A 107,528-nucleotide genomic window follows, 5' to 3' on the forward strand; every position below is an offset into this window, starting at 1 on the left:
CTCGCCGCTGTGCAGCGCCCAACGGGCAGCCTGCGGCGCGGCAGCGACCACCACCGGCTTGGGGCCTGGTTTCAGGTCGCGGGCGGTGGCCCTGGGTTCCTTGCGTGTGGTCTTCACGCCCGCGCCGATGACGGCCGTCGGATCGGAGCCGGCCGGGCGGGCAACGATGGCCTTGCGCGGCGACGCCCCGTCGCTCGATGCGTCGTCGCTCGCCGGTTCCTCGAACACCGATGCTTGCTCGGAAAGCGAAGCGACCTTGTATTCGTCGGTCGCGCTGACCCGTTCCAGAACGGCCTTGACCTCGTCGGGCTGCGAACTGTCGGGCCGCGCCGACGGCAATACCGAGAATGCATCGGTGGCGGTGTTGCTCCGCTCGGCCGCACTCGCGAGCGCCAGCAACACTTGCTTGTCCTGCGGCGCAAGACCAGCCGACGAAAGATCGGCCGGCAGCGAATGATCGGGCCGCCAGCTCGGCACGGGAATGTTGTTTGCCGCGACCTGCACCGGGCCGGCCGTAGCCGACGCGTCTGCCATGCCGAACGGAACACTTGCCGACGCCACACTTGCCGGCGCTTGCGCGGTTGCCACCGCCTGTTCGGTGGATGCAGTCGCATCCGCCACGCCGAACGGAACGTTTTCAGGCGGCTGGGCACCGATGTCGGCCTTCGGGCGCGGAGCAAAATCGGGCAGCGGAATGCTGCGCGCCGGCAATGCCGCGATGATCGTCTCCGGCGTGTCGTTCTCCGGTTCCGGCGCAGGCGCCGGAGCATCGGCGACTTCCGGAATCTCGGCACGCTTGGCATCCCGAGGCGCCACGATGGCGATGCCAGGCAGATTGCTGCTCTTGGCCGACGGCGCCGGCTTCACGTTACGGGGCTTTGGCGCTGGCTCGGCCATCGCCACATCGGCGCTGTCGTCCGCCTCGTCGTCGCCGCCGCCGAAGAAGGCTGCCAGGAAGCCGCGGGATTTTTTGCCACCGCCGCTTGCGCTGGCCAGTTCGATGGCCGGCGCGCCGGCGCCCTTGCGGGCTTTGTAGGAGGCGAGCGCCTGTTGATAACCAGGCAGCGGCTTGCCGTCGCTCGGCACATGCAGCGTCTTGCCATTGGGGAACACGCGCGCCAATTCCTGGCGGCTGATGCCGGGCCAGTGGCGCACATTGCCGACGTCCATGTGCACGAAGGGCGAGCCGGAGCTGGGATAATACCCGACGCCGCCGCCCTGCATCCTGAGGCCGATGTCGCGCAGCTTCTTCAGCGGCACGCCGGGAATGTAGAAATCCATCGCCCTGCCGAGCATGTGCTGGCTCTTCTCGGCGACGCCCCTGCTGCGGCTGCGCAGCATCGAATTCGTCGACGGCGAACGATAACCGCAGACGACCTGGATATAGTCGGTGGCGCCGCTCTCACGATAGGCTTCCCAGACCAGGTCCAGCAGGCGCGGATCCATCTTGGTCGGCTCGTTGCGACGCCAGTCGCGCAGGATGATGTTGATCTTTCGCAAGCCCGCTTGATCGTAGCGGCCGTTGCGCTTGTAGACGATCTCCGCCTTTTCATGCGTGTGGAGATGATAGAGCTTCAGCGAACGTGTCTCGGCGCCGGCGCCGGTTGCCGCCGCTGCAAGGAACCCGACGGCAACAATCACCGCTGCCAGCCATCTCGGCCAGACGCTCATGTGATAATGCCGCCCGTTTTTGTGTCGTTCGATTCTGTTCAAATCAAAAGGCCTTGCAGGCTGCCGTTTTGTCCCCGGATTTGACCAAACGGATGCGTTAGATGTGCATCCGAATATCGATCCTAATGGTTAATCATCGCTTATTGAAGCCGAAATGCGGTAACACCGTGGCGATATCCCGCCAAAAATATTGCGCAGGAGATCTTGGTAAACCGCTGGTTTAGATCATGTTTTGGCGCCAGCTCGAAACACGATCTGTTACCGTCCGCCTTAATACGTGAACATTGCGGCGAACACGTCATTACGAGACTCAGTTGCCTGGAATGATGTCCGGATGAGAACCGGCTTGGCCCTGTGACTCAGGAAGCGAGCCTCTCGACACGGCCGGTCTCCGGGTCGATGCCGTATTCCTTGAGCTTGCGGTAGAGCGTCGACCGGCCGATGCCGAGGCGGCGGGCGACCTCGCTCATCTGGCCGTTGTAGTGGTCGATGGCGAGCTTGATCATTTCGAGCTCGACATCGGCCAGCGCACGCACATTGCCGCGCTCGTCGAGCGCCCGCAGCGTGCCGAAGCGGGGTCTGGCCGGCGCGTCGGGCTCGGCCGCGGCGGCGCCGACGGCGGCCGGGACGTTATCACGCGGCAGGCTGCCCGAAGCCAATCCGGAAGCTGGCCACCCTGAAGCTGGCCCTCCTGAAGCTGGCCCTCCTGAAGCTGGCGAGGCGATATCCGCATCGAGATTGACCGTGCCCTCGACCTGCGCCCGGATCTGCGGGAACTCTTCTTCGGTCAGCATGTCGCCCTCGGCGAGCACCGAAGCCCGGAAGACGGCATTTTCGAGCTGCCTTATATTGCCCGGCCAGTCATAGGCCTGCAGCATGGCGAGCGCCCCAGCGGAGATGCCTCGCAGACGGTGGCGCGGATCGGCGGGCGCCACCTTCTCCATGAAGTGCTCGACCAGATGGGGAATGTCGTCGCGACGGTCGCGCAATGGCGGCACGAAGATCGGATAGACGTTCAGACGATAAAACAGATCCTCGCGGAACTTGCCGTCCTTGACCTGCTGCAGCAGGTTGCGATGGGTTGCCGAGATCAGCCTGATGTCGACCCTGACGGTCGAGCGCCCGCCAACCGGATCGACTTCGCCGTCCTGTACGGCGCGCAACAGCTTGACCTGCACGTCGAGCGGCAGGTCGCCGATTTCGTCGAGGAACAGCGTGCCCGAATGCGCTTCGACGAACTTGCCGGTGTGTTTTTCGGTGGCGCCGGTGAACGAGCCCTTTTCGTGACCGAACAGGATCGATTCGACCAGATTGTCGGGGATGGCGCCGCAATTGACGATGACGAAGGGTTTCGAGCGGCGGTCGCCGCTGCCCTGGATGGCGCGCGCCACCAGTTCCTTGCCGACGCCGGATTCACCCTCGATCAGGATCGGAATGTTGGACGCCGCCGCCTTGCGGCCGAGCCGGATCACCCGATCCATCGCCGGACTGTGAGTGATCATGTCCTTGAACGTCAGATGGCCGCCGCGCTGCCGTGACGAGCGCTTCACTTCGCCTTCGAGCGCTTCGACCTTGAGGGCATTGCCGATCGACGCCTGCAGCCTGTCGGGAGAGGCCGGCTTGACGACGAAGTCGAAGGCGCCGTGACGCATTGCCGAAACGACGGTTTCGATGCCGCCCTGGGCGGTCTGCACGATGACGGGAATGTGGATGCCGCGCTCGCGCATTGCCTTCAGCACGCCGATGCCATCGAGGCCCGGCATCATCAGGTCGAGGATGACCACCGAGACGTCGCGCGCATTGGGCCCGTCGACAACATCGAGACCGGCCTCGCCGCCATCGGCGACGATCGCGGTGTGGCCGAATTTCGTCACCGCTGCCTCGAGCAGCCTGCGCTGCACCGGATCGTCATCGACTATGAGTATGGAAGCTGCCATGACTGATCCGACCGTGCCCGCCCGAGAATGCGCCCTATGGATCATCTTGGCACAGGGTTCTAAATAAGCTTTCAAAAAACCCGGTGAATGAATTCCTTAGGATTTGACCGGCTTCTCGTTTCCTCGAATTTTCGTGTTTGGAAGGATCGGCAATGCGCATGGTTTTTGCTCGAAAGCTGGCGGCGGCGTCCGGTCAGGGCGTGGCGGAGCTTGGCGACCTGCCGGAATGGAATCTGGCCGATCTCTATTCGGGCATGGAAGCGCCCGAGTTGAAGCGCGACATCGCCAAGGCCGCCGCCGATGCCATCGCCTTCGAGAGCCGTTGGAAAGGCACGCTCGCCGCCGAGGCCGGGCGTGGCAGCGCCGGCAGGCTGGGCGAGGCGCTCCAGGCCTATGAAGCGTTGGAGGAGCTGATCGGCCGGATCGTCTCCTATGCCGGGCTTGTCTATGCCGGCAACACGTCGGATCCGCAGCGCGCCAAGCTCTATGGCGACATCCAGGAAAAGATGACCGATGCCAGCGCGCACCTGCTGTTTTTCGCGCTCGAGCTGAACCTCATCGACGATGGCGCGATCGAAAACGCACTCGCCGCCGATCCGGCCTTCGCCCACTACCGGCCCTGGGTGCTCGATCTGCGCAAGGACAAGCCCTATCAGCTCGAAGACCGCATCGAGCAACTCTTCCACGAAAAGTCGATCACCGGGCGCGGGGCCTGGAACCGCCTGTTCGACGAGACGATGACCGATTTGCGCTTCGGCCTCGACGGCGAGGAGTTGACGCTTGAGCCGGCGCTCAATCGCCTGCAGGACGCCGACGGCGAGGTGCGCCGCCGGGCGTCCGAAGCGCTGGCCGCAACTTTCCGCAAGAATTTGCGCGTCTTCACGCTGATTACCAACACGCTGGCCAAGGACAAGGAGATCTCCGACCGCTGGCGCGGCTTCGAGGACATTGCCGATTCCCGCCATCTCGCCAACCGCGTCGAACGCAGCGTGGTGGACGCACTCGCCGCGGCGGTTCGCGACGCCTATCCGCGCCTGTCGCATCGCTATTATGCGATGAAGGCGCGCTGGCTCGGCATGGACGTGATGAACCATTGGGACCGAAACGCGCCCCTGCCGGAGACCCCGCAGGCGGTCATCGGCTGGGACGAGGCCAAGAACACCGTGCTTTCCGCCTATCAGCGCTTTTCACCCGACATGGCGGAGATCGCCAGAACTTTCTTCGACCGCAACTGGATCGATGCACCGGTGAGACCCGGCAAGTCGCCTGGTGCCTTCGCCCATCCGACGGTGCCTTCGGCGCATCCTTATGTGTTGCTCAACTACATGGGCAAGCCGCGCGACGTGATGACGCTGGCGCACGAGCTCGGCCACGGCGTGCACCAGGTGCTGGCCGGCGGCCAGGGCGCCTTGATGGCGTCGACGCCGCTGACGCTGGCCGAAACCGCATCGGTGTTCGGCGAGATGCTGACCTTCCGCTCGCTGCTCGAGCAGACCACCGACAAGCGCGAACGCAAGGCCATGCTCGCCCAGAAGGTCGAGGACATGATCAACACGGTCGTGCGCCAGGTCGCCTTCTACGAGTTCGAGCGCAAGGTGCATGCCGAGCGCAAGAGCGGCGAATTGACCTCCGACAAGCTCGGCCAATTTTGGCTGGAAGTGCAGGCGGAAAGCCTCGGGCCGGCGATCAAGCTACGCGAGGGGTACGAGGTTTTCTGGACCTATATCCCGCACTTCATCCACTCGCCTTTCTACGTCTATGCCTATGCATTCGGCGATTGCCTGGTGAACTCGCTCTACGCGGTCTACCAGAACGCCGAGCGCGGCTTTCAGGAGAAATATTTTGCCATGCTGCGCGCCGGCGGCACCAAGCATCATTCCGAGCTTCTGGCGCCGTTCGGCCTTGACGCGACGGACCCTGCCTTCTGGCAGATCGGGCTTAGTGTGATCAGCGGACTGATCGACGAGCTGGAAGCACTGGACAAGTGATGCGCAACACTGGGTGATGCGCAACACCGGGTGACCGGGTTTTCCAGAACAGTTTAGCTGCAATGCATATTGACGATGGTTCTATTCTTGTCTTGGATATTTGTTCTTAAATAACTTTCCATGGAAGTTTTCCGTTAGATTCCCGTAAGCTGTATGATAGCGTCCGCCCTCAAGCTCAGCCGGGCACGAATGGATCCGGTCGGAAAGTCCCGACCGGTCATGGCGCGTCGGCGGATGCGACAACGGTTGTTGGCCAGGGGCAAACCGGTCGCCGACAGCTCGATCGAAGCCGGCTGTTCTGCAAATTGCGGAACCACCATCGAATGGTCCTTCGCCGAGGTCATGGCTCCACAGGCCAGGGCGGACGGATCGGACTGGAGAGAGAGAAAGACAATGGGCACTTTTTTCTACATGCTCCTGGCGTTCCTGGTAGGTGTGTTGGTTGGCTGGTTCATTTGGGGACGCCTGCGTGGCGAACTCGACAGTTTGCGCGGCGATCTCGACCGCACGCGCAGCGAACGTGACAGATTGCGGGCCGATAGCGACCGCCTGACCGGTGAGTTGGATGAATGCGGCCGCGCCCGCGCCGACCTCGAGCGGCGGCTGGGCGAGGCGCCGGCCGCCAAGGCGCCAACCGCGAAGGCGGCAACAGCCAAGGCGCCAGCCGCCAAGGCCGGCGCAACCAAGGCGGCGATGCAGGCACCGTCAACCCTGATGTCGACATCCGCGCCGGCCAAACCGGCGCCGAAGAAATCTGCAACGGCCAAGGCTGCGACCGCGCCACGCGCAAGTGCGGCGAAAACGGCGACGCCGAAGCCGGCTGCATCGAAAGCGAGCGCCGCACCCAAGACTGCGCCAGCGGCAAAAAAGACTGCGCCAGCGGCAAGCAAGGCTGCGCCGGCGGCAAAGAAAGCCGCGACCGGCAACGCAACGACCGCAGCGGCGGGCAAAGCCAACGATCTGCGTCGCCTGATCGGCATCGGCCCGACCAACGAGCGGCTGCTCAAAGGGCTTGGGGTCACGACCTATGCCCAGATCGCCGCCTGGACGCCCGACGATGTCAGGCGGATCGAGGCGACGTTGAATTTCGACGGCCGCATCGAACGTGAACGCTGGATCGAGCAGGCGAAACTGCTTGCCGCCGGCGACGAAAAGGAATTTGCGCGCCGCTTCCCGACCGCGGGGGAAGCCAGCAACACCTGATCCATCGCAAGGCGGCATTTGGAACAAGGCGGCGCTCTCGGGCGCCGCTTTTGTTTTTGCCCCGCCGCGCCTTTGCGTCTTGAGACGCCGTTCCCTCGATTGCGCACGGTCGAGCCCCCATATAGATCGATCGCTGGTGACCGCAGCATCCGAGCCTTATGTCCCTGCCCCTGCCCTTTGCAATTTTCCGGAACGACGAGACCGCGCGTCAGCTCGTTTTCGACCGGCCGGCCGAGATCATCTCGGCGCATGGCGAGGCGGACTTCCTGCCGGCGCTTGAAGCCGCGCAGGCTGCACATGATGGCGGCAAATGGCTGGCCGGCTATTTCTCCTACGAGGCCGGCTACCTGCTCGAGCCCAAGCTCGTTCCGCTGCTGCCAGCCGGCCGCCGCGCCCCGCTTTTCTGCCTCGGCGTGTTCGACCCGCCGGTCGAAGAGACGGTCGCGCCAGGCGATCTGCCGGCTAGCAACGGCCCAATCTTCGACCCCAAGGCAGCCTGGTCCTCGGACGACTACGCCAAACGCTTTGCCAGGCTGCATGACCACATCCGCAAGGGCGACTGCTACCAGGGCAATCTGACCTTTCCGGTCCACGCGCAATGGTCGGGCGATCCGCTGGACGCCTTCAACGCGCTGACCGAACGCCAGCCGGTGAAGTATGGGGCGCTGGTCGCGCTTGGCGATCCGATCGTCTTGTCGCGTTCGCCGGAACTGTTCTTCGAGGTCGACGCGGAAGGCATGATCGAGACGCATCCGATGAAAGGCACTGCGCCGCGCGGCGCCACCAAGGCGGAGGACGATCGCCTGAAAGCGTTCTTGCGCAACGACGAGAAGAACCAGGCCGAGAACCGGATGATCGTCGATCTCCTGCGCAACGACATCTCACTGATCAGCGAGGTTGGCACGCTCGATGTGCCGGAGCTTTTCCGCATCGAGAGCTACCCGACGGTCCACCAGATGGTGAGCCGCGTGCGGGCGAAACTTTTGCCCGGCCTCGCCATCCGCCAGATGTTCGCCGCGCTGTTCCCCTGCGGTTCGATCACCGGCGCGCCGAAGATCCGTGCCATGGAGATCCTGCGCGAGCTGGAAGGTGGCCCGCGCGATGTCTATTGCGGCGCCATAGGCTGGATCGCCCCCGGCGGCCGGATGCGCTTTTCGGTGGCGATCCGCACCATCTCGCTCTTTGCCAATGGCGAGGCAGTCTACAATGTCGGCGGTGGCGTCGTCTTCGATTCGACAGCCGAAGAGGAGTACCAGGAGTGTCTGCTGAAAGCCCGTTTCGCGACGGGAACACTGCCGATTTCGAACTGATCGAAACAATGCGCTGGGAACCCGGCTCGGGTTTCCTCCGTTTCGACCGCCATCTCGCGCGGCTTTACGGCTCGGCAGACGAACTCGGCTTCGGCTGCGACCCGCAACGGGTCGGTGAAGCGCTGATGAATGCGGTCGGCCGCCAGCACATTGCGTTGCGCACTCGCCTCGTCCTGTCGCGCAAGGGCGATGTAGCGGTTTCGGTGCAGCCCTACGCGCCGCTCGCCGCAGACAAGGTCTGGACCGTGCAGCTGGCGCGCGTGCGGCTTGATTCGAGCGATATGCTGCTGCGCCACAAGACCAGCCGCCGACAAATCTATACGCGCGCCCGCGCCGAATATCTCGCCGGCCGGGCCGACGAGGTGCTGCTCGCCAATGAGCGCGGCGAAATCTGCGAGGGCACGATCACCAATGTCTTTGCCGAATTCGGCGACGGCGTGCTGGCCACGCCGCGGCTCGATTGCGGCCTGCTGCCTGGCGTCCTGCGCGGCGAACTGCTGGATCAAGGCCGCGCCCGCGAAGCAATCTACACATGGAGCGAACTGAAATCGGCCAAGGCGCTGTTCGTCGGCAACTCGCTGCGCGGATTGATCCCGGCGCGGCTGGGCTGAAGCATCGGGAGACAACAATGTTCGTGGTTTCGCTGAAGTATACGGTGCCGCTGACCGAGATCGACAGCCTGCAGCAAGCGCATGTCGAGTGGCTGAAGGCCTGTTATGCGGAAGGCATTTTTGTCGCCTCCGGGCCGAAGCGGCCGAGGACCGGCGGCATCATCATCGCGCGCGGTCCACGCGACGTGCTCGATGCCAGACTGGCGGACGATCCCTTCGCCAAGGCAGGCGCCGCCGATTACGAAATCACCGAATTCACGGCGAGAATGGCCGCCGCCGCACTGGAAGCCTACAAAGAAGCATGAGTTTCCGCCCACCGACCCACACACCCTATGACGGCTCGTCGAAACTGTTCACCATCGGGCTGAAGCCGCTCAATCTAGATAGATGGATCGAGATCGACGAATATCTGCTGCCCTATCTTGCCGAGAAACGCCGGCTTTATGCCGAAATTCCAGACAAGGTTTTTGTCGAGGAGCAAGCCACACGCGACGCCCAACGCGAAGTGCTCGATCTGCTCGGTGCGTATCTGGCGGCGAACTTTCCTGGGACCCACAGGCGTACCGACAACGGGATCGTGGTGATCGGCGGCACCGACAGTCTTGTAGGCTCAGGCACCGCAGCTTCTTTCAGCGATGCGCCGCTTGTCGCGGCCTCGTTGCTCGTCCAGGAGGATTTGATCCTGATGCGCCGCGACGAGAGCGGCTGGCGTCTGGCGGCCGGCTCGCTCTGCTTCCCCTCGTCATGGTCGCTGACCGAAAAATTCGGCAAGCCGCTGCAGCAGATCCACGCGCCGGTACCGGGTTTCGGTCCAGGCACACGCCCGGCCGATCTCATCAACCGCATGTTCGACGGCCTCCAGGGCCAAGCCGTCGAGCGCTACAACTGGTCGATCCAGGCGGGCGACGCGCTCTACCATCCGCTCTCCAATGTCGAACGCATCGACCGCGCCAGCAGTCGCCCGTCGAGATTCCCGGACGGTGACATCGACGCCCATGCCTTTATCCGCGTCGAGCGGCAGACGCTGAGAAAGCTCCCCGTTTCGGGCGACGTACTCTTCACCATCCGCATCCATCTCGACCCGCTCGCCGTGCTGGAGCGCCACCGCGACCGTGCGGCGCTCGCAGCGTCCTTGGCCGAACAACTTCTGGCGCTGGACGAGGCCCAGCTCGACTACAAGGGGATGACCGCCGATCGTGACCGGCTGGTCGCGTGGCTTAGGGCGCTGGCGCTGTCCTAGAGCAGTTCATCGTTTCACGGAAACGCCGAACCGCTCCACCTCTTTGTTCTTGCGCAATTCCGGACGGAAAACCGTCTCACACTTTTCCCGGAATTGCCCTAAATCGCAGCCAGGCCCAGCAGCAGGATCGCCGACATCGCGGTAGAGACGGTGACGTTGACATCCCACCGCCAGCCCGCCGGTCCAAACGGCGGCCGGAACGGCGGGTAGCCGTTCTCGTCATACAGCACGCCACCATAGATCGGCCGCGAGAGCATGGCCGCGAAGAATGCCCCATACATGGCCGCGGCCAATCCGCCGGCGAGATAGAGCCGCTCGGCTTCGAGTTGCCCCTTGATCCAGATGAGTCCGAGGGCAATCAGCGCCACCCCGGTATAGCTCAGCACCTGCCAGACGACGTGAAACCGGGCATGGGGAGTCCACAGTGGATTGGTGGCGTGGGTGGCGTTCAAGTCGGCTTTGATCGTCGCTACACCGTAACCCACGGTCGCGACGCTCAGCAGAATTCGAGCAAGCAGATGACTGTCATAAGCGAGTTCCATCGCATTTTCCTCCCCTCACGCCGGAACGGCTTGAATGGCGCCCTGAGCACAGAAGAGCTGCCCATCGGCCAGCCGCGCATAATTATGGACGATCCGGTTCTCGTGATCCTGCAACTGCACAATGAAGTTGCCGCTCTGCTCCGTCCAACTCGCGAGCACGAGATTCGGACGCACGCTGGTCAGGCCGACCTTGACCACCTCGTCGATTTCAGTGGTCCCGATCGACGCCTGGATATGCAATTCCTGCGGCGAAAGAAACGTCAGCCGCGGTACGAAGGGGCCGAAAACGCAGTCGAAAGTCTTGCCTACGAGCGAGGCTGGAAAAGCATCGGTTTCTGCCATCATCCTCTCCTTGGGCATTGGCCGCTGCGACCATGCCATGTGACGATTCTCGGTGTCTCAGTCGCAGAAACACCCTCAGTATATGCTCTTGGAGCGCTCCAAGGAGCACGATCCCCCTATTTTGGTTTTGAGTCAATAAAATTCTTGGAGCGCTCCAAAAAATGGTCTACCTCAGGGAAAACGAGTGAATCGCCAATGCCCACCCTAGCCGATGTCGGCAAGGCTGCCGGAGTTTCCCGGGGGACTGTCTCCAACGTCTTCAACCGGCCGGAGCTGGTCAGGCCCGAATTGCGCGAGCGCGTCGAAGCGGCCGCGCGAGCGCTCGGGTTTGGCGGCCCCGATCCGAAAGGACGATTGCTGCGGGACGGCAAGTTCAATGCCATCGGGTTCATGCCGCCTGGCGCCTACGCCATCTCCGAAGTGATGAGAAGCCCATACGGCCGCGAGCTGGTGCTCGGCGTTTCGCTCGCCTGCGACGAGGCTGGAACGACGCTCAGCCTTGTAAACGGCACCGACAACACGCGCTTCGCCAGCATCCGCGATGCCCTGGTTGACGGCTTTATCCTTGGTCACAGCGCCGACATTGGTCTCATAATTTCGGTCCAGAGACGCCGTCTGCCCTTCGTCATTCTCGAAAGCGACGCAGGTCCCGACATCAATTCGATAAAGATCGACGGCAGGAGTGGCGCGGTTGCTGCCGTCCGGCACTTGACCGGGCTGGGGCACCGGCATTTTGCCATCCTTTCGGTGCGCCGGTCTCCCGGCCCGCCGATTGTCCACATGCCCGGAAAGGCAACGCGCCCGCTTCTGGCCGGCTTCCCGCTCGACGATGAAAGGCTCGACGGTTTCAAACAGGGTTTGGCGGAGGCGAATTTGTCGATCGACGATGTCCCGATCATCGAGACGATCCCGGGCGAGCCATCTGCCGGAGCAGTGGTGTTCGACAGGGCGCCTGAAGCAACCGCGATCCTGACCATGTCGGACTGGCAGGCGATCACGATCCTGGACGAGGCGGTTCGCCGCGGCATAGACGTGCCGGGCCACGTGTCGGTCGTCGGCTTCGATGGCACCGCTGAATCCGCACGCACCACGCCTCCGATGACCACTGTCGCACAAGACGTGATCGGAAAAGGCCGGCTTGCCGCCCGAATGGTCCTTGACAATGAAGCCCCCCGCCAAGTCGTTCTGCCGGTAGAACTGGTGGTTCGAGCCTCCACAGCCGCGCCGAGGACAAAAACCCGCTGAAACGGGCGGATGCGCCATCCGCACCAGGGGTGGCGCTCGCCGCGTCTTTTCGCTGAGCAGCCTCAGGTGCGGGACGAGGCACAACTTGACTATAAGGGCCTGACAGCCGACCGTGACTGCTGGCGCAAGACAGCTGTAACTTGCGGCTTGGGGGAAAAATGATCCAGCATCTTAGCAGGCCGGTCACGTTTATGGCCGCGATCCTGGTACTGTCGACAGCAGCCGAGGCGGAGCCGGTGACTTATGCCGGCAAGCTTGGAAAGAGCGATATCGTCGTCGAATTCACCGGCGACCCCGCCGCGCCCGGCGGCCCGCTGGCCGGCCGCTATTTCTACCGCTCGAAGGGCGTCGACATCCCGCTGCAGGCCCGGTCTCAAAAGGGCAGCAAGTTCGAACTGGCCGAGGAGGAGGCATGCGGCGCCGACAATTGCGATGACGGAAAGGCTGCGCCGATTGCCGCCGTCTGGCGCCTGGCCTCATCCAGTAACGGCAAAACCCTTGAAGGCAGCTGGAACGGAAAGAGCGCGCTGCCGCTCAGATTGGAACGGGTCGCAAGTCGGCAGGTGACCGAGAACGAGCCCAGCAGCCCGCTCGATCTCTACGATTTCAGCTTCATGAAGTTCTTCGGCAATGACACGCCGCTCACCATGGAAACGTCCCCTTATGACTATCTGCGGGTGGACACTCAGCTCGATAACGGCAAGACGACTGGTTGGCCGGACGCAACTTACCGCTATGTCGTCGACCCCCGCACCAAATTTGCCACGCCGCGCATTGTCGAACTGTCCGGCGACGTTCCAATCGAGGCCGCGAACGCTCTGCTGCAAGACAGGCACTGGCGCGCCAACATCGGCGCACTGGGCTGCGTGGCGGCGCAATATGCCGGTTTCAACGAAGGCGGGCCGATTGACGGTGTGAACGGCGGCACACTCGGCGGCTATGAGGACAGCACATTCGAAGTGACCTCGCTGACTCCGCGGCTGATGAGCTGGCGGGAGTCCGGCAGCATCTTCTGCGGCGGAGCGCATCCGACCAACTATTCGGACGCCTACATCATGGATGTGCGGCGCGGCGTCCTGCTCGGCCTTCAGGACATTTTCTTGGATACGATAGATGGCAAGCCCGGTCCTTCCCTCGCCTCCTTCGTCAAGCAGCGGCGCAAGAAACCGAGCGATCAGACCGATATTGATCACGAAGCCGAATGCGGCATCGACGATCTGATCGACGAAAATTTGGCTGCCAGCCTCTGGCGCGAGGGCGACAAGCAGGTTCTGGTGTTCGGGCTCCAGACCCTGCCGCATGCCATCCAGGCCTGCGCCGACGATCTGCTGGAACTGCCGGTCTCCGAGGCACGTGCCCTCTTCAAGCCGGAGTTTGCAAGTCTGGTCGAGCCGTAGCCGGGATGGCGCGGCGTAACGCCGGCCGTCCGATTTTCGCTTTATTGTGACAATGATCTATGGTTTGTCGCGCCGCGGCCAAGCCGCTGTTCCGAAGCGTTTTTTGAGGGAGTAATCGATAAATGGTGAATGAAAACTGGCCCGTTTACGGTGAGATCACCGGCCCTGTGGTGATGATCGGCTTCGGCTCGATCGGACGGGGAACGCTGCCGCTGATCGAGCGCCATTTCAAATTCGACAAGTCGCGCATGACGGTCATCGACCCGCGCGACACCGACCGCAAATTGCTCGACGAGCGCGGCATCACCTTCATGCAGGACGCGGTGACCAAGAAGAACTACAAGAAGCTGCTGACACCGCTTTTGACCAATGGCGGCGGCCAGGGCTTTTGCGTCAACCTGTCGGTCGACACTTCCTCGCTCGAACTCATGAAGCTCTGCCGCAAGCTTGGCGTCCTCTATATCGACACGGTGGTCGAGCCCTGGCTCGGCTTTTATTTCGACGAAAAGGCCGACAATGCCTCACGCACCAACTATGCGCTGCGCGAGACGGTGCGTACTGAAATCGCGAAGAACCCAGGCGGCACCACGGCGATCTCGTGCTGCGGCGCCAATCCGGGCATGGTCTCGTGGTTCGTCAAGCAGGCGCTGGTCAACCTCGCCACAGATCTTGGCCTCGATTTCTCGGAGCCCGCGCAGCACGATCGCGAAGGCTGGGCCAGGCTGATGAAGAAAGCCGGCGTCAAGGGCATCCATATCGCCGAGCGCGACACCCAGCGCACCAAGAAACCCAAGCCGATGAACGTGTTCTGGAACACCTGGTCGGTCGAAGGCTTCATTTCGGAAGGCCTGCAGCCGGCCGAGCTCGGTTGGGGCACGCATGAGACGTGGATGCCGAAGAACGCCAAAAAACACAAGAACGGCTCGAAGGCCGCGATCTTTCTGGAGCAGCCCGGCGCCAACACGCGCGTGCGCACATGGTGCCCGACGCCCGGTCAGCAATACGGCTTCCTGGTGACGCATAATGAGGCGATTTCAATTGCCGATTTCTTCACCTTGCGCGGCAAGAAGGGCAAGGTGCAGTACCGGCCGACCTGCCATTACGCCTATCATCCCTGCAACGACGCCGTGCTGTCACTGCACGAGATGTTCGGTGCCGCCGGCGAGGCTCAGCCCGTGCATCACGTGCTCGACGAAAACGAACTGGTCGATGGCATCGACGAACTCGGCGTGCTGCTCTACGGTCACGCCAAGAACGCCTACTGGTACGGCTCGCAGTTGTCGCTGGCCGAGGCGCGCAAGCTGGCGCCCTACCAGAACGCCACCGGCATGCAGGTCACGTCGGCGGTGCTGGCCGGCATGGTTTGGGCGCTGGAAAATCCCGAGGCCGGCATCGTCGAAGCCGACGAGATGGATTACAAGCGCTGCCTCGACGTGCAGAACCCATATCTCGGGCCGGTCAGGAGCTATTATACCGACTGGACACCGCTCGACAATCGACCTGGTCTGTTTTCCGAGGACCTCGACACCAAAGACCCGTGGCAATTCCGCAACATCCTCGTTCGATAGCAGCGTTGCGTCGACACTCCGCCAGCTTGCAATCGCCCGGAAATCGGGCGATTGAAGAGGAGCGGCCTAGAGCGACGTGCGTCCATTTGGACGCACAAAGTACGCTCTAGCACTTTGAATGTGAGCATCGTGCTTTCCGAAAATCGGATCGATTTTCGGGCCGATGCGAGAGGAGAGGATTTTGAAGATGACGATCGCGCAAAGACTGCTTTCGGCTGGCATTGCCGCGGCCGCTACGGTCGCGTTGGCGGCCTGCACCACAACCGGCCCAGGCGAGCCGCCGGTGATCACGGCCAAAGGGGTTGAAGGCTCCTGGATCGACGCGCAGGGCACGGGCTTGTCCACCTTCAAGGGCGGCAGCTTCGCGACCGTCGCAACCGACACCGGCCAGAAGCTTGCCGATGGCAGCTACACCATGACCGGCGGCACCTCGGTCGAGATCCATGGCACTTCGTTGATCCGCCAGACGCCGATCAGCTTCAACTGCCTGATGGTCTCCACAAGCCAGCTCAATTGCACCAGCGCGAGCGGGCAGAATTTTGTGCTGACCAGGCGCACCTGAAATCCGATTCCGAATTGACTTTGCAAAAGGGCGGCGGCTTCAAGCCGCCGCTTTTTACGCCGGCAAAGCCTTTTTACGCCGGCAAAGCTGATGCCGATTTCCGCTTGCATCGACTGAAACGCGATGTGAACATGGCCCGAGAGGGCTGTTACATCCCAGTCAAACAAGAGCTTTAAACGCGTCTGCGCATGATCCTTTCCGAAAATCGGAGTCGATTTTCGGAAAGGATCATGCGCAAAATAAAATTGGTACTTTGCGCGTCCCAAATGACGCGCGGCGCTGTACTCAAGTTATCCGGGAGACGAGAATGAAGAAGATCGCTGCCATCGCCGCGCTGTCGGCATCGGCGCTTGGCCTGTCGGCAGGCGTATCCTTTGCCGACTACACGCTGAACATCCTGCACATCAACGACTGGCACAGCCGCATCGAGAGCAACAACAAGTATGAATCGACCTGCTCGGCCGAGGAGGAGACCAAGGGCGAATGCGTCGGCGGCGCCGGCCGCCTGGTCACCGCGATCGCGCAGGAGCGCAAGAAGCTGCAAGGCCAGAACGTGCTGCTGCTCAGCGCCGGCGACAATTTCCAGGGCTCGCTCTTCTACACGACCTACAAGGGCAAGACCGAAGGCGAATTCCTCAACCAGATGAAATTCGATGCCGAGGTGGTCGGCAACCATGAGTTCGACGATGGCGAGTCGGCGCTGGCGCCGTTCCTCGACATGATCCAGTTTCCGGTGCTCGGCGCCAATGTGAAGGCCAATGCGCAATCCAAGCTCGGCGACCGCGTCAAGCCGTCGATCGTGGTCGAGGTCGGCGGCCAGAAGATCGGCATCGTCGGCGCGGTCACCAACGACACGCCGGAGCTTGCCACGCCTGGCCCGAACATCGCCATCGAGGACGACGTCAAGTCGATCACCGCCGAGGTCGAGAAACTGAAGCGAGAGGGCGTCAACAAGATCATCGCGGTCACCCATATCGGCTACAAGCGAGAACGCGACGTGATCGCCAAGATCCCGGGCGTCGACGTGGTGGTCGGCGGCCACAGCCACTCGCTGCTGTCCAACACCGACCCCAAGGCGGAAGGCCCTTATCCGACGATGGTCGACAATCCGGACGGCTACAAAGTGCCGGTCGTGCAGGCGGCGTCCTATTCGAAATATCTCGGCGAGTTCAAGGTCGTCTTCGACGACAATGGCGTCGTCAAAGAGGCAAGCGGCGATCCCATTCATCTCGACAAATCGATCACGCCCGACCCCGCCGTGCTTGCCCGCATCAAGGAACTCGGCGCCCCGATCGAGGCTTTGAAGAACAAGGAAGTCGCCGAGACCACCAAGGCGATCGACGGCAGCCGCGAAAACTGCCGCGCCCGCGAATGCGAGATGGGCAATCTGGTCTCCGACGCCGTCCTCGACCGGGTCAAGGGCCAAGGTGTCGAGATCGTCATCTCGAATGGCGGCGGCTTGCGCGCCTCGATCGACCAAGGCACCGTCACCATGGGCGAGGTTCTCACTGTGCTGCCGTTTCAGAACACGCTGGCGACCTTCCAGATCACCGGCAAGGATCTGGTTGCCGGCCTGGAAAGCGGCCTCAGTCAGGTCGAGGACGGCGCCGGGCGCTTCCCGCAGGTTGCCGGCCTGAAATATGCGTTCGACAAATCGGCGCCGCCTAATGGACGCGTCAAATCGGTCGAGGTCATGGAAGGCGGCGCCTGGACGCCGATCAAACCGGACAAGGACTATCTGGTCGCCACCAACAACTATGTCCGCCAGGGCGGTGACGGCTACAAGGTATTCGCCGAGAAGGCCAAGAACGCCTATGATTACGGCCCGGGGCTGGAACAGGTCGTCGCCGATTACCTCGGCGCGCACCGGCCCTATACGCCGAAGCTCGACGGCCGCATCACCGAGATCGCCGCGACCGGAGCCCCGGCCGCGGAACCAGCCAACCCGGCCGAACCGCCAAAACCTGCTGAGGCAGCGCCGATAAAGCCTGCTGAGCCGGCAATGCCCGAAATGCCGGCCGGCTCCGGCGACATTTCCAAAACACCACCGGCCGTCCCGGCTGAAACCGCGCCGGCGGCCCCCGCACCCGCCGAGCCGGCCCAGCCGGCGGCACCTGCGGCTCCGGCCACACCGGCTCCGGCCACCCCTGCTCCGGCTGTACCGGCCAAACCGGCCGAGACGGCGCCTGCCCCGAGTCAGCCGGCCCCGAGTCAGCCGGCCCCGAGTGAACCGGCCCCAAGTGAGCCGGCAAAACCTGCCGAGCCCGCCAAGCCGGCTGAGCCGGCACCGGCCGAAAGCAGCCATGTAATCGTCGCCGGCGATACCTATTGGGATCTCGCGGTGAAGGCCTATGGCGACGGTACCAAATGGAAAATGATCTTCGATGCCAACAAAGCCTACGAGCCACGCCGGCTGCCGGTCGGCGCAACCTTGACTATCCCGGCGGCCTCGAAGTAATCCGGCCGCAGGAACGCAATGCACCCGCCCGGCAAACCGGGCGGGTGCTGCATTTCTGGGATAAGGTGCGGCCAGACGCTGCATTTGAAAACCGGCGCGGCATCGCTACCTTCGCCGCGGCACCGCTGGTTTCGCGGTGTTGGAGAACCCCATGACGCTTGCCAACCCTGCTGAAAGCAAAGCCGAAACGACCGCCGGCGCGCTCCCGGCAGGACACCCTCCGGTCGGGACAGGCAAGGTCGGTGTCATGCTGATCAATCTCGGCACCCCGGACGGCACCGACTTCAAGCCGATGTGGCGCTATCTCAGGGAATTTCTGTCCGATCCGCGCGTCATCGAACTCAACAAGGCGGTCTGGTATCCGATCCTCTACGGCCTGGTCCTCACCACCCGGCCGAAGAAGTCGGGCGCCAACTATGCCAGGATATGGAACCGGAAGCGCAACGAGTCGCCGCTGCGCACCTATACCCGTGCCCAGTCCGAGAAACTCGGGCTTGCGCTCGGCGATTTATCCCATGTGATCGTCGATTGGGCGATGCGCTACGGCAACCCTTCGACCGAGAGCGTGGCCAACAGACTGGTCGAGCAAGGCTGCGACCGCATCCTGTCTTTCCCGCTCTATCCGCAATATTCGGCGACGACGACTGCGACCGCCAACGACCAGTTGTTTCGCGCGCTGATGAAGATGCGCCGCGCCCCAGCCATTCGCAGCGTGCCCCCCTATTACAACGAGCCGGCCTATATCGAGGGGCTCGCCCGTTCGATCGAAGGGCATCTGGCGAGCCTCGACTTCGATCCGGAAATCGTCATCGCCTCCTATCACGGTATTCCGAAATCCTACTCCGACAAGGGCGATCCCTACCAGGCGCATTGCCTGGAGACGACGCGGCTGCTGCGCGAAAAGCTCGGCTGGGATGAGAACAAGCTGATCACCACCTTCCAGTCGCGCTTCGGCGCGCAGGAATGGCTGCAACCCTACACCGACAAGACAGTCGAAAGACTGGGGCGCGAAGGCGTGAAATCGGTCGCCATCGTCAATCCGGGCTTTTCCGTCGATTGCATCGAGACGCTGGACGAGATCGGCAGGGAAGCGGCCGAGACCTTCCACCATGCCGGCGGCGAAAAGTTCGCGCACATCCCTTGCCTCAACGACAGTGCAGAGGGCATGGCGGTGATCGAGGCAATGGTGCGGCGCGAGCTGTCCGGCTGGGCTTGAATGGATCCCGCCGTCCATGCACCCGCAATCCGTGATCACCTGATTGTAACATTGCTGAAACACACTTAAGTGTTTGGTGGAATCGGCCGCGTGGCAATGTCCAACATGGCCTTTGAGGGGAGAGCCAAAATGGGTTTCAGTGGTTTCGATATTGCGCTTCTTGTTCTTGTCGCCCTTGTCGTGCTGGTGCTTTTCAAGGGCATCCGGACAATTCCGCAAGGCTACAATTATACCGTCGAACGCTTTGGCCGTTACACCAAGACATTGAGCCCGGGCCTCAACCTCATCGTGCCCCTCGTCGACCGTATCGGCGCCAAGATGAACATGATGGAGCAGGTGCTCGACGTTCCGACCCAGGAGATCATCACCCGCGACAACGCCACCGTGGCCGTCGACGGCGTTGCCTTCTATCAGGTGCTCAACGCGGCGCAGGCCGCCTACCAGGTCGCCGGCCTGCAGAACGCTATCCTCAATTTGACGATGACCAACATCCGCACCGTGATGGGCTCGATGGACCTCGACGAGCTGTTGTCAAACCGTGATGCCATCAACGAGCGCCTGCTGCGCGTCGTTGATGAGGCCGCGCACCCCTGGGGTATCAAGATCACCCGTGTCGAGATCAAGGACATCAATCCACCGGCCAATCTCGTCGAATCGATGGGCCGCCAGATGATGGCCGAGCGCAACAAGCGCGCCCAGATCCTCGCCGCCGAAGGCCTCAAGCAATCGCAGATCCTAGAGGCCGAGGGCCGCAAGGAAGCCGCCTTCCGCGATGCCGAGGCGCGCGAGCGCTCGGCCGAGGCTGAAGCACGCGCCACGCAGGTGGTATCGGAGGCGATTTCCAAGGGTGACGTGCAGGCGCTCAACTACTTTGTCGCGCTGAAATACACAGAAGCGCTGACCAGGATCGGTGCAGCGACAAACAGCAAACTCGTGCTGATGCCGATAGAGGCTTCCTCACTGATCGGCACGCTCGGCGGCATTGGTGAAATCGCCAGGGAAGTTTTCAAGGGCGAAGGCACCGCCAGTCCAGCACGACAGGCCCGCCCGCCCGTGGTTCGTCCCAGCGAGACCTGAGGCCATGTTCGATCGCATCATTTCCGAACTCGGTCCGTGGAGCTGGATGGTCCTCGGCTTCGTCCTGCTGGTGATGGAGGTCGTCGCGCCGGGCATTTTCATGCTGTGGATCGGCATTGCCGCGCTGTTGATCGGCGTCGTCTCGCTGCTCATCTGGGACGCCGGTTTCTGGAGCTGGCAGGTCCAGGTCCTCGCCTTCCTCGCGCTGTCGCTGGTCTCGGCCTATGTCGGCAAGCGGCTGGTGGGCGGGCGGCATGAGGAAACCGACCAGCCGCTGCTCAACCGGCGCGGCGCGCAGATGGTCGGCCGGACGGCGACCCTTGCCGAGCCGATCAAGGATGGGCGCGGCCGCATCAAGCTCGGCGACACGTTGTGGCGCGTCTCCGGCCCTGACCTGCCGGCCGGCACGCAGGTGCGCGTGACCGGTGCCGCCGACACCGACCTGGAACTGACGGTCGAGGCAGTCTAGAAGCCCGCTAGGCAGCACCGATGCGCAGCAGGTCGTGCAGATGGACGAGCCCGATCGGCCGTCTGCCTTCGACCACCATCAGGCTGGTAATGGCAGAATCGTTGATCGTCTGCAGCGCCGTCGCAACCAGTGTGTCGGGCGCCGCCATTTTTGGCTCTCTGGTCATCACCTGATCGACGCTCATGGCCAGAAGATCGCTGCCGATATGGCGCCTGATGTCGCCATCGGTGATGATGCCGATCAGCTTGCCGTCCGCCGAAGTGACCGCCACGCAGCCAAACCCCTTGCGCGACAATTCGAGGATCGCCTCGCGCATGCCGGTGCCGGACGACACCAGAGGCAGCCTGTCGCCGACATGCATGATCTCGCGGATCTGCGTCAGGTTGGCTCCGAGCTGGCCGCCGGGATGGAACGTTCGGAAATGGTCCGGGGTGAAGCCGCGCGCCTCGAGCAACGCGATGGCCAGCGCATCGCCCATCACCATTTGCAGCAGCGTCGAGGTCGTCGGCGCAAGGCCGTGCGGACAGGCTTCCGGGGCTCGCGGCAGCAGAAGCACCACGTCGGCTGCACGCGCCAGAGCCGATTTTTCGCCGGCGGTGACCGCGACCAGCGGGATCGAGAAGCGCCTGGAATAGGCGATGATGCCCTTGAGCTCGAGGCTTTCCCCCGACCACGACAGGGCGATGATGGCGTCGTTCCGAGCGATCATGCCGAGGTCGCCGTGATTGGCTTCGGCAGGGTGGACGAAGAAGGCCGGCGTGCCGGTCGAAGCGAGCGTTGCGGCGATCTTCGAGCCGATATGGCCGCTTTTGCCGACCCCGGTGACGATGACGCGGCCATCGATCTGCGACACCATGTCGACCGCCCGTGCGAACGGCTCGGCCAGCCCGTTTTCGAGCGCGTCTGCCAGTGCCGCGACGCCGGCCTGCTCTGTCGCCACCGTTCTCAGCGCCGAGGCAATCGCGGCCTGCTCGTCGAGCGGCTTCCTGTCTGGGGATTTCACGTCCATGGACGATGCGATTAGCGCTTCGGCGCGCGCCTGTCCAACGGAATTGCCGCCCAGAACACCTTGGCGGGCGATCCCTCAACGCTCCGTTAACCATCCCCATTTACGGTTTCGTAAGTATGGCGCGCGTGCGCCGCGCAAGCAGTGGTGCCGATGTCCGGGTTTCAGCCTCAAAACAAAATAGGACGAAAGGGCAACGCGGTTTGCGCTTTGCTGCTGGCAACCAGTGTCCTTGCGTTGTCGCGTCCGGCACTGCTTTGCGCCCAGGAAATCGAGCTGCGCGGTGAGGTTTCGGAATCGACAATCCTGGACGACCAGCAGTACAGGATCAGGCAGTTGGGCATGGCTGCTGCAACCGCCAACGACGATACGCCGCTGCCTACCTATCGTCCGGCCAGCCCGGGGGCCTTGCCTGACGACGGCACGGGCGAGGCGGCGGCCACAACCGGCGGCACTTTCGATCCACCAGCGGCCAGCGACGACCCGTTTGCCGACCCTGCTCCGCCGCCACGACGGCGGCCGAGCGCAACGCAACGCGCCGTCGAAGAAGGCAAGGCCAAAGATGAGGCCGTGGACAACAAGAAGCGCAAGAGAGGCGCCACTGCGACTGCAGCGACGCCGACGACCGACGACACCGACACCGCCGCCATAGACGAGCAGGATACGGCCAACCGCCGTGCGGTGACCATCGATTCCGCCGAAAGGCTCAAGCTCGACCCCGGCGCCGAGCGCACCGAAGCCATCGAAGGCCAGGACAAGAAGAACGAGGACGACCCGTTCGCCGCCACCGGCATCCAGCTCGGCTCCTTCGTGATCCGGCCGACGCTCGAGCAAGGCCTGACGTATTCAACAAACGCCGATTCGAGCAGCCTCGGCAAGCCGGCATTGCTGTCGGAAACGACGCTGCGCTTCAACGCCGTCTCCGACTGGCGGGAGAATTCGGCGACGATTGAGGGCTATGGCATCTTCCGCGAGACGTTGTCCGGCTATGACGTTCACGAGGCGCAAGGCCGCGTCGACGGCACGCTCAACATCGATCTCGACAATGATCTGCGCGCCATCGCCAAACTTGGCTACGAGGCCGTGCCCGAATCGGCCTCGGCGCCGGACGCCATCGTCGGCGCCGTTGGGCAGCCGGTGCGCCAGACCGTGAGCGGCAGCCTCGCCGTCGAGAAGGATGCGGGAAAGATGCGCTTCGCGCTGACCGGCGCGGTCGAGCACGACATCTTTGGTGACGCCAAGCTTTCGTCGGGGGGATCGCTGTCGCAGAAGGGCCGCGACTCGACGCTCTATACGGCCATTTTGCGCACCGGCTACGAGATCTCGCCTGCCATCACTCCGTTCACCGAAATCGAGGTCGGCCGGCGCGCTTATGATTTGCGCGTCGATCCAAACGGCTTCCAGCGCTCCTCGACGCGGCTTGGCGCACGGGCCGGCGTCGAGCTCGATCTCCGCGAGAAGCTTACCGGCGAGTTCTCGGTCGGCTGGTTGCGCGAAGCTATCGACGACAACGCCCTGCCGGCGATTTCGGGCGCGACGGTTAATGCCGATCTCAAATGGTCGCCGGAACGCGGCACCACGATCGGCCTCACCGCACAGACGACCGCCGAGAACACGACGAACGCGGGCGAAAGCGGCGACATGCTCTATTCCAGCAGCCTCACCGGCGAGCGGCAAATCCGCGCCAACCTGACCGGAAATGCCGCTCTCGGCGTTGAATGGCGCGACTATACCGGCTCCGACGATCATGATTTGACGCTGAGCGCCGAGGCTGGGCTGACATGGTGGCTGAACCGCTATGCCGGGCTCACCACCCGCGTCAGGACTGAAAAACTGACCAGCAACCTGGTTGGACGCGACTACACGGCCAACAGTATCTTCGTCGGCTTGAAGTTGCAGCGCTAATGCATGTCGCGCAAAAGTGTGCAGCGGTTTTGCGATAACGACATGCATAAAACAAGAACCTAAAGCGCATCGCATAAGGCTGGTCGAATGCGGCGCACTTTAGCCAGTCAGCGCGAACCGGTGTTGAAGCTAGAAGGCTACGCCGCGGCGTTCTGACGGCGCGAGTTCGTCGAGAAGCGTGCGAATGACACCGGCCATGCTTGCATTCATGTCGCTGCGCCACAGTGCGAAGGCAACGTTGGCCTCGACGAAGCCTTCGGGCGAGCCGCAGTCGAACGTCCGCCCGCGGTAGTGGTAGCCGTAGAAGGGCTGTTGCTTCTGCAGCTTCAGCATTGCATCGGTGAGCTGGATCTCGTTGCCGGCGCCTTTTTCCTGGCCTTCGAGTATCTTGAATATCTCCGGCTGCAGGATATAGCGCCCGTTGATGAAGAGGTTCGACGGCGCGGTGCCGGTCTTCGGCTTTTCCACCATGCCGGTGATGCTGAAACCGTGATGGGCGTCCTCGCCGCGGCCGACAATGCCGTATTTGTGCGCCTCGGCGGGATCGCATTCCTGCACGGCGACGATGTTGTTGCCGGTCTCGGCGTAAAGCTCGACCATGTCCTTCATGCAGCTTTTTTCCGACTGCATGATCATGTCGGGCAACAGCAGCGCAAAGGGCTCGTCGCCGACAAGCTCGCGCGCGCACCAGACGGCGTGGCCAAGGCCGAGCGGCACCTGCTGGCGGGTGAAGCTGGTCTGCCCCGGCGCCGGCTGCAGCCGCTGCAGGCGGGCGAGCTGATCATCCTTGCCACGCTGCGCAAGCGTGTCGTAGAGCTCGAACTGGACATCGAAGTGATCCTCGATGACCGCCTTGTTGCGGCCGGTCACGAAGATGAAATGCTCGATCCCGGCTTCGCGCGCCTCATCGACCACATACTGGATGACCGGCCTGTCGACGACCGTCAGCATTTCCTTGGGAATGGCCTTGGTGGCGGGGAGAAAGCGCGTGCCGAGACCGGCAACCGGGAATACTGCCTTGCGAACTCTCTTCATGTGCCAATTATCCATTTGCATGCCGGTTCGGCAATCCCGATTCGAGACATTTTCATGCCGAAATCGAGCATTACTGAACGACGGGACAGAAATCTCAGCTGGTAAAGCGTCGACGCATCTTTTCATCCCGGACGGCACCTATGGTAAACCAAATGCTAACCGGGTTCGGCGATGAATAGTCTTCCTGAGATAAAGAAGGAGGAAAAGATGTCCGTTCGCAACGTCGCAAGGCGCTTCACCAGCGTCCTGACGGCCGCCAGCCTCTCGCTTGCCTTGCTCATGCCCAGCGGGCCGGCTTTTGCCGATGCCGGCTTCCGCCAATGGGTCGCCAGCTTCCGTGCTACCGCCGTGGCGAGCGGCGTTTCCGGCTCCGTCTACGACCAGGCATTCAAGGGCATCAGCGATGCTGATCCGATGGTGCTGGAAAAGGCCCGTACTCAACCCGAATTCACCGCACCCGCCTGGGATTATTTCGACAACCGCGTCCATGACCAGTCGGTCGCCGTCGGCCAGCAGATGGCAAGGAAATGGAAGCCGTGGCTGGACAGGATCGAGGCAAGATACGGCGTCGACCGCTACATCCTGCTGGCCATCTGGTCGATGGAGTCGAACTACGGCGAAACCCTCAAGCGCGATGACATCATGCGCAATGTCGTGCGCTCGCTGGCGACGCTTGGTTATGCCGACCCGAAGCGCGCGAAATTTGCCCGCACCCAGCTGATCGCGGCGCTGAAGATCCTGCAGACCGGCGACATCGACGAAAGCCATCTCAGCGGCTCTTGGGCCGGCGCGATGGGTCATACCCAGTTCATCCCCACCAGCTACCTGTCCTATGCGGTCGATATGGACGGCAACGGCAAGCGCGACATCTGGAATTCGATTCCCGACGCACTGGCGACAGCCGCCAATTTGCTGAGGAAGAACGGCTGGCAGGCAGGCAAGACCTGGGGTTATGAGGTCAGCCTTCCGGACGGCAAGAAGCTGCCCGGGGGCTCGAAGTCGCTGTCGCAATGGCAGGCGCTTGGCGTCACCCGTGCCAACGGCAAGCCATTCAAGAACGGTGGGGACAAGGCGACGTTGAAGCTGCCCGGTGGCCGGGGCGGGCCGGCTTTCCTGATGATCAAGAATTTCTCGGTCATCAAGCGCTACAACAATGCCGACAAATATGCGCTCGCCGTGGGCCTTCTTGCCGACGAAATCGCCGGCTATGGCGGGCTTGTGCAGGACTGGAAGCGACCGTTTACCAAGCTCTCCTTCGAGGAAAGGCAGGAGCTTCAGAAGCGACTTTCCGAGCACGGCTATTACGACGGCAAGTTCGATGGCAAGATCGGTGACGGATCGAAAACCGCCATCATGGCCTTCCAGGCAAAGGCCGGCTTGACCCAGGACGGGTATCCGAGCAAGGAAGTGCTCAAATGGCTCAGGCAAAACTAGAGCCGGTTACGGGATGGAGAGGGTGATTGGTTTCGGCTGCGCGCATCCGGTTGATCGTTCGTCGCGTGCCGATCCTCGTTCTGGCGATCGTCGTTCTGGCAGTCGGCGCGGCCAGCGCCTTTCATACCTCGGCCATGGCGCAGGAGCCGGAAAGTCGTGGCTGGTCGCTGCGCGACCTGTTGTTTCCGCGCAGAAGCGAGCGGTTTGAGCAGCCGCCGCCCGAATTCCCGAGAGAATTCCAGAGAACAAAGCCCAGACCCAAGCTGAGGAAGCCCCGGTCCGTTCGCCGGCCGGCGCCGGCCGAGCCGACAACCCCGGTGGCCGAGAAGGCGCCCGATGCGCGCGTCGTTCTGGTGGTCGGCGATTTCATGGCGTCTGGACTGGCTGAGGGGCTCGACGCCGCCTTTGCCGAAAACACCGGCGTCAGGATTGTCGTCCGCGCCAACGGCTCGTCCAGCTTCGTGCGCGACGATGTCTACAACTGGCCCGAACAGGTCAAGTCGCTGATCGCTGCCGAAAAACCGGCAGCCGTCGTCGTCATGCTCGGATCGAACGACCGTCAGCAGATGCGCGTCGGCGATGTGCGTGAGCAGCCGCGATCCGAAAACTGGACCAAGGAGTACGAGCGCCGGACCGAAGCGCTCGGCAAAGCCATCGCTTCAGCCAAGGTGCCGTATCTATGGGTTGGCATGCCGGCCTTCCGGGTCTCGAAAATGACCTCCGACATGCTGGCCTTCAACGACATCTACCGCTCGTCCGCCGAAAGCCACGGCGGCGAATTCGTCGATGTCTGGGACGGGTTCGTCGACGAGAACGGCGCCTTTATCACCAGCGGACCGGACATAAACGGCCAATCGGTGCGCCTGCGCTCCGACGACGGCATCAACATGTCGAAGGCCGGCAAGCGCAAGCTCGCCTTCTACACCGAAAAGCCGCTGATGAAGATCCTTGGGCTGGCCGCTCCGGGAAGCGTGGTCACAGCTTCTGCCCCGGCCGGCGCTCCCGTCGAGGCGCCGGCACCTGCTGCCGCACCGATAGCCGCCGATCGCACTGTGCCGATGCTGCTCAGCGATCCGGCGCTGGACGGCGGCTCGGAACTTCTCGGCGCCGCCCCGCCGGCAAAGGCGGACAAGAATTTGCCCGGCGAAAAGCTGATCGTCGAGGGCAAGGCGACCGACGCCTCGCCCGGCCGCGCCGACGATTTCTCGTGGCCGCCCAAGATACAACCTGCGACTGCGGCTGCTGCATCCGACACGACGACGGCGATCCGGCAGTAAAACCGGCGACTCTTTCTGTAGAGTTTCGGAACGGACTCAGCGCGGCAGCACGCTCGATCCCATCAGAGCCTCATCGATGGCGCGCGCCGCCTGGCGGCCCTCGCGGATTGCCCAGACGACCAGCGACTGGCCGCGCCGCACGTCGCCAGCCGCATAGAGCCTTTCGACGCTGGTTCTGTAATCGCGGTCATTGGCCTCGACGTTCTTCGAACGGCGGCTGTCGGTGACGATCGTCATCTGCCCGTCGAGTTCCGACACCGGCCCTCGAGCGGCCGGCCCGGCAAAGCCGATGGCGATGAACGCGAGATCGGCGCGGATGACGAATTCGGTGCCGGCGATCGGCTTGCGCTTTTCGTCGACCTCGCAGCATTTGACCCCGGTCAGCTGGCCGTCTTCGCCGATGAATTCAAGCGTCGCCACCTGGAATTCGCGCTCGGCGCCTTCGGCCTGCGAGGATGAGGTGCGCATCTTGGTCGCCCAGTAGGGCCAGACCGACAGCTTGTCTTCCTTTTCCGGCGGCTGCGGCCGGATGTCGAGCTGGGTGACGCGCACCGCGCCCTGGCGGAAGGCGGTACCGACGCAGTCGGAGGCAGTGTCGCCGCCGCCGACGACGACGACATGCTGGCCGCCGGCGACGATCGGGCGCGACGGCCATGCCACCGACTGGATCGGCTCGCCGCCGATGCGCTTGTTCTGCTGCACCAGATAGGGCATCGCGTCGTGCACGCCGTCGAGATCGTCGCCCGGGATGTTGGCCGGGCGCGGCGTTTCGGAACCGCCGCAATAGAGCACTGCGTCGTATTCGGCGAGCAGTTCGGCGACCGGCTTGTCGACGCCGACATTGACGCCGCAATGGAAGCTGACACCCTCGCCCTGCATCTGCTCGATGCGCCGGTCGATATAATGCTTCTCGATCTTGAAGTCGGGGATGCCGTAGCGCATCAGCCCGCCCGGCCGGCTCTCGCGCTCATAGACGTGAACGTCATGGCCGGCGCGGCCGAGTTGCTGGGCGGCCGCCATGCCGGCCGGCCCCGAGCCGATGATCGCGACGCGCTTGCCGGTCTTCCGTTCCGGCGGATAGGGCCGGATATGGCCGGTTTCATAGGCCTTGTCGGCAATCGCCTGCTCGATCGTCTTGATGGCGACCGGAATGTCCTCGAGGTTCAGCGTGCAGGCTTCCTCGCAAGGTGCCGGACAGATGCGGCCGGTGAATTCCGGAAAATTGTTGGTCGAATGCAGGTTGCGGATCGCGTTGTCCCAGTCGCCATTGTAGACGAGGTCGTTCCAGTCCGGGATCTGGTTGTGGATCGGGCAGCCGGTCGGTCCATGGCAATACGGAATGCCGCAATCCATGCAGCGCGCCGCCTGTTTCTCGACCTCCTTATCCGACATCGGCAGCGTGAACTCGCGGAAATGCCGGATGCGGTCGGAAGCCGGCTGGTACTTGTGCACCTGCCGATCGATCTCGAGAAACCCTGTTACCTTGCCCATAGTCCAGTCCCTGCTGTCCGGAAGGCACGCCTGGCGACGCACCCGTTAACCTCATAAGGCAGCCGTGGCAACCTTCAGTCCGAGGTCAGGATTGTTGATGAAGATGGTTGCCGGGACGCATGGCTTCCCGGCAATTTCCAAATCTATTCCGCCGCCACGTTCATGCGCATACGTTCCATCTCGATCAGCGCGCGGCGGTATTCGACCGGCATGATCTTCCGGAATTTCGGCCGGAAAATCGCCCAATCGTCGAGGATTTCGCGACCTCGTTCCGAGCCCGTGTAGTGGACGTGGTTGGAGATCAACTGGTAGAGCCGCTCCTCGTCATGGCTGGTCATATCGCCGGATACGTCGACACGGCCCTTGTGGTCGAGATCGCCGCCATGGTGGAGCAGCTTTTCCATCAGGTCGTCCTCTTCCGGAACCGGCTCCAGCTCGACCATCGCCATGTTGCAGCGTTCGGCGAAATCGCCCGCCTCGTCGAGCACATAGGCGACGCCGCCCGACATGCCGGCGGCGAAGTTGCGACCGGTCTGGCCGATGACGACGACGATACCGCCGGTCATGTATTCGCAGCCATGGTCGCCGACGCCTTCGACGACGGCGGCGACGCCCGAATTGCGCACGGCAAAACGCTCGCCGGCGACGCCGCAGAAATAGGCCTCGCCCTCGGTCGCGCCGTAGAGCACGGTATTGCCGACAATAATGGACTCGGCAGCAACGATTTTCGTGTTCTCCGGCGGACGGATGACGATGCGGCCGCCCGACAGGCCCTTGCCGACATAGTCGTTGGCCGCGCCTACCAGTTCGAACGAGACGCCGCGCGCCAGGAAGGCGGCGAAGGACTGGCCGGCCGTGCCGGTGAGCTTGACCGAGATCGTGTCCTCCCGCAGGCCCTTGTGCTTGAAGCGCTTTGCCACTTCACCCGACAGCATGGCGCCGGTCGAACGGTCGACGTTGCGGATCGGCAGTTCGATGCTGACTGGCTGCCTGGCTTCGAGCGCCGGCTTTGCCAGTTCGATCAGCTTGCGGTCGAGCACGTCGTCGATCGGATGCTTCTGCCGCTCGGTCCAGTGCACCGCCTCGTGCGGCGCATCCGGCTTGTAGAACATCTTGCTGAAGTCGAGCCCGCGCGCCTTCCAGTGCTGGATCAGCTCGCGCTTTTCCAGAAGGTCGGTGTCGCCGATGATCTGGTCGAGATGGGTGTAGCCCATCTCGGCAAGCAGCGCCCGCACCTCTTCCGCCACATAGAAGAAGAAGTTGATGACGTGCTCGGGCGTGCCCTTGAAGCGCTTGCGCAGTACCGGGTCCTGCGTCGCGACGCCGACCGGGCAGGTGTTGAGATGGCACTTGCGCATCATGATGCAGCCGGCCGCGATCAACGGCGCGGTCGAGAAACCGAACTCGTCGGCGCCGAGCAGCGCGCCGATGACAACGTCCCGCCCGGTGCGCAGGCCGCCATCGACCTGCAGCGCGACGCGCGACCTGAGGCCGTTGAGCACCAGCGTCTGGTGCGTCTCGGCAAGGCCCATTTCCCACGGACTGCCGGCGTGCTTGAGCGAGGTCAGCGGTGAAGCGCCAGTGCCGCCGTCATAGCCTGATATGGTGATGTGATCGGCACGCGCCTTGGCGACGCCGGCCGCAACCGTGCCGACACCGACTTCCGAGACCAGCTTGACCGATACGTCCGCCGCCGGATTGACGTTCTTTAGGTCGTAGATGAGCTGCGCCAGATCCTCGATCGAATAGATATCGTGATGCGGCGGCGGCGAGATCAGGCCGACGCCCGGCGTCGAATGCCTGACTTTGGCGATGGTCGCGTCGACCTTGTGGCCCGGCAACTGGCCGCCCTCGCCGGGCTTTGCCCCTTGCGCGACCTTGATCTGCATCATGTCGGAATTGACAAGATACTCCGCCGTGACGCCAAAGCGTCCCGAGGCGACCTGCTTGATCGCCGAGCGTTCGGGGTTCTTGCCGCCGCCCGGCAGTGGCAGATAGCGGTCGGCCTCTTCGCCGCCCTCGCCGGTGTTCGACTTGCCGCCGATGGCGTTCATGGCGCGCGCCAGCGTCGTGTGCGCTTCCCTGGAGATCGAGCCGAAGGACATCGCCCCGGTCGAGAACCGCTTGACGATGTCGGCCGCCGGCATGACCTCGTCGAGCGAAACCTTCTTGCGCCCAGTTTCTTCCGCGAGCCTGATCTTGAACAGGCCGCGAATGGTCTGGGCACGGGCCGTCTCGCTGTCGATCTGGGCGGAATAGTCCTTGAACGTTTCCCACGAGCCCTGGCGCACGGCGTGCTGCAAGGTGGCCACCGCATCCGGCGACCAGATGTGTGCTTCACCGCGCATGCGGAACACGTATTCGCCGCCCACCTCGAGGCTGTTGCGCAGCACCGGGTCGTTGCCGAAACCATCGGTATGGCGGCTGAGCGTCTCGGCCGCGATCTCGTCCAGTCCGACGCCCTCGATCAGTGTCGCGGTGCCGGTGAAGTATTGCTGCACGAAATCGGTCTTCAGCCCGATGGCGTCGAAGATCTGCGCGCCGCAATAGGACTGGTAGGTCGAGATGCCCATCTTGGACATCACCTTGAGGATGCCCTTGCCGATCGACTTGATGTAGCGGGAGACCACTTCGTAGGCGTCCACCTCTTTCGGCAGTTCGCCACGCTTGTGCATATCGAGCAGCGTGTCGAAGGCAAGATAAGGGTTGATCGCCTCGGCGCCATAGCCGGCAAGGCAGCAGAAATGATGCACTTCGCGCGGCTCGCCGGATTCCACGACCAGCCCGACCGAAGTGCGCAATCCCTTGCGGATCAGGTGGTGGTGCACCGCGGCTGTCGCCAGAAGCGCCGGGATGGCGATCCGGTCCGGCCCGACCTGGCGGTCGGACAGGATGATGATGTTGTAGCCGCCGGCGACCGCCGCCTCCGCCCGCTCACACAAGCGGTCGATGGCACCCTGCATGCCCGCTGCGCCCTCGTTCGAGCCATAGGTAATGTCGATCGTCTTGGTGTCGAACCGGTCCTCGGTGTGGCCGATGGAGCGGATCTTTTCGAGATCGCCATTGGTCAGGATCGGCTGGCGCACCTCGAGCCGCTTGCGGCGCGAATTGCCAACCAGGTCGAAGATGTTGGGCCGCGGCCCGATGAAGGACACCAGGCTCATCACCAACTCCTCGCGGATTGGGTCGATCGGCGGGTTGGTGACCTGAGCAAAGTTCTGCTTGAAATAGGTGTAGAGCAGCTTCGACTTGTCCGACATCGCCGAGATCGGCGTGTCGGTGCCCATCGATCCCACGGCTTCCTGGCCAGTGGTCGCCATCGGCGACATCAACAGCTTGGTGTCTTCCTGGCTGTAGCCGAACGCCTGCTGGCGATCGAGCAGGCTGACATCCCTGCGCAATTCGCGCGGCTCGACCGGCTTCAGGTCTTCGAGGATGAGCTGCGTGTTGGCGAGCCAGCTCTTGTACGGATGCCTGGTCGCAATCTCCGACTTGAGCTCCTCGTCAGAGACGATGCGGCCCTTCTCGAGGTCGATCAGAAGCATACGGCCGGGCTGCAGCCGCCACTTCTTGACAATCCTCTCCTCCGGCACCGGCAGCACGCCGGCTTCCGAGGCCATGATGACGCGGTCATCGTCGGTGACGATGTAGCGTGCCGGGCGCAGACCGTTGCGGTCGAGCGTGGCGCCGATCTGGCGGCCATCGGTAAAGACCACCGCCGCCGGTCCGTCCCACGGCTCCATCAGCGCGGCATGGTATTCATAGAAAGCCTTGCGGTCGGCATCCATGAGCTTGTTGCCGGCCCAGGCTTCCGGGATCAGCATCATCATGGCGTGGCTGAGGCTGTACCCGCCCTGGAACAGGAACTCGAGCGCATTGTCGAAGCAGGCGGTGTCTGACTGGCCGTCGTAGGAGATTGGCCAAAGCTTCGAGATGTTGTTGCCGAAAAGTTCGGAATCGACGGACGCCTGTCGCGCCGCCATCCAGTTGTTGTTGCCGCGCACGGTGTTGATCTCGCCATTGTGTGCGACCATGCGGTAGGGATGCGCCAGCTTCCACGACGGGAACGTGTTGGTCGAGAAGCGCTGGTGGACCAGGATCAGCGCGGTTTCGAAGCGCGGATCGGTGAGGTCCTTGTAATAGGCGCCGACCTGGTAGGCCAGGAACATGCCCTTGTAGACGATGGTGCGCGCCGACAGCGACACGCAGTAGGAACCGATGTCCTTGTTGTCGTTCTCGGCGTAGATGCGGCCCGATATCACCTTGCGCAACAGATAGAGCCTGGCCTCGTACTCCTCGTCGTCAAGAATGTCGGCTGTACGGCCGATGAATATCTGACGATGGAACGGCTCGGACGCCACGATATCAGGCGCCGTCGACAAGGACGAATTGTCGACGGGCACATCACGGAAACCGATGAGCGGAAGCCCCTCGGACTGCGCCGATTCGGCAATGATGTCCTCGATGTGAGCACGAAGTGCTGCATCCTGCGGCATGAACCAGTGTCCGACACCGTACTGACCGGCCGGCGGCAGTTCGATGCCCTGGGCTGCCATCTCTTCGCGGAAGAAACGGTCTGGAAGCTGCACCAGCACGCCGGCGCCATCGCCGGCCAGCGGATCGGCGCCGACGGCCCCGCGATGCGTCAGGTTTTCGAGCACGGCAAGGCCGTCCTCGACGATCTGATGCGACTTCACGCCCTTCATGTTGACGATGAAGCCGACGCCGCAGGCATCATGCTCGTTGCGCGGATCGTAGAGGCCGTGCGCGGCATAGCCGGTGCTGGTTCGCCCAATATTGGTCAGGGACGGATTTTTGACGACTGCCGCTTTCGTCTGCGCGGCCTTCGTCGCAGATGGCGTCATGTCCGTCATCGTCGTGTCCTCCGTTCCGTCCCTTTCGGGCGCTGGTTTCCGTCGGGAAGCGCGTGGCTCCCCTTTCAATCTTGCGGCACGTCTGGCGAAATTCTTGCCGACCGTGCGGCTTTCCGCATGGTTCGCATATGGTATTCGTACAGGCCAGAGCCAGGCTGTCTAGCTGTCGCTCGCGGCAATGGCCGTAGAGGCGCAATCATATGCCAATGCGGCCAGTTTTGTGCGACAAAATAAGACAGCACTACTGTCCTAAATTTTTATGACAGAAATCTTAAGCGCATACAAGACCGATTCACAAAATTATTGGAGCATTGGCGACAGAAAATTGCGCGGAACGCGGCGACAGCGTAACCTTCAGTCGCTGCATCTACGGTCTGGCTTTCGCTGGCTTTAGCGGATTTTCGGCATCTGCCACTTGCGGCCGGCATGCGAAAGCGGCCAAGCTCGCACCAATTTTCCCAGCATAGGCAGACGCATGATTTTCGCTTCCGACAATTGGGCAGGCGCCCATCCCCGTATCGCTGCCGGCCTGTCGGCCCATACCGACGGCTTCTCCACCGCCTATGGCGACGGCGTCCTCGACAAGGCCGTTTACCAGCGCTTCAGTGAAATCTTCGAATGCGAGGTCGCGGTGTTTTTCGTGGCCACCGGCACCGCTGCCAATTCGCTGTCGCTGACTACCTACAACAAGCCAGGCGGCATTTCCTTCTGCCATCGCGAATCGCATGTCATCGAGGACGAATGCGGTGCACCGGAATATTTCACCGGCGGTTCGCGGCTTTATACAATCGACGGCGCACTCGGCAAGATCGATGCCGGCGATCTGGAACGGGCAGTGGACCGTTTCGCACCCGAAAACGTCCATTCCGGGCGGCCGATGGCGGTTTCGATCACCCAATCGACCGAGGTCGGCACCGTGTACACGCTGAACGAAATCGCCAGGATTTCGGCGATTGCAAAGCAGCACGGATTGCCGCTGCACATGGACGGGGCCCGCTTTGCCAATGCGCTCGTCGCGCTGGGAACGACGCCGGCGGAAATGACCTGGAAGCACGGCGTCGACATCCTTTCCTTCGGCGGCACCAAGAATGGCTGCTGGTGCGCCGAGGCGATCGTGCTGTTCGACCTCGAGCGAGCCAAGGAATTGGCGTTTTTGCGCAAGCGCGCCGCCCAACTGTTCTCGAAATCGCGCTTCATCGCCGCGCAATTCGATGCTTATTTCAGGGGTGGGCTATGGCTCGACACGGCACGGCACGCCAATGCGATGGCGGCACGCCTAGCCGCGGCGATCGAAGATTCCCCTTCAGCCCGGCTGGCCTGGCTACCGCAGGCGAACGAGGTCTTCGCGGTCATGAAAAAGGCCGAGGCCGAAAGAGTGCAAGCAGCAGGCGCCGTGTTCCACGACTGGCATAGGCCGCTCGGCTACGACAACCATGTCGGCCAGGACGAAGCTCTCTATCGCTTCGTCACCAGCTTCGCGACCACGGCCGACGAGGTCGACCGTTTCGGCTACCTGCTCGCCGGATAGCAAGTCTTACCACCAGCAAAAAGGGGCGGCGCATTTGCTGCACCGCCCCTTTTTCCCGGGGAGTTGGCGTCCCGGGGAGTTTAGCTGCCCGATTTAGGCGGCGGTCTTGGCCTCGATCTGCTTGGCCTTGGCCGGAGCCGAGGTGATCGCGATCTTGCGCGGCTTCAGCTCTTCGGGGATGTTGCGCTTGAGGTCGACAAAAAGCAGGCCGTTCTTCAGCGCGGCGCCGACAACCTCGACGTGATCGGCAAGCTGGAAGCGGCGCTCGAAGGCTCGGCTGGCGATACCGCGATAGAGCAGTTCGGAGCCTTCGCCATTGGCTTCCTCCTTGCGCTCACCCTTGACGGTCAGCACATTGCGGTGAGCTTCGATCGAAATCTCATCTTCCGAGAAGCCGGCCACAGCCATCGAGATGCGATAGGCGTCCTCGCCGGTGCGCTCGATGTTGTAAGGCGGATAGGTCTGGCCTTCCGGCTGCGCAAGCGAATCGAGCATGGTGAACAGCCGGTCAAAACCGACGGTCGAACGGTAGAGCGGGGAAAAATCAACGTGACGCATGGTGTGTTCTCCTGTTGAGCAACAAGGTTTGCGTATGGCCGGTGCGAAACCCGTGACGGCGTTCCGGATGGGCCAGCGGCCCCGACATTGGCGGCCGCATAACAAATTTGGGAAGCGGGCGACGGCATTTCAAGATTTGCCCGCGTCCGAACCGCATCGGCCCCTGATCACGTCCCGATGCCGATGAACGGCAGATGAACCGTGGCTTCGGCGAGCGTTCAGCCAGACGGCATTAAAACTGTTCTCGAGATCAGAAACAGGTCGCCTGAGAAGGCGACACGACGAGGCCGAACCGGGTGTAACGTCCCTTCCTCCCGGGTCGACAGAGGCCGGAAGCACGCCCTAGGCTGCTTCCGGCCTTACTTGTTCGCTGCCTGGGTCAACGTCCCCGGCGTCCCGAATTCCTTTGCTTTTGGCGCATGGGCGTTTATGCCTGACTTGCGCCCACGCCGTCACCGACGCCAAGCAAACACCGTATGACCGATCTGTTCCCCCAGCCCTCCCTGTTCTACGAAACTCCAGGCAATCCGCTGCCGGAAAACGCGGCCGGCGGCTTCTTCACCACGCGCGACGGCAAGAAGATCCGCTATGGGCTGTTTGCCGCGGTTGCCCGCCCGATGAAGGGCACCGTCGTCGTCCTGACCGGCCGCAACGAGTGCATCGAGAAGTATTTCGAGACCATTCGCAACCTTGCCGACCGGGGTTTTGGCGTGGCGACCCTCGACTGGCGCGGCCAAGGCGCTTCCGACCGGATGATCGGCGATCGCCAGCGCGGCTACGTCCGAAGCTTTTTCGACTATACCGGCGATCTCGAGCAGTTCTTCGAAGAGATCGTGCTGCCCGATTGCCGGGGACCCTACTACATACTGGCCCATTCGGCCGGGGCGGTGATTGCGCTGCTCGCCGCACCCTCAATGGCGAACCGCGTACGTCGCATGGTGCTGATCGCACCATTCTTCACCGTGCCTGACCTCCCGGTTTCGGTAAAAACCGTTCGCGGCATCTGTTCGCTGTTCTGCCTTCTCGGCCTTGGCCGGCTCTATGCCGCATGGGGGCCGCGGCCGAAGGAATCGGTGCCCTTCGCCATAAACAAGCTGACCAGCGACCCGGAACGCTATCGGCGCAACACGCTGATCTACGAAACCTATCCGCAGCTGGCGCTCGGCGGACCGACGATCTGCTGGCTGAAGGCGGCCACGGAGGCGTCCTTGATCGTCAGCGACCCGGATTTCATGGCAAAGATCCAGGTGCCCTTGCTGATGATCGCCGCCGGCGCCGACCAGGTCGTCTCGACCAGGGCAGTCGAAGCCTATGCAAGACGTCTGCGCGTCGGCTCGCTAGTGATGATCGACGGCGCTCGCCACGAGATCCTGCAGGAGGCCGACCTCTATCGCGAGCAACTGCTTGCGGCATTCGATGCTTTCATCCCAGGAACCGGCGACGCTGTTTAACCGCTTCGCCAGCGCCCGGCAACAAAGCCTGCGCGGGTTGCTTGCCCGGCGCAGCTTGCCCCTTATTCCCGTTCAGGCATCGAGCGCTAGGTAGCGGCCAAAGAGATTGGAGGCAATTCGGCAGAGACCGGGAGAAAAACGACCATGAACGCATCGAACACGCTGTCACGTCAGGGGCATCGGCTACTGCAGATTGGCGTCGCGCTGCTGCTGTTTTCGTCATTCGAAGGGTTTGCAATACCGTACCTCGCCGCACCGCGGCTCGGACTGTCCGCGCACACGCTCAGCGCCCTGGAGGGCGTTCTGTTGCTGGCGCTAGGCCTCGCATGGTCTAGGCTCAATCTCGGCGCGGCGATGTCGCGGATTGCGTTCTGGCTGCTGATCTATTCGGCTTTGGCGATCCTGGCCGCCTACGTGATCGCCAGCGCCTGGGGGGCCGGCAACGAGACAATGCCGTTGGCGGCCGGAGCCTTCCACGGAAGTGCCTTTCAGGAAACAGTCATCAAAGGCGTGGCGTATTCGTCTGCGCCGACCGGCCTCATCTCTTTCGTGCTCATTTTGTGGGGCCTGCGTCTCTCGGACGCTTGGCCTGCCGATAGCTAATGCATGTCCCGCAAAAGTGCGCAGCGGTTTTGCGATAACGACATCCAAACGAGCGCGTCTCCCATGAGTCGATTCAAACCCGACGCGCTTTAGAACCGTACCACGGTTTCCGTCGGATTTGCGCAAAACAAACGCTTGGGTATACGGATCCTCAGCCGCGCAGCGCCGCCATTGCTGCTGCGTGCAGCTCCGGCGTCGCCGCCGCCAGGATGTCGCCGCCCTTTTCCGCCGGTCCGCCCTCGAAAGTGGTGACGACGCCGCCTGCCTTCTCGATGATCGGGATAAGCGCAACGATGTCGTAGGGCTTCAATCCCGGATCGGCGACGATATCGACGCTGCCTGCCGCCACCATGGCGAAGGCATAGCAGTCGGTGCCGTAGCGGGCGAGCTGGACCTGTTGCTCGAACAAGTCGTAGCGCAAGCGCGCGTCTCCCTTGAACAGCGCCGGCGTGGTGGTGAACAGCGTCGCCTCGGCGAGATTTGTCGTCTTGCGCGTCGTGAGTTTTCGCGGGCCGCCCGGGCCCTCATAATGCGAGCCGGAGGCATTGGCGTAGAACAGCTCGCCGGTGAAGGGCTGCGACATCATGCCGGCGACGGCATCGCCGTCGACCGTCAGCCCGACCAGCGTGCCCCATACCGGCAGGCCGGAAATAAAGGCGCGTGTGCCATCGATCGGATCGATCACCCAGACATGCCGGCTGGAGATGTTTTCGCTGCCATGTTCCTCGCCGAGAATTCCGTGATCGGGGTACTGCTCGCTGATCAGCACCCGGATGGCGCGCTCGGCCTCGCGGTCGGCCTCGGTGACCGGGTCGAAGCTGCCGCGCTCCTTGTTGGTGACCGCGCCCTGATTGCGGAAGCGCGGCAAGGTCTCGGCTGCGGCGGCACGCGCAATGCGCCGCATGAAATCGATGCTGATGTCCAACTGATTCTCCCGCTCCAGCATGTTTGAGATGCCGGTTTGCCTACGGATTTGTGCCGAAACAAGGGCATTCGGAGCCTTTCGCACGACGCCAACTGTTGCTCGAATGCAACGCCGCCGTCCCACTTCACAGTGAATTAAAAAAGCCGGAACGTGCCTTGACATTTGTGCAGCGCACAATACGTTTGTTCTCGGACAGGGGTTCCTGTCCATGCCCTCCTTGGGCGTTTCCTCCCTAGACTTCGACCGTGTCGTGCAAACGATGCGGTCTTTTTTTACGCTGCCGCATGAGCGGCGAGTGCCGCGATTCCGGCCGCTATTCGGCGGCCAGCGGCAGATCGACGAAATGATGATCCGGCATTGCCATCAGTTCGGCCGAAAACCGCGCCAGGTCGTCGGCCAGGGCGTCGAAACCAGCTGATCTCTGGAACGTCCGCTCATTCATGTAGAGCCCGCGATTGACCTCGATCTGCAGCGCATGCAGATGGCGCACCGGGCGGCCATAGTGCTCCGTGATGAAGCCTCCGGCATAGGGCTTGTTGTGGGCGACGCTGTAGCCCATGCCGGTGAGCAGGCCGATCGCCGTCTCGGTCAACGCCGCCGCGGCGGAGATGCCGAACCGGTCGCCGACGATGAAATCCGGCCGCAATCCGCTGTCGCCAACTCTTATGCTTGCCGGCATCGAGTGGCAGTCTATTAGTACGGCATAACCGAAGCGCGCATGGGTTCTGGTCAAAAGCCGTTTCAGCGTCTCGTGATAGGGTTTGTAGACCGCTTCGATGCGCGCCACGGCTTCGGCCAGCGGCAAGCGGCCGGAATAGATGTCGAGCCCCTCTCCCACCAGCTTGGGCACGGTACCGAGCCCGCCGGCCACCCGCGCCGAGCGGATGTTGCAGAAGGACGGCACCGGTTCGGCGAACATGCGAGGGTCGAGTTCCCACGGCTCCCGGTTGACGTCGAGATAGGCGCGCGGGAAGTTTGCCGCCAGCATCGGCGCCCCGAGCGCGACGGCACCGCCGAACAATTCCTCGACATAGCAGTCCTCGGAGCGGCGGATGGCGTTGCGGTCCAGCTTGGCCATCGCCATGAACCGGTCCGGATAGTAGCGGCCGCTATGCGGCGAGTTGAAGAGGAAGGGAACGCGCTGTTCGGCGCCCGATCGGATTTCGAAGGGTGGAACGACCGAAAAATCCTCGGCTGCCGTTTTCAATTTGAACGAACCCGGAAATACCAATGCATCATGACAGGAAAGTGCCACCTCGCCGCCCGCATGTCCAGCCGCCGAAGCGCTAGCCAAATCAGGATTGTGCGCCCAACGTTCACTTGATGTTTACCGTCACCTCCTCATATACAGCATGGTTAACGGGCTTGCCGCACGGCATTGTCGGTTGGGTGATTCGGACGGGACAAGATGGCACGCATTCTGCTGGCGGAAGACGACGACGACATGCGCCGGTTCCTCGTCAAGGCGCTGGAGCGCGCCGGCTATCAGGTCAGCGATTTCGACAATGGCGCCAGCGCCTATGAGCGGCTGCGCGAGGAACCTTTTTCGCTGCTTTTGACCGACATCGTCATGCCCGAGATGGATGGCATCGAGCTCGCCCGCCGCGCCACCGAGATCGACCCCGATCTCAAGGTGATGTTCATCACCGGCTTCGCCGCCGTCGCGCTGAACCCCGATTCGAAAGCGCCGAAAGACGCCAAGGTGCTGTCGAAGCCGTTCCACCTGCGCGACCTCGTCAACGAAGTCGAAAAGATGTTGCAGGCCGCCTGACGCGCTTTTTGTCGCGTCTTGACCGACGCGGCAAGCCAGCCATTCTTTCCCTTTCCCGCTATTGACGCGCTGAACCAAAAATGGTGTATGCGCGGCTTCGGATGGGCGTGTAGCTCAGCGGGAGAGCACTGCATTGACATTGCAGGGGTCACAGGTTCAATCCCTGTCACGCCCACCATCCAGACAATCCCTCAATCGGCCGTCGGTGTTTTCATCGGCTGACGTTCTCGGCCTGATCCGATCCTGACGCCGAGCTCGCCAATACCGACCTCAGGCCGCGCCGAGGCGAAGATCGCCAGTCTCGACGTGCTCCAGAAACCAGGCATAGGTCTGTTCCAATCCGCTGCGCAACGAGTAGCGCGGACGCCAGCCGGTGGCGAACAGGCGCGACACGTCCATCAGCTTGCGCGGCGTGCCGTCCGGCTTTGTCGGATCGAATGTGATCGTGGCATCGGCGCCGGCGACCGACACGATGGTGCGGGCAAGGTCGGCAATGGTGATGTCTTCCCCAGAGCCGACATTGATGTGGCTGTCGCCGGCATAATTCTTCAACAGCCAGACCAGGGCGTCGGCGGCGTCGTCGACATGCAGGAATTCGCGCATCGGCGTGCCCGATCCCCACACCTCCAGGCTCTTGCGGCCGGCGCGCCTGGCCTCGTGCGCCTTGCGCATCAGAGCGGGCACGACATGGCTGGAATTGAGGTCGAAATTGTCGCCCGGGCCGTAGAGATTGGTCGGCATCGCCGAGATGTAGTCGACACCGTATTGGCGCCGGTAGGCCTGGCACAGTTTCAGTCCGGCGATCTTGGCGATCGCATACCATTCGTTGGTGGGTTCGAGCGGGCCGCTCAGCAAGGCGTCCTCGGAGATCGGCTGCGCCGCGAATTTGGGATAGATGCAGGATGAACCGAGAAACAGCAGCTTCTGCACCTCGTTACGGAAGGCGCTGTCGATGACATTGTTCTGCATGACGAGGTTGTCCTGCAGAAAATCGACCGGAAGCCTGTCGTTGGCCAGGATACCGCCGACCTTGGCCGCTGCCATCACCACTGCATCCGGCTTGCGGTCGGCCATCCAGCGCCGCACCCCGGCCTGGTCGAGAAGATCGAGCTCGGCGCGCGAGGCGGTCAGGACCTCGCAATCCTCGTCGGCCAATCTGCGCAGGATGGCCGAGCCGACCATGCCGCGATGCCCGGCGACAAAAACGCGCTTGCCCTGAAGGTCGAAGGTCATCAACTCACCCCAATGCAGAACGGCAGCTTTGCCAGTGGCCGGCGGAGCGCCGGATCGGCTTCTCTGTTGCCGGACGCATACCGCATACAGATTTATCCAGACAAGCCAAATCGCAAAACCGCCCAAACCAGGCGTTTGGATCAGACGCTGTAACGTCTAGCGATCAGACACCCGCTACTGCGCAGAGGCTTGTCATTCTGGCGATGGCGAGTTCCGGCTCGGCCAGCAACCCCGCCTGATCGGCAAGGCGAAAGACATCGGCATAGTGACGGATGCCGCGCGCCGATTGCATGCCGCCGATCATCGAAAAGTGCTCCTGATGGCCGTTAAGCCATGCCATGAAAACGATGCCGGCCTTGTAATATTCGGTCGGCGCCTCGAAGATCTTGCGCGACAGCGGCACTGTCGGGACCATCAGCGCGTCATAGCCGGCGCGGTCGCCGTCGGCCAGCTTTGCCAGCGCCGCATTGGCGACGGGCGCGATGGCATCGAAAATGCCGAGCAGCGCGTGCGAATGCCTGTCGCCGTCGCCGGCGATCAGCTTGGGGTAGTTGAAGTCGTCGCCAGTGAACATCACCACGCCCTCGGGCAGCCGGTCCCTGAGCGCGATCTCCTTGCCGGCATCGAGCAGCGATATCTTTATGCCTTCGACCTTGCCGGCATGGCGTTCGATGATCGCGATCACCGTCTCGAGCGCAGTTTCGAAATCGCTGCTGCCCCAGTAGCCTTTCAGCGCCGGGTCGAACATATCGCCCAGCCAGTGCAGGATGACCTTGCCGGAGGACTGGGACAGGATGCGGTCGTAGACACTGACATAATCGTCGGGCCCTTTGGCGACCGCCGCCAGTGCACGGCTGGCCATCATGATCGCCTTGCCGCCAAGTCCTTCGATGAAGCCGAGCTGCTCTTCATAGGCCGCGATGACATCGGCGAGCGTGCTCGCGGCGCCCGGCGCCAGATGGTCGGTGCCGGCGCCCGACGCGAGATCGGCGCCGTCGACGCTGCGCGCCTCGGCGATCGAGCGGCGGATTAATTCCCTGGCATTTGCCCAGTCGAAACCCATGCCGCGCTGCGAGGTGTCCATCGCTTCGGCGACGCGGAAGCCGAGCCGCCAAAGGTGACGGCGAAACGCCATCGTCTTGTCCCAGTCGACTGCCGGCCGGGACCACGGATCGGTCATCGCCACAGGATCGGCGACCACATGGGCGGCGGCATAGGCGATGCGCGAGAACCGCGCGCCGGCCGCAGGCTGCACCGGCTGGCCGACAAGCCGGTAGCGGATGCGGCCGCCGCCTTCCCCTGGCAAGGTGATGTCCATGGCTCTCTCCCTTCCCAGCGCCTATTAAATGGAACGTTCCAGTAAATCAAGATGCTTTGCCGCTCCGCCGTGCGCCGGTCGAATTGCGGCAGCGCAACAGCAGAAAGCCATACACTCCTTCGCAATTGGGCGCCATGAGCCGCATTTTCACGGATTCGCAAAAACGCGATTGACTCAAATCCATAGGAGGGATTAGATCGTTCCAATAAATCGCATAAGAAACCATCGGGAGGATAGATCTGGATGGCCAGCCGGGCCAAGGCAACGATACTCGACATAGCCCGTGAGGCGGGCGTGTCCAAATCGACGGTTTCGCTGGTGCTGCAAGGCAGCGGGCTGATCCGGCCTGAAACTGCGCTCAAGGTGCGCAAGGCGATCGAGGATGTCGGCTATGTCTACAACCGCGGCGCCGCCAATCTGCGCAAGGCCCATTCCAACGTCATCGGCATGGTCATCAACGATCTTACCAATCCGTTTTTCGCCGAGATGGCGGTCGGCATGGAGCGCGTCTTCCAGTCGGCTGGCATCGTGCCTTTCATCGCCAACACGGCGGAGAGCCCGGTGCGCCAGGAAGAGGTGCTGAAATCGCTGATGGAGCAAGGGGTCGCCGGGCTCGTCGTGTCGCCGGCGCGCGGCACCGCGCCTGGCGCCTTCCGCCGGCTTGAGACCGCGGGCGTTCCGGTCGTCTTCGTCATGCGCCGGCTTCCTGAAAGCCGCATTCCGGTGATCGCGCCCGACAACCATCGCGGCGCCTATCTTGCCACCGCCCATCTGATCGGCAAGGGGCATCGCCGGCTGGCCTTCTTCGGCGGCTCGCCCGATCTTGTCGTCTATCACGAGCGGCTGGGCGGCTTTCGCGAGGCCTGTGAAGCGCTCGGCATCGCACCGGCCGACAGGCTGGTCTTCGAGGGCGAAACCAGCCGCAAGGGCGGCATTGCCTGCCTGGAAACCGCGCTCGCCATGGCCGCGCCGCCGACCGCGGCGCTTTGCTTCAACGATGCGGTCGCCTTCGGCGTCTTGCTGGCCCTGCGCAAGCGCGGCCTGGAACCCGGCGCGGATTTTGCCGTCGTCGGTTTCGACGACGTGGCCGAGGCCGAACACTACATGCCGGCGCTGACCAGCGTCGCGGTGAACACCGCCGGTCTCGGCGAGCGCGCCGCCCATGTCGTGCTGAAGATGATCCAATCGCGCACCACGCGCGCCGAGGATCATATCGGCGCCGTCAACCTCGTGGTCAGGGAAAGCTGCGGCCCCGATCGCAAGGGACATAGCTGCGCAGGAATGGGAGACGCGGCATGACCGTCAGTTGGGGGCTGATCGGCGCCAGCACGATCGCAAGACAGTTCATGATCGGCGCCATCCGCGCGCAGCCGGACGGCGAGATCGCCGCAGTGATGAGCTCCAGCCCGGGGCGCGCCGCCACCTATGCCAGCGAAAACCGCATTCCGGCGGCGGTCTCGGCGCTTGATGAATTGCTCAGCTCCGACATCGACGCCGTTTACATCTCGACCACCAACGAATTGCATCTCGAACAGGCATTCGCCGCTATCGAGGCGGGAAAGCATGTGCTTTGCGAAAAACCACTGGCGCTGACCAGCGCCGACGCCCGCAAGATGGTCGCCGCCGCCAGGGCTGCCGGCGTCGTGCTCGGCACCAATCACCATTTGCGCAATGCCGGCTCGCATCGGGCGATGCGCGCAGCGATCGCTGCCGGCCGCATCGGCAGGCCGATCGCCGCGCGCGTCTTCCACTCTGTCTATCTGCCGGAAAACCTGCAGGGCTGGCGCATCACCAGGCCGGACGCCGGCGGCGGCGTGGTGCTCGACATCACCGTCCATGATGCCGACACGCTGCGCTTCGTGCTCGGCGACGATCCAGTCGGGATCTCGGCCTTCACACAATCGGCCGGCATGGCCGCCGGCGGGCTGGAAGACGGCGCCATGTGCCTCTGGCGCTTCGCATCGGGCGTCATCGCCCAGTCGCATGAGGGCTTCACCACCAAGTTCGCCGGGACCGGCTTCGAGGTGCATGGCACCGAAGGCTCGCTGATCGGCAGGGACGTGATGACGCAGAAGCCAGTCGGCTCTGTGTTGCTGCGAACGGCACAGGGCGAGGAGGAATTGAGCTTCGATCGCGAAGACCTCTATGCCCGTTCGCTGCGCCAATTCCACGCGGCGATCCGCGGCGAGGGCCAGCCTTCCGCCACCGGCGAGGACGGCGTCTGGTCGCTGACCGCGGCCGAAGCGGCATTGCAGTCGGCCAGGTCCGGCAAGGCCGTTGCCATCGACCCGAAGCTCGGGAGTGCTGGGTGAGCAAGCTCGTCTCCGCGACTGAGGCTGCCGGCCTGATCAAGGATGGTATGGTCGTTTCCGTGTCATCGTCGAGCGGCCTCGGCTGTCCGGACGCGGTGCTGGCCGCCATCGGCGAGCGCTTCGACGCGGATGGGCATCCCAAGGATATCACGACGCTGCACCCGATCGCCGCCGGCGACATGTACGGCATCAAGGGCATTGATCATCTCGCCAAGCCCGGCTTGTTGAAGCGCACTTTGTGCGGCTCCTATCCATCCGGGCCGTCCTCGTCCGAACCGCCGCAGATCTGGAAGATGATCGGCGACAATTCGGTCGCCGCCTATAACGTGCCGTCCGGCATCCTGTTCGACATGCATCGCGAGGCCGCCGCCAAGCGCCCCGGGGTGCTGACCAAGGTCGGGCTCGACACCTTCGCCGACCCGCGCCACCAAGGCTGCGCCATGAATGCCGCCGCCAGCGAGCCGATCGTTTCCGTGCAGCAGTTCGATGGCGAGGAGTGGCTCTATTTCCGCTCGATCGTGCCGCAGGTCGCGATCATCCGCGCCACCACCGCCGACGAGCGCGGCAACCTCACCTATGAGCATGAAGGCGCCTATCTCGGCGGCCTCGAACAGGCGCTGGCCGCTCGCAACAATGGCGGCATCGTCATCGCGCAGGTCAAGCGCGTTGTCGAGAACGGCACGCTGAAGCCGCACGATGTGCGTGTGCCCGGCGTGCTGGTCGATCATATCGTGGTGGCGCCCGACCAGTTGCAGACGACGCTGACGCCCTACGATCCGGCCATCTCCGGCGAGATCTTCCGGCCACTGTCGAGCTTTCGCAACGCTGAAATGAACGTCCAGAAGGTCATTGCCCGCCGCGTCGCCATGGAGCTTGCCGACGGCATGGCCGTCAATATCGGCTTCGGCATCTCGGCCAATGTGCCGCGCATCCTGCTCGAGGAAGGCCAGCACGGCAAGGTCACCTGGGTCATCGAACAGGGCGCGGTTGGCGGCGTGCCGCTGCTCGACTTCAAGTTCGGCTGCTCGTCGAACGCCGACGCTTTCATGCCCTCGCCGCACCAGTTCATCTATTTTCAGGCTGGCGGCTTCGACGCCTCGCTGCTGTCCTTCCTGCAGATCGACCGCCACGGCTCTGTCAATGTCTCGAAGCTTTCGGCGCGGCCGCATGTCACCGCCGGCGCCGGCGGCTTCGTCGACATCACCGCGCGGGCGAAGAAGATCGTCTTTTCCGGTTTCTTCAATGCCGGTGCCAAACTCTCATTGGCCGATGGCGGCATCCGCATCGACCAGGAGGGCAAGGTCAAGAAAGTCGTCGGCGAGGTCGAGCACATCTCCTTCTCGGGCAAGCGTGCCGTCGCCCAAGGGCAGGACATCACCTACATCACCGAGCGCTGCGTGATGAAGCTGACGCCGGCAGGGCTGATGGTCACCGAGCTGGCGCCGGGCATCGACCTTGAACGCGATGTGCTGGCGCAGGCCGAGATCCCGCTTGCTGTCGCCAACGACCTCAAAGTGACGCCGGACGCGCTCTACCACGACCGACCGATCGGCCTGTTGCTTAATAGCGGCGCCTCGCTTGGGGGCGCACATGGCTGAGCGTCTAGTAACCTTTGAAACTGACGGCGCCATCGGCATTGTCACGCTGCGCCGGCCGGAGAAATTCAACGCGCTCGACATTCCGATGCTGCGGGCGCTGGAAGCAGCACTCGACGAGGCCGAGGCGGCGGATGGCGTCCGCGTCGTGCTGGTCTGCGGCGAAGGCAAGGGCTTTTGCGCCGGCGGCGATGTCGAAGCATGGGCAGAAATGAGCGCTGTCGACTTCCAGGTGCAATGGGTGCGCTACGGCCACCGCGTCTTCGACCGGCTGGCGCGGCTGCGGCAGCCGACGATCGCCGTGCTTGCCGGCCATGCGCTGGGCGGTGGGCTGGAACTGGCGGCTGCATGCGACTTCCGCGTGGCAGAAACACAGGTGAAGCTGGGTTTCCCCGAGACCTCGATCGGCGTCGTTCCCGGCTGGTCCGGCACACAGCGCGCCGTGCGCCGCTTCGGTGCACAGGCGGTGCGGCGGATGGCGCTTGGCGGCGAGGTGTTTCTGGCAACCGATGCGATGGCGTGGGGGATTGTCGACCGGGCGGTCGAGACCGGCAAGGCGTTCGCGGACGCCAAGGCCTGGGCCGGCAAGATCGCCGAGCGCGGGCCGCTGGCAACCGAAGCCGCCAAGCTGATGATTGCCATCGCCGAAGGCGAAGAGAGTGCCGCCGCGACCGAAGCGCTGGCCAGCGGCTTCGTTGCGCTGACGAGCGATCTCAGGGCCGGCGTCGAGGCTTTCAAAGCCAAGCAGAAACCGGCGTTTTCAAGATCATAGAATGCGAGCGGAACCTGGAAATCACATGAACGCGCCTCTTAACATCACCATGCCCGCCGAGGCAGCCGCAGCGCCGAAAAGCTACCGACTGCTGATCGGCGGCAAGTTCGTCGGCGCCCAGGACGGCCGCACGCTGGAGCGCAGCAGCCCCGGCCACGGCTTCACCGTTTCGCGCTATGCGCAAGCCGGCGCGGCGGACATCGAGGCGGCGGTACAGGCCGCGCACAAGGCCTTCGAGACCGGCCCGTGGCCGCGCATGAAAGCCGCCGAGCGCGCCGCGATCCTGCTCAAGACGGCTGGCCTGATCGAGGCGCGACTGGACGAGATTGCCCGGCTCGACGCGCTGGAATCCGGCAAGCCGATTGCCCAGGCGCGCGGCGAGATCGGCGGCGCCATCGACATCTGGCGCTATGCTGCGGCACTCGCCCGCACGCTTCACGGCGAAAGCTACGCCAATCTCGGCGATGCCATGCTCGGTGTCGTGCTGCGCGAACCGATCGGCGTCGTCTCGATCATCACGCCGTGGAATTTCCCGTTCCTTATCGTCAGCCAGAAACTGCCCTTCGCGCTCGCCGCCGGCTGCACGGCGGTGGTCAAGCCGAGCGAGATGACCTCGGCCTCGACCTTCGTGCTCGGCGAGATCCTGATGCAGGCCGGCTTGCCCGATGGCGTCGTCAACATCCTTGCCGGGCTGGGCGCCGATGTCGGCGCACCGATGGTCAGCCATCCGCTGGTCGAAATGGTGTCGTTCACCGGCTCCACCCGCGTCGGCAAGATGACCATGGCGTCTGCCGCCAACTCGCTGAAGAAAGTCTCGATGGAGCTCGGCGGCAAGAACGGCCAGATCGTCTTTCCCGACGCCGACCTCGAGGCCGCCGCCGACGCGGCGGTATTCGGCGGCTTCTTCAATGCCGGCGAATGTTGCAATGCCGGCAGCCGGCTGATCGTCCATGAGGCGATCGCCGACGAGTTCCTCGGCGCCGTCAAAGCCCTCACCGCCAAGGTGGTTGTCGGCGACCCGCTCGACGACCGCACCAAGGTTGGCGCGATGATCTCCGCCGACCATGTGGCCAAGGTCACCGGCTACGTGACGGCAGCGGAAAACGACGGCAGCCGGATTTATACTGGCGGCAAGCAACTTGCTTCCAGCGCCGGCCAGTATCTCGACCCGACCATCATTCGCGACGTCACCGAAGACATGGCCATTGCGCGCGAGGAAGTGTTCGGTCCGGTGCTCTCGGTGCTGACTTTTGAATCGATTGAAAGGGCGTTGCACATCGCCAACAACACGCCCTATGGTCTGTCGGCGGGCGTGTGGAGCGCCAGCATCGATACGTGCATGTCGGTGGCGCGGAATGTGCGTTCGGGAACCGTTTGGATGAACACGTTCATGGAGGGTTACCCCGAACTGCCTTTCGGCGGCTACAAGCAGTCCGGTTTGGGACGCGAACTCGGCAAGCGCGCCGTCGAGGATTATACCGAGGAAAAGACAATCCAGTTTCATCGCGGCCAGCGCACCGGATGGTGGGTCGGCTGAGTTGGGAAGAACCCGGTGGCCATCCGCCGGTCGTTGTAAGTTCAACAAGGGAGGAAGTACATGTTGCGCAAACTGCTTATCGGGACGGCACTCGCGTCGGGCGTTGCGTTCGCGGCCCATGCCGAGGACGTCAAGGAAGTCCAGATGCTGCATTGGTGGACGTCGGGCGGCGAAGCTGCCGCTCTGAACGTGCTCAAGCAGGATCTGGCCAAGGAAGGCTTTGCCTGGAAGGACGTGCCGGTGGCCGGCGGCGGCGGCGACGCCGCCATGACCGCGCTGAAGGCGATGGTGGCGGCCGGCAACTACCCGACCGCCTCGCAGATGCTTGGCTATACCGTGCTCGACTACGCCGCAGCCGGCGTCATGGGCGACCTGACCGAGACGGCGATAAAGGAAGGCTGGGACAAGTCCGTTCCCGCGGCCCTGCAGAAATTCTCGGTCTATGACGGCAAGTGGGTCGCGGCCCCGGTCAACGTCCACTCGGTCAACTGGCTGTGGATCAACAAGGCGGTGATGGACAAGATCGGCGGCACCGAGCCCAAGACCTTCGACGACTTCATCGCGCTGCTCGACAAAGCCAAGGCGGCGGGCGTCATCCCGCTCGCGCTGGGCGGCCAGAATTGGCAGGAAGCCACCATGTTCGACTCGGTCGTGCTGTCGACCGGCGGGCCCGAGTTCTACAAGAAGGCCTTCAACGACCTCGACGAGGAGTCGCTGAAGTCCGACACGATGAAGAAGTCGTTCGACAATCTCGCCAAGCTCGTCACCTATGTCGACCCGAACTTCTCGGGCCGGGACTGGAACCTCGCCACCGCCATGGTCATCAAGGGCGATGCGTTGGTGCAGGTGATGGGTGACTGGGCCAAGGGCGAATTCAACGCCGCCAAGAAGGTCCCCGGCACCGACTTCCTGTGCTACCGCTTCCCCGGCACCGATGGCAGCGTCGTCTACAACTCCGACATGTTCGGCATGTTCAACGTTCCGGAGGACCGCAAGGCCGCCCAGATCGCCTTGGCCACCGCCACTCTGTCGAAGAGCTTCCAGTCGGCCTTCAACGTCGTCAAGGGCTCTGTTCCGGCCCGCACCGACGTGCCGGACACCGATTTCGACGCTTGCGGCAAGAAGGGCATGGCCGATTTGAAGGCCGCCAATGAAGGCGGCACGCTGTTCGGTTCGCTGGCGCAAGGCTATGGCGCGCCTCCGGCGGTTGCCAACGCCTACAAGGATGTCGTCTCGAAGTTCGTGCACGGCCAGATCAAGACCTCGGACGAGGCCGTGACCCAACTGGTCAGCGCGATCGAAGACGCCAAGTAAGGCACCGCCGATGTGAATGATCTCCCCGGCGCAAGCCGGGGAGATTTCCCTGCGGCGAGGTTTTGCGGTTGCGCCGACCGGCACGCTTTCGTGCCGCAGAGCCCGCGACAGCCGAATTCCGGACCCGCCATACGGAATGGACAGATGAGTACAGTTGCTGAAACCAGTATCACGCTGACGCCGGAGCACGATGCCCGTCCGGGCGCCTCTGTGCGCTCGCGCCTTCAGGACGCGCTGCCGAAGCTCGTGCTAGCGCCAAGCTTTGCCGCCTCCGTCGTCTTCGTCTACGGCTTCATCCTGTGGACGATCTATCTGTCCTTCACCAACTCCAAGACCTTTCCCTCCTACGCCATCACCGGGCCACGCGCCTATCAGCGGCTATGGCGCTGGACCTTCGAAAGCGATCCGCCGTCCAGCTGGTACACGTCGATCACCAATATGGGGATTTTCGGCTTCCTCTATATTTCCATCTGCTTGGCACTCGGCCTGTTCCTGGCGATCCTGCTTGATCAGAAGATCCGCGGCGAAGGCATGTTGCGGCCGATCTATCTCTACCCCATGGCACTGTCCTTCATCGTCACCGGCGTTGCCTGGAAATGGTTTCTCGACCCCGGCCTCGGCCTCGAGCAGACGTTGCACCAGTGGGGCTGGACGAGCTTCCATTTCGACTGGATCAAGAACAAGGATTTCGTCATCTACACGGTGGTCATCGCCGGCGTCTGGCAGGCTTCGGGCTTTATCATGGCGATGTTCCTGGCCGGCCTGCGCGGGATCGACGGCGAGATCATGAAGGCGGCGCAGATCGACGGCGCCACCACCTTCCAGCTCTACCGCCGCATCGTCATTCCGCTGCTGCGGCCGATCTTCCTTTCGGCGTTGATCGTGCTCGCGCATCTCGCCATCAAGTCCTACGATCTGGTCGTCGCGCTGACCAGCGGCGGGCCGGGCGGCTCGGCTTGGCTGCCGTCGAACTTCATGTATGAGTACACCTTCAAGCGCAACGAAATGGCCGTCGGCTCGGCCAGCGCCGTGATCATGCTGATGACCATCACCGCGATCATCGTTCCCTATCTCTATTCCGAGCTCCGGGAGAAGCCGCGATGAGCGCCGTGGCCACTCCTGCTCGCCAGAACACTGGCGGTATCCGCGCCAGGACGGTCAACCGCATCGTCATCTACGGGCTGCTGGCGCTGTTCGCGCTGTTCTACCTGATGCCGCTATTCGTCATGCTGGTGACCTCGTTCAAGACCATGGACGAAATCCAGAACGGCAACATGCTGGCGCTGCCGCAAGCGCCGACTTTCGCACCCTGGATAAGGGCGTGGAGCGAGGTCTGCTCGGGTCTCACCTGCGTCGGCATGAAGGGTTATTTCTGGAACTCGATCAAGATGGTGGTTCCAGCGGTCGTCATCTCGACCCTGCTCGGCGCGCTCAACGGCTATGTGCTGACGAAGTGGCGCTTTCGCGGGGCGACGCTGGTGTTCGGGCTGATGCTGTTTGCCTGCTTCATCCCGTTCCAATCGGTTCTCTTGCCGATGGCAACGATCCTCGGCAGCTTCGGCCGGTTCGGCGTCAAACTGCAGAACGCGACCGGCCTCACCTTCGGCTTCGGCAATCCGACGGTGAACCTGGTGTTCGTCCACGTCGTCTACGGCATCGGCTTCACCACCCTGTTCTTCCGCAATTACTACGAAGCGTTTCCGAATGAATTGGTGAAGGCGGCGCAGATCGACGGCGCCAGCTTCTTCCAGATCTTCCGGCGCATCATGCTGCCCAACTCGCTGCCGATCATCGTGGTGACGGTGATCTACCAGTTCACCAATATCTGGAACGACTTCCTCTTTGCCTCCGCCTATGCCGGCTCCGGCGACGTGATGCCGATGACCGTGGCGCTGAACAACGTCGTCAACACCTCGACCGGCGTCGTCGAATACAACGTCAACATGGCGGCGGCGATGATCGCCGCGCTGCCGACGCTCCTCGTCTATGTGCTCGCCGGCCGCTATTTCGTGCGCGGCCTGATGGCCGGCGCCGTCAAAGGATAATCGCATGGCTTTTCTGGAAATTGACGGGTTGAAGAAGCGTTTCGGAGCGGTCGAGATCCTGAAAGGCATCGATCTCGACCTCGAAAAGGGCGGCTTTCTCGTGCTGGTCGGGCCCTCCGGTTGCGGCAAGTCCACGCTGCTCAACACCATTGCCGGCCTGGAGACCATCACCGAAGGCGAAATCCGCGTCGACGGACGCACGATCAACGATCTCCACCCCTCCAAGCGCGACATCGCGATGGTCTTCCAGAGCTACGCGCTCTATCCGAACATGACGGTCGCCGGCAATATCGCCTTCGGCATGGAGATGCGCGGCGTGCCGGCCGACGAGCGCCAGAAGGCCATCGACAAGGTGGCGAAGGTCCTGCAGATCGGCCATTTGCTGAAGCGCAAGCCAAGCCAGCTTTCCGGCGGCCAGCGCCAGCGCGTCGCCATGGGCCGGGCACTGGTGCGCGATCCAAAGCTGTTCCTGTTCGACGAGCCTTTGTCCAACCTCGACGCCAAGCTGCGCGTCGACATGCGCATCGAGATCAAGCGCCTGCACGCCACCACCGGCACCACCATCGTCTACGTCACGCACGACCAGATCGAGGCGATGACGCTGGCCACCAAGATCGCGGTGATGCGCGACGGCGAGGTGCAGCAGTTCGGTACGCCGGCCGAAATCTATAACAATCCGGTCAACCTGTTTGTTGCTGACTTCATGGGCTCGCCGGCGATGAACCTGATCCCGGCGACGATCGGCAGCAACGGCAGCGGCTTCTCCGTCGTCATGGAGCGCGAGGCGCGCCAGCCGATCTCGCTGCCGCTGGCCAATGCGCCGGCCGGCCTGTCGGCGTTCCAGGGAAAACCGATCATCTTCGGCGTCCGCCCGGAAGCACTGACCGATCCCGAAGGGGCCGAACGCAACGCCTCGAACATCGCCCGCGCCGACTGTCACATCGAGGTCATCGAGCCGGCCGGCTCGGATACGTTCGCGGTCACCAATCTCGGCGGCAAGGCGGTGGTGGCGCGGCTGCGCGCCGACGCCAACATCCAGCCCGGCACGGTCACGCCGCTCGCCTTCAACCTGACCAAGGCGGTGTTCTTCGATCCGGCGACCGAGAGACGCATCGTCTGACGGCCATGACAAATCCAGATATCGTCATCATCGGCTCCGGCATAGGCGGCGCCACGATCGCTTCCGGCCTTGCCGGCGGTGGCGCCTCGATCCTGATGCTGGAGCGCGGCGAACCGCTGCCGGCGACGCCGCATACACGCGACACCCGCGCCATCTTCGTCGATGGCCACTACCGGCCGAAGGAGATGTGGCTCGAGGCCGGGGGTGCCGCGTTCAACCCTGGCAATTATTACTATGTCGGCGGCAATTCGAAATTCTACGGCGCGGTGCTGATCCGCTACCGCAGGCAAGACTTTTCGGAGATGGAGCACTATGGCGGCATCTCGCCGGCCTGGCCGTTTTCCTATGAGGAATTCGAACCCTGGTATTCCAGGGCCGAGCAGCTTTTTCGCGTGCGTGGTGCGCTCGGCGAAGACCCGACCGAGCCGTTCCACTCGACGCCCTACCCTTTCGGCCCGGTACCCGACGAGCCGCCTATCGCGCGTGCGCGCGCCGAGTTGAAGAGCCTGGGCCTGCATCCGGCATCGCTGCCGCTCGGCGTCGACATCGAAGCCTGGCTGAAAGACGGCAGCACGCCGTGGGATGCGTTTCCCAACACCGGCGCCGGCAAGGTCGACGCGCAAACGGGGCCGCTGGCGTCGGCCCTTGCCGACCAGAACATCAAGCTCGAGACCGGCGCGCATGTCGAACATCTCGAAGCATCGCCGGACGCCAGGACGATCGCCGCCGTCCATTATCGACAGAACGGTACGCTGAAGAGCGTCGCGCCGAAGCTGGTCATCCTGTCGGCCGGCGCGGTCAATTCCGCCGCCATCCTGCTGCGTTCGCCTTCCCCCAACGGCAAAGGCGGCGGCAAAGGCCTGGCCAACCGCTCCGACCAGGTCGGCCGCAACTTCATGAACCACAATTCGAGCGCCATGCTGGCGATCGATCCGCGCCGCCGGAACAAATCCGTCTACCAGAAGACGCTGATGCTGAACGACTATTATCTGTCCGACGGCAAGGGCGGCAAGCCGCTCGGCAATGTCCAACTCCTCGGCAAGATCGACGGCAACATCCTCAAGGCCAATGTCAGGCGCGCGCCCAAATTCGCGCTCGATTTCATGGCCGGCCGCGCCGTCGACTGGTATCTGATGTGCGAGGACCTGCCCGATCCCGAGAGCCGCATCATGGTCGACGGCAAGGACATCGTCATGCAGTGGCGGCGCTCCAACATGGAGTCGCTCGACGGGCTGACCAAGGTGATGCGCGAGAATTTCCGCGCCTGCGGCTATCCGATCGTCCTGTCGCGGCCGTTCGACAAGCGCACGCCCTCGCACCAGTGCGGCACGGTGAAGATGGGCAATGACCCGGCGACCTCGCCGCTCGACCCATTCTGCCGCTCCTTCGACCACAGCAATTTGTTCGTCGTCGATGCCGGCTTCCTGCCGAATTCGGCCGCCGTCAATCCGGCGCTGTCGATCGCCGCACAGGCGCTGCGCGTCGCCGACCACATCCGCAAGACGGAGCTCGCAACATGAGCCGCCCGGCAGCGATCGTCACCGGCGGCGCGCGCGGCATCGGCCTTGCCTGCGCCGAGGCGCTGGCCAGCGCCGGCTTCGACATCCTCGTCGCCGACCTTGCCAACGAAGCCGCCGACGGGCTCGCCGCCGACATCACCCGGCGCGGCGCGAAGTTCGCCTATGTCAGCGGCGACATCGCCGACCTCGACGACCATGCAGCGCTGATCGATGCCGCGACAAGCGCCTTCGGCCGCATCGACTGCCTGGTCAACAATGCTGGCATCGGAACCGTCCTGCGCGGCGACCTGCTTGAACTCAAGCCGGAAAATTTCGACCGGGTGCTCAGCATCAATCTGCGCGGCACCGTATTCCTCAGCCAGGCCGTTGCCAAAGCGATGCTCGACCTGCCGAGCGATGGTGCGCGGTCGATCATCACCATCACTTCGGTCAGTGCCGCCATGGCCTCGCCGGAACGCTCCGATTACTGCATTTCCAAGGCCGGGCTTTCGATGTGGGTGAAGAACCTGGCGCTGCGGCTTGCCGCCGAAAACATCGCCGTGTTCGAAGTGCGGCCGGGCATCATCCGCACCGACATGACCGCGGGTGTCACCGCCAAATATGACGGATTGATCGACGGCGGCCTGGTGCCGGCAATGCGCTGGGGCGAGAGCAAGGATATCGGTGCCGCCGTGGCGGCGCTCGCCGGGGGCAAGCTCGGCTTTTCGACCGGCTCGGTCATCAATGTCGACGGCGCGCTGTCCGTGCCGAGGCTATGAACAGGTGACGCCATGATCGACTACATCCCATGACTGACTACATAATTGTCGGCGCCGGCCCGGCCGGCTGCGTACTCGCCAATCGGCTGAGCGAAGATCCGTCGCATCAGGTGCTGCTGCTCGAAGCCGGCGGCAAGGACTGGCATCCCTTGATCCACATGCCGGCCGGTTTTGCCAAGATGACCAAGGGCATCGCCGCCTGGGGCTGGTCGACGGTGCCGCAAAAGTACATGAACGATCGCGTCTTCCGGTACACGCAGGCCAAGGTGATCGGCGGCGGCTCTTCGATCAACGCCCAGATCTACACGCGCGGCAACGCCCGCGACTACGATGCCTGGGAGAAGGAAGAAGGCCTTGCCGGTTGGGGCTATCGCGACGTGCTGCCCTATTTCAAGCGCGCCGAGAACAACCAGCGCTATGCCAACGATTTTCACGGCGACCAGGGCCCGCTCGGCGTATCGAACCCGATCGCGCCGCTGCCGATCTGCGAGGCCTATTTCCGTGCCGGACAAGAGATGGGCATTCCCTTTAATCCCGACTTCAACGGCGCCAGCCAGGAGGGCGTCGGCTACTACCAATTGACGCAGAAGGACGCAAAACGCTCCTCCGCCTCGGTCGCCTATCTCAGGCCGATCCGCGAGCGCAAGAATCTCACCATCAGGACCGGCGTTCTGGTGACACGCATCGTCGTCGACAAAGGCCGCGCTGTCGGCGTCGAGATCGTCGACAAGCCGGGCGGCCAGCCAACGATCCTGCACGCCGAACGCGAGGTGATCGTCTCGTCCGGCGCCATCGGCTCGCCGAAGCTTCTGATGCAGTCGGGCATCGGCCCGGCCGACCATCTGAAGGCGGTCGGCGTGACGCCGGTGCACGATTTGCCCGGCGTCGGCTCCAATCTGCAGGATCATCTCGACCTGTTCGTCATCGCCGAATGCACCGGCAACCACACCTATGACAACTACGCCAAGCTGCACTGGACGGCGTGGGCCGGCCTGCAGTATCTTCTCCTGAAGAAGGGCCCCGTGGCCTCCAGCCTGTTCGAGACCGGCGGCTTCTGGTACGCCGATCCGACCGCCGCCTCTCCCGATATCCAGCTGCATCTCGGCCTCGGCTCCGGCATCGAGGCCGGCGTCGAGAAGCTGAACAATCCGGGCGTGACACTGAACTCGGCCTTCCTGCGCCCGCGCTCGCGCGGCACGGTGCGGCTGAACAGTGCCGACCCGGCCGACCGCCCGCTGATCGATCCGAACTATTGGTCCGATCCTTATGACCGCGACATGTCGATCAAGGGGCTGAGGCTGGCGCGCGAGATCATGCGGCAGAAGGCGCTGCAGCCCTACGTGCTGCGCGAGGTACTACCGGGACCCGACCTGCAGACCGGCGACGAACTGTTCGACTACGCCTGCCGCAGTTCCAAGACCGACCACCACCCGGTCGGCACCTGCCGCATGGGCCACGATGCGATGAGCGTGGTAACGCCCGATCTCAAGCTGCGCGGCATCGAGGGCCTGCGCGTCTGCGATGCCTCGGTGATGCCGCGCATCCCCTCCTCCAACACCAACGCGCCGACGATCATGGTAGGCGAAAAGGGCGCCGATCTGATCCTTGGCCGGGAGCCGCTGCCGCCGGCGGTGTTTTCCACCAACCGAGCGGCATGAGGGACAAAGAATGATCAGGCACTGTGTTTTCGTCAGATTCCGCAACGATGTCGCCACCGCCGAGCGCGCGGCAATCCATGGCGATCTCGAAGCGTTGCGGCCGGTGATCGACGGCATGGGCAAGGTCGAGTTCAGCGCCAACACCAGCCCAGAACCCTTCGCCCGCGGCTTCACGCACGGCTTCACCATCGACTTTCGCGATGCGGCGGCACGCGATGCCTATCTGGAGCATGAAGCGCACCAGCGAGCCGGCGCGAGACTGGTCGCGGCGCTCGAAGGTGGCACGGACGGGCTGATGGTATTCGACCTGGAGATCGCGTGACTATCCCAGTCTCAGCGCAACGACGCCGGCGACGATGCTAAGCACCGCAGCACCTCGCCATGCCGTCATCTTCTCGCCGAGCGCGAACACCGAGATCATCATGGCGAACAGGATCGATGTTTCGCGCAGCGACGCCACCGAGGCGATCGGCGCCTTGGTCATCGCCCACATCACGATCCAGTAGGCGCCGCCGCTGAGCACGCCGGTATAGATTCCCGCCTTCCAGTCGCGCGCCAGCACCGGCAGCGCCCGTGGGCCGCGAAAGACGACGCACAGCACCAGCGCCCACAGCGCGTCGCAGACGAACAGCCAGGCCGCATAACTCGACGCGGTGGCGGCGAGCCGCGCGCCGCTGCCGTCCGACAGCGTATAGCTGGCGATGAAGATCGATGTGCCCAGCGCGAAGCCGACGGCGCGCAGGTTCAACTTCTCCAGATGCGCGCCGCCGCGAAACGACAGCACCAGCGTGCCCGCCGACAACAAGACGATGCCGACGATAGCGAGCGGCGCCGGCATCTCGGCCACAACCACAATGCCCCCCAAAGCAGCCAATAGCGGCGCGGCGCCGCGCGCCAGCGGATAGGTCTGGGCGAAATCGCCGGCCTTGTAGGCACCGATCAGGAACGTCCTGTAGCCCATGTGGAAGACAACCGAGGCGAGGATGTATGGCCACACTTCCGGCTTCGGCACCTCGACGAAAGGCAACGTCACCAGCGCGGCGGCACCCATGCCGGCCGTCATCAGCGTAATCGACAGGAAACGGTCGAGATGGACCTTGACCAGCGCATTCCAGATCGCATGCATGGCCGCAGCGGCAAGCACCGCGAAAAAGACAAACAGGCTCATCGGCGGCTCATCCGCCGCCGATCCCGGTGGCTACCGGCGTTTCCATGTCGATATCGACCCAGAGCGGAAAATGGTCGGAGGCGATTTGGCCGATATCGGCACTGACCGAACGCACGCGCCCGGCAAACATGCCGCCGACGAAGCAATGGTCGAGCCGGCGCTTTGCCACTCTGCCGTCGATGGTCTTCACATGGGTGTGGAAATCCGCCGTCGGTTCCATGGCGACGGCGGCAGCATCGACAAAACCGTCGAGATAGGCGGCACCGCGATGATAGGGCGCGCTGCCGGCGATGCGGCGGTACTCGGCGCTGCCCGGCTCCATGTTGAAGTCGCCCATCCAGATCGCCGCCAGCGGGTTTTCCGGCTCCTGTTCGCCATTGCTCCAGTTGCGCGCCGGCTCATCGTCGGCGCCGCTCCATGGTCCGCCCTCGGACGGCGCCCGGTCATGCTCGGCGAGCAGGTATTCGATCTGCTCCAGCCGCTCCTCGGCCGCGATATGCGCCAGATGCAGCGAGAAGAACCGCACCGGGCCGGTGGGGGTGCGGATCATGCACTCAAGTGCGGCATTCCGGGTGTTGAGCGGCCGCAGCGTGCGCCTGAGCGGCAGCGTGTGCAGCCGCGACCAGACGATCGGCAGCTTCGACAAAAGCATGGTGCCGAATTGCCGCCGGCGGTTGACGACGCGGCCTTCACGCCGTTGGCTGGCATCCATGTCGAAGGCCGGGCCATAGGCCCAATGATAGTCGGGCAGCAATTGCGAAAGAAGTTCCGGCTGGTCGTCCTCGTTGCTGCGCAACCAGTGCCGCTCCACTTCCTGTAAGGCGATGATGTCGGCGCCGGCAACGACCTTGGCGCAGCGCGCCAGATCGTAGCGGCCATCGCTGCCGAAGCCGTACTGGATGTTGTAGCTGACCAGCTTCATTGCTTATCCGGCTCAGTTTCCTGCTGGCAGTAGCCGTTCGCTGACAGCCTTGCAATGTGCAGCCGGGCGGAGGGAGCTTGGGCCAGATGCTAATGCTTGTCGCCCAAAAGTGCGCAGCGGTTTTGGGATAACGACATGCATAGAGACAAAAACTTAAAGCGCGTCGCAAGAGGCTGTCCAAACGCGACGCGCTTTAAGTGGTCAGCGGCTGGAACCGACCGGGCGGGGATGCTGCCAGTTCCGACCAGTCGATTTCTTCCTCGAGGCGGTGGTAGGCTTCGTCGCCGATCGTTCCGTCGATGCGCAAACGCTCCAGCGCATCGCGCTGGCTCTTGATGGCATAAAGACGCAATCTGTCATACTCGGTCGCGGCCTGGGCATCCTCCGGGTTTTCGGCGATGGCGCGCTGCGCCGCATATTGCTCGCGCACCGCCCCTGCCGCACTCGATGTCTTGCCGCTGAGCACGTCCAGCGCCGCCTGCATGATGGCGACGCGCGCCTGCGCGACCTCCCGGTCGACGGTCTGGTCGGGGTCGAAATTGAGCAGAAGCAGCAACGGCTTCAGGCTGACGCCTTGCAGCACCAGCGTGCCGAGCACGACAGTGAAAGCGGCGAGCACGATCGGGTCGCGGCCGGGAAAATCGGCCGGCAAGGCGAAGGCTGCCGCAAGCGTCACCAGGCCGCGCATGCCGCACCAGCCGATGAGCACGCCGCCGCGAAATGTCGGAGCGTCTCTCCGCCTGTCCTCATCGCCCAGACGTGCCAGCCTTCTGAGGATCGCGCCACAGCCCAGCACCCAGACCAGCCGCGAGACGATGACGACAGCCAGCACGGCTGCGGCGAAGATGAATGCTTCGACCTGCCCCTGCTCAGCAAGGCGGCCGACGATCAACCGTGCCTGAAGTCCCATCAGAACGAAGGCCAAGACATTGAGCACGAACACCGCCGTCTCCCAGACCGAGTAGGAACTGACACGATTCCTTGCCGGCATGCGGCGCGGCGACGTACGTGCGATCGTCATGGCATAGACGACGATCGTGATGATGGCGGAAAGCCCTATCCTGTCGGCCAGGATCCAGACGCCGAACGTTGAGGCGAATTGCACCACGGTGCCGCTCGCCGGGTCGTCGATGCGGCCGAGTATCGCGAGAGACAACCGGCCGAGCACATAGCCTGCGGCAAGGCTGCCAACCGTCGACAGCAGGATCATTGGTACGGCACTGCTGAACAGGATGGAGCCGGCGGCTGCGGAAACCGACATCCTGTAGATCAACAGCGCCGTGGCGTCGTTGAGCAGGCTCTCGCCTTCCAGGATGGCGGTGATGCGGTGCGGCACCTTGAACTGTCCGAGCACGGCCGCGGCTGCGACGGCATCGGGCGGCGCCACGATCGCCCCAAGTGCTATGGCCGCGGCAATGGGCAGGCCTGCCATCGTCCAACCGACAAATGCCACGGTCACGGTGGTAAAGATGACGGCGCCGAGCGCCAGCAGGATGAGCGAAACCTTGTAGCGGTTGAGATCGCGCAGCGACGTGTCATAGGCCGCGTCGAGCAGCACCGGCGCGATGAACAGAGCGAGCGCCAGCTCCGGGTCGATCTCGATGGTCGGTGCAAACGGCAGGAAGGCTATGCCGGCGCCGGCCAGCGCCAGCAACGAAGGATAGGGAATCTGCAGACGCCGTGACAACGCCGTCAGGGCGACCGCGGCCAGGAGAAGAACAAGGGTCAGTTCAAAAAGCGCCATGCCCAGTTATAACCGTGAAAAGCGACCGACGGCAGGGGCCTGGACGGTTCGATCATGACTGAGGGCGGTCAGCGAACTGCGGCGGCGCGCTGGAATGCTCCAAGAAGCGCGTCCGCATACATCTGGCGACGCGCCGCATGATCGGCACGCAGCTTTTCGGCCTTTTCATGCGTTCGCGCCGGTCCCTGAGACATGGTGACCATGGCGGACGCTAACGCCACGGCATCGTCGACCGGAAAGAACGTCGCGTTTGGCGCCTGCTCCCGATGAAGGCTGATATCCGAGAGGAGCATCCGTGTGCCGAGCGCCTTGGCTTCCTCGACCGTGGTTGACCAGCCCTCGAACAGCGAAGGATTGATGAGAGCATCGGAAGCAGCGTTGAGGCCGAACACATCCTCGTAAGGCACAAGGCCCAGATGACGGAAATGACCCGACACGCCGGCCTCCCTGGCGCTAGCCAGCAACTGGTCGAAATGTCGGGGATTGCGCGGGTCTTCGGTTCGCCCGGTCAAGATCACGGGGGCAACCTTATCAAGCCCGCCATTTGCCGATATGTGCGCCAATGCTTTGATCACAAGCCCATGGTTCTTGTGCGACCAGAACTGGTTCGGTAGGTAGAAATAACGCTGCGGCAGTTCATACCGTGCGATCACCTCCGCCTGCCTTGCTATATGCGGGGCCGGATCAAGATCGATTGCAAACCGAACGACCGCCGTCTTGCCGCGTGCTGCGGGATAATACGTCTCGCAGTCCCGCCTGGCGTCATCGCTCGACAACAGGATGATGCGTTTGCCGGACGTCTGCAGACGGTATCCCAAATCGCGACGCCACCACATGGAGCGCGAGAACAGGTGTGGCAAGTGTCGGTGCTGGAAGTCAGGAATCCACGATACGACAGAAATCGGAAAACGGTTGCCGTAGAACTGCGCCGGCTCGAACACCACGTCGACGCCTTCGCGGCTTAGTATCCGTGCCGCATCGGCGTCGCTGCCGCTGGCCAGCGCCCGGATGGCGTTGCGACCGCGGCCAAAATCAGCAACCTTCGCATCGACGATCGGCGGCGCGGCCAGGAAAGCATCCATCGATGTGCCGATCTTTTCTGCCTGCGCCGGAGTTAAGAACAGCTTGGCCTGCAACTTCCCGGCCAATTCGCTGGAAATAACGCCGAGCATGTTGCGCAGGTAGGTCTCCCCACCTGACCAGTTGCCTCGGCCGATGAGCGTGAAGCCCGCGGTAATCATCTTCGCCCCTCGATGCCTCAGCCTGCCTTTTTGAAAGGAAACCCGCGCACGATATCGGCCACGGCGGCTGGAAGTTCGATCTTGGCGGACCAGCCAACTCGATTTCCGATCTTGTCCACCTTGGCCAGTTGCGTTGCGCGGTCGACCCTGCGTAAGCGCGCCTTGTCCTCGACGATCTCGATATCGACCTTCATCGCCGCTCCGATCAGGCGAACAAGCTCCTCCACCGATGCGTCCCTGCCGGAACCGATATTCATGACATCGAAACTCGCCTCACCAGTGTCGCCGGCCAAAGCCGCCACCCCGGCAGCGGTATCCTCCGCATGGATGTAGTCGCGCCGCGGTTTCAGATTGCCCAATGCGATCCTGGCCTGGCCCTTGGCATTGTAGAGCTGGTTGAGAATATCGGGAATGAGATGCGCATTGGGGTCGTCATGGCCGATAGTGTTGAAGATGCGCGCCACACGCCCCCTCCCGCCGGTCCTGTCGGCCCAGAAACGAAGCTGGCTTTCATTGGTCAGCTTGGACAGAGCATAGTTGTCGCAAGGCCAGGTCCTGGTCGCATCCTCGTCGAGCGGGGCATCGACCCAGTCGTACACCGCGCCGCTGGACGCCAGCACGACCGTTCCGACACCAGCCTTTTCAGCAGCATCGAGGACGATTTCGGTGCCGACCACGTTCACGTCCAACGCATAGGCGCGCTGTCGCTCGCATGTCGGAATGTGGTGAATAGCCGCCAGGTGGATAATGGTGTCGGGCTTGAAACCCTCAGCCAACTCTACCATCCCACTCTTGTCGCGGATGTCGATCTCCCGCGTCTCGCATCCGTCCATGTCAGGCATCGGCATGCCGACCGAAAGATTATCGGCGATCAACACCCGAGCGCCGTCCTTGGCGAGATTTCGCGCGCACCGCCAGCCTATGAAACCAGCTCCGCCCGTAACGAGGACGCGTTGGGGATTCGTCATCAGGATTTCTCTCCGGCTATCTGAAGTTCACAAGGGCATGGCAGCCGGGGCGGACGGATCATCGCGCGGCCGGCAGAGCACCATGAGGGAAAAGCCGCCCAGCAGCAGCGCGCTGGTAGCGGGGGCAACGCTGCCTATCAGTTTGCGCACTGGATTGAGCAATTTGGTGCGCAGAGGCCTCGTGGAAACGTTGGCTTCGCCCGCCACGTCGGTAAAGTGCCAATCGACCACCGTGTAACCCGTGTCCTCAAGCGTCGCAAGCGCGGTCTCGCGCGTGAAATAATGGAGATGCCCCACCTTCTGACGTGCGTGCATGTAAGCTCGCCGAACCAGTCCCTGGACGTGGAGGTCCAAAGGAATATGAAAAACGTGATAGCGGCCGTGCGGGCGCAGTGCCCGCAAAAAGCCCATATAGTCTTCGACATGTTCGAAGACGTCGATCAGCATGACAAGGTCATGCACTGACTTGGTCGCCAGAAAATCCTCGTGGTGGAAGATCGCGCCAGACGCCTTTTGCAGCGGCCAGAGTTTTGCTGCGTCTTCGGAAATATCGTATCCATGAATAGGTCTGCCCGGATATTGCGCGGCCAATTTGCCGACGATGCCGCCGCTGCCGCAGCCGACCTCGACGGCGTCGCGCCAGACAACATTGTTGCGCTCCAGGATGTTTGCGATCTCGCGCGCCTTCCAGGCTGTATCGGCCAGATGCCAGTCAGGATTGTTGGCAAGGTACTGACTGTCCGAGTAGATGTCAGCCGCGGTATCAGTGACTGTTATCGGCCGCGCTTCTTCGACCCCTTTAGCCGACATCACGATCTTCCTTTTCACAAATGAACGATACCAGGTGACCGGCTTCGACGACATCAATGCGCGTACCGGTGTTTCTGGCGGGCGCCCGAATCGCATCAGTTCCGGTCAACGCGCTAGGGTCCGGCTCAACCGCCGTGACCTGCCATCCATCGGCCGCCGACGCAAGAGACAGGATTCCATTGCCCACCCCGAGATCAAAGGCTCGCCCAAGCTGCTTCGGCAAATTGCGGCGCAACTCGGCACTTCCATGATAGCTGCGCCGGCATCGATTTCAGTTGATGGAAATACGCTGCGCGCGCCAAGTCGGCCTGTTCCGGATGACCAGGCAACCTGCGCACAGCGTCTTCAGAGTCCAGGAAATTGCTGGAGCCCATCAGCCAAAATGTCCCAAACTGCAGGTCACAAAACCGGCTGCAGACAATTCCAATTCAAGGATCAATCTTCACTCCCCAGCGGGTTTCCCTTGGCGGTCTGCTTGTCTCTTTTGACGCATGAGATTGACCGCGATTGCAACATTCCTGACTAAATGTGGAGCACAGGAAATCACACCGTCGCGACCTCCGTATATTCGTCCGATCGACAATTGTCACGCTACCAAGCTTGGGTCTGAGCAGATCCGGTTCTTTTGCTCGCGCCGAGGCAAATCCGCCTGTCTATTGGCGGATCGCCTGAAGGCGATCCCAGGAAAATGTGGAACAGTTTTTCCAGAACTGCCTCAATGCAGCACAAGCATGTCGCCGGACGAGAACGAAATCTCGGCCTTTTCGCCGACTGCAGGCGGCGGCGTTGCCGGGCTGTTGAATGTGTCTAGCGAGACCGTGCTGCCGCCGATGCCGACGCGCACCCGGATCACCGAACCGAGGAAATGCACCTCGGCGATTTCACCCGAAAGGCTGGAGTCGCGGCCGGGATGGCGGCCTAGCGAAATCGCCTCGGGCCGCAGCGCCAACGACAGCGTGTCACCCGACTTCGAACCGTTGAGCTTGCCCTTGAGCGAGACCTCTTGCGAGTTGACGCGCACCTTGCCCGAAGCCGCGTCGGTGACCGTGCCTTCCAGCACGTTCAGCGTGCCGACGAAATTGGCGACGAATTTGGTTGCCGGCCGGTTGTAGATCTCGAACGGCGTGCCGACTTGCTCGGCCTTGCCGCCATACATCACAGCGATGCGGTCGGAAATCGACAGCGCCTCTTCCTGGTCGTGGGTGACGAAGATGGTGGTGATGCCGAGCTTCTTCTGGATCGAGCGGATTTCCTCGCGCAGCGACACGCGCACCTTGGCATCGAGCGCCGACAACGGCTCGTCGAGCAGCAGGAGCTTCGGCTTCGGCGCGATGGCCCGCGCCAGCGCGATACGCTGCTGCTGGCCACCGGAGAGCTGATAGGGATAGCGATCGCCCATCTGCGGCAGCTTGATGAGGTCGAGCATCTCGGCAACGCGCCTGTCGGCATCGGGCTTGGGCATGCCCGCGACCTTCAGCCCGAAGCCGATGTTCTGCGCCACGGTCAGATTCGGAAACAGCGCGTAAGCCTGGAACACCATGCCGACATTGCGCTGGTTGGGCTTGAGCCTTGTGATGTCCTTGCCGGCCACCACGATCTTGCCGGCGCTCGGCTCCTCGAAGCCGGCGACCATGCGCAGCACCGTCGTCTTGCCGCAGCCCGATGGCCCGAGGAAGGAGACGAATTCGCCCGGCTCGACGTCGAGGTTGAAATCCTGCACCACGGTGGTGGCGCCGAAGGATTTTTGCACCTGCTGTATTGAGAGGAATGGCTCGGCCATGACTTTTTCTTTCGATCAGTTCGGGCGGTTTGCCGATTTCGGCGCGAAGCGCGACAGGATCTGGATCAGCGACATGCAGCCCCAGGTGATGGCGAACGAAATGATCGCCAGTGCCGACGGCTCATAGGCACTGTTGGCGCCGATGTTCTGCAAATAGGGGCCGAAGGCTGGGCGATTCAACAGCGAGGCCATGGTGAACTCGCCGATGACGATGGCAAAACTCAGGAACGCGCCGGATAAGACGGCGATCAGTACGTTCGGCAGGATGATGCGGGCGATGATGGTGGTCCAGCCGGCGCCGAGGATTTGTGCGGCTTCGGTGAGCGTTCTGACGTCGATGGTCCTGAGACCGGTATCGACCGCCCGGTACATATAAGGCAGCGCCAGCACTGCATAGCCGATGACCAGCAGAACATCGGTGCCGCGCGCTGTCGCCAGGAAAGGCAGCGTTGAATTCGAACCGAACATTCTGATGTAGCCGAAGACGATGACGATAGCGGGAATAACCAGCGGCAGCAGAGTGATGAACTCTACGAGCGGCCGCAGATTCGGTAGCCGCAGCCGAATCCAGTAGGCCGTCGGGACAACGAGGAGCACGCCTAAAAGAATGGTGAAAACCGCCACAACGACGGAGTAGGTAAATGTCGTCTGGAAATTCGGATCTTCGAAGACTGAGCGGTAGGCGTCAAAGGAGTATTCCCCGCGCCGCTTACGCAAGGAGAATTCAAAGGTCGCCAAAAGCGGCAGGACAAAATAGGCGGTTCCCACGCCAAAAACGAGCCAAGCCCAAAAGCGGCTGCCTTGCTTCATTTCAGCCACCGCTCGGCTCGCCGTTGGAACAAGATATAGAAGAGGTTGGCCAAGCCGGTGATGACTATCATGCCGAATGCAAGCGCGTAGCCTAGATTCGGATTGTAAAGCACGTCGCCGCGAATCTGCGCGAACAACTGGATGGGCACGATGTTGAGTGACGGCCCCGTCAGTGCATAGGCTGTTGCGACCGCCCCGAACGCGTTGGCAAAGAGGAGGACCGTCGTACCGAGAAAACTCGGCCATAAGACCGGGATGACCACCATGCGCCAATATTGCCAATTGCTTGCGCCGAGCGTGGCGGCAGCTTCACCCCATTCCTTCTTCAGCCCATCGACCGCCGGCGTGATGATGACAATCATCAATGGAATCTGGAAATAAAGGTAGGTGAGGATTAGGCCCCAAAACGAAAAGATACTGAAGCCGAGCGAATAGATGTTGATGCCGAAAATGTCTCGCAACAGGATTGTCGCCACTCCGAGCCGACCTAGCGTCGCGATGAACGAGAATGCCAGCGGCACGCCGGCGAAATTCGAGGCGACGCCCGAGAAGGTCAAGGTCGCCGAGCGTAACCACGACGGCAAACCTCCGCGAACGACTGCCACGGCCATTGCCAGGCCGATCAAGGCGCCAAGGATCGCAGAAACAAAGCTGATCTGAATGGATACCCAATAGGCCGCCGCGAGCTTGGGTTGCGACAACGCTATGATGTTATCGAGCGTATAGTCGCCAGCTGCATTTTTGAACGCGCCCGCGATCAGCCCTACCGTGGGCAAGATCAGAAAGAGCAGCGCGAAAATGAAGAACGGAGTTACGCCTAACCAATGCAGTGGCAGCCGAAGGCGGCTGATCTCCGGCGCGCCAGGACTGACGCTGGCTGTCTGGGACATTGTGGAATCTGCCATGGAGTTCCCGAAGTTGGCATAGGGCGCCGGGCGGCGAACCGCCCAGCGCCCTATGAATTACTTCACGACGGCGCCAACGATGGCATCCCAGTTCGTGCTGATTTCCTTCTTGGCAGCGTTCTGTTCCTCCAAAGTAGGGAAGACCGCTTTTTCATAGTTCTCGGCGGCCGGCAGCTTGTCCAGCATCTCCTTCGGGATCACGCCCTTCTTGGCGAGATCGTTGAAGCGGATCGGGTGGCAGTAGCCCTTCAGCCAACCGAGCTGGCCTTCGTCCGAATAGAGATACTCCATCCACAACTTGGCGGCATTCGGGTGCGGCGCATAGGCACTGATCGCCTGAACGTAGACGCCTGCGACCACCGCTCCCTTTGGCACGACGATTTCGATTTCCGGATTGCCGGCCATCTTGTCGCGCATGGCAAGCAGGTTGTAGTCCCAGTTCATCACGATCGGCGTCGTGCCCTGGGCGACAGCTGCCGCTTCAGCGTCGACCGGCACGAAGTTGCCGGCATCGTTGAGCTGCTTGAAGAATTGCAGACCCTTGGCGGCGGCGTCCTGGCCGCCGGTACCGCCAGCCGCGAGGCCCGAAGCGTAGACCGACATGACGGCGTTGTTCGACGTGCGCGGGTCACCGGCGAGCGCCACCGAGTTGGCATATTCCGGCTTCTGCAGGTCAGCCCAGTCCTGTGGCGCGTTCTGCACGACGGCTTTGTTCACGCCGAAGGCGAGCACGCCGTAGTAGTCGCCGGTCCAGAAGCCATCGGCATCCTTGGCGCTGTCAGGGATCGTATCCCAGGTCGACACCTTGTAGGGTTGGATCAGGTTATCTGCCTTGGCGGACGGGCCGAAAGACAGGCCGACGTCGATGACATCAGGCGCCTGCGGGCCTTTATTGTCCTTGTTGGCCTTGATCGCCTCGATCTCGTCGCCGGAGCCGGCATCGGGATTGAGTTCGTTGACGGTGATCCCCGGATATTTTGCCTTGAAGCCGGCGATGACGTCGCCATAGCCGCACCAGCTGTGCGGCAGCGCGATCGTGGTGAGCTGGCCTTCCGCCTTGGCTGCGGCGACCAGTTCATCCATGGACTGGGCCGACGAGATGGCAGAGGTCGCCATCAGGGCGACGGCCGAAAGGGAAAGCAGTTTTCCCGTGAATTTGAACATGTGTTCTCTCCGTTGAACTGACGCCGTTGGACGCCTGCGATGCGGTATCGTTTTCGTGTGACAGCCAGATGAAAGCTTTGTGAAAGCGATGCCCTGCAGTACGAAAAAGTAAACTCTTTTTAACCGGCTGTAGCAATCGCTACGCCGTTATTTTTCCGGCTAACTAGTTTCGGCCTTGCCTTTCATCCTTTCCCCCTTTCTTCGCCTCTTTTTTCCCAAATGGATTTGCAATGCTGAAGTTGCCTCAGACGGCGCCGGCGATGGCGTTTTCCAGCAGCGTCAGCGCCGCCTTCTTGGTCAGCTTGACCGGGTTGCCGCCGGCGGTCGGATCGACCACCGCCATGTCGGCGATCAGGCCCTTGCGCTTCTTGTCCATGTCGAGCCCCTTGATCAGGCCGGGCAGCGCGTGCGGCACCTTGAGCTCCTTGCGCAGCTTGACGATCGCCTTGGCAAAGCCGTCGAAACCGCCCTTGATGCCGCAATAGGCGGCGAGCCGGGCGATGCGCGGCTCGATCGCCTCGCGATTGAAGGCCAGCACATAGGGCATGAACACTGCGTTGGTCATGCCGTGGTGGGTGTCGTAGAGCGCGCCGATCGGATGCGACAGCGAATGAATGGCGCCAAGGCCCTTTTGGAAGGCGGCCGCGCCCATCGCACCGGCGCTCATCATATTGGCGCGGGCGACCAGATCCTTGCCGTTGGCATAGGCTTTCGGCAGGTTTTCGAAGACCAGCCTGATGCCTTCCACGGCGATGCCGTCGGCCATCGGGTGATAGCCCGGCGCGCAATAGGCTTCGAGGCAGTGGGCGAGCGCATCCATACCGGTGCCGGCGGTGATGAAACCGGGCATGCCGACCGACAGTTCCGGATCGGCAATGACGATCGCAGGCAAAAGTTTCGGATGGAAGATGACCTTCTTTGTGTGGGTCGCTTCATTGGTGATGACGCCGGCGCGGCCGACCTCCGAGCCGGTGCCGGCCGTGGTCGGCACCGCGATGATCGGCGCGATCGCATCGGCATCGGCGCGCGTCCACCAGTCGCCGACATCCTCGAAATCCCAGACCGGCCGCGTCTGCCCGGCCTGGAAGGCGATCAGCTTGCCGAGGTCGAGTGCCGAGCCGCCGCCAAAGGCGATGACGCCGTCATGCTTGCCCTTCTTGAACACGGCGATGCCGGCGGTCAGGTTGGAATCGACCGGGTTCGGCTTGACCTCGGAAAACACGCCATACGGCACCTTGGCGTCGTCGAGGATCTTCAGCGTCGAGGCCACCACCGGCAGCTTGGCCAGTCCCGGGTCGGTGACGAACAGCGGCCGCTTGATGCCGGTCGCCGCCAGCACCTCCGGCAGTTCCTTGATGCGTCCGGCGCCGAAGCGGACGGTCGTCGGGTAATTCCATTTGGAAACGAGTTTTGTCATTTCGACCTTCTTGACTGCTTTCATGCTCTCGGCTGTTGTTAATTCACAAAGGTATTGGCCACACGGTCTGACCGCATCATGTACGGAATCCAGATGGCTGCGGCCCAGACCGAACGGTAAATGCCGCGCATCGTTTCTTTATCGAACGCATCGTCCAGCGATGGAAAGCTGTCGGGAAAAGCCAGATACCCGGCCCATGAATCGACAACGGAATATATCGGCATCGCGAATGCCCAAATCATGTACCAGCCGGGGAATATCTGCCAGCGCTTGAACATGAAGAACAATAATAGGGCCGGGGCCGTAAGGTTTAGTATGCCGGATATCACCAATTCGGCAACAATCAGCACACCTTGGGACAAACTGAAGGCCTGCCAGTTCTGTAACATGCCGAGATAGTCGGTATTGTGCAATTGTACCAACCCTAGTATCGGGGTGAGCATCAACCCGAGCATCGGCAGGACAAGCCAACCGCCGATACCCTCGGGACCTTCACGATCCGGCAGCGCCGATTGTTGCGTATCCGCCATTACTCCCTCTCAACAGCGATCGTTGGCTTGCCGATCGCCACCTTAGATCACCTCGCGCAGATGGTATGATTTCGGCCTGGTCAGATTGTCGTAGCCGATGGCCGACAGTGCCGCGCCCTTGCCGGTGTCCTTGACGCCGGTCCAGACCAGCGCCGGATCGAGATAGTCGCAGCGGTTCATGAACACGGTGCCGGTCTCGACGCGATCGCCGATCGCCGCCGCATGGTCCGTGTCGCGCGTCCAGATCGAGGCCGTCAGCCCATAGGGGCTGTCGTTCATCAGCGCGATCGCCTCCTCGTCGTGGCGCACCTTCATGATACCGACGATCGGGCCAAAGCTTTCCTCGCGCATCACGCTCATCTGGTGGTCGACCTGGGTAAGCACTTCCGGCGCCAGATAGGGCGAGCCTTGCCTGTCGTTAGCCACCTTCATGTCGATGTGCGCCTTGGCGCCCTTGCGTAGCGCCTCCGCCTTTTGCTCGCGGATCAGGTCGGCGAAGCGCGCCTGCGCCATCGGCCCCATAGTGGTCGCCTGCTCGAGTGGATTGCCGACGACGTAGTTCCTGGTCTCGGCGATGAAGCCTTCGACGAATTCGTCGTAGACCTTCTCGTGGACATAGACGCGCTCGATGCCGCAGCAGCACTGGCCGGAATTGAAGAAGGCGCCGTCGACCAGATTGGCAACGGCATGGTCCATCTTGGCATCCGGCAGCACATAGGCCGGATCCTTGCCGCCAAGCTCGAGGCCGAGCGTCATGAAGGTGCCCGCCGCCGCCTTTTCGATGGCGCGGCCGCCGGCGACCGAGCCGGTAAAGTTGACATGGTCGATCTTGCCGGAGCCGAGCAGCCTTTCGGTCTGCGCATGGTTCAGAACGAGGTTCTGGAACAGGCCCTTGGGCAGGCCGGCTCTGTCGAACGCCTGCTGAAACCGTTCGCCGACCAACAATGTCTGTGCCGCGTGCTTGAGGATGACGGCGCTGCCGGCCATCAGCGCGGGCACGATCGTGTTGACGGCAGTGAGATAGGGATAGTTCCACGGCGCGATCACCATGACCACGCCGAGCGGCACCTTCTTCACATAGCGGCGAAAGCCGTGCTTCGGGTTGGAAGCCATGACCGGCTTCAGTGCCGCCTCGGCGATCTCGACCATGTAGCTGACGCGTTCCTTGACGCCGCCGAACTCACCGCCATAACGCACCGGCCGGCCCATCTGCCAGGCGATCTCCGGCACGATCTCGTCGCTCATGGCGACCAGCGCTTCCAGCATGGCAAGCATGTACTTGCCGCGCTCGACGACCGGCGTCTGCGCCCACTTCTCCTGCGCCGCCTTGGCACGTTCGACCGCGGCACCGATCGCCTGGTCCGTGGCCAGAGGCCGTTCGGCATAGATCGAACCGTCGATGGGGGATTTTATCTTGACCGTTTCGGTCATGCCTTGGGTCCTCACATTCTACAATAATTCTCGTTGGTGACGCCGCTCTAGAAGGGACGAAACACCGGCGTTGGCCCCGTTCTTCACAGGGAGCGGGTAAAGGTGAGGGGCGGGCGGCGCCGACGTTGCCAGGTCATTTAATACCGCTCGAACCCCCTGTGCAGTTCCCAGTCGGTAATCCGGCGGTCGTATTCGAACTGTTCCCAGTGTGCCGTGTGGACGTAATGTTCCAGCACATCGTCGCCGAGTGCCTGCCTCAGCATCTTCGATTCCACCAGCGTCGCGGTAGCGTCGCGCAATGTCTTTGGAATTTCAGGCAACTGCGAGGCCTGGTAGGCGTCGCCGACGAAGGGCTTCTGCAGTTCAAGCTTTTCATCGATGCCGGCAAGCCCGGCCGCGATCAGCGCGGCGAAAGCCAGATAGGGGTTCAAATCGGCACCGCCGATGCGGCATTCCATGCGGATGCCCTTGGTGCCCTCGCCGCAAAGACGGAAACCGGCGGTGCGGTTGTCCTCGCTCCACATGATCTTGGTCGGCGCAAACGTGCCGGCCTGGAAGCGCTTGTAGGAGTTGATGTAGGGCGCCAGGAACCAGGTGAATTCCTTGGCATATTTGAGCTGGCCCGCCGCCCATTGCTGGCCGAGCGTCGACAGCGTCCACTCGGCATTTTTGTCGTAGAACAACGGCGTCTTGCCGTCGGCGCTCCACAGCGAATTATGGATGTGGCTGGAATTGCCGGCGAGCCCGTAATTGTACTTGGCCATGAACGAGATCGCCTTGCCTTCGGACTCGGCGATTTCCTTGGCGCCGTTCTTCAGGATGACGTGGCGGTCGGCCATGTCGAGCGCCTCGGCATAGCGGACATTGATCTCTTCCTGGCCGGGACCCCATTCGCCCTTGGAATTCTCGATCGGAATGCCGGCCGCCTCCATTTCGTTGCGCAGCCGGCGCATGACACCTTCTTCCTTGGTGGTGATGCCGATCTGGTAGTCGCCAATATAGGGCGATGCGGTCTCGAGGCCCTGCCAGTGCTTCTTGCGGGCGGAATCGTAGGTTTCGCTGAACAGATAGAATTCGAGCTCGGACGCGAAATAGCCGATATAGCCGCGTTCCTGCAGCCGCTTGACCTGCTTCTTCAGCATGGCGCGCGGCGAATGCGCCAGGTCATCATGGGTATGGTGGTCGAGCACGTCGCAGATCACCAGCGCCGTCTTCTCCAGCCACGCGACGCGCCGCAGCGTCGCAAGGTCCGGCTTCATGACGAAATCGCCATAGCCCTTCGACCAGCTCGCCGCCTTGTAGCCGGGCACCGGTTCCATATCGATGTCGGCGGCCAGCAGGTAGTTGCAGCCATGCGTCTCGTCATGCGCGGAATCGACGAAATACCGGGCCAGGAACCGCTTTCCCGCGAGCCGCCCCTGCATGTCGACGATGCAGGCCAGCACCGTGTCGACCTCGCCGCTGGAGACCGCTTGCTTCAACTGATCGAACGAGAAATTTCCAGCCATTCTTACGGCACTCCAGCGCTTGTCGTTTTGAAAAGGGAATGAAACCATGGCCGGCGCGATGCCGGCCATGGTCATGAGAGAGCGTCAGGCGCCGGCTTCGCCGACAGCTATCTCGGCTGCCTTGATCGCCGCCTGGCGCTTCGCGATCTGGTCGCCGATGGGCGGACCCTGGAAGCGGCGGTTCTCGAAACCGAACCAAAGCACCGCAGTCAGTACAATGAAGCCCAGGGTGATATAGAGCACTTTGTCGTTCGGCGGCTGGATGGCGATGTAGAAGATGATCGCCATGCCGATGACCGACAGGATGCAAAACAGCTTGAACAGGCCGGCACCGAGATTCCATGGGCCGGGATTCGGCCATTTCGCCGTTCCGAAAGCCATCATGCCGAGCGCGATCGGAATGGTGAAGGACAGGAACAGGAACACCAGCGTCGAATTGACGACGATGGTGTAGATGTTGGTGCCGCCGATCGAAATGAACTGGGCAAGAAAGACATAGATGATCTCGAGGATCGCAGCTGTCCAGATGGCATTGACCGGCGTGCGCCAGGTTGGGCTGACTTTGGCGAGCCCGGCCGAACCGACCGGCATGCCGCCGTCGCGAGAGAAGGCAAACAGCATGCGCGAGGCCGAGGTCACCGTAGCGAGGCCGCAGAGGAACTGCGAGATCAGGATGGCCAGATAGAGCAGTGTCTTTAACCATCCTGGCAAGATCGCGTTCATGGTTTCGAAGAACACGGCCCACCCTTGCTTGGCGCCTGCCGCCATATCCGGAATTGCCAGCACGATCGCGCACAGCATCACCCAGCCGATCAGCGACGACCAGAGCACGGATGAAACGATTGCCCGCGGAACCGAGTGCGCCGCCCTCAACGTTTCTTCCGAGGTATGCGCCGACGCATCATAGCCAGTAATGGTGTAAACCGGCAGCAGCAGGCAGAGCAGGAAGAGATACGTCATGGAATCGGACTGCGGGAAAACACCGCCGCCCGCATCGCCCGAATAGTTCGTGAACGTCCACAACCGGGTGATGTCGATCGCTGGAGCAAACACCAGGCAGGCGACGATCAGCACCGCCGTCGCTCCGAGAATCAGGAAGCCGGACGCATCCGTCAGCATGGCGGTCAGCTTGATGCCGAAATGGTTGAACAGCGCCTGAAGGACCGTGATAATGGCAACAAAACCAACGACTTGAGCCGGAGACGCAACACCGTCGGTGGTAAGCCCTGCGCCGAAGGTCCCGTAGAAAAACAAAGACGTTCCGATGTTGATCGCGCCGAGCACGGTGATCAGGCCGAGCAAATTGAGCCATGCGGTAAGCCAGCCAGTGAAACGGTTCCCCAGAATGGATGCCCAGTGATAGAGGCCGCCGGCGGTCGGAAATGCCGAGGCGATCTGGGCCATGGCGAGCGCGAAAAATCCCGAAACCATGCACCCGACGATCCAGCCGATACCAGCGCCGGCGCCACCGATGGACGATGTCGCCTGCGCGAAGGAATTGATGCCGCCTGAGAGGATGCAGATGATCGAGAACGAGATCGCGAAATTCGAGAAGCGGCTCATGCTTCGCGACAGTTCCTGAGCATAGCCCATTCCGTGGAGAACTTTCAGGTCCTCCTTCTTGTCACCTTCGCTGTAACCCGGTGCTACCATTTTGAAGTCCCCTTTTTGTTTCTTAGCTGGCCGATTGAACTGACTTTCCGACTGCGCTTGGTCTGGAGGCCTTGGCCGCTTCGGGCTCCAGATTGAGAAAAATACCCGTGAGCAGATCCGCCCATTTCCGCTGCCCGGCTGCGCCGGAGATCTCGTCGTTGCGGATTTCGATCATTGCGCAGGGCAGCCCGCGCGAGCGGGCATGGCGTTCCAGCGTGAAATAGACGCGGTCGGCCGGCGAATAGGGTTCGTTGACGCCGACGGTGACGCCGGCGACCCGCTGCAGCGCCGCGATCAGCGGCGCCGCCAGCCAGCGGTCCTCGTCGTGGATAACGCCGATATGCCAGGGCCGGCTGCTGCCCTTGTAGACCGGGGTGAAAGAATGGACCGAGACCAGCCGCGTCTCCCGTCCGGCCGCCAGGCGCTCGTCGATGATCGTCGCGATCCGGTCGTGGAACGGCCGCCAAGCGAGCGCGATGCGCGCCTCCCGCTGATCGGCCGAAAGCCCCTGATTGGCCGGGACCACGGTTTTTTCGCTGGCGCTGACCGTCACTATCAGGTCCGGTGCATCGAGCGGGCGGTTGCAGTCGATGACGAGCCGCGAAATGCAGGTCTCGACCAGCGTCGCATCGAGTGCCTCGGCCATGCGGCGCGCCACCGGCAAGGCGCCGGGATCCCAGGCGATGTGGCGGGAAAGCTCCTCGGCGGCAAGTCCGAGCGTTCCGAATTCCGGCGGCAGGAAATTGGAGGCGTGGTCGCAGGTTAGCACGAAAGGGCTCAATCCGCCGGGGTTCGTCACCCTTACGGTTTCAGGCGATGCAAGGCTGGCCGGCCGTGCTGTCTCCATTGTCTGCCGTCCCCGGGGAGCGCTGTACCGTATGTTACGTATTTTGCCTCATTGCGTCCCTACGGATGATTTCATACAGTTTGGCCGGCTTTGTCAAACGCGATTTCGATAATGCGGTAACGGCCCGGCCAGGGTGGGGAAAAACATGGTTTCCAGCATTGCCGAACTGATCTCCGACCGCATCGGCACCATGCCGGCCGGCGAGCGGCGCGCAGCGCAAACGCTGATCGCCAGCTATCCGCTGATCGGGCTGAAGACGGTCGCCGAATTCTCGGCTGCCGCCGGCGTATCGTCGCCGACGATCCTGCGTTTCGTCGCCCGGCTCGGCTTCCAGAACTATCCGGAATTCCAGTCGGCGCTGCAAGACGAACTGGCGGCGCAATTGCAGTCGCCGGCCTCGCGCACGCTCAATCCGCCATCGCCGGGCAGCAGCGCCGTGTCGCCGATGCTGGAAGCGACGCTCGACAATATGCGCGAGACCTTCCGGCACCTTTCGGATAAGCAGCTTGCCGACATCGTCGCCAAGCTGGCCGACCGGCGCGGCAAGACATTCCTGATCGGTGGCCGCTTCACCGACCCGCTGGCGCGCTACATGGCCGCCCACCTCGCCATCATCCAGCCCAACGTTTTTCACCTCGGCGGGCAGGAAAGCGTCTGGCGCGACCGGCTGATCGACATGGGTAAACGCGACGTGCTGGTGATCTTCGACATCAGGCGCTACCAGGACAGCCTTGTCCGCTTCGCCGAGACGGCCAACCAGCGTGGCGTGCAGATCGTGCTGTTTACCGACCAGTGGCTGTCGCCGATCGCCCGCTTCGCCCGCCACGTCATCGCCGGGCGCACCGCCGTGCCTTCGGCCTGGGACTCATCCGCCGCACTTTTCGTCGTCGTCGAAACGCTGATCGGCGCCGTCACAAGGCAGCTCGAGGCCGACGGCACCAAACGCATCCGCGAGTTGGAAAGCCTACGGTAGAGCGGCCCTTCGGGCGAACGGTCTTCGTTGGGGTCTAGTCAACCAAAAGGCTGACCATCTGCAGGATCAGGATCAGCAAAAAGACGCCAAAGACAGACGCAAAGACCGCTGCCAACAGGACGATGCGTTGTTTCTTACCCACAGCTCCCTCGGGAAGGCATAGCTCCCCCACGATCACGAACGTCAGTCCTGCCTATCGCTCGGCTACCGTCCCAAGTCCTCAAGATCTGCCTGCGGCTTGGGCGGAGGAGTAATGACGAGTTGCTTCACGCGCGAAATGAACCGCTGGCCAAGGTGCTCGCTTAGGGGGACGGCTGCATCATTCATCCGACCCATGTCACGGCCGAATGACCACCTTGCTGCTGGGGCTTAACCATTTCAGCCGCAAGGCGTGCCATCGCCCCACTCCAGCTACTTTACCCGTGGCAAGGGTGATCGAAGTTCGGCTAGCCTTGGCGACGCGAAGCCGCTCATTGACCCACCATCAAACAGCGGTGAACTGCGCGGAGGAATTCGATGAGCTATCTGGACGAGCTGTTCTCAGTCGCCGGCAAGACGGCGCTGGTCACCGGCGCCGCCACCGGCATCGGCCGCATGGCGGCGACCGCTCTGGTCAGGGCCGGCGCCTCGGTGATGATTGCCTCGCGCAAGGGCGAGGATTGCGCCAAGGTAGCGGACGAGCTGAACGGGCTTGGGGCATCCGGCCGGGCCGAGGGTTTCGCCGGCGACGTCTCCAGCGAGGCCGGCATTGCAGCGCTTGTCGCCGAGGTCAGGGCGCGGACCGAACGGCTGCATATCCTGGTCAACAATGCCGGCATCTCCTGGGGCGCGCCGCTGGAAAGCTTTCCCTATCATGCCTGGGCCAAGGTGTTCGGCGTCAACGTCACTGCGGTCTTCTATGTGACGCGCGAATTGCTGCCTCTGCTCGAGGCTGCTGCCAGCGAGGCCGACCCGGCCCGGGTGATCAATCTCGGATCGGTGATGGGCACGCAGCCTTTGGCCGAAGACGCTTACTCCTACTCGGCCTCGAAGGCTGCGGTTCACCACCTGACACGCATCCTGGCGATCGAGTTGGCCGCCCGACGCATCACCGTCAACGCCTTTGCGCCCGGCCCTTTCCAGAGCCGGATGACGGCCTTCGCCACCGGCACCGAAGACCAGGCAAGACATGTCGGCAACCACGTTCCGATCGGCCGCATCGGCGCGCCGGATGACATTGCCGGCGCAACGCTCTATTTGTGCAGCCGTGCCGGCAGCTATGTCACCGGCGCCATCCTGCCGATCGATGGCGGGCAGTCGGTGCAACACGGGCTGACATTGTTCAAGGAATGAGACGCACGCCATCCGGCGAGTGAAATGCCGGGGGTGAAGATGGAGGACATCAGCGTGGAACCGATCAGTCTCGATGTGCTTCTGGCCAACGTCGGCAAGGAAGTCGGCGTGTCGCCATGGCGGGTGGTCACGCAGCGCATGATCGACCAGTTCGCCGATGCCACCGACGACCATCAGTTCATCCATTGCGATCCGGAGCGCGCCAGGCGCGAGACGCCGTTCGGCGGCACCATCGCGCACGGCTTCCTGTCGCTTTCGCTGTTGTCGGCAATGACCTTCGAAACCATGCCGCCGCTGGAAAACAGCAAGATGGGCGTCAATCACGGCTTCGATTCGCTGCGCTTCCTGGCGCCGGTGAAAACCGGCTCGCGCATCCGCACCCGCTTCGTGCTGGCCGATGTCAAGGTCAGGCCGTCGGGCTGGGTGCAGACTGCGCACGACGTGACGATCGAGATCGAGGGCTCGAAAAAACCGGCGCTGACCGCGCGCTGGCTGACGCTGACGCTGATCGAACGCCAGCCGGAAGCGGTTTGACTGGCATCCGGGCCTGGGAACCTAAATCTATTTGGCTTCGGCCGCGACGTACTTCATGTGGCGGCTCACCTGCAGCGCAATGTAGACGACCAATGAGCAACCGATTGGGAACACGATCTCGTTGAGGCCGGTTGCGATAGCCTGTGGCAGTGCCAGAGCAGCGTCGTTCGCCGCGGCCGTCTCAATCGTCAGCACCGTGATGCCGCCACCGAATACCGCGCCTATCAGGGCGCCTGCCAGCGCGAAATGAAGCGGTCGGGGTTCTTCCTTCGATGCCAGCGACGCCAGTATCCAGCCGAGCAGCCCGTATTCGATCGCCCGCAGGACGCCCAGCGTCGTGAGCGACAGGATGGCCGGCTTTGCCGCCGCGTCGAGCGCGCTGACCATGACCTTTTGCGTCCCCTTGGCGATGCCCATGGCCAGCGGTGCCGAGATCGCGGCGATCAGGCCGCCGAGCGAGGCTCGCACTTTGGCGAGCGCCGTGCCGAGGCTGACGCCGGCGCAGACGAAGAACGACCAGGTCACGCCTTGCGCCAGTTCGATCAGGATCAGCGTCGTCGCCGGGTAGGAACCTGCCGCAAATCTGACGGTCAGAATGAGAGCCTCCATGGCGAAGCCGAGCGCGATCGCCAGCCATGCGACCATGACGACGCGCCTGAGCGCCATCCTGGCGCGATGGGAAAGCGGGTTCACGTCCGGCACGCCGGACGAAAGCTCAGTCAGGGCCATGTTGGCCTCCCAGATCACAATTCTTGCAGAGCCGCGAATTAGCGTTTGTCTGTAACAGTCCGATGTTGCCGGCTTTATTGCCGGGTTACATCGTTTTGTGACGTCAAGCTTCTGCTTCGTGCCACCCTTGCCCGACGTCGTACAGCGTATATATGCTGCATCCAGCCATCAGTTATTAAAGGCAGTCGAACAATTGCAGCTAAGCGTCCAGGAGCGCCGCGAAAAACAAAAGGCCGAACTGCGTTCCGAACTTGTCGACGCCGCGCACAAGCTTGTCCAGGAAGAAGGCTATGACGGCCTCACCATCCGCAAGCTCGCCAAGCGCGTCGGCTATGCGCCGATGTCGGTCTATTCCTATTTCGCCGACAAGCAGGACATCCTGTTCGCGTTGGCCGAAAACGCCTTCGAGACCCTGGCCAGGCGCATCGCAAATCATACGGCCGACGACCCGATCGAGGCACTCAAGGCGGTGCTGGTCGAATATGCCGCCTTCGGGCTCGAGAATCCCAACGAATACCGCACCGTCTTCATGACCGAAAAAGTCAGGCCGCCGGCCGGCAAGACGTTCGCCGAAATGCAGAGCGGCAACCCGGCGATGAAAGTGCTGATCGAGAGGGTCGAGGCCTGCGTCGCCGCCGGCAGGCTCAAGGGCGATCCGCGCGCCATCGCCACCATGCTGTGGGCGGTCGGCCACGGCGCCATCTCGCTGCTGATCACCTTCCCGTTCTACCCGTTCGGCGACCAGACGACGTTCATCACACGGATCGGCGACATCATGCTCGAAGCCATCGCCGCGCACGAGATTGCGCCGCTCGGCCCGCCGGTCAACTGCTGAGGAGCGGCGTTCCTCCCGATCTGTAGAATCTTTCTCCGAACGATCCGCGCTCCGGTGCCGAGCGTTCGGCAATTCCTGCGCCTAATTTCTCCGTACGCGTACGATTTTTGCTTGAACTCCCTCAGTCCTGGGCGTATCTGTACGCAATACCGTACATGTACGAATGCTGGAACCGGAGACAGATCATGAAGAAGGCAATTCTCACGCTCGCCGCCCTGCTGGCGCTCTCTGGCGCGACATTTGCCGGCAGCAGTCAGCCAGCCAAGCAAGAAGCCGCCTGCATCGACACCAAGACCGATGTGAAGCTCGATTGCGCGCCGACCGGATCGCTTGAAAACGCCGATGCCGCGACCCACAAGGCCGGCAGCAAGGGCCCGAGGCTCGGCATCGGCATCGACCCGTGGATCGTGCCTAGCAGCTTCTGAGCCGACCGGCGATAATATGCGGCGATGAACCGAAAGGGCGGCAGCAATTTCCGGCCGCCTATCTTGCCGGCCTCAGCCCTGCTTTATCGCGCCGTGCAGATCACTTCTTACGCTTCTGTCCCGCCACCCTCTTCGCCTTGCCGGGTCTTGCCGGCGCGCCGGGAATGGCCGTTCCGGTGATCGACACCGGATCGCTGGCCGGAAACGTATCCTCGAGGCCTTCCTCGAGTTCCTCTTCGACATCCGCCTCAGTGCGCTGCTCGTGTTCGAAAGAGCGCACGGCCGGCGTCTTGGCCGGCAACTTCGGCGCGGAGTTCGACGGCATTTGCATTCTCCCTCGGCTCGCTGTCGCAGAACGGCTGGGCGCGGCGAACATTGCTATGCTGCCGCGTCGCGCGCTGCCTCCGACAGAAAAGTAAAGACATAGTCGGAGAAGGAACGCCAGCATTCGACGCGGAACGCGTCGGCCGCCGTGCGCAACAGCACGATTTCGACCTTGCCGAGAATGGTGCGCGATGCCGCCCCGATCGGAAAGGCGTCGAGCGACAAATCCTGCGGGCAGCCGGCATTGATCGTCGTCGCGGCAGCCGGTCCGGTGACCGATACGGCGACGTTGCGGTGCGAGATGCCGACCGCCGAATGCAGCGCGGAAATCTTGGCGCAATCGGCGAGTGGATCTTTGCCGCTTTCATCGATGACCAGCCATTCGTCCGGCCCGAGCCACAAGGCGGTCCGTCCAGCCTTTGCCGCCGAGGTTTTCGGCCTTAGCGGCAGGGCGATGCCAAGTGCTTTCGAAAGTGCCGCGATCGAGGCGTCCGGCGCGCGCAGCGATATGCGTTCGGCCGGCGGCAGCACGACAAGTGTGACGCCGGTGGCGGAAAGCGACTGGCCGGCGACAGCCGGACGGCGTTCGACCGACGGCCCGGCGACGGCGGTTTTCACAGCGGCCTTAGCCATTGAGGCGCTCCCCCTTCTCGTCGAAGAACACCATACCGGTGACCTCCACCTCAATCACCCCGTTCGGCATCGGTACATAGAGCGTCTCGCCCATGCGATCGCGGCCGCCGGCGACCAGCCCCAGTGCGATCGAGCGGCCGCAATTTTGCGACCAATAGCTCGACGTGACATGGCCGATCATCTTCATCGGGATTGCCTGCTTCGGGTCCGCGACGATCTGCGCTCCCTCCTCCAGCACCACCTTGGGATCCCTGGTCTTCAGGCCGACAAGCTGCTTGCGGCCCTTGGCGACCAGATCCGGCCGCGCCATGCCGCGAATGCCGACGAAGTCGGCCTTCTTCTTGCCGACCGCCCAGTCGAGCCCGGCGTCGTTCGGCGTCACTGTGCCGTCGGTATCCTGGCCGACGATGATGTAGCCCTTTTCGGCGCGCAGCACATGCATCGACTCGGTGCCGTAGGCACAGGCGCCATGCTTCTGGCCCTCGGCCCATAGCGCTTCCCAGACCGCCTCGCCGTAATCGGCCGGCACATTGACCTCGAAGCCGCGCTCGCCGCTGAACGACATGCGAAACAGCCTGGTCGGTACGCCGCAGATCCGGCCTTCGCGCACCGACATATGCGGCAGCGCCTCATCCGACATGTCGATGCCCTCGACCAGCGGTGCGATGATGTCGCGAGACTTCGGCCCCTGCACGGCAATGACCGCCCACTGCTCGGTGATCGAGGTCAGCCAGACGTTGAGATGCGGGAACTCGGTTTGGAGATAGTCCTCCATATGGTTCATGACGCGCGGCGCGCCGCCGGTCGTCGTCGTCACGTGGAAACGGTCCGCAGCGAGTCTTCCCACCACGCCATCGTCATAGATGAAACCGTCCTCGCGCAGCATGATGCCGTAGCGGCAGCGGCCGGGCTCGAGCTTCTCCCATGGATTGGTGTAGAGCAGTTCCATGAATTTGGCCGCATCCGGCCCGACCACCTCGATCTTGCCCAGCGTTGACGCGTCGAACAGGCCGGCCGTCTTGCGCACCGTGACGCATTCGCGGTCGACGGCCGCATGTATGTCCTCGCCCGGCTTCGGGAAATACCAGGCGCGCTTCCACTGGCCGACATCCTCGAACATCGCGCCTTGACGCTCGGCCCAGGGATGGATCGCCGTCTTGCGGGTCGGGTCGAACAGGGGACCCCGCGCGAGCCCGACGATCGAGCCGAACGTCACCGGCGTATAGGGCGCACGGAACGTCGTCAGCCCTACCTGCGGGATCGGCTTGCCCAACGTCTCGGCGGCAATCGCCAGGCCGTGCATGTTGGAGGTCTTGCCCTGGTCGGTCGCCATGCCGTTGGTGGTGAAGCGCTTGACGTGCTCGATCGAGCGCATGCCCTCATGCACCGCCTGGCGGATGTCCTTGGCGGTGACGTCGTTCTGGAAGTCGACGAACGCCTTTACCGTCGTTTCTGCCCCGGCGCCGGGCGCCGCACCCAGCATGCCGCGCGACCAGCTCTCGCCGGCATCGACTTTCGGCTTGGTGCCCTTGGCTGGCTTGCTGCCGGCTTCCTTGGCCGCCTTGACGCCCGCTGCATAGGCCTCGTCGATCGTCGCCGACAGCCCGTCCGTGCCGTTGCAGGCGCCGACCGAGACGCAATCCTGTGCATAAATGCCGGGCACGAAGCGCTTGGTCTCGTCGTTGAAGGCAACCTTGCCGCGCGATTGCGAGAACAGATGCACCGACGGCGTCCAGCCGGCCGACATCAGGATTGCGTCGACTGGCATGGTGCGCTCGCCGCCGCCATTCTTCGGTTGCACGGTCATCGACGACACGCGCAATTTGCCGCCGGCGCGGATCACCGCGCGGCCGAAATTGATCTCGATGCCGAGCGCCCTCGCCTCGTCGATCGCCGGCCCGGTCGGATTGTCGCGCAGATCGACGATCGCCGCCACGTTGATGCCGGCCTTCTTCAGGTCGATCGCCGCCGCATAGGCGGAATCGTTCGCCGTATAGACGCCGATATTCCTGCCGACCGCGACGCCGTAATGGTTGAGATAGGTGCGCGCCGCCGACGCCAGCATGACGCCGGGACGGTCGTTGTCGGCAAACACCATGTGGCGCTCGATGGCGCCGGTCGCCAACACCACGCGTTTGGCGCGAACCTGCCACTGCCGCTCGCGCGGCAGGTCGCGGCCGGGGCTCTGCAGATGGTCGCTGACGCGCTCAACCAGTCCGACGAAATTCTGCGCGTAATAGCCGAAGGCCGTGGTGCGCGGCAGTACGCGGACATTGTCCATCGCGCTCAACTTGGCGAGAGCGGATTGCGCCCAGGAAAAGCCGTCCTGGCCTTCGATCTTCGCCCCGCTCTCGAAGCGAAGGCTGCCGCCGAATTCCGCCTGCTCGTCGGCAAGGATGACGCGCACGCCGGTTTCGGCGGCAGCCAATGCCGCGGCAATACCCGCCGCACCACCGCCAAGCACCAGCACCTCGCAATGGGCGAAGCGCGCCGAATAATGGTCGGGATCCGGCTGGTCGGGGGCGACGCCGAGACCGGCCGCGGCCCGGATCTTAGGCTCGTAGAGGTTCTTCCACGCAGCCTTCGGCCACATGAAGGTCTTGTAGTAGAAGCCGGCCGAAAGCATCGGCGAGGCGATGCTGCTGACCGCACCGATGTCGAAGGCGAGCGACGGCCAGCGGTTCTGCGACTGTGCCGTCAGCCCGTCATAGAGTTCCTGCATCGTGGCGCGGACGTTCGGCGTCTTGCGTGCCGCGTCGCGCTTGATCTCGACCAGCGCGTTCGGCTCTTCGGCGCCGGCCGACAGGAAGCCGCGCGGCCGGTGGTATTTGAACGAGCGGCCGACGAGATGGACGCCATTGGCAAGCAGCGCCGAGGCCAGCGTGTCGCCCTCGATGCCGGTATAGGGGCGGCCGTCGAAGCTGAAGCCAGCTATCTTTGCCTGCTTGAGCCGCCCGGCGCCGGCAATGCGGAACGTCGCGCTCATTTGGCGGCTCCCGGCAGCTTCGCCGGCTTTGGCTCGCCGGCCTTGTAGGTCATCAGGAACCTGTCGCTGACGGTGTCGCGCACGGCGTTGAAGAACCGCGCGCAGCCATGCATGTGCCGCCACCGCTCATAGATGATCCCCTTGGGATTGGAGCGGATGAAGAAGAACTTTTCGAAGTCGTCGTCGCTCTCGCCGGCGATGTTTGGGGAACGCGCAATATGCGCCTCACCGGCGTTGCGGAATTCGAGCTCGGGACGCTCTTCCTCGCAATAGGGGCAGCGGATGAGAAGCATGGTTGGTCCTACAGTTCGCCGTGGCCGACGCGAGCGCCGGCAGGTTGGTCGCAAAGCCTCTGACCCATCGTGACGAAAGGCGCGACGAGCCGGATGCGCTCCTCGATGCTTGCCGCAGGGCGAAACAGAGCGCGATTGGCCATGTTGCCGATGGTCAGTTGGATTGGATCGGTGGTGACGATGACGCCGCGCGGCTGGAAAGGCTCGTCCGGATCCAGATCGGAAGGACGGGCCTCGAAGAAGAGGACGATCTTTCGCCCGCCGCTCCAGACGCAGGTCAGCATGCCGTCATCGATGGAAAACGGCCAGTCGGCCTCGTTCCCGGCGCGACTGATCGGCTGCGTGCGCACCTCGTCCGGTGACGGAAAATGAAACAGGCCTTGCTCGCCGGCGAGCATCAGCGGCATGGCGACGGCCATCTCGGTCATCATCAGTGCGCCACCGCCGCCGCCGCCGCCTCGTCGATGAGGCGGCCGGTGCGGAAGCGCTCGATGGTGAAGGGTGCGTTGATCGGGTGCGGATCGTCCCTGGCGATCGTATGGGCAAAGACGTGGCCCGAACCCGGCGTCGCCTTGAAGCCGCCCGTGCCCCAGCCGCAATTGACGTAGAGGCCGGGCACCGGCGTCTTGGCCAGGATCGGCGAACGGTCCGGCGTCACGTCGACAATGCCGCCCCATGAGCGCAGCATCTTCATGCGGGTGAAGATCGGGAACATCTCGCAGATCGCGTCGAGCGTGTGCTGCAGGATGTGCAGCCCGCCGGTCTGCGAATAGGAGACATATTGGTCGGTGCCGGCGCCGATGACCAGCTCGCCCTTGTCGGATTGCGAGATATAGGCATGCACCGTGTTCGACATCACCACGCAAGGCACCACCGGCTTGACCGGCTCCGACACCAGCGCCTGCAGCGGATAGCTTTCCAGCGGCATGCGCACGCCGGCCATGTTCATGATCACCGAGGAGTGGCCGGCGGCGACCACGCCGACCTTCCTGGCGCCAATGAAGCCGCGCGTCGTCTCGACACCGGTAACCGCGCCGTTCGGCGCCCGTTTGACGCCGGTGACCTCGCAATTCTGGATGATGTGGACGCCGCGCGCCGAGGCGCCGCGCGCATAGCCCCAGGCGACAGCATCGTGCCGCGCCGTGCCGCCACGGCGCTGCAGCGCGGCACCCATCACGGGATAACGGGCATCGCGCGAAATGTTGAGCGGCGGGCAGAATTCCTTGGCCTGTTCCGGCGTCAGCCATTCATTGTCGATGCCGTTCAGCCGGTTAGCATGGACGTGGCGCTTCAGCACCTGAATGTCGTGGATGTTGTGGGCGAGCATCATGACGCCGCGCGGCGAATACATGACGTTGTAGTTGAGCTCCTGGCTGAGCCCGTCCCACAGCATCAGCGCATGGTCGTAGATGCCGGCGCTCTCGTCATAGAGATAGTTCGAGCGGATGATGGTGGTATTGCGGCCGGTATTGCCGCCGCCGAGCCAGCCTTTTTCCAATACCGCGACGTTGGTGATGCCATGCACGGTGGCGAGGTAATAGGCTGTGGCCAGGCCGTGGCCGCCGGCGCCGACGATGACGACGTCATACTCCTTCTTCGGCTCCGGCGAGGACCACTGTTCCTCCCAGCCCTTGTGGCCGCGCATGGCCTCGCGGGCGATAGCGAATACCGAGTATTTCTTCAACGTTGCAGGCCTCGCAAATGGCGGCCGGGCAGATCAGCCAACCCCGGCGCGCGAGCTGTATCACTAGCGAAACCGCACTGCCAGCCTTGCACTGTTTGCGACGGCGCTTGCCGTTTTGCGCCGTGACGAAAAAGAGGTATGCGACGTGACGGGCGATCAAACCAAATCCGAAGCACCTCGCGGGTATCGGGTGGCCCGCGCCGCCTCGATCTGCGACCAAGCATCCCGATTGCCGGCAAGGGCTGGCGCGAAGAAAAGGATGCAGAAAATGTTCGCACTTACCGACAAAGTCGCCATCGTCACCGGCGCCAGCTCCGGCATCGGCCGCGCCACGGCCAAGGTGTTTGCGGAGGAAGGCGCCAAGGTGGTCGTCGCAGCCCGCCGCCAGGCGGAGCTCGATGCGCTGGTTGCCGAAATCGAAGACGCCGACGGCACCGCCGTCGCTCTTGCCGGCGATGTCCGCGACGAAGCCTACGCAAAAGCCCTCGTCGACCTGGCGGTCGGGAAATTCGGCGGGCTCGACATCGCCTTCAACAATGCCGGCTCGGTCGGTAGGATGGGGCCGGTTTCGGAGCTGTCGCTGGAGGGCTGGCGCGAGACGCTCGATACCAATCTGACCAGCGCCTTTCTCGGCGCGAAATACCAGGTGCCGGCGATGATCGATCGCGGCGGCGGCTCGCTGATCTTCACCTCCACCTTCGTCGGCCACACCGTCGGCATGCCGGGCATGACCAGCTATGCCGCAAGCAAGGCCGGACTGATCGGGTTGACGCAGGTGCTGGCCGCCGAATATGGCGCCAAGGGCATTCGAGTCAACGCGCTGCTGCCGGGCGGCACCGACACGCCTTCGGCGACGTTCAAGACACCTGAATCGCGAGCCTTCGTCGAAAACCTGCATGCCTTGAAGCGCGTCGCCGAGCCTGAGGAGATCGCCCGCTCGGCGCTCTACCTGGCGTCCGACGCATCGAGCTTCACCACCGGCGCGGCGCTGTTCGCCGACGGCGGCGTCGCGATCACCCGGACGTGAGGGTTCGGAGGGCGCAACGCATGCCCGCCAGCCGAAATGTCGCGAACCGGCCCTTGATTTTTTCGGCGATTTGACGATTCCGTCTTCTCCTCGAAGACGGGTTGGAAACATGTTGCTGATCAGGACCTATATCGCTGCAAGCGCAATCGAAGGCGTCGGCGTGTTCGCCGCCGAGCCGGTCCGGAAAGGCGCGCAGATCTGGCGTCTCGATCCGGACTTCGACCGGCTGATCCCGATGGAAAAATACGAGACGGCGCCGCCGCACCTCAAGGAATTGCTCGACAGATATGCCTATCCCAGCCCGGACCGGCCGGGCTTCATGGTCTATGAGGTCGACAATGGCCGCTTCATGAACCATGCCGACAAGCCAAACACCGATTTTTCGCAATATGGCGGGGCCACCGCGACCCGCGATATCGCCGCCGGCGAGGAGATAACCTGCGACTACAGCGAGTTCTTCGAGGGTTTCGAGCAGCTCCACCTGGCCACGGCCGTGGCCACGGCATAGCGGCGCCTATCTGGCCCAAGGCGAATTTTGTTCTTGCTTTGTGCCGGCAGCTATGCTACTAAATTGCCTATGGTGATGATTCACACCAGAGACCCGCCGCCGAGGCGGGTTTTTCGTTTCGGGATCGGCACCGCCTCTCAATCGGCTGTGGACAGCGCCCCTTGATTCTGCTATCAGCCGCCCCAATTCGTGGTGTAACGCGCCGCGGAGGCTTGCGGCTATGGCCGCTTGCCTGTTGATTTCAAACCGAAAGACAGGATTGCACGTGCAGGTACTCGTCCGCGACAACAATGTTGATCAGGCGCTTCGCGCGCTCAAGAAAAAGATGCAGCGTGAAGGCATCTTCCGCGAAATGAAGATGCGCGGACATTACGAGAAGCCTTCCGAGAAGCGCGCCCGTGAAAAGGCGGAAGCCGTGCGCCGCGCCCGCAAGCTGGCCCGCAAGCGCGCCCAGCGCGAAGGCCTTCTGCCGATGACGCCACGTCCGGTCGCGGCCGGTGCTGCCGGCGCCGGTGCTCCGCGTCCGCCGCGGTTCTGACGTCAATTTTTCCTCCTTTTCCAAGGATATCCAAGGTGGCGCGATGCGGAATCGCCGCCACCTTTTTGTTGTGATTTCGACCCGGTTCGAGAGAACCGGTTGGGAGAGATGCCGGTTCGGAGGGGGAACGGACCAGACGGCGCAGTAAGGACAGGGCAGACATGGACGCAATCACCGTAGAGCGCAGAACCGCGTGGCGCGGCCTCGCCCTGACGGCAGCCCTGCTCTCCGGGTTGACGCTTGCCGGCTGCCAGAGCGTTCCGACCGGCGAGTTCAACAACATCGACAAGGCGCAAGCCTCGACCGAGAACATTTCCTCGCTGTCGGCGGTGATCCAGCGCAACCCGCAGGATCCGGAAGCCTACAATGTGCGCGGCTCGGCCTATGGCCGCGGCGGCCAGTACCAGGCAGCGCTGAAGGACTTCAACACTGCCATCCAGCTCAATCCGAATTTCTACCAGGCCTATTCCAACCGGGCGCTCATCCAGCGCTTCCTCGGTGATCAGGCAAGCGCGCTGGCCGACTACAACCGCTCGATCCAGATCAATTCCAACTACGACGCCGCCTATATCGGCCGCGGCAATCTCTACCGCAAGGCAGGCCGGGTCCAGGAGGCGTTCAACGATTTCCAGAAAGCGATCCAGCTCGACACGACTGACGCGCGCGCCTATCACAATCGCGGCCTGATCTACCAGAGCCAGGGCCAGCACGCCTTTGCCATCGAGGATTTCTCGACCGCCATTTCGCTGGCGCCGGATGCTTCCGAGCCTTACAACGGACGCGGCCTCTCCTACCTTGCCATGAACGACGAGGACAATGCCTTCGCCGACTTCAACATGGCCATCAAGCTCGACGGCAAGAACGCCGAGGCCTGGTCCAACCAGGCGCTGATCTACGAGCGGCGCGGCGACAAGGTCAGGGCCGCGAAGTCCTACCGCGAGGCAGTGCACCTCAATCCGACCTACCAACCGGCCAAGGACGGTCTGGCCCGCACCAGCGCCGGCTGACCGGGCCTCCGTTTCCGCACTCCGACAACCCTGCGTTTAGCCTTGCCTTGCTGGCGCCAAGTTTTCGGCGGAACGCTCGGCGTGCTCAGCCGTTGTTCAAAGCCATTTGGAAAGGACCCTCCCATGATCAAGCAACTTGCCTGTGCCGCCGCACTCGCCACGACCGTCGTTGCCGCTCCCGCCAGCGCCGGCAAGCTCCAGCTCGGCGTGCTCGACTGCACCATCGACGGCGGCACGGCCTATCTGGTCACCTCCAACAAGGGTGTTTCCTGTGTCTTTCGTCCGCATCGTGGCGGCCCACCCGAAGTCTATACCGGGGTAATTTCCAAGCTCGGCGTCGACGTCGGCCGGACGCATCAGGGCCAACTGGCATGGACGGTTCTGGCAGCAACCCGCAACCATGATGAAGGCGACCTTGCCGGCAGCTACTATGGCGTGAATGCCGAGGCGAGCGTGGTCACCGGTGGCGGCGCCAATCTTCTGGTCGGCGGCCTCGGCAGCGCCTTTTCGCTGCAGCCGCTCAGTGTCCAGGCGCAGACCGGCGTCAATCTGGCGGTCGCCGTCACTTCGCTGGACTTGATCCATTCGTTCAAATAGCGGCGTAGCATGGCTCCCCGAGCAGCCGGGCAGCGTAGGTGTCGGCCTGCGAATAGCTGCCGAAAGCTCATGGGTTCCGGCAGGCCCGCTCCGCAGAGGATGGGCCGCCCTGATGTTCAAAGTTGCAGCGCTCGAAGATCACGGCATGGATCCTAGGATCCATGCCGTTACCGTGACCGAAGATTGCGGCGATCCAATATTGCTTACATCTTCGGCCTGACTAAGATCTCGACATCTCGTGACTGTCTCGCGCCGCATGATCTTTGGCATCCGCCGCGCTAACGGCGATCAAAAAACCGCTTGAGCTCAACCGCGGTTGAGGTTTTACAAACCGCACGCGAACAAGGCGCGCATCGCGCCTGAAGTGGCAAAGATGCTCTGGCTCGGCAGGAATTCGGGGGTGGACTTGACCAAAACAAGCACAAACAGGGTCGATTGGCGCGCGCTGTGGGCGAGCGGCGATCTGGCGCGCTTCTGCTTCATCAGCCTCGGCATCCTGTTGCACGCCACCAACGAAACCATGGTGGCAACGGTCATGCCGGCCATGGTCGGCGAGCTCGCCGGCGTGCAGCTGGTCGGCTGGTCGCTGGCGATCTACGAGCTCGGCGCCATCGTTGCCGGTGCGGCCGCCGGACGGCTGGTGAGCTATGTCGCGCTGCGCACCAACATGACGGCCGCCGCCCTGCTCTATGCCGCCGGCGCGCTGGTCTGCGCCACCGCGCCGTCGATGCCGCTGTTCCTCTCCGGCCGCCTGATCGAAGGGCTTGGCGGTGGCGCGCTGGTGTCGCTGGCCTTCGTCTCGGTCGAGCGGCTGTTTGCCCGCGCGATCTGGCCGCAGCTTTTCGGCGTTATGTCGGCGATCTGGGGCGTCGCCGCCTTCAGCGGGCCGGTGCTCGGCGCGGTCATGACCGAATTGCTGTCCTGGCGCTGGGCCTTCGGCGTCTTCACCCTCGGCGGCACGGCTATGGCGCTGGCAAGCTTCCTCGTGCTCGATACACCTAAAGCAACAAGGCCGCAGGCGACCGGCGGGTCGGCGCCGCCCTTCCCGTTTGCGGCACTTGGCTGTCTTGCCGTCAGCGTCGTGCTGATCGCCACCGCCGGCGTCGACATCGCCCTGCTGCGCTCGTCGCTGCTGCTCACCCTCGGCATGATCGGCCTGGCGCTGTTCGTCTATATCGACGCGCTGAAGCCGCGCTCGCGGCTGTTCCCGTCGCGGCTGTTTTCATGGCGCTCGCCGGTCGGCGCGGGCATGACCATGGTCGCGGCGTTTTCGGTGGCGACCTGCTCGTTTGCGGTCTACGGGCCACTGCTCCTGACCAGCCTGCACGACATTCCGATCCTCACCACCGGCTACATCATCGCCGCCGAATCGATCGCCTGGTCGATCCTGTCGATCCTCGTCGCCAATGCCCCGCCGGAGCGAGAGCGGCTGATCATCGTCGGCGGGGCGCTGATGATCGCCACGGGCGTCGCGGGTTTCGCCTATACGGTGCCGGCGGGCTCGATCCCGTTGATCCTGCTTTGTGCCTTGCTGCAAGGCGGCGGTTTCGGCATCGCCTGGCCGTTTGTCACGCGTGTCATCGTGGCATCGGCCAAGGAAGGCGAGCAGACGATCGCCTCGGCCGCCGTGCCGACCATGCAGCGCATCGGCTATGCCGTGGGTGCGGCACTGACCGGCATCGTCGCCAACGCCAGCGGCTTTTCCGAAGGCCTGAACCGCGAGGCCGCGGCAAATGTCGCCGCCTGGCTGTTCCTCGCCTTCATCCCGCTCGGCATCCTGGGATGCCTTGCCGCCTTGCGGATTTCGGGCGCGAGCGACGACGCGCGGCTGGCGAAGCTGCCAATCTCCCCCACGAGAGGTGAGATCGGCTAAACACCCGAGGGGAGATCGCTAAACCACGACCGTCTTCAGCCGGCCGGCGATCAGTGCCGCGAGCCGCGTCGCCACCTCTTCCTTGCTCATCTCCGGCCATTCCTCGACGCCGGCCTTCGAGACGATCCGCACCTTGTTGCGGTCGCCGCCCATCACGCCCGGGGAACCATCTTCATGCGAGACATCATTGGCGACGATAAGATCGGCACCCTTTTTCGCAAGCTTGGCCTCGGCATTCCTGACCAGGTCCTGCGTCTCCGCGGCGAAACCGACCACCAGCATCGGCCGCTTTTTGTGATGCCCGACGCCGGCAAGAATATCGGGATTTTCCACCATCTGCAGCGCCGGCGGCCCCTCGCCCGCCACCTTCTTGATCTTTTCCCCGGCCGAACTTTGAGTGCGCCAGTCGGCGACAGCCGCGACGAACACTGCCGCGTCGGCCGGCAGCAGCTGTTCGACCGCATCCTTCATCTCGACGGCCGTTTCGACATGCATCGTGGCGACGCCGGCCGGATCCGCAATGCCGACCGGACCGGAGACGAGACGCACGTCGGCGCCGAGCCTGGCCAGCGCCGCCGCGATGGCATGGCCCTGCTTGCCCGACGAACGGTTGGCGATGTAGCGCACCGGGTCGATCGGTTCATGCGTCGGCCCGGAAGTGACAATGATCTTCCTGCCCGCCAGCGGCTTTGGCCGACTGTCGAGCAGCGCCTCGATCGCGGCGACGATCTCCAGCGGCTCGGCCATGCGGCCCTCGCCCGCCTCGTTGCTTTCGGCCATCTCGCCCTTCGCCGGGCCGACGAATGCGACGCCGTCCTTACTCAGCATCGAGCGGTTGCGCCGGACCGCCGGGTGCGTCCACATTTTCGGGTTCATAGCCGGAGCCATCAAAACCTGCTTGTCGGTGGCGATGAGCACCGTCGAGGCAAGGTCGTTGGCGTGGCCGTTGGCGAGCTTTGCCATCAGGTCGGCGGTGGCCGGCGCCACGACCACAAGGTCGGCCTCGCGCGACAGCCTGATGTGGCCGATGTCGTGCTCGTCCTGCCGGTCGAACAGCTCGGTGAAGACATGATCGGCGGACAGTGCTCCGGCCGACAGCATCGTGACGAATTCCTGCGCCGCGGCGGTCATCACCACGCGCACCGAAGCACCGCGCTCGCGCAGCCGGCGGATCAGGTCGAGCGCCTTGTAGGCGGCGATACCGCCGCCGATGATCAGCAGGATGCGCTTGCCGGAGAGGACACCTCGCGCGACTTGGCTGGGGACCGCGACCACCGGAGCTGCAGGATTCTGCAAGCTTGTCAGTTCGCGCAACGTTTTCTCGATCTGGTCGATGCGGCCGGACGAACCGAGTTGACCTTCGACCGCTGCGCGGATCATGACCCGCGCCTGGTCTTCCATTGACCGGCCATTCTCCGCAGCCAATCGGCGCAGCATATCCTTGACCTCGTCATCAAGGTTGCGGATCGTGATGCTGGCCATGTGATTGCACTTTGCCCGAGATCGCTGCAAGCAATGATATCAATGCAATCAAGCGACAACAAGGCGTTAGAGCAGCTTCCAGGCGATATACAGCAGCGTCAGAGCGATCACCCACAGCGCCAGCCGGCCGGAGCGGGTGTAGCGCGCCTCGGCCTTGCCGATCGCGCGCGCGGTCCTTTCGTCGAAACGCAGGCCGTTTTCGGCCATCAGGTCGATCTCGCGCGACAGCCGCTCGGTGCGTGCGGCGAGGTCCGGCGCCTGGCGGGCCAGCGCCAGCAGCGCACTGGCACCGTCGCGCGCATCGGCCAGCAGGGCGCGCGGGCCGAGGTTGCGGGCAATCCAGCCGCTCACCACCGGCTCCGACGTCTTCCACATGTTGAAGGCCGGGTCGAGCGTGCGGGCGACGCCTTCGACGACGACCATGGTCTTCTGCAGCAGCACCAGCTCGGACCGCGTCGCCATGTCGAAGAGGTCGGTCACTTCGAACAAAAGCGTCAGCAGCTTGGCCATCGAGATTGTCTCGGCAGGCTGGCCGTGGATCGGTTCACCGATCGCCCGGATCGCCTGGGCGAAGGCCGCGACATTGTGCTGGCGCGGCACGTAGCCGGCCTCGAAATGGACCTCGGCGACGCGCTGATAATCGCGCGTGATGAAGCCGTAGAGGATTTCAGCGAGGAACCGGCGCTCCTTCCTGCCGAGCCGGCCGGCAATGCCGAGGTCGACGGCGACGATGGTGCCGTCGGCCTCGACGAACAGGTTGCCCGGATGCATGTCGGCGTGGAAAAAACCGTCACGCAGCGTATGGCGCAGGAACGACTGGACCAGATTGGCGGCGATCGCCTTCAGGTCGTGGCCGGCGGCGGTCAGGCCGACAATATCGTTCATCTTGATGCCGTCGACCCACTCCATGGTCAGCACATCGCGGCCGGTGCGCTCCCAGTCGACCGACGGCACGCGAAAGCCGGGATCGTCCTTGGTGTTTTCGGCGAGCTCCGAAAAAGCCGCCGCCTCCAGCCTCAAATCCATTTCGATCTTGGTGGTCTGGGCCAGCGTCTCGGTCACCTCGACCGGCCGCAGCCGGCGCGACGACGGGATGTATTTTTCCTGCAGCCGGGCGGCGAGGAAATAGCTCTCGAGATCGCGAAAGAAGCGGCGGCGCACGCCCGGCCGGATGACCTTCACCGCCACCCGGGTAACGACGCCGTCCTGCAGGGTTTCGGCGGTATGGACCTGGGCGATCGAGGCGGCGGCGACGGCCTCGCCAAAACTGGCATAGAGCTCGCCGACCTTGCGTCCGAGCGAGGCCTCTATTGCCGCTATGGCTTCGGCCTTCGGAAATGTCTGCATCTTGTCCTGCAGCATGGCGAGATCGAGCGCTATGTCGTTGCCGACGACGTCCGGCCGCGTCGCCAGGAACTGGCCGAGCTTGACGTAGGATGGGCCGAGCCGCACGACCGCCTTGGCCAGCCGGTCGCCGCGCTCGTAGGCAAGCGCGCGGCGGCGGGTGAACAGCCGGGCCATGCGCCAGCCGAATTTCGGCAGGCCGAAGAGTTCGTCGCCGGGCAACGCCGCGATGACACCCTCGCGGACCAGCACCCAGCCGGCCCGCACGAGCCTGAAACCAGCGCCTATGCTGCTCATGGCTGGCTTTGCCTTGCCGGTTTCCTGAACTGGCGAAAGGCACGTCGGGCTATGAAAATGCGGGCCAGCCTCAAAGCTTCCAGCCCGAATGAAGCGCGGCGATGCCGCCGGAATAGTTGCGGAATGAGGCGCGCTCGAAGCCCGCGCGCGAGATCATCGCCGCGAAATTCTGCTGGTTGGGAAATTTGCGGATCGATTCGACCAGATAGGAGTAGGGCTCGCCGTCGCCGGTCACCGCCTTGCCGATCCGCGGGATGGCGTTGAACGACCATGCCTCATAGACCTTGTCGAGCAGCGGCATCTCGACCTCGGAAAATTCAAGGCAGAGAAAGCGCCCGCCAGGCTTCAGCGCGCGATAGGCTTCGGCAAGCGCCACATCGATGCGCGGCACGTTGCGGATGCCGAAAGCAATGGTGTAGGCATCGAAAGTAGCGTCGGCAAAAGGCAGTTCCTCGGCATTGGCCTCGACGAAATCGGTATTTGCCGACAGGCCCTTTTTCTCGGCTCGGTCGCGGCCGACGGCGAGCATCGAGCCGTTGATGTCGAGAACCGTTGCATGGGCGTGCCTGGCGCTCGCCTCGACGATGCGGAAGGCGACGTCGCCGGTGCCGCCGGCAACGTCGAGAACGCGCCAGCCCGGCCGCTTCGGTGGATTGAGCCAGGCGACCATGGCGTCCTTCCACAACCGATGCAACCCGGCCGACATCAGGTCGTTCATCAGGTCGTACCGGTTCGCCACCTTGTGGAAAACATCATTGACCAGGGGCTGCTTGTCGCCTGGCCCTACCCGCTTGAAACCATAGGAAGTTTCCATGCCGCCCGCAGCCGTGGTTCTTTCAACCGACATCGTTTTGATCCGCCATAAAATCGGCGGGACCATAGCCGATCGATGGTGCGGGCGCTATTGTTTAAGGCGCGGTGTTCGGCCGCGCTTCGAAGCAGGTTCCGGAAAAGCGTCGCACGGTTTTCCGACCAGAACCTGCGTCGTAAGAAAAAGGCCTGACGGGATAATTGAATGCCTTTGAAAGCAGAACTGCACTGCCACATCGAAGGGGCAGCGGCGCCTGAACTCGTCCTCCGCCAGGCCGAGAAATACGGCAGGGATGCCTCGCCCTATATCCAGAACGGCTCCTTCGTCTGGCACGATTTCACCTCTTTCCTCGCCGCCTACGACTTCTCCTCCGACCTGTTCCGCACCGAAGAAGACTATGCGCGGCTGGCCGATCACTACCTGACCAGCCTCGCCCGCGACGGCGCCATCTATTCCGAGGTTTTCACCTCGCCCGACCATGCCGGCAAGGCCGGGCTGTCGCCGAAGGCCTATACCGATGCGCTCGGCGAAGGCATGGCCCGCGCCAAGGCGAAGACCGGCATCGAAGGCCGCATGATCGTCACCGGCGTGCGCAATTTCGGTGTCGAATCGATCGAGCGGGCGGCGCGTTTCGCCGCCCGCAGCGGGCATCCGCTGGTCACCGGCTTCGGCGTCGCCGGCGACGAGCGGATTGGCGATTTGGAAGATTATGTCAGGGCCTTCGAGATCGCCCGCGAGGCCGGCCTCGGCATCACCGTGCACGCAGGCGAATTGATGGGCTGGGAGAGCGTCGAGGCGGCACTCGACCATATCCGCCCCTCTCGCATCGGCCACGGCGTGCGCGCCATCGAGAACCCCGATCTCGTGCGGCGCATCGCCGACGAAGGCGTCGTGCTCGAATGCTGCCCCGGCTCCAACATCGCCCTGAAAATCTTCGACAGCTTCGCCAACCATCCCTTTCCTGCTTTGAGGGCGGCGGGCTGCAAGGTGACGCTCAACTCCGACGACCCACCCTATTTCTGGACCTCGCTGAAGCGCGAATACGACATCGCCGCCGAACATTTTGCGATGGATGACAAGGCGCTCACCGCCGTCACCAGGACGGCCATCGAGGCAGCTTTCGTCGACAGGAAGACCAGGGCGGCGCTGCTGGGCAGGCTCGGCGCCAAGGGCAGGTGAATGGTGAATTGCGAGCCTGGCGCTTCGGTCCGTCAACCGCGAGTTTTTCCGCGCAACCAAGGACTCGCAAACCAGTTCACTATTCACTATTCACCATACACCATTCACTATTCACCTGCGCAGTTCGGAGAACACCATGAAGGGCGTCACCGTCGTCGACCATCCGCTTGTCCAGCACAAGCTGACCATCATGCGCAAGAAGGAAACCTCGACGGCCGGGTTCCGGCGGCTGCTGCGCGAGATCTCGCTACTGCTCGGCTATGAGGTCACCCGCAACCTCGAACTGACCACGACGACGATCGAGACGCCGATCGAGACGATGGAGGCGCCGACGCTGGAGGGCAAGAAACTCGTCTTCGCCTCCGTGCTGCGCGCCGGCAACGGCTTGCTCGAAGGCCTGCTCGATCTGGTGCCGGCGGCGCGTGTCGCCCATATCGGCCTCTACCGCGACCATGAGACGCTGGAAGCGGTCGAATATTTCTTCAAGGCGCCGGGCGACCTCGCCGACCGGCTGGTGATCGTCGTCGATCCGATGCTGGCGACCGCCAATTCGGCGATCGCGGCGATCGACAAGCTGAAAGGCCGCGGCGCCACCAACATCCGCTTCCTCTGCCTGTTGGCGGCACCAGAGGGCCTCGAGCGTTTTACCCAGGCGCATCCCGATGTTCCGGTCTTCACCGCTTCCATCGACCGCCAACTCAACGAGAAGGGCTACATCATGCCCGGCCTCGGCGATGCCGGCGACCGTATGTACGGCACCAAATAGGTCCGTTTACCGATTGTTTACGCAAACGGCTGGTTTCCGCATTCGTTAAAGCGGCAAACACCTTGTCGGACTAAGGATCGGCAACCACAAAGGCCGGTCCATGCTGCGCAAGCTTCTCATCCTTGGCGTGTTTGCCGGAACGTCGGCATCGCTGCCGATCGTCTATCAGTCGAATCCACAGACGATCGAGCGGCTGTTGAAATCCGCCATCGGAGCCAAGCCGGCCGACACCCAAACCGACCTGAACCTCGCCGCCGTCCCGGACAGGCCGGCGACGCCGCAGCCGCTCGGCCGCAAGGTCGTCGTCACCGCGGACGCGCGCGGGCATTTCATGTCGGTCTTCAAGTTGAACGGCCGCCAGATCGAAGGCATGATCGATACCGGTGCGACGCTCGTCGCCATCAACAGCTCGACCGCGCGCAGGATCGGCATCTCGCTCAATTCGACCGACTTCAGCCATCAGGTCAACACCGCCAACGGTGCGATCAAGGCCGCCGTGGTGACGATCGACCGCCTGCAGATCGGCAGGATCACCGTCGAGGGCGTCGAGGCCGTCGTACTCGACGACAGGGCGCTGCACACCAACCTGATCGGCATGAGCTTTCTGCAGCGGCTCGAAAAATATCAGGTCGAAGACGGCACGCTGCTGCTGGTTCAGTGACTATCAGCGCGGCAGGATCCGCCGGATGACGGTTTTCTCCGCGGCCGGTTTGGAAGTCCCGATCGTATAGGCCGAAAGCACGGCGGCCGCGGCCGCCTCGGCATCCCCGGCATTGCGGGCATGGACCAGCGCCAGCGCCTCGCCGGTCCGCACTTCAGCGCCGACCGGCAGCAGCCTGGTGACGCCGACGGCGTGATCGATCCTGTCGTCCGGCCGCGTCCGCCCGCCGCCAAGCCCGACCACGGCAAGCCCGATCTCGCGGGTTGCTATGCCGGTGACAAAGCCGTTCGCGCTCGCCTTGACGGCGAATTCCGTTGCCGCTTTCGGCAGATATTTTTCCGGATTCTCGATGAAATCGGCGGGACCGCCAAGTGCCGCCACCATGCGCGCGAAGATGGCAGCGGCGCGACCGCCGGCCAGCGTCTCGGCGGCGCGACGCAGGCCGTCCTGGTTGGACGGCACCAGGCCTGCCGATTGCAGCATCTCGGCGGCCAGCGCCAGCGTCACTTCCTCCAGCCGCCGGTCGCGGAAGCGGCCGGTGAGGAAGTCGACGGCGTTGCGCAGCTCGACCGCATTGCCGGCAGCGGACGCCAGCGGCTCGTTCATGCCGGTGACCAGCGCCGAGGCCCTAAGGCCGGCGCCATTGGCGACGTCGACCAGGCTGTTGGCCAGCACCGTTGCATCGCGCGATTTCTCCATGAAAGCGCCGTTGCCGACCTTGACGTCGAGCACCAGCGAATTGATGCCGGCCGCCAGCTTCTTCGACAGGATCGAAGCGGTGATCAGCGGCACCGATTCCACCGTTCCCGTCACATCGCGGATGGCGTAGAGCCTGGCGTCGGCGGGTGCGAGGTCGGCGGTCTGGCCGATGATGGCGCAGCCGGTTTCGAGCACGGTCTTGCGGAAGCGTGCAACATCCGGCTGGCTGATGTAGCCGGGGATGGCATCCATCTTGTCCAGCGTGCCGCCGGTATGGCCGAGGCCCCTGCCGGAAATCATCGGCACATAGGCGCCGCAGGCAGCGACGATCGGTGCCAGCATCAAGGAGACATTGTCGCCGACGCCGCCCGTCGAATGCTTGTCGGTGACCGGGCCGGGCAGATCCGACCAGTCGAGCACATCGCCGGAATCGCGCATCGCCATAGTCAGCGCCACCACCTCGTCGCGGCTCATGCCGTTGAAGAACACCGCCATGGCGAAGGCGCCGACCTGCGCGTCGGTAACGGTGCGGGCGGTCAGGCCCTCGATGAAAGCCGATATCTCCTCAGCCGAGAGTTTTTGACCGTCGCGCTTGCGGCGGATGATTTCCTGGGGAAGCATCAGGCGTCTACCCTGTGCTCCGGAAGCCCGTCCTGAAAAACACGCTGCAGAATGGTCGCCAGCCGCGCGCCGCCGACCGGCGCCATGTCCTTGGTCTCCTGGTGCGACAGCTCGGCTCCGGTCATGCCGGCGGCAAGGTTGGTGACGACCGAACAGGCTGCGACGCGCAGCCCGAGGAAGCGGGCGAGAATGACCTCCGGCACCGTCGACATGCCGACCGCGTTGGCGCCCATGATGCGAGCCATGCGGATCTCGGCCGGCGTCTCGAAGCATGGGCCGGAGAACCACATGTAGACGCCCTTGTGCAGCCTGGTACCGGTGGCCTTCGCGGCTTGCTCGATGGCGGAGCGGAGACCGGCGTCGTATGCTTCGGTCAGGCCGACGAAGCGGCGGTCGCTCGGCTCGCCGATCAGCGGGTTGGAGCCTGAGAAATTGATGTGGTCGGTGATCAGCATCACCGAGCCCGGGCCCATCCCGGGATCGACCGAACCGGCGGCGTTGGTGAGGATCAGCCTGGAGATGCCGAGGCCGGCGAGCACCTCGAGTGCAGGCCGCATCGCCGCCGCGTTGCCGTGCTCGTAATAGTGTGCGCGACCGGACAGCATCAGCACCGGCGTGCCGGCAAAGAGCCCCGCCACCACCTCGCCGGCATGGCCGCTGACGCCGCTTCTGGGGAAGCCCTGCAAGTCGGCATAGGAAATGCGCACCGCATCCTCGACCTTGTCGACAAGCCCGCCAAGCCCCGATCCCAGCACCAGCGCAGTGGTCGGCGCCAGCCCGTCCAGCCTTTCGACGAGGTGATCGAGTGCTTCCTTCATTTCAACACATCGCCCTGGAAGCCGTATGGCAGCAACTCGCCCATGGTCACGGTCTCGACCACGCCGCTATCATCGCAGAGATAGAACTTCGTTTCCGGCCGGCAGAATTCAGCCAGCCGCTGCCGGCAGCCGCCGCAGGGCGAGCATTTTGCCACGCGTTCGGCGATCACGGCGATTTCCGTAATCTTGCCGCCGCCACCCATGATGTAGTGGCCGAGCGCGGTGGTTTCGGCGCACCAGCCCTCCGGATAGGACGCGATCTCGACATTGGCGCCGGTGAAGACACGGCCGTCCTCGGTGCGCAACGCCGCGCCGACCGGAAATTTCGAATAGGGCGCATAGGCCTTGGCCATGGCGGCTTTCGCCGCTTCGAACAGATCACGAGCCATGATAAATCAGCGTTCCTTGACATAAGGCACGCCGCCGGCACGCGGCGGGATTGCCTTGCCGATGAAGCCTGCAAGCAGGATGACGGTCAGCACATAGGGCAGCGCCTGCATGAATTGCACCGGCACCTTGCCGATCAGCGGCAGCGGCGTGCCTTGCAGGCGGATCGACGCCGCGTCGAGGAAGCCGAACAGCAGGCAGGCGAACATGGCGTTGACCGGTTTCCATTTGGCGAAGATCAGCGCGGCCAGCGCGATGTAGCCCTTGCCGGCGGTCATGTCCTTCACGAAGCCGCCATTCTGCACCATCGACAGGTAGGCACCTGCAATGCCGGTGAGCACGCCGGTGCAGATCAGCGCCCGATAGCGCAGCCAGGCGACCGATATGCCGGCGGTATCGACCGCGGCCGGGTTCTCGCCGACGGCGCGCAGGCGCAAGCCGAAGCGGGTGCGGAACAGCACCCACCAGGTGAACGGCACGGCCAGGAAGGCGAGATAGACCAGCACTGAGTGGCCGGAGATGAGTTCCGAATAGATCGGCCCGAGGATCGGCATGCTCCTGAGCGCATCCGCGCCCGGCCAGATGATTGTCTCGAAGCGCTCGCCGGCGGCCAGCGCCGGCGTGCGCCCGCCTTGCTGGAACCAGGCCTGGCCGAGCATGATCGTCGATCCGGCGGCAATGAAATTGATCGCGACACCGGAAACGATCTGGTTGCCGCGGTGGGTGATCGAGGCAAAGCCATGGATCAGCGCGAAGGCGACCGAAATGAGGATGGCCATGCCGAGGCCGAGATAGGCCGAGTGGAAGACCGAGGCGGCGGCGGCACCGGCGAAGGCCCCAACCAGCATCTTGCCTTCGAGCCCGATGTCGAAGACGCCGGCCCGCTCTGAATAGAGGCCGGCGAGGCAGGCGAGCAGCAAGGGGACCGACAGACGGATGGTCGAGTCCAGGACCTGTACGATGGCGTTGAAGAAATCCATCTCAGGCGCCCTTCCCCTTGACCGCTTCCATGCCGACCGATCTCGGGCTGAGCGAGGCGAACAGCGCCTGGACATAGGGCCGGAACATATGCTCGAGCGCGCCGGCGAACAGGATGACCAGGCCCTGGATGATGACGATCATGTCGCGGCTGATCGCCGGCATCTCGAAGGCGAGCTCGGCGCCGCCCTGGTAGAGCATGCCGAACAGGATTGCGGCAAGCACGATGCCGACCGGGTGCAGTCGCCCCATCAGCGCCACCGCGATGCCGACGAAACCGGCGCCCGAAACGAATTCGAGCGCGACATTGTGCTGGTCGCCCATCGTCGGGTTGAGCGCCATCATGCCGGCCAGCGCGCCCGAGATCATCATCGCAATGATGATGATGCGGATTTCCGAAATCCCGGCATAGCGCGCCGCTTTCGGGCTGTGGCCGTAGGTACGCATCTCGTAGCCGAGCTTGGTGCGCCAGATCAGGACCCACACCAGAAAGGCCATGGCCAGCGCCAGCAGCGAGCTGACGTTGAACGGCGCCGAACGGATTTTGGCGCCGAACAATTCGATGATCCAGTTGAGCTTCGGCAATTGTGCGCCTTCGAGGAAGGTGCGCGTCTGCGGCGCCATCGAGCCGGGCGGCTTCAGCATGCCCACCAGCGCATAGACCATGACGCTGGCGGCGATGAAATTGAACATGATGGTGGTGATGACGATGTGCGAGCCGCGCTTGGCCTGCAGATAGGCCGGGATCAGCGCCCACAGCGCGCCCATCGCCGCGGCGGCGATAATGGCGATCGGGAAGGTCAGCCACCAAGGCAGCACGCTGTCGAAGGCCAGGCAAACGATGCCGATACCGAGACCGGCGATATAGCCCTGGCCCTCGCCACCGATGTTGAACAGGCCGCAATGCGCCGCAACCGCCACCGACAGCCCGCTGAAGATGAAGGTGGTGGCATAGAAAAGCGTGAACGCGATGCCTTGGCCGCGACCGAAGGCACCCTCGACCAGGATGACCGCAGCACGCAGCGGGTTCTCGCCGACCAATATGACGACGAAACCGGCAACGACGAAGGCGACGAACAGATTGATCAGCGGGATCAGCACATAATCGGCCCAGGCCGGCAGCTTGGCATAGGGAGTGCTCATTCCGCGGCCTCCCGGTGCTCGACGCCGGCCATCAGCAGGCCGAGTTCGCCCTCGGTCGCGTCGGGGCCGCGCTCGCCGACGATGCGGCCGGCAAACATCACCAGAATGCGGTCGGAAAGCGAGCGGATCTCGTCGAGCTCGACCGAAACCACCAGCACCGCCTTGCCCTGGTCGCGCATCGCGATTAGGCGCTTGTGGATGAATTCGATGGCGCCGACATCGACGCCGCGCGTCGGCTGGCCGACGATCAGCACGCCGGGATCCTGCTCCATTTCCCGCGCCAGCACGATCTTCTGCTGGTTGCCGCCGGAGAAATTGGCGGTCTTGAGGCGGCAGTCCGCCGGTCGGATGTCGTATTTGACGATCTTGTCCCTGGCATCGTTACGGATGGCGTCGATGTCGAGAAACGGCCCCTTCAGATAGCGCTCGTCGTCCTGGTAGCCGAGGATCGAATTCTCGTTCTCCTCGAAGGCCAGCACCAGGCCGACATGATGGCGGTCCTCCGGCACATGGGCAAGGCCGCGCTCGCGCAGTTCACCGGGATCGGCGGCGCCGGTGAGGTCGATCGGCTTGCCGTCCAACGTGACCGAACCCGAAACGGCGCGCCTGATGCCGGAAATCGCCTCGAGCAGTTCGGATTGTCCGTTGCCGGCGACGCCGGCAATGCCGACGATCTCGCCGGCATGGATATCGAAGGAGACGTCGTCGACCATGGTGACGCCGCGGGAATCCTTGACCGTCAGGTTCTTGACCGCGAGCTTGACGCCGCCGGCCTTCGCCTCGCCTTTCTCGACGCGCAGCAGCACGCGCCGGCCGACCATCAGCTCGGCCAGCTCCTCGACCGTGGTCTTCCTGGTTTCGCGTGTCGCCACCATGGTGCCCTGGCGCATCACCGAGACCGTGTCGGTGATCGCCATGATCTCGCGCAGCTTGTGGGTGATCAGCACGATCGTCTTGCCCTGCTCCTTCAGCTGCCTGAGGATACGGAACAGGTGGTCGGCCTCGGCCGGCGTGAGCACCCCCGTCGGCTCGTCGAGGATCAGGATCTCGGCGCCGCGATAGAGCGCCTTGAGGATTTCGACGCGTTGCTGCAGGCCGACTGGCAACTCCTCGATGATGGCGTCCGGATCGACTTCGAGCCCGTATTCGCGCTCGAGCCGCTCCAGCTCGGAACGCGCCTTGGCGATGCTTTTCTTCAGCAGCGCATCGCTTTCGGCGCCGAGAATGACATTTTCCAGCACCGAGAAATTGTCGACCAGCATGAAGTGCTGATGCACCATGCCGATGCCGAGCGCGATCGCATCGTTCGGTGTCTTGATCGATGCCGGCTGGCCGCCGACACGGATTTCGCCGCTGTCGGCCTGGTAGAAGCCGTAAAGGATCGACATCAGCGTCGACTTGCCGGCGCCGTTTTCGCCGACGATGCCATGGATGGTGCCGCGCGTAATTTCCAGATTGATGTCGCGGTTGGCGCGCACGGCGCCAAAGCTCTTGTCGATGCCGATCAGCTCGATTGCGGCTTGCGCCATGCAGCCTGTTCCCACTGTTATTTTTTTACCGCTTGGTCAAACGCCTAGCATGACGCCCAGTCTGTGCCAATTGGGTCTGTGCCAATTGGCCGGAGCACGGTTCACTCTCGACAAATCCCGTCATGCTTGTCAATTTCCAACGTGGCCGCACCCTGCACAATCGCCTGATCGAGGAATTCAAATGACCATGCCCGACGACCGGCTGACGACGCTGGAAATCCGCGCCGCCGAGCAGGAGAAGACCATCGAGGAACTGTCCGGCCAGATCGCCGAGCAGTGGAAGGTGATCGAGCGCATGCAGCGCAAGCTCGACGCGCTGGCCGAGCGCTTCCTGGCGCTGGAGGAACAGGCCGCACCCGACGTGCCGGTGACCAAGCCGCCGCACTGGTGAGCGGCCTGACAATGCAAAACCGCCGGGCTTTCACCCGACGGCTCGTCAGCTCAGCAATGTCTGTCGATCAATACGGGCAGGCATTGTCCGACATGTAGTCGTGCACCTTGATGGTGCCGGCGATGATGTCGGCCTTGGCCTTTTCGACCGCTGCCTTCATCGCATCGTCGACAAGCGCCTTGTTGTTGTCGTCCATGGCGTAGTCGACGCCGCCTTCCTTGAGGCCGAGATCATTGATGCCGGCCGTGAACTTGCCGTCCTTGGCATCCATGAAGGTGTTGTAGACGGCAACGTCGACACGCTTGACCATGGAGGTCAGCACCTTGCCGGGCTGCAAGCCGTTCTGGTTGGAATCGACACCGATGCCGAGCTTGCCCGCGTCGGCCGCCGCCTGCAGCACACCGACACCGGTGCCGCCAGCCGCAGCATAGATCACGTCGGCGCCCTGGTCGATCTGCGTCTTGGCGATCTCGCCGCCCTTGGCGGGATCGTTCCAGGCTGCGGGCGTATCGCCGGTCATGTTCTGGATGACGTCGGTGGCGCCGGCCGCTTTGGCGCCGCCGACAAAGCCGCAGCCGAATCTGCGGATCAGCGGAATATCCATGCCGCCGATAAAGCCGACCTTCTTCGACTTCGAAGCCATCGCCGCCATCACGCCGACGAGATAGGAGCCTTCCTGCTCTTTGTAGACGAGGGAGCGGACATTGGGCTTGTCGACGACCATGTCGATGATGGCGAATTTGGTCTCGGGGAATTCCGTGGCAATCTTGTCAAGCGCATCCGACCAGGAGAAGCCCGCCATGACGATCGGATTGCGGCCATCCTCGGCGAAGCGGCGCAGCGCCTGCTCGCGCTGGGTGGCGTTGCTGACCTCGAATTCCACATAGGGGATGCCGGTCTCGGTCTTGAACTTTTCGGCGCCGTTGAAGGACGCCTCGTTGAACGACTTGTCGAACTTGCCGCCGAGATCGTAGAGGATCGCGGGTTGAATGTCCGCGGCGAAGGCCGGAAGAACCATTGCAGCTGCGGCCATAAGGCCGAGAACGATACGTTTCATGTGATCCACACCCCTGTCGGTTATTTGTCCATTATGCACCGCATGCCGGCCCGGTTCTCCGGCAGGCATTCGGCGTCAGGCAGGAGTGTCTTCCTCCCGCTTCGGGCCAATCTGGCACGGCCCGAAACAAAATTCACGTGGAATTTTGACCTGTTGGAAAAGCGTGGGGGGCCGCACCGGGGGCCCCACCCAAATAATTTTTGGCTGTGGGGGTAAAAAAGAGGGGCGGGGGGGCGGGATTGGGGCGGTGGGCCCCGGGTCCGCCGGCGCGCCAAAACAGGGGGGGGTTGTGG

General features: G+C 63.2%; 96 protein-coding genes and 1 tRNA gene (1 of these 97 cut by a window edge). 51 read left to right on the forward strand and 46 right to left on the reverse strand.

The window, feature by feature from the left end; all coding sequences use genetic code 11:
- Together NKH63_RS17985 and NKH63_RS17990 are read right to left on the reverse strand one after the other, a co-directional pair.
- Positions 1-1,671 carry the 5' portion of a peptidoglycan L,D-endopeptidase MepK gene (locus NKH63_RS17985; RefSeq protein WP_352494716.1) on the reverse strand. Its footprint begins 180 nt before the window's first position, so only the first 1,671 of its 1,851 coding nucleotides appear in the window; it begins with the start codon at positions 1,669-1,671; the stop codon falls past the left edge of the window.
- A gap of 359 nt (positions 1,672-2,030) precedes the next feature.
- A complete protein-coding gene (locus NKH63_RS17990) occupies positions 2,031-3,608 on the reverse strand; it encodes a sigma-54-dependent transcriptional regulator (protein WP_352918311.1) in 1,578 nt (525 codons plus the stop codon).
- Positions 3,609-3,760: 152 nt separating this feature from the next.
- On the opposite strand from NKH63_RS17990, the gene NKH63_RS17995 reads away from it, so the two are divergent.
- The 6 genes from NKH63_RS17995 to NKH63_RS18020 all read left to right on the forward strand — a co-directional run bounded on the left by NKH63_RS17995 (position 3,761) and on the right by NKH63_RS18020 (position 9,960).
- Positions 3,761-5,596 carry a M3 family oligoendopeptidase gene (locus tag NKH63_RS17995; protein WP_352918313.1) on the forward strand — a complete coding sequence of 612 codons (1,836 nt, stop codon included), beginning with the start codon at positions 3,761-3,763 and terminating at the stop codon, positions 5,594-5,596.
- Positions 5,597-5,989: 393 nt separating this feature from the next.
- Entirely contained in the window at positions 5,990-6,799 is an 810-nt protein-coding gene (locus tag NKH63_RS18000; RefSeq protein ID WP_023720193.1) for a helix-hairpin-helix domain-containing protein, read from the forward strand.
- A 158-nt stretch (positions 6,800-6,957) separates the two neighbouring features.
- On the forward strand, positions 6,958-8,109 hold the full coding sequence (locus NKH63_RS18005) for an aminodeoxychorismate synthase component I (RefSeq protein WP_352918315.1): 1,152 nt from the start codon (positions 6,958-6,960) through the stop codon (positions 8,107-8,109).
- Positions 8,058-8,720: an aminotransferase class IV family protein gene (locus NKH63_RS18010; protein WP_031194348.1), complete on the forward strand. Its 663-nt coding sequence runs from the start codon at positions 8,058-8,060 to the stop codon at positions 8,718-8,720. The genes NKH63_RS18005 and NKH63_RS18010 overlap by 52 nt, the downstream gene beginning before the upstream one ends.
- A 17-nt stretch (positions 8,721-8,737) precedes the next feature.
- Positions 8,738-9,025, forward strand: a complete 288-nt coding sequence (locus NKH63_RS18015; RefSeq protein WP_023720190.1) for a YciI family protein — start codon at positions 8,738-8,740, stop codon at positions 9,023-9,025.
- Complete coding sequence (locus NKH63_RS18020; RefSeq protein WP_352918316.1) at positions 9,022-9,960, forward strand: heme-dependent oxidative N-demethylase family protein; 939 nt, start codon at positions 9,022-9,024, stop codon at positions 9,958-9,960. The genes NKH63_RS18015 and NKH63_RS18020 overlap by 4 nt, the downstream gene beginning before the upstream one ends.
- Positions 9,961-10,058: 98 nt before the next feature.
- Here NKH63_RS18020 and NKH63_RS18025 read toward each other — a convergent pair whose 3' ends face one another.
- A complete protein-coding gene (locus NKH63_RS18025; RefSeq protein WP_352918317.1) occupies positions 10,059-10,502 on the reverse strand; it encodes a DUF6640 family protein in 444 nt (147 codons plus the stop codon).
- A gap of 15 nt (positions 10,503-10,517) precedes the next feature.
- A complete protein-coding gene (locus tag NKH63_RS18030) occupies positions 10,518-10,844 on the reverse strand; it encodes a MoaF-related domain-containing protein (RefSeq protein WP_156948115.1) in 327 nt (108 codons plus the stop codon).
- Between the two features lie 195 nt (positions 10,845-11,039).
- Between NKH63_RS18030 and NKH63_RS18035 the strand changes: the two genes are divergently transcribed.
- The 8 genes from NKH63_RS18035 (at position 11,040) to NKH63_RS18070 (ending at position 20,836) form a co-directional block, all read left to right on the forward strand.
- On the forward strand, positions 11,040-12,089 hold the full coding sequence (locus NKH63_RS18035; RefSeq protein WP_352494711.1) for a LacI family DNA-binding transcriptional regulator: 1,050 nt from the start codon (positions 11,040-11,042) through the stop codon (positions 12,087-12,089).
- A 158-nt stretch (positions 12,090-12,247) separates the two neighbouring features.
- Positions 12,248-13,486, forward strand: coding sequence for a hypothetical protein (locus tag NKH63_RS18040; RefSeq protein WP_352918319.1), 1,239 nt, complete (start codon positions 12,248-12,250; stop codon positions 13,484-13,486).
- Positions 13,487-13,608: 122 nt separating this feature from the next.
- Positions 13,609-15,054: a homospermidine synthase gene (locus NKH63_RS18045; protein ID WP_023720184.1), complete on the forward strand. Its 1,446-nt coding sequence runs from the start codon at positions 13,609-13,611 to the stop codon at positions 15,052-15,054.
- Between the two features lie 187 nt (positions 15,055-15,241).
- The gene (gene omp10, locus NKH63_RS18050; protein WP_023720183.1) at positions 15,242-15,616 is read left to right on the forward strand and encodes an outer membrane lipoprotein Omp10; all 375 of its coding nucleotides are present in this window, start codon (positions 15,242-15,244) and stop codon (positions 15,614-15,616) included.
- Between the two features lie 307 nt (positions 15,617-15,923).
- The gene (locus NKH63_RS18055) at positions 15,924-18,074 is read left to right on the forward strand and encodes a 5'-nucleotidase C-terminal domain-containing protein (RefSeq protein ID WP_352857395.1); all 2,151 of its coding nucleotides are present in this window, start codon (positions 15,924-15,926) and stop codon (positions 18,072-18,074) included.
- A 151-nt stretch (positions 18,075-18,225) separates the two neighbouring features.
- Positions 18,226-19,290: a ferrochelatase gene (gene hemH / locus NKH63_RS18060; protein ID WP_352918321.1), complete on the forward strand. Its 1,065-nt coding sequence runs from the start codon at positions 18,226-18,228 to the stop codon at positions 19,288-19,290.
- A 129-nt stretch (positions 19,291-19,419) separates the two neighbouring features.
- On the forward strand, positions 19,420-20,367 hold the full coding sequence (locus NKH63_RS18065) for an SPFH domain-containing protein (RefSeq protein WP_352918323.1): 948 nt from the start codon (positions 19,420-19,422) through the stop codon (positions 20,365-20,367).
- A 4-nt stretch (positions 20,368-20,371) separates the two neighbouring features.
- The gene (locus NKH63_RS18070) at positions 20,372-20,836 is read left to right on the forward strand and encodes an NfeD family protein (RefSeq protein ID WP_023719097.1); all 465 of its coding nucleotides are present in this window, start codon (positions 20,372-20,374) and stop codon (positions 20,834-20,836) included.
- A gap of 7 nt (positions 20,837-20,843) precedes the next feature.
- On the opposite strand, the gene NKH63_RS18075 is transcribed toward NKH63_RS18070, so the two are convergent.
- Positions 20,844-21,845, reverse strand: coding sequence for a KpsF/GutQ family sugar-phosphate isomerase (locus NKH63_RS18075; RefSeq protein ID WP_023719096.1), 1,002 nt, complete (start codon positions 21,843-21,845; stop codon positions 20,844-20,846).
- A gap of 150 nt (positions 21,846-21,995) precedes the next feature.
- On the opposite strand from NKH63_RS18075, the gene NKH63_RS18080 reads away from it, so the two are divergent.
- Positions 21,996-23,747, forward strand: a complete 1,752-nt coding sequence (locus NKH63_RS18080) for an outer membrane beta-barrel protein (protein ID WP_352918325.1) — start codon at positions 21,996-21,998, stop codon at positions 23,745-23,747.
- Positions 23,748-23,876: 129 nt separating this feature from the next.
- Here the strand turns inward: NKH63_RS18080 and galU are convergent, their stop codons facing one another.
- Positions 23,877-24,782, reverse strand: coding sequence for a UTP--glucose-1-phosphate uridylyltransferase GalU (gene galU / locus NKH63_RS18085; protein ID WP_023719094.1), 906 nt, complete (start codon positions 24,780-24,782; stop codon positions 23,877-23,879).
- 207 nt (positions 24,783-24,989) lie between these two features.
- Between galU and NKH63_RS18090 the strand changes: the two genes are divergently transcribed.
- The gene (locus NKH63_RS18090) at positions 24,990-26,216 is read left to right on the forward strand and encodes a lytic murein transglycosylase (protein ID WP_023719093.1); all 1,227 of its coding nucleotides are present in this window, start codon (positions 24,990-24,992) and stop codon (positions 26,214-26,216) included.
- 26 nt (positions 26,217-26,242) lie between these two features.
- Positions 26,243-27,493, forward strand: a complete 1,251-nt coding sequence (locus NKH63_RS18095; protein ID WP_352590572.1) for an SGNH/GDSL hydrolase family protein — start codon at positions 26,243-26,245, stop codon at positions 27,491-27,493.
- Between the two features lie 36 nt (positions 27,494-27,529).
- On the opposite strand, the gene NKH63_RS18100 is transcribed toward NKH63_RS18095, so the two are convergent.
- Together NKH63_RS18100 and gltB are read right to left on the reverse strand one after the other, a co-directional pair.
- Positions 27,530-28,984: a glutamate synthase subunit beta gene (locus NKH63_RS18100; RefSeq protein WP_352465855.1), complete on the reverse strand. Its 1,455-nt coding sequence runs from the start codon at positions 28,982-28,984 to the stop codon at positions 27,530-27,532.
- Positions 28,985-29,127: 143 nt separating this feature from the next.
- Positions 29,128-33,858, reverse strand: coding sequence for a glutamate synthase large subunit (gltB, locus tag NKH63_RS18105; RefSeq protein WP_352640189.1), 4,731 nt, complete (start codon positions 33,856-33,858; stop codon positions 29,128-29,130).
- A 475-nt stretch (positions 33,859-34,333) separates the two neighbouring features.
- On the opposite strand from gltB, the gene NKH63_RS18110 reads away from it, so the two are divergent.
- Positions 34,334-35,386 carry a threonine aldolase family protein gene (locus tag NKH63_RS18110; protein WP_352640188.1) on the forward strand — a complete coding sequence of 351 codons (1,053 nt, stop codon included), beginning with the start codon at positions 34,334-34,336 and terminating at the stop codon, positions 35,384-35,386.
- 93 nt (positions 35,387-35,479) lie between these two features.
- On the opposite strand, the gene NKH63_RS18115 is transcribed toward NKH63_RS18110, so the two are convergent.
- Positions 35,480-35,944 carry an Hsp20 family protein gene (locus tag NKH63_RS18115; RefSeq protein WP_352494702.1) on the reverse strand — a complete coding sequence of 155 codons (465 nt, stop codon included), beginning with the start codon at positions 35,942-35,944 and terminating at the stop codon, positions 35,480-35,482.
- A 476-nt stretch (positions 35,945-36,420) separates the two neighbouring features.
- Here NKH63_RS18115 and NKH63_RS18120 point away from each other — a divergent pair, with 476 nt between their 5' ends.
- Together NKH63_RS18120 and NKH63_RS18125 are read left to right on the forward strand one after the other, a co-directional pair.
- The gene (locus tag NKH63_RS18120) at positions 36,421-37,395 is read left to right on the forward strand and encodes an alpha/beta fold hydrolase (RefSeq protein ID WP_352494701.1); all 975 of its coding nucleotides are present in this window, start codon (positions 36,421-36,423) and stop codon (positions 37,393-37,395) included.
- A 144-nt stretch (positions 37,396-37,539) separates the two neighbouring features.
- On the forward strand, positions 37,540-37,998 hold the full coding sequence (locus tag NKH63_RS18125; RefSeq protein ID WP_352815566.1) for a styrene oxide isomerase: 459 nt from the start codon (positions 37,540-37,542) through the stop codon (positions 37,996-37,998).
- A 151-nt stretch (positions 37,999-38,149) separates the two neighbouring features.
- Here NKH63_RS18125 and hisN read toward each other — a convergent pair whose 3' ends face one another.
- Entirely contained in the window at positions 38,150-38,923 is a 774-nt protein-coding gene (gene hisN, locus NKH63_RS18130; RefSeq protein ID WP_352815564.1) for a histidinol-phosphatase, read from the reverse strand.
- Between the two features lie 313 nt (positions 38,924-39,236).
- The gene (locus NKH63_RS18135) at positions 39,237-40,178 is read right to left on the reverse strand and encodes an N-formylglutamate amidohydrolase (RefSeq protein WP_023719085.1); all 942 of its coding nucleotides are present in this window, start codon (positions 40,176-40,178) and stop codon (positions 39,237-39,239) included.
- A 153-nt stretch (positions 40,179-40,331) separates the two neighbouring features.
- Here NKH63_RS18135 and cpdR point away from each other — a divergent pair, with 153 nt between their 5' ends.
- Together cpdR and NKH63_RS18145 are read left to right on the forward strand one after the other, a co-directional pair.
- Complete coding sequence (cpdR, locus tag NKH63_RS18140; RefSeq protein ID WP_006199474.1) at positions 40,332-40,694, forward strand: cell cycle two-component system response regulator CpdR; 363 nt, start codon at positions 40,332-40,334, stop codon at positions 40,692-40,694.
- Positions 40,695-40,797: 103 nt separating this feature from the next.
- A tRNA-Val gene (locus NKH63_RS18145) sits at positions 40,798-40,872 on the forward strand.
- A 92-nt stretch (positions 40,873-40,964) separates the two neighbouring features.
- On the opposite strand, the gene fcl is transcribed toward NKH63_RS18145, so the two are convergent.
- Together fcl and NKH63_RS18155 are read right to left on the reverse strand one after the other, a co-directional pair.
- Positions 40,965-41,927: a GDP-L-fucose synthase gene (gene fcl / locus NKH63_RS18150; RefSeq protein WP_352481930.1), complete on the reverse strand. Its 963-nt coding sequence runs from the start codon at positions 41,925-41,927 to the stop codon at positions 40,965-40,967.
- A 163-nt stretch (positions 41,928-42,090) separates the two neighbouring features.
- Positions 42,091-43,245, reverse strand: a complete 1,155-nt coding sequence (locus NKH63_RS18155; protein WP_352918334.1) for a dihydrodipicolinate synthase family protein — start codon at positions 43,243-43,245, stop codon at positions 42,091-42,093.
- 243 nt (positions 43,246-43,488) lie between these two features.
- Here NKH63_RS18155 and NKH63_RS18160 point away from each other — a divergent pair, with 243 nt between their 5' ends.
- The 13 genes from NKH63_RS18160 (at position 43,489) to NKH63_RS18220 (ending at position 58,198) form a co-directional block, all read left to right on the forward strand.
- The gene (locus NKH63_RS18160) at positions 43,489-44,544 is read left to right on the forward strand and encodes a LacI family DNA-binding transcriptional regulator (protein WP_352481928.1); all 1,056 of its coding nucleotides are present in this window, start codon (positions 43,489-43,491) and stop codon (positions 44,542-44,544) included.
- The gene (locus NKH63_RS18165) at positions 44,541-45,557 is read left to right on the forward strand and encodes a Gfo/Idh/MocA family protein (protein ID WP_352918335.1); all 1,017 of its coding nucleotides are present in this window, start codon (positions 44,541-44,543) and stop codon (positions 45,555-45,557) included. The genes NKH63_RS18160 and NKH63_RS18165 overlap by 4 nt, the downstream gene beginning before the upstream one ends.
- Positions 45,554-47,155: an acyl CoA:acetate/3-ketoacid CoA transferase gene (locus NKH63_RS18170; protein WP_352918337.1), complete on the forward strand. Its 1,602-nt coding sequence runs from the start codon at positions 45,554-45,556 to the stop codon at positions 47,153-47,155. The genes NKH63_RS18165 and NKH63_RS18170 overlap by 4 nt, the downstream gene beginning before the upstream one ends.
- The gene (locus NKH63_RS18175) at positions 47,148-47,924 is read left to right on the forward strand and encodes an enoyl-CoA hydratase/isomerase family protein (RefSeq protein ID WP_352845567.1); all 777 of its coding nucleotides are present in this window, start codon (positions 47,148-47,150) and stop codon (positions 47,922-47,924) included. Before NKH63_RS18170 ends, NKH63_RS18175 begins: the two co-directional genes overlap by 8 nt.
- Positions 47,925-47,949: 25 nt before the next feature.
- Positions 47,950-49,461, forward strand: a complete 1,512-nt coding sequence (locus NKH63_RS18180) for an aldehyde dehydrogenase family protein (protein ID WP_352918339.1) — start codon at positions 47,950-47,952, stop codon at positions 49,459-49,461.
- A 60-nt stretch (positions 49,462-49,521) separates the two neighbouring features.
- Entirely contained in the window at positions 49,522-50,775 is a 1,254-nt protein-coding gene (locus tag NKH63_RS18185; RefSeq protein ID WP_031194023.1) for an ABC transporter substrate-binding protein, read from the forward strand.
- Positions 50,776-50,919: 144 nt separating this feature from the next.
- Entirely contained in the window at positions 50,920-51,879 is a 960-nt protein-coding gene (locus NKH63_RS18190; RefSeq protein WP_023719058.1) for a carbohydrate ABC transporter permease, read from the forward strand.
- On the forward strand, positions 51,876-52,820 hold the full coding sequence (locus NKH63_RS18195) for a carbohydrate ABC transporter permease (RefSeq protein WP_023719057.1): 945 nt from the start codon (positions 51,876-51,878) through the stop codon (positions 52,818-52,820). The genes NKH63_RS18190 and NKH63_RS18195 overlap by 4 nt, the downstream gene beginning before the upstream one ends.
- A gap of 4 nt (positions 52,821-52,824) precedes the next feature.
- On the forward strand, positions 52,825-53,940 hold the full coding sequence (locus NKH63_RS18200; RefSeq protein ID WP_023719056.1) for an ABC transporter ATP-binding protein: 1,116 nt from the start codon (positions 52,825-52,827) through the stop codon (positions 53,938-53,940).
- Positions 53,941-53,945: 5 nt separating this feature from the next.
- Positions 53,946-55,460 (forward strand): GMC oxidoreductase, encoded by a 1,515-nt coding sequence (locus tag NKH63_RS18205; protein WP_023719055.1) that lies wholly within the window; start codon positions 53,946-53,948, stop codon positions 55,458-55,460.
- Positions 55,457-56,218: a 3-ketoacyl-ACP reductase gene (locus NKH63_RS18210; protein WP_352918341.1), complete on the forward strand. Its 762-nt coding sequence runs from the start codon at positions 55,457-55,459 to the stop codon at positions 56,216-56,218. The genes NKH63_RS18205 and NKH63_RS18210 overlap by 4 nt, the downstream gene beginning before the upstream one ends.
- Positions 56,219-56,247: 29 nt before the next feature.
- Complete coding sequence (locus NKH63_RS18215) at positions 56,248-57,876, forward strand: GMC family oxidoreductase (RefSeq protein ID WP_352481919.1); 1,629 nt, start codon at positions 56,248-56,250, stop codon at positions 57,874-57,876.
- A gap of 10 nt (positions 57,877-57,886) precedes the next feature.
- Positions 57,887-58,198 (forward strand): Dabb family protein, encoded by a 312-nt coding sequence (locus NKH63_RS18220; RefSeq protein ID WP_352918342.1) that lies wholly within the window; start codon positions 57,887-57,889, stop codon positions 58,196-58,198.
- Here the strand turns inward: NKH63_RS18220 and NKH63_RS18225 are convergent, their stop codons facing one another.
- The 6 genes from NKH63_RS18225 to NKH63_RS18250 form a co-directional block, all read right to left on the reverse strand.
- Positions 58,199-59,044, reverse strand: coding sequence for an EamA family transporter (locus tag NKH63_RS18225; protein ID WP_352918344.1), 846 nt, complete (start codon positions 59,042-59,044; stop codon positions 58,199-58,201).
- A gap of 7 nt (positions 59,045-59,051) precedes the next feature.
- Positions 59,052-59,966 (reverse strand): endonuclease/exonuclease/phosphatase family protein, encoded by a 915-nt coding sequence (locus NKH63_RS18230; protein ID WP_352918346.1) that lies wholly within the window; start codon positions 59,964-59,966, stop codon positions 59,052-59,054.
- A 193-nt stretch (positions 59,967-60,159) separates the two neighbouring features.
- Positions 60,160-61,710, reverse strand: a complete 1,551-nt coding sequence (locus NKH63_RS18235) for a cation:proton antiporter (RefSeq protein WP_352494694.1) — start codon at positions 61,708-61,710, stop codon at positions 60,160-60,162.
- Positions 61,711-61,778: 68 nt separating this feature from the next.
- Positions 61,779-62,951, reverse strand: coding sequence for a glycosyltransferase family 4 protein (locus NKH63_RS18240; RefSeq protein ID WP_352856958.1), 1,173 nt, complete (start codon positions 62,949-62,951; stop codon positions 61,779-61,781).
- Positions 62,952-62,968: 17 nt separating this feature from the next.
- On the reverse strand, positions 62,969-63,919 hold the full coding sequence (locus NKH63_RS18245) for an NAD-dependent epimerase/dehydratase family protein (protein WP_352494692.1): 951 nt from the start codon (positions 63,917-63,919) through the stop codon (positions 62,969-62,971).
- A 27-nt stretch (positions 63,920-63,946) separates the two neighbouring features.
- A complete protein-coding gene (locus NKH63_RS18250; protein ID WP_198030481.1) occupies positions 63,947-64,783 on the reverse strand; it encodes a class I SAM-dependent methyltransferase in 837 nt (278 codons plus the stop codon).
- Between NKH63_RS18250 and NKH63_RS18255 the strand changes: the two genes are divergently transcribed.
- Positions 64,764-65,255, forward strand: coding sequence for a hypothetical protein (locus tag NKH63_RS18255; protein ID WP_352918349.1), 492 nt, complete (start codon positions 64,764-64,766; stop codon positions 65,253-65,255). The two genes, NKH63_RS18250 and NKH63_RS18255, sit on opposite strands and share 20 nt — an antisense overlap.
- Positions 65,256-65,444: 189 nt before the next feature.
- Here the strand turns inward: NKH63_RS18255 and NKH63_RS18260 are convergent, their stop codons facing one another.
- From NKH63_RS18260 to NKH63_RS18305, 10 genes are all read right to left on the reverse strand, one after another.
- Complete coding sequence (locus tag NKH63_RS18260; RefSeq protein WP_023719045.1) at positions 65,445-66,509, reverse strand: ABC transporter ATP-binding protein; 1,065 nt, start codon at positions 66,507-66,509, stop codon at positions 65,445-65,447.
- A gap of 15 nt (positions 66,510-66,524) precedes the next feature.
- Positions 66,525-67,319, reverse strand: a complete 795-nt coding sequence (locus NKH63_RS18265) for an ABC transporter permease (protein ID WP_352484656.1) — start codon at positions 67,317-67,319, stop codon at positions 66,525-66,527.
- Positions 67,316-68,209, reverse strand: a complete 894-nt coding sequence (locus NKH63_RS18270; RefSeq protein WP_031194018.1) for an ABC transporter permease — start codon at positions 68,207-68,209, stop codon at positions 67,316-67,318. The genes NKH63_RS18265 and NKH63_RS18270 overlap by 4 nt, the downstream gene beginning before the upstream one ends.
- A 72-nt stretch (positions 68,210-68,281) precedes the next feature.
- Positions 68,282-69,388 (reverse strand): ABC transporter substrate-binding protein, encoded by a 1,107-nt coding sequence (locus NKH63_RS18275; RefSeq protein ID WP_023719042.1) that lies wholly within the window; start codon positions 69,386-69,388, stop codon positions 68,282-68,284.
- Between the two features lie 244 nt (positions 69,389-69,632).
- Positions 69,633-70,805 carry an iron-containing alcohol dehydrogenase gene (locus NKH63_RS18280; protein WP_352918351.1) on the reverse strand — a complete coding sequence of 391 codons (1,173 nt, stop codon included), beginning with the start codon at positions 70,803-70,805 and terminating at the stop codon, positions 69,633-69,635.
- 38 nt (positions 70,806-70,843) lie between these two features.
- Positions 70,844-71,335 carry a DUF2569 domain-containing protein gene (locus NKH63_RS18285; protein ID WP_352918353.1) on the reverse strand — a complete coding sequence of 164 codons (492 nt, stop codon included), beginning with the start codon at positions 71,333-71,335 and terminating at the stop codon, positions 70,844-70,846.
- Positions 71,336-71,377: 42 nt separating this feature from the next.
- Positions 71,378-72,766, reverse strand: a complete 1,389-nt coding sequence (locus NKH63_RS18290) for an aldehyde dehydrogenase family protein (RefSeq protein ID WP_352918355.1) — start codon at positions 72,764-72,766, stop codon at positions 71,378-71,380.
- 137 nt (positions 72,767-72,903) lie between these two features.
- Complete coding sequence (locus NKH63_RS18295; protein ID WP_352918357.1) at positions 72,904-74,274, reverse strand: glutamine synthetase family protein; 1,371 nt, start codon at positions 74,272-74,274, stop codon at positions 72,904-72,906.
- 84 nt (positions 74,275-74,358) lie between these two features.
- Entirely contained in the window at positions 74,359-75,927 is a 1,569-nt protein-coding gene (locus NKH63_RS18300; protein ID WP_352484627.1) for an amino acid permease, read from the reverse strand.
- Between the two features lie 22 nt (positions 75,928-75,949).
- Positions 75,950-76,774, reverse strand: a complete 825-nt coding sequence (locus NKH63_RS18305; RefSeq protein ID WP_352918359.1) for an N-formylglutamate amidohydrolase — start codon at positions 76,772-76,774, stop codon at positions 75,950-75,952.
- Between the two features lie 145 nt (positions 76,775-76,919).
- Between NKH63_RS18305 and NKH63_RS18310 the strand changes: the two genes are divergently transcribed.
- The 3 genes from NKH63_RS18310 (at position 76,920) to NKH63_RS18320 (ending at position 79,613) form a co-directional block, all read left to right on the forward strand.
- On the forward strand, positions 76,920-77,747 hold the full coding sequence (locus NKH63_RS18310) for a MurR/RpiR family transcriptional regulator (protein WP_023719035.1): 828 nt from the start codon (positions 76,920-76,922) through the stop codon (positions 77,745-77,747).
- 516 nt (positions 77,748-78,263) lie between these two features.
- On the forward strand, positions 78,264-79,079 hold the full coding sequence (locus NKH63_RS18315) for an SDR family oxidoreductase (RefSeq protein WP_023719033.1): 816 nt from the start codon (positions 78,264-78,266) through the stop codon (positions 79,077-79,079).
- Between the two features lie 39 nt (positions 79,080-79,118).
- A complete protein-coding gene (locus NKH63_RS18320; protein ID WP_031194015.1) occupies positions 79,119-79,613 on the forward strand; it encodes a MaoC family dehydratase in 495 nt (164 codons plus the stop codon).
- A 27-nt stretch (positions 79,614-79,640) separates the two neighbouring features.
- Here NKH63_RS18320 and NKH63_RS18325 read toward each other — a convergent pair whose 3' ends face one another.
- Positions 79,641-80,342, reverse strand: coding sequence for a hypothetical protein (locus NKH63_RS18325; RefSeq protein ID WP_156948069.1), 702 nt, complete (start codon positions 80,340-80,342; stop codon positions 79,641-79,643).
- A 193-nt stretch (positions 80,343-80,535) separates the two neighbouring features.
- On the opposite strand from NKH63_RS18325, the gene NKH63_RS18330 reads away from it, so the two are divergent.
- Together NKH63_RS18330 and NKH63_RS18335 are read left to right on the forward strand one after the other, a co-directional pair.
- The gene (locus NKH63_RS18330; protein WP_352845538.1) at positions 80,536-81,177 is read left to right on the forward strand and encodes a TetR/AcrR family transcriptional regulator; all 642 of its coding nucleotides are present in this window, start codon (positions 80,536-80,538) and stop codon (positions 81,175-81,177) included.
- A 185-nt stretch (positions 81,178-81,362) separates the two neighbouring features.
- A complete protein-coding gene (locus tag NKH63_RS18335; RefSeq protein WP_352918361.1) occupies positions 81,363-81,602 on the forward strand; it encodes a DUF680 domain-containing protein in 240 nt (79 codons plus the stop codon).
- 100 nt (positions 81,603-81,702) lie between these two features.
- On the opposite strand, the gene NKH63_RS18340 is transcribed toward NKH63_RS18335, so the two are convergent.
- From NKH63_RS18340 to NKH63_RS18365, 6 genes are read right to left on the reverse strand one after another with little or no spacing between them, the layout of a single operon-like run.
- Complete coding sequence (locus tag NKH63_RS18340; RefSeq protein ID WP_023719028.1) at positions 81,703-81,927, reverse strand: hypothetical protein; 225 nt, start codon at positions 81,925-81,927, stop codon at positions 81,703-81,705.
- A gap of 53 nt (positions 81,928-81,980) precedes the next feature.
- A complete protein-coding gene (locus NKH63_RS18345) occupies positions 81,981-82,559 on the reverse strand; it encodes a sarcosine oxidase subunit gamma (RefSeq protein WP_023719027.1) in 579 nt (192 codons plus the stop codon).
- A complete protein-coding gene (locus NKH63_RS18350) occupies positions 82,552-85,545 on the reverse strand; it encodes a sarcosine oxidase subunit alpha (protein WP_352494682.1) in 2,994 nt (997 codons plus the stop codon). The genes NKH63_RS18345 and NKH63_RS18350 overlap by 8 nt, the downstream gene beginning before the upstream one ends.
- Positions 85,542-85,838, reverse strand: coding sequence for a sarcosine oxidase subunit delta (locus NKH63_RS18355; RefSeq protein WP_023719025.1), 297 nt, complete (start codon positions 85,836-85,838; stop codon positions 85,542-85,544). The genes NKH63_RS18350 and NKH63_RS18355 overlap by 4 nt, the downstream gene beginning before the upstream one ends.
- An 8-nt stretch (positions 85,839-85,846) precedes the next feature.
- Entirely contained in the window at positions 85,847-86,269 is a 423-nt protein-coding gene (locus tag NKH63_RS18360) for a hypothetical protein (RefSeq protein ID WP_352484640.1), read from the reverse strand.
- Positions 86,269-87,522 carry a sarcosine oxidase subunit beta gene (locus tag NKH63_RS18365; RefSeq protein ID WP_352791351.1) on the reverse strand — a complete coding sequence of 418 codons (1,254 nt, stop codon included), beginning with the start codon at positions 87,520-87,522 and terminating at the stop codon, positions 86,269-86,271. The genes NKH63_RS18360 and NKH63_RS18365 overlap by 1 nt, the downstream gene beginning before the upstream one ends.
- Positions 87,523-87,790: 268 nt before the next feature.
- Here NKH63_RS18365 and NKH63_RS18370 point away from each other — a divergent pair, with 268 nt between their 5' ends.
- From NKH63_RS18370 to NKH63_RS18395, 6 genes are all read left to right on the forward strand, one after another.
- Entirely contained in the window at positions 87,791-88,549 is a 759-nt protein-coding gene (locus tag NKH63_RS18370; RefSeq protein WP_352791349.1) for an SDR family oxidoreductase, read from the forward strand.
- Positions 88,550-88,658: 109 nt separating this feature from the next.
- Positions 88,659-89,057: an SET domain-containing protein gene (locus tag NKH63_RS18375; RefSeq protein WP_352918364.1), complete on the forward strand. Its 399-nt coding sequence runs from the start codon at positions 88,659-88,661 to the stop codon at positions 89,055-89,057.
- A gap of 265 nt (positions 89,058-89,322) precedes the next feature.
- On the forward strand, positions 89,323-89,595 hold the full coding sequence (rpsU, locus tag NKH63_RS18380; RefSeq protein WP_023675331.1) for a 30S ribosomal protein S21: 273 nt from the start codon (positions 89,323-89,325) through the stop codon (positions 89,593-89,595).
- 161 nt (positions 89,596-89,756) lie between these two features.
- Positions 89,757-90,602, forward strand: a complete 846-nt coding sequence (locus tag NKH63_RS18385) for a tetratricopeptide repeat protein (RefSeq protein WP_352494678.1) — start codon at positions 89,757-89,759, stop codon at positions 90,600-90,602.
- Positions 90,603-90,725: 123 nt separating this feature from the next.
- Complete coding sequence (locus NKH63_RS18390; RefSeq protein ID WP_352918365.1) at positions 90,726-91,199, forward strand: DUF992 domain-containing protein; 474 nt, start codon at positions 90,726-90,728, stop codon at positions 91,197-91,199.
- Between the two features lie 373 nt (positions 91,200-91,572).
- Positions 91,573-93,072 carry an MFS transporter gene (locus NKH63_RS18395; RefSeq protein ID WP_502896341.1) on the forward strand — a complete coding sequence of 500 codons (1,500 nt, stop codon included), beginning with the start codon at positions 91,573-91,575 and terminating at the stop codon, positions 93,070-93,072.
- An 18-nt stretch (positions 93,073-93,090) separates the two neighbouring features.
- Here the strand turns inward: NKH63_RS18395 and coaBC are convergent, their stop codons facing one another.
- From coaBC to ubiE, 3 genes are all read right to left on the reverse strand, one after another.
- On the reverse strand, positions 93,091-94,554 hold the full coding sequence (gene coaBC, locus NKH63_RS18400; RefSeq protein ID WP_352494676.1) for a bifunctional phosphopantothenoylcysteine decarboxylase/phosphopantothenate--cysteine ligase CoaBC: 1,464 nt from the start codon (positions 94,552-94,554) through the stop codon (positions 93,091-93,093).
- 66 nt (positions 94,555-94,620) lie between these two features.
- Positions 94,621-96,195 carry a 2-polyprenylphenol 6-hydroxylase gene (gene ubiB, locus NKH63_RS18405; protein ID WP_352494675.1) on the reverse strand — a complete coding sequence of 525 codons (1,575 nt, stop codon included), beginning with the start codon at positions 96,193-96,195 and terminating at the stop codon, positions 94,621-94,623.
- Positions 96,196-96,265: 70 nt separating this feature from the next.
- A complete protein-coding gene (gene ubiE / locus NKH63_RS18410; RefSeq protein WP_352484649.1) occupies positions 96,266-97,042 on the reverse strand; it encodes a bifunctional demethylmenaquinone methyltransferase/2-methoxy-6-polyprenyl-1,4-benzoquinol methylase UbiE in 777 nt (258 codons plus the stop codon).
- Positions 97,043-97,210: 168 nt separating this feature from the next.
- Between ubiE and NKH63_RS18415 the strand changes: the two genes are divergently transcribed.
- From NKH63_RS18415 to NKH63_RS18425, 3 genes are all read left to right on the forward strand, one after another.
- On the forward strand, positions 97,211-98,185 hold the full coding sequence (locus NKH63_RS18415) for an adenosine deaminase (protein WP_352484651.1): 975 nt from the start codon (positions 97,211-97,213) through the stop codon (positions 98,183-98,185).
- Positions 98,186-98,321: 136 nt separating this feature from the next.
- Positions 98,322-98,951: a uracil phosphoribosyltransferase gene (gene upp / locus NKH63_RS18420; protein WP_023675320.1), complete on the forward strand. Its 630-nt coding sequence runs from the start codon at positions 98,322-98,324 to the stop codon at positions 98,949-98,951.
- 100 nt (positions 98,952-99,051) lie between these two features.
- Entirely contained in the window at positions 99,052-99,612 is a 561-nt protein-coding gene (locus NKH63_RS18425) for a TIGR02281 family clan AA aspartic protease (protein WP_023719011.1), read from the forward strand.
- 3 nt (positions 99,613-99,615) lie between these two features.
- On the opposite strand, the gene deoA is transcribed toward NKH63_RS18425, so the two are convergent.
- From deoA to NKH63_RS18455, 6 genes are read right to left on the reverse strand one after another with little or no spacing between them, the layout of a single operon-like run.
- Positions 99,616-100,932: a thymidine phosphorylase gene (deoA, locus tag NKH63_RS18430; protein WP_352845521.1), complete on the reverse strand. Its 1,317-nt coding sequence runs from the start codon at positions 100,930-100,932 to the stop codon at positions 99,616-99,618.
- Positions 100,932-101,750 carry a purine-nucleoside phosphorylase gene (locus NKH63_RS18435; RefSeq protein ID WP_023719009.1) on the reverse strand — a complete coding sequence of 273 codons (819 nt, stop codon included), beginning with the start codon at positions 101,748-101,750 and terminating at the stop codon, positions 100,932-100,934. Before NKH63_RS18435 ends, deoA begins: the two co-directional genes overlap by 1 nt.
- Positions 101,747-102,139, reverse strand: a complete 393-nt coding sequence (cdd, locus tag NKH63_RS18440; protein WP_023719008.1) for a cytidine deaminase — start codon at positions 102,137-102,139, stop codon at positions 101,747-101,749. The genes NKH63_RS18435 and cdd overlap by 4 nt, the downstream gene beginning before the upstream one ends.
- A gap of 6 nt (positions 102,140-102,145) precedes the next feature.
- Complete coding sequence (locus NKH63_RS18445) at positions 102,146-103,117, reverse strand: ABC transporter permease (protein WP_352484652.1); 972 nt, start codon at positions 103,115-103,117, stop codon at positions 102,146-102,148.
- Position 103,118: 1 nt separating this feature from the next.
- Positions 103,119-104,258 (reverse strand): ABC transporter permease, encoded by a 1,140-nt coding sequence (locus tag NKH63_RS18450; RefSeq protein WP_352484653.1) that lies wholly within the window; start codon positions 104,256-104,258, stop codon positions 103,119-103,121.
- Positions 104,255-105,787, reverse strand: coding sequence for an ABC transporter ATP-binding protein (locus NKH63_RS18455; protein WP_023719006.1), 1,533 nt, complete (start codon positions 105,785-105,787; stop codon positions 104,255-104,257). Before NKH63_RS18455 ends, NKH63_RS18450 begins: the two co-directional genes overlap by 4 nt.
- A 181-nt stretch (positions 105,788-105,968) precedes the next feature.
- Between NKH63_RS18455 and NKH63_RS18460 the strand changes: the two genes are divergently transcribed.
- Positions 105,969-106,178 carry a SlyX family protein gene (locus NKH63_RS18460; RefSeq protein WP_031194007.1) on the forward strand — a complete coding sequence of 70 codons (210 nt, stop codon included), beginning with the start codon at positions 105,969-105,971 and terminating at the stop codon, positions 106,176-106,178.
- Positions 106,179-106,245: 67 nt separating this feature from the next.
- Here NKH63_RS18460 and NKH63_RS18465 read toward each other — a convergent pair whose 3' ends face one another.
- Positions 106,246-107,235 (reverse strand): BMP family lipoprotein, encoded by a 990-nt coding sequence (locus NKH63_RS18465; protein WP_352484655.1) that lies wholly within the window; start codon positions 107,233-107,235, stop codon positions 106,246-106,248.
- Between the last annotated feature and the right edge of the window lie 293 nt (positions 107,236-107,528).

Origin of the sequence: Mesorhizobium sp. M0960, assembly GCF_040319055.1 — a bacterium.
GTDB lineage: Bacteria > Pseudomonadota > Alphaproteobacteria > Rhizobiales > Rhizobiaceae > Mesorhizobium.

Coding starts and splice junctions, on each gene's coding strand:
- coaBC (WP_352494676.1), bottom strand. CDS start 94,554: ATGGCCAGCATCACGATCCGCAACCTTGATGACGAGGTCAAGGATATG.
- NKH63_RS18155 (WP_352918334.1), bottom strand. CDS start 43,245: ATGGACATCACCTTGCCAGGGGAAGGCGGCGGCCGCATCCGCTACCGG.
- NKH63_RS18205 (WP_023719055.1), top strand. CDS start 53,946: ATGACAAATCCAGATATCGTCATCATCGGCTCCGGCATAGGCGGCGCC.
- NKH63_RS18090 (WP_023719093.1), top strand. CDS start 24,990: ATGTCCGTTCGCAACGTCGCAAGGCGCTTCACCAGCGTCCTGACGGCC.
- NKH63_RS18210 (WP_352918341.1), top strand. CDS start 55,457: ATGAGCCGCCCGGCAGCGATCGTCACCGGCGGCGCGCGCGGCATCGGC.
- NKH63_RS18000 (WP_023720193.1), top strand. CDS start 5,990: ATGGGCACTTTTTTCTACATGCTCCTGGCGTTCCTGGTAGGTGTGTTG.
- NKH63_RS18415 (WP_352484651.1), top strand. CDS start 97,211: ATGCCTTTGAAAGCAGAACTGCACTGCCACATCGAAGGGGCAGCGGCG.
- NKH63_RS18350 (WP_352494682.1), bottom strand. CDS start 85,545: ATGAGCGCGACGTTCCGCATTGCCGGCGCCGGGCGGCTCAAGCAGGCA.
- NKH63_RS18120 (WP_352494701.1), top strand. CDS start 36,421: ATGACCGATCTGTTCCCCCAGCCCTCCCTGTTCTACGAAACTCCAGGC.
- NKH63_RS18260 (WP_023719045.1), bottom strand. CDS start 66,509: ATGGCCGAGCCATTCCTCTCAATACAGCAGGTGCAAAAATCCTTCGGC.
- NKH63_RS18460 (WP_031194007.1), top strand. CDS start 105,969: ATGACCATGCCCGACGACCGGCTGACGACGCTGGAAATCCGCGCCGCC.
- NKH63_RS18165 (WP_352918335.1), top strand. CDS start 44,541: ATGACCGTCAGTTGGGGGCTGATCGGCGCCAGCACGATCGCAAGACAG.
- NKH63_RS18300 (WP_352484627.1), bottom strand. CDS start 75,927: ATGGTAGCACCGGGTTACAGCGAAGGTGACAAGAAGGAGGACCTGAAA.
- hemH (WP_352918321.1), top strand. CDS start 18,226: ATGACGCTTGCCAACCCTGCTGAAAGCAAAGCCGAAACGACCGCCGGC.
- NKH63_RS18310 (WP_023719035.1), top strand. CDS start 76,920: ATGGTTTCCAGCATTGCCGAACTGATCTCCGACCGCATCGGCACCATG.
- NKH63_RS18315 (WP_023719033.1), top strand. CDS start 78,264: ATGAGCTATCTGGACGAGCTGTTCTCAGTCGCCGGCAAGACGGCGCTG.
- NKH63_RS18195 (WP_023719057.1), top strand. CDS start 51,876: ATGAGCGCCGTGGCCACTCCTGCTCGCCAGAACACTGGCGGTATCCGC.
- NKH63_RS17990 (WP_352918311.1), bottom strand. CDS start 3,608: ATGGCAGCTTCCATACTCATAGTCGATGACGATCCGGTGCAGCGCAGG.
- NKH63_RS18190 (WP_023719058.1), top strand. CDS start 50,920: ATGAGTACAGTTGCTGAAACCAGTATCACGCTGACGCCGGAGCACGAT.
- NKH63_RS18265 (WP_352484656.1), bottom strand. CDS start 67,319: ATGAAGCAAGGCAGCCGCTTTTGGGCTTGGCTCGTTTTTGGCGTGGGA.
- NKH63_RS18175 (WP_352845567.1), top strand. CDS start 47,148: ATGGCTGAGCGTCTAGTAACCTTTGAAACTGACGGCGCCATCGGCATT.
- NKH63_RS18425 (WP_023719011.1), top strand. CDS start 99,052: ATGCTGCGCAAGCTTCTCATCCTTGGCGTGTTTGCCGGAACGTCGGCA.
- NKH63_RS18065 (WP_352918323.1), top strand. CDS start 19,420: ATGGGTTTCAGTGGTTTCGATATTGCGCTTCTTGTTCTTGTCGCCCTT.
- NKH63_RS18115 (WP_352494702.1), bottom strand. CDS start 35,944: ATGCGTCACGTTGATTTTTCCCCGCTCTACCGTTCGACCGTCGGTTTT.
- ubiE (WP_352484649.1), bottom strand. CDS start 97,042: ATGTCGGTTGAAAGAACCACGGCTGCGGGCGGCATGGAAACTTCCTAT.
- fcl (WP_352481930.1), bottom strand. CDS start 41,927: ATGACCTTCGACCTTCAGGGCAAGCGCGTTTTTGTCGCCGGGCATCGC.
- NKH63_RS18015 (WP_023720190.1), top strand. CDS start 8,738: ATGTTCGTGGTTTCGCTGAAGTATACGGTGCCGCTGACCGAGATCGAC.
- NKH63_RS18285 (WP_352918353.1), bottom strand. CDS start 71,335: ATGGCGGATACGCAACAATCGGCGCTGCCGGATCGTGAAGGTCCCGAG.
- NKH63_RS18180 (WP_352918339.1), top strand. CDS start 47,950: ATGAACGCGCCTCTTAACATCACCATGCCCGCCGAGGCAGCCGCAGCG.
- NKH63_RS18040 (WP_352918319.1), top strand. CDS start 12,248: ATGATCCAGCATCTTAGCAGGCCGGTCACGTTTATGGCCGCGATCCTG.
- NKH63_RS18110 (WP_352640188.1), top strand. CDS start 34,334: ATGATTTTCGCTTCCGACAATTGGGCAGGCGCCCATCCCCGTATCGCT.
- NKH63_RS18435 (WP_023719009.1), bottom strand. CDS start 101,750: ATGAAGGAAGCACTCGATCACCTCGTCGAAAGGCTGGACGGGCTGGCG.
- cdd (WP_023719008.1), bottom strand. CDS start 102,139: ATGGCTCGTGATCTGTTCGAAGCGGCGAAAGCCGCCATGGCCAAGGCC.
- NKH63_RS18075 (WP_023719096.1), bottom strand. CDS start 21,845: ATGGACGTGAAATCCCCAGACAGGAAGCCGCTCGACGAGCAGGCCGCG.
- NKH63_RS18465 (WP_352484655.1), bottom strand. CDS start 107,235: ATGAAACGTATCGTTCTCGGCCTTATGGCCGCAGCTGCAATGGTTCTT.
- NKH63_RS18230 (WP_352918346.1), bottom strand. CDS start 59,966: ATGAAGCTGGTCAGCTACAACATCCAGTACGGCTTCGGCAGCGATGGC.
- upp (WP_023675320.1), top strand. CDS start 98,322: ATGAAGGGCGTCACCGTCGTCGACCATCCGCTTGTCCAGCACAAGCTG.
- deoA (WP_352845521.1), bottom strand. CDS start 100,932: ATGCTTCCCCAGGAAATCATCCGCCGCAAGCGCGACGGTCAAAAACTC.
- NKH63_RS18455 (WP_023719006.1), bottom strand. CDS start 105,787: ATGGCGCAAGCCGCAATCGAGCTGATCGGCATCGACAAGAGCTTTGGC.
- NKH63_RS18070 (WP_023719097.1), top strand. CDS start 20,372: ATGTTCGATCGCATCATTTCCGAACTCGGTCCGTGGAGCTGGATGGTC.
- cpdR (WP_006199474.1), top strand. CDS start 40,332: ATGGCACGCATTCTGCTGGCGGAAGACGACGACGACATGCGCCGGTTC.
- gltB (WP_352640189.1), bottom strand. CDS start 33,858: ATGACGGACATGACGCCATCTGCGACGAAGGCCGCGCAGACGAAAGCG.
- NKH63_RS18250 (WP_198030481.1), bottom strand. CDS start 64,783: ATGTCGTCGAAGCCGGTCACCTGGTATCGTTCATTTGTGAAAAGGAAG.
- NKH63_RS18395 (WP_502896341.1), top strand. CDS start 91,573: ATGCTCTGGCTCGGCAGGAATTCGGGGGTGGACTTGACCAAAACAAGC.
- NKH63_RS18235 (WP_352494694.1), bottom strand. CDS start 61,710: ATGGCGCTTTTTGAACTGACCCTTGTTCTTCTCCTGGCCGCGGTCGCC.
- NKH63_RS17995 (WP_352918313.1), top strand. CDS start 3,761: ATGCGCATGGTTTTTGCTCGAAAGCTGGCGGCGGCGTCCGGTCAGGGC.
- NKH63_RS18375 (WP_352918364.1), top strand. CDS start 88,659: ATGTTGCTGATCAGGACCTATATCGCTGCAAGCGCAATCGAAGGCGTC.
- NKH63_RS18080 (WP_352918325.1), top strand. CDS start 21,996: ATGTCCGGGTTTCAGCCTCAAAACAAAATAGGACGAAAGGGCAACGCG.
- NKH63_RS18160 (WP_352481928.1), top strand. CDS start 43,489: ATGGCCAGCCGGGCCAAGGCAACGATACTCGACATAGCCCGTGAGGCG.
- NKH63_RS18370 (WP_352791349.1), top strand. CDS start 87,791: ATGTTCGCACTTACCGACAAAGTCGCCATCGTCACCGGCGCCAGCTCC.
- NKH63_RS18305 (WP_352918359.1), bottom strand. CDS start 76,774: ATGGAGACAGCACGGCCGGCCAGCCTTGCATCGCCTGAAACCGTAAGG.
- NKH63_RS18390 (WP_352918365.1), top strand. CDS start 90,726: ATGATCAAGCAACTTGCCTGTGCCGCCGCACTCGCCACGACCGTCGTT.
- galU (WP_023719094.1), bottom strand. CDS start 24,782: ATGAAGAGAGTTCGCAAGGCAGTATTCCCGGTTGCCGGTCTCGGCACG.
- omp10 (WP_023720183.1), top strand. CDS start 15,242: ATGACGATCGCGCAAAGACTGCTTTCGGCTGGCATTGCCGCGGCCGCT.
- NKH63_RS18215 (WP_352481919.1), top strand. CDS start 56,248: ATGACTGACTACATAATTGTCGGCGCCGGCCCGGCCGGCTGCGTACTC.
- NKH63_RS18245 (WP_352494692.1), bottom strand. CDS start 63,919: ATGACGAATCCCCAACGCGTCCTCGTTACGGGCGGAGCTGGTTTCATA.
- NKH63_RS18355 (WP_023719025.1), bottom strand. CDS start 85,838: ATGCTTCTCATCCGCTGCCCCTATTGCGAGGAAGAGCGTCCCGAGCTC.
- NKH63_RS18360 (WP_352484640.1), bottom strand. CDS start 86,269: ATGATGACCGAGATGGCCGTCGCCATGCCGCTGATGCTCGCCGGCGAG.
- ubiB (WP_352494675.1), bottom strand. CDS start 96,195: ATGAGCAGCATAGGCGCTGGTTTCAGGCTCGTGCGGGCCGGCTGGGTG.
- NKH63_RS18275 (WP_023719042.1), bottom strand. CDS start 69,388: ATGTTCAAATTCACGGGAAAACTGCTTTCCCTTTCGGCCGTCGCCCTG.
- NKH63_RS18020 (WP_352918316.1), top strand. CDS start 9,022: ATGAGTTTCCGCCCACCGACCCACACACCCTATGACGGCTCGTCGAAA.
- NKH63_RS18035 (WP_352494711.1), top strand. CDS start 11,040: ATGCCCACCCTAGCCGATGTCGGCAAGGCTGCCGGAGTTTCCCGGGGG.
- NKH63_RS18345 (WP_023719027.1), bottom strand. CDS start 82,559: ATGGCTAAGGCCGCTGTGAAAACCGCCGTCGCCGGGCCGTCGGTCGAA.
- NKH63_RS18200 (WP_023719056.1), top strand. CDS start 52,825: ATGGCTTTTCTGGAAATTGACGGGTTGAAGAAGCGTTTCGGAGCGGTC.
- NKH63_RS18125 (WP_352815566.1), top strand. CDS start 37,540: ATGAACGCATCGAACACGCTGTCACGTCAGGGGCATCGGCTACTGCAG.
- NKH63_RS18450 (WP_352484653.1), bottom strand. CDS start 104,258: ATGAGCACTCCCTATGCCAAGCTGCCGGCCTGGGCCGATTATGTGCTG.
- NKH63_RS18100 (WP_352465855.1), bottom strand. CDS start 28,984: ATGGGCAAGGTAACAGGGTTTCTCGAGATCGATCGGCAGGTGCACAAG.
- NKH63_RS18385 (WP_352494678.1), top strand. CDS start 89,757: ATGGACGCAATCACCGTAGAGCGCAGAACCGCGTGGCGCGGCCTCGCC.
- NKH63_RS18320 (WP_031194015.1), top strand. CDS start 79,119: ATGGAGGACATCAGCGTGGAACCGATCAGTCTCGATGTGCTTCTGGCC.
- NKH63_RS18030 (WP_156948115.1), bottom strand. CDS start 10,844: ATGGCAGAAACCGATGCTTTTCCAGCCTCGCTCGTAGGCAAGACTTTC.
- NKH63_RS18325 (WP_156948069.1), bottom strand. CDS start 80,342: ATGGCCCTGACTGAGCTTTCGTCCGGCGTGCCGGACGTGAACCCGCTT.
- NKH63_RS18055 (WP_352857395.1), top strand. CDS start 15,924: ATGAAGAAGATCGCTGCCATCGCCGCGCTGTCGGCATCGGCGCTTGGC.
- NKH63_RS18225 (WP_352918344.1), bottom strand. CDS start 59,044: ATGAGCCTGTTTGTCTTTTTCGCGGTGCTTGCCGCTGCGGCCATGCAT.
- NKH63_RS18005 (WP_352918315.1), top strand. CDS start 6,958: ATGTCCCTGCCCCTGCCCTTTGCAATTTTCCGGAACGACGAGACCGCG.
- NKH63_RS18220 (WP_352918342.1), top strand. CDS start 57,887: ATGATCAGGCACTGTGTTTTCGTCAGATTCCGCAACGATGTCGCCACC.
- NKH63_RS18025 (WP_352918317.1), bottom strand. CDS start 10,502: ATGGAACTCGCTTATGACAGTCATCTGCTTGCTCGAATTCTGCTGAGC.
- NKH63_RS18445 (WP_352484652.1), bottom strand. CDS start 103,117: ATGGATTTCTTCAACGCCATCGTACAGGTCCTGGACTCGACCATCCGT.
- NKH63_RS18295 (WP_352918357.1), bottom strand. CDS start 74,274: ATGGCTGGAAATTTCTCGTTCGATCAGTTGAAGCAAGCGGTCTCCAGC.
- NKH63_RS18240 (WP_352856958.1), bottom strand. CDS start 62,951: ATGATTACCGCGGGCTTCACGCTCATCGGCCGAGGCAACTGGTCAGGT.
- NKH63_RS18340 (WP_023719028.1), bottom strand. CDS start 81,927: ATGCCGTCGAACTCCGCGCCGAAGTTGCCGGCCAAGACGCCGGCCGTG.
- NKH63_RS18280 (WP_352918351.1), bottom strand. CDS start 70,805: ATGACAAAACTCGTTTCCAAATGGAATTACCCGACGACCGTCCGCTTC.
- NKH63_RS18045 (WP_023720184.1), top strand. CDS start 13,609: ATGGTGAATGAAAACTGGCCCGTTTACGGTGAGATCACCGGCCCTGTG.
- NKH63_RS18270 (WP_031194018.1), bottom strand. CDS start 68,209: ATGTCCCAGACAGCCAGCGTCAGTCCTGGCGCGCCGGAGATCAGCCGC.
- NKH63_RS18335 (WP_352918361.1), top strand. CDS start 81,363: ATGAAGAAGGCAATTCTCACGCTCGCCGCCCTGCTGGCGCTCTCTGGC.
- NKH63_RS18290 (WP_352918355.1), bottom strand. CDS start 72,766: ATGACCGAAACGGTCAAGATAAAATCCCCCATCGACGGTTCGATCTAT.
- NKH63_RS18185 (WP_031194023.1), top strand. CDS start 49,522: ATGTTGCGCAAACTGCTTATCGGGACGGCACTCGCGTCGGGCGTTGCG.